The following is an 89,504-nucleotide window of genomic DNA, read 5'->3' on the forward strand; positions in this document are numbered from 1 at the left end:
GAGGGTCGTCGGTTATCAATGTGATGTTTTCCATCATCCGAAACAAAGCCATGGCGCTGCTTCTCGGGCCCGAGGGCATCGGCGTGATGGCTCTTTATAGTTCGATCGCGGACATTTCACAGACCGTGGCGGGGCTTGGCATCAATGCGAGCGGTGTTCGCCAAATTGCGGCTGTCAATTCAAAAGACACTGTGCAGATAGCCGAGGTCGTAGCGGTGCTGCGCCGCGTTTCCTTGCTTTTGGGCTTTGTCGGAACGGCCCTTTTGCTGCTCTTTTCGGCGCCTATTGCGAAATTTACCTTCGGTACCCCCCAGCATACAGTTGGAGTGATGCTCCTATCGCTAGCAGTATTCTTCCAGGTGGCAGCGGGAGGAAGAGCCGCGCTGATACAGGGCATGCGAGATATTTCCAGCCTTGCCTGGATGAGCGTTCTTGGGGGCCTTTTCAGCGTAGTGGTCGGGGTGCCGATCATTTACTTCTTCGGAGAGCCTGGAATTGCGATATCGCTGGTGGCTGCAGCCTTCGCAAGCTTTGTAGCCTCATGGTGGTTCAGCCGGAGGATTGATATACCTCGCGTCCCTCTTACGGCGCGACGGTTCTTGCAGGAAACCAGCGCGCTGTTCAAGCTCGGCATCGTGTTCATGGCGAGCGGTTTTTTAACCATGGGCAGTGCCTATGCCATCCGCCTTATCGTGTCATCAGAGAGCGGATTGCATGCGGCCGGCCTTTACCAGGCAGCCTGGTCACTGGGAGGGCTTTATGCGGGCTTCATCCTACAGGCCATGGGCACCGACTTCTATCCGCGCCTCACGGCCGTCTCCGAGAACAATACGGAATGCAACCGGCTGGTCAACGAACAGACTGAAGTCAGCATTCTGTTGGCCGGTCCTGGCCTGATCGCAACGCTAACACTTGCCCCGGCCGTCATGGCCCTGTTCTACTCCTCAGCATTTCAAGGAGCGGTCGAAATTCTGCGCTGGATTTGCCTTGGAATGATGCTGCGCATTGTGGCCTGGCCGATCGGATTCATTATTCTCGCCAAGGGTGCAAAAGCGATTTTCTTCTGGTCAGAAGTCGCTGCCGCCGTCGTTCACGTTGGACTCGCGTGGCTGTGTGTGCCGGCATTTGGCGCCGCAGGCGCTGGCCTTGCCTTCTTCGGCCTTTATGTTTGGCACAGCGTCCTGATGTATTGCGTGGCGCGACGCTTCACGAACTTCCGCTGGTCACCCGCCAATCGCAAATTAATTACGGCCTATCTCCCGATATCGGCACTTGTCTTCGGCGCATTCCAATGTTTGCCGCTCTGGCAAGCAACAAGCCTTGGGTTGTTTATCGCAATTCTGGTTGGTCTATTCTCGCTGAGGATGCTTGCTGGTCTGCTTCCACAACACATGTTCCCGAAAGCAATTCGGCCACTGCTGGAAAGTATGCGGGGTGCATAAATATCCACGGCTCCTCCATCTCGTCGGTTGGCGGATGCGGGCCAGTGAAATTGAGTCTTTGGGCAAGACAGAGCGTGAAAGATCAGCCCACCTGTTCGATTGCCAGTTCAGGCGCGCAAACGGACGCTTTCACTGCCTCGGCAACCGACGTCAATTCGCTCGCCGTCATCTGCACAAACAGCGGGAGAATGATCGAATGCTGCTGTGCCAGGACACTTTGTTGCAGGCTCGTTGCGACGCGATGCGAGCCAGGTTCGGCATAGGCGGCCTCAAGATGGATGTTCATGATCCCGCGTCTCGTCGAGACGCCCTGATCAAGCAACTCCTGCATGACGTCATGCTGGTCGAGATCTCGTGACAATCCCAAGCAGAAGCTCTGCCAATTGCTGCGCGCCCACGAGGGCTCGATGGGCGGCGCAACCCCCGCTGCTGCATAGAGCTGTTCGGCATACTGGCTCGCAAGTTCGCGCCGACGCACAATGATCGCCGGAAGGCGCTTGAGTTGCTCGCGGCCAACGGCTGCCTGCATGTCCGTCATCCGATAATTGTATCCAAGCTCGGGATAGGACTCGAAAATAACCTGCTTCGAACCGTGCCGCACAGCATCGGTGACGCTCATTCCATGTTGCCGCCACAGGCGGAAATTTCGATCATACTCGGGATTGGCCGTCGTCAGCATGCCGCCGTCGCCCGTTGTCACCACCTTGCGAGGATGAAACGAAAAACAGGCTATATCGCCGTGGGGCTTGCCGATCTTTTCCCAGCGGCCTTTCCAGAGAATTTCGCTGCCGGTGGCGCAAGCGGCATCCTCGATCACGGGGATGGAATGACGGGCCGCGATCGCAACGACGCGATGCAGATCGCAAGGCATGCCGAGCTGATGGACGCAAATGACGGCCTTGGTGCGGGGCGTGATGGCCGCCTCGATCAGGTCGGGATCGATGTTGTAGCCGTCTTTTTCGATATCGACGAAGACCGGCACGGCACCGCAATAGCGGATCGCATTTGCGGTTGCGATGAAGGTGTGGCTAACGGTGATGACTTCATCGCCAGCCTCGACGCCGACCGCCTTCAGGGCGAGGTGAAGCGCGGTCGTGCAATTGGAAACGGCACACGCATGTCGGGCACCGACAAAATCGGCGAACTCTTCTTCGAAGGCAGCGACCTCTGGCCCTTGTGTAACCCAACCGGACAGAATGACGCGGCGAACCGCCTCGACCTCCTGCTCATCGAGGACGGGCTTGGCAACCGGGATCTGGTTCATGCTGCCTCTCCTGCGTTCAAGCTCTTTTCCTGGCGCCACCACTCTACGAGATCGCGCAGGCCCTCTTCCATTGTCACCTTTGAGCTGAAGCCAAGAAGCTTCTCGGCCTTGGCGGTCGAGGCAAGGCGCCGGGGCACGGCGTTGACTTTGCGCGCCGGTCCGAATTGCGGCTCCAACGACGAGCCCATGACCTTGGTCAACAGGGCTGCAAGCTCACGCAGGCTCGTCTCGGTGCCGCTTGCGACATTGAAGACTTCGTCAGTCACATCGGATTTTGCTGCAAGCAGATTGGCCCGCGCGATGTCGTACACATGAACGAAATCCATCGTCTGCGTACCATCCCCGAGGATGATCGGCGGCAAGCCGCCGGCAATGCGTTCCATCCAGCGGATCAGAACTTCCGTGTAGGCGCCGTAGACATCCATGCGCGGACCGTAGACGTTGAAGTAGCGAAGCGCCACGTAGCGCAGGCCATACATCTCCGTGAAGCTGCGCAGCAAACCCTCGTTGAAGGCTTTGGCGGCGCCATAGATGGTACGATTGTTGTAGGGGTGATGTTTCTCGGTGGTCGGGAAGGTGTCGGCCAGTCCAAGGACCGACGCTGAGGACGCGGCCACAACTTTCGACACCCCGGCTTGAACGGCCGCTTCAAGCACGTCGAATGTCCCGCCTGCGAGAACGTCAAAAGCAAGCCGCGGTTCCTCGGCGCACTGCGTGATGCGAATAGCGGCCTGGTGGAAGACGACATCGATGCCTTGGCTGACTTCCTTGATAAGCGCGCGATCCCTGATGTCGCCCTCGACTATCGTCACGGGAGCCCGGTTGACGGCGTCGGCCAGGTTCTCACGCCTGCCGCGGACGAAATTGTCCAGGATCACAATTTCCTTGGGTTCCTCGCGGGCGACGAGATCCGCAATGTGCGAACCGATGAGGCCCGCACCGCCGGTGATCAAAATCCGCTTATCCTTCATACTCTAACACTCCGAATTTGGTCCGCTCGAATCCTGATCCGTTCGCCAGCGGAGGAATTTTGCAGGAACGCCGGCGACGACAGAGAAGGGGGCAACATCGTCAACAACAACGGCACCCGCGCCGACAATCGCGCCTTTACCGACGGTCACGCCGGGAAGGATCGTGGCATTGGTGCCGATGTCTGCCCATGCGCCAATGCGGACCGGTTTGATTTCGAGGTCGGTGCGGATAATCGGCATATCGACTGGCATTGCAGTATGGCTTGAGCCCAGGACCTTCGCGCCTGGCCCCCACCCAACATGATCCTCAAGCACCAGGTCACGCGCATCAAAATAGGCTTGGGGCCCGATCCAGACGTTGTTTCCGATGCGGCAGGTGCCGTCGAATCTGCCCTGAATGTAGGCTTGTGCGCCGATAAAAACCCCGTCGCCGATTTCGAAGGTTTCCGGATGCTTGAAACCAGCGCCGCTGCCGACCTGCAAACCATTGCCACAGGCGCGCGCCAGGCTTTTCCAGATCGCCTTGCGCATGAAACTGTCAACAAAACCGTCGCCAGTCGCGAAGCGTGCGTAGAGTTCTACGAGGCCCACGGTACCATAGGAGCGCGTCAACTCTTCGGCCAGATCAACGACATAGTCGGGATCCACGGAGGTTTGCTGGCGCCCATGGACAGCCAGGACAAGCCGCACGCCGGTGACGGGGTCAGCTGACATAGGCGTCCTGCTCCACAGCAGCTGCAATCTGATCGACTTGCTCTAATGTCAGCTCCGGATAGATCGGCAGCGAGAGCACCTCACGCGCTGCGGCCTCCGATACCGGGAGATCTCCGGCACGATACCCAAGATCAACATGCGCTTTCTGCAGGTGGATCGGGATCGGATAGTGGAGGCCGGCATGGATGCCCTCTGACCGCAACGAGTGCTGCAGATGCTCACGGTCGCGGCTGCGCACGGCGTAGACGTGGTAGACATGGCGGCGATCCATCATCGCAACGGGGACGCGCACGGAGCGCGAATCGGCCAAAAGCGTCGAGTAGCGATCGGCACGAACCCGTCGTGCTTCGGTCCAGGCTTCGAGATGTCTAAGCTTGATCCGCAGAATCGCGCCCTGGATCTCATCCATGCGGTAGTTGAAGCCCTTCAGCGTGTGGTGATAGCGCTGCTCCTGACCCCAGTCCCGCAACATTCTGATTTTCTTGGCGTGTTCGTCATCGTTGGTGACGACGATACCACCTTCGCCACAGGCGCCGAGGTTTTTGCCGGGGTAAAAGCTGAAGCAGCTCGACACACCGATGCTTCCCGCACGCCGTCCCTTATACTCGGCGCCATGGGCCTGGCAGGCGTCTTCGATCACCGCAATTCCATGCTTGTCAGCGATAGACTTGATTGCGTCCATGTCGGCCATCTGCCCATAAAGATGTACGGGCATGATGGCCTTGGTCCGCGGTGTTATCGCGGCTTCCAGCTTAGCCGGATCCATTGTCAGCGTCGCTGGCTCGACATCAACGAAGACCGGGCGAGCGCCCGTGTAGCAGACTGCGGATGCGGTCGCGACAAAGGTGAAGGAAACGGTTATAACCTCGTCACCTGGACCTACGCCGGCAGCAAGCAGGGCAAGATGCAATGCGCTTGTCCCGGTGTTGACCGCGATCGCATGCTTGGCATCGCAATAGACCGCAAATTCGTCCTCAAAGCGAGCGACTTCCTCGCCGAGGACATAATGGCCCGAGGCGAGCACGCGCATCACGGCGGGCTCAACCTCGCTCTTGATAGAGGCATACTGAGCCTTGAGGTCGAGAAGAGGGATCATGCGATCAGCCTCGCCGGCTCGAGTTCGATGACACGCCCGCGCTGTGCGAGCGACTGGGTGGCGGCTTCAAGAATGCGCACGACGCGCAGTCCCGCATGGCCATCGGCAATTGGCTGGCCATTTGTCATGACACAATCGACAAACTGCTTGAGCTCCCGGCCAAGTGCTTCCGTCATATCGAGTTGTGGGGCGTACATGTCGCCGGTGCGGTAGCCGACGCGCATGTCGTAGACCTTCTCGCCGTCCGACTGCGGATTGCCGTTGAGCGTGATACCCTTGTCGTAGACCTTGATCTTCTCACTTGGCTCCAGATCGTCATAGACGATCATCTTGCTGCTGCCGCCGATCAGCGTACGGCGCACCTTGACGGGTGCGAGCCAGTTGACGTGGATGTGGGCGATCAGCTTGCTCTCGAAGAAAAGTGTCAGATAGGCGATGTTCTCGGGCTCGCCGGCAACGTGACCCATGCCCGTCGCCGAGACCGCCACCGGCTTTTCCGGCAGGACGTAGTCCATGATCGACAGATCGTGGACGGCGAGATCCCAGATGACGCTGACATCATGCTGGAACAGGCCGAGATTGACGCGCACGGAATCGTAGTAATAGATCTCTCCGAGACCATTCTCGATGATTTCCCGCATCTTGCGGACGGCGCCGGTATGAATGAAGGTGTGGTCGACAGCGAGAACAAGGCGACGACGCGCCGCCTCCTCCACCATTCGGCGAGCCTCTTCGGACGTTGACGCCATCGGCTTTTCAACAAACACATGTTTTCCGGCCATCAGGGCTTTCATCGCCAGCATGTAGTGAGCCGATACCGGCGTCGCGATGGCGACTGCATCAACGCGGGGATCACGCAACACCTCGTCGAAATCGTCGGTGATCTGGACTGTCGGATAGCGCAGCTGGACGCCGGCAAGGCGGTCCTTCTTGAGATCGCATACCCAGACAAGTTTTGCGCCCGGCGTTTCTGCAAGATTCCGGACCAGGTTCGGCCCCCAATACCCGTAACCGACGACAGCAACCCCAATCATCTTGCTCTCCCGGATGAAATGACTTCGAGCGGCGCATCCTTTGCGCGGCCGATAACTCTTGCCGGTACGCCGGCAACAACTGCGTAGGCAGGCACGTCCTTGGTGACGACCGCACCTGCGCCAATCTGCGCGCCTTCGCCAATCGTTATGCCGGCGACGATGGTCGCGTTGCTGCCGATCGAGGCGTAACGCTTGACGAGCGTCGGCACGACCGACCAGTCGGCGTCGGATTGAAGGGTGCCATCGAGATTGACGGCACGTGGATGCAGGTCGTTGGTGAACATCACGCCGTGGCCCACGAAGACGCCATCTTCGATAGTCACGCCTTCGCAGATGAAAGAGTGGCTGGAGATCTTGCAGTTTTCTGCGATTGAGGCGTTCTTCTGGATCTCGACAAAGGTTCCGATGCGCGAGCCCCGGCCGATCGAGCAGCCGTAAAGATTTACGAGATCTGGATGATGGATCACGACGTCATCGCCCAGCCTTACGCTTTGTGCGATCATGGCATCCGCCTCGCGTAGCAACCGCTTGATCCCAGCGGATCGTCATTTACCTCGAGCATAAAACGCGCCCCCAGCTGAACAATGTACTGAAGACAAAGAAGTCTTTTTTTATCCTTCGAGTAAAGAAAACAAAAATCGGTATTCTATAGATCGAAAGGAGTACGCGTGAAATCAATTTGCCAGTTTTACATTGCGTAGCGAAAGTAATTTATAGAATAGGATAGAAATTTGTCATGCAGACGCAATTGACCAGGCGGAAAGACACCGTCGCGGCAGGCGAGCGTAAAAACCGCATTGGGCATGGAGACGGCACGATTGCCACTTAAATCAAAGAAGTTTTCGGGCGTCAGTCTCCTCACGTCGGCAATTGCGATCGTGACGACAGCACGCACGCAGCTGAACCGTCGTACGCGTCAGATCAAGCGCCTTGTGTCCGATGAGGGGCCGGGCGGGCTTACCGACAAAATCAGGACCAAGCTGTCGGACGCAATTCGACCCAAGACATTTATGTGGCACGTTTTTCCATCGGATGTCCTGCAGGCCGACCTGTCGAAGCCGCAACACCAAACCATCCCTGTCATAAACGACGGCCAGCCAATCGAGCTAAACTGGATCGTGGGCCCTGCTGGACCCGGATCGGGGGGCCACACGACGATATTTCGTACACTTAAATATCTTCAGGCAGCCGGCTACCGAAACCGCGTGTACTTTTATGACCCCTATGGCGGTGACGGCAAATACTATCAGGACCTGGCACGGTCTCACTATGGACTGACCTGCGAGATCCAGGACATTCGCCATGGCATGAAGGATGCCCACGGCGTCATAGCAACGTGCTGGCCCACTGCCTATGCCGCGTTCAACGCGTCGTGCTCCGGCAAAAGGTTCTATTTCATCCAGGATTATGAACCGTACTTCTACCCCGTGGGCACCAACAGCGCTCTGGCAGAGACCACCTACAGAATGGGATTCCACGGGATCACCGCGGGACGTTGGCTCTCGGAAAAGCTCACGCGCGAGTTCGGAATGGACGCGGACTGGTTTCCATTCGGGTGCGATACCGCACGCTATCGCTTTGATGCCAATTCGCAACGCTCCGGCATTGCCTTCTATGCGAGGGCAGGCACCCCGCGCCGTGCGGTCGAGATTGGGCTGCTTGCACTCGAGCTGTTTTCCAAGCGGCAGCCTGAAATCGAGTTGCACCTGTTTGGCCAGCCAATGGGAAGCCTTCCCTTCAAGTTCACCAACCACGGCCTGGTCTCTCCGGACAAGCTCAACCAGATCTACAATCGCAGTTTTGCAGGGTTAAGCCTCTCGTTGACGAACGTCTCACTCGTGCCTCATGAAATGCTTGCCTGCGGCTGCATACCAGTCGTCAACGAAGCGGATCACAATCGCATCGTGCTGGACAATGCTTATGTCCGATACGCCGCGCTGCTGCCGCATGCGCTTGCCGAAACACTGGAAGCTATCGTCACAATGCCAAACTTTGGTCACGCGGCGCAAAGAGCTGCCGACAGTGTCAAGTCGACGTCCTGGGATATCGCCGGGGCAGCTGTTGACACCGCAATTCGCAACGCGATCGCCGCGGATGCCGCCAGATCACGATCTCGACGGACCTTTCCGATCTCAATCTCGTTATAAAGAGGCGAACATGACCACTGTCGATGTTGTGATCCCCTGCTATCGCTACGGCAAATTTCTCAAACAATGCGTCGACAGCGTCACCACCCAACAAGATGTCGCGGTAAGGTTGCTCATCATCGATGACGCCTCGCCTGACGACTCACCTGAGATCGCAGAGGAACTCGCTCGTCAGGACAACCGGATTGAGTTTGTTCGTCACACAAGAAACAAAGGACACATAACGACCTACAACGAAGGGATCGAGTGGACCAAGGCCGACCTTTTCCTCCTTCTATCCGCGGACGACTATCTGCTTGCCGGTGCGCTCTCGCGTGCCGCCGAATTGCATAGAGCGCATCCAGACATGAGCTTTGCCTTTGGGGATGCGATTTTGGCCTACGACGATGGGACGCAGGTCGCGCGCAAACCGTTTGGAACCGCATTCAGCGACACCACGAAAGTGTTCGCCTGCGCGGACTTCATCAAGGCTATGGAAGGCAGGAACATTGTTCCAACGCCGACCGCGATCGTGAAAACCGCGGTACAGAAGAAGGTCGGCGGTTATTCTCATCATCTCCCACACGCCGGCGACATGGCAATGTGGCTCAATCTGTCGGCCGAAGGACCTGTGGGGTTCGTTGGCGCCCCTCAGGCTGCCTACCGCATGCACTCGCATAATATGTCACGTTCCTACTCATCGGCCCGCCTTCCGGATCTCCAACAAAGGCAGGCGGCGATTGAACACTTTCTAGAACGTGTCGGCTCGACGCGGTCAGACGTCGAGCAATTTCGAACGATATTGCTGCGAGATCTTGCCGTGAACGCATCGCTCCAGGCCGCAGCCGCCCTTGATGAGCGTGAATCCGATATCTCCCGCCAACTGGCCGAATTTGCACTTGCTCTATACCCGACCATTCGATTCAGCCTGCCGTGGCTGCGACTGCATCTGCATAAGGCTATCGGACGCCGGGGATGGCAGATCCTGCGTTCTTCACTTGGAGTGTCCGCCCGCGTTCCCGACTGATCGATATATCGCTTAGAAAAAATGGACTTATGGGCGCGTTGCAGGGCGCCTGACACGCATTGGTGCTCCCCCGGCAGCGCGGTCATTGACTGTGCGGCCTGACGGGTTTTCATGACCAGGCGAATCCAGGATCCAGGCGCCGGCTCCGCCCAGGAAGAAAAACCACGCATATGTTGCACTCCAGAAATGCACGGTGGAGCCGACGAAAACGAAGCTTGCCATGCAAATGAGGTAGGCGGTGCGATAGGAGGCGACGTCAGGCCCCAAATCCTTCTTGCGCGCAATCGCAAACCACAGGCCTAACCAGGACAACACCATAAGTGTAACGCCAGGGATGCCGTGCCGCATTGCCAAAATAAGCCAGAAATTGTCTATGCTATCGCTCACCATCCAGGCCGGACGCGCCCAGTCGCCAAGACCAATTCCGAAGATCGGGTGCTTTTCGACCGAGGCCGTGCCATACTCCCAGATCCACATCCGGTACCAGCCAGTCTGCTGCTCGAAGGTGAAATGTGAGACGTAAAACTGCGCCGGCGTTTGGTTGGAGCCAAACTCGATAGCAACGAAGCCAAGGATTGCGAGCGCCCACAGTAGCTTCCAACGTCCCGGGAAGCCACGTAGCAATCTGTCCCAGATTAAAAGGGCAATCTGCAAGGTAAGTCCGGCGATCGGGGCTGACGACATTGAAAGGACAGCGCTGCTGCCAACCACGGATGTCAGGAACACCGCAGTGAAACCTGATGAGCGGGATGATACGCGGCTTGTCAGAACAAACATGCTAGCGCAGAACACGCCGTACAGGATCGAATGGCTAAATGGGCCCTGCACGCGCCATAAGCCCATGCGTGGATACATCCTGGTGATCTCTACCGTGGGAAAAATGGTACCAAGGATCGTCAGGAGCGGCTTGTGCCCAGTCAACCACTCGTAGAGGCAGAACGGCAACAAGCAGACGAGCAGCTTCGCTGCGAACATCACCATACTACGAAAATCATCAGGCGTTCGAATGAAGCAGCGAGCCATCAAGTAGGAGCCCATGCCCTCGATGAACAGCATGCCACCCGGTTGAATTGCTGGACCTACGCCGTGGACGACGGCAAGTCCGACCGCGGCCCAAAGGCTGAACAGCATCAGCCCCAGATCGGGGAGACGAATGCGTCCGGCCCTGCCCTGCATCCAGAGCACAGAGCATGGCACGAATGCCACCAACAACACGATCCGATAGGCCGATAGATTGAGGGAACCAAGCGGAATGATCCATGGCAGGATCAAGCCCACCAGGAAGAGCTTCACCGGCAGGGCAAGCCCGTGGTTGGATTGCCCCACCCTCGCTGGCGCCACCTGCCTTGATATCTCGGGCCTTCGAAATGGTCGATCGACGGGTTTATAGCGGTGCACTATCGTCATGAATGCCCAACGGCCTGATATACGCCCAATCTGCAAGCACAACTGGCTTGTTTTACTTTAAGCAATACTAGTCTGAACCGTTAAATCTTTCGCTTATTCTTTCTGGTGCTCTCGCATCGCCCAAAAGAGGATACCGGTGGCGCTTACCGTCTTGCAGGCGATCGCTTATACTCTCCGAAGGCGGGTCTGCGTAAGCGCGCCCGATCGGGGGACAGAAGGGCGAGCCAGTGTTGCCGGCATCAGACCAATTCGACGGACAATTCATCATTTCGGCGCAAGCAAAACCGCCTTTCGCGGGTTGGCGGCAACTCCGTATTGGACCTCTATTCGTCAACCTGTCGCCGACCACGAAAAGCATTCAGGTCCAGGACGCGGCCGGCAAACAAATCGGGATCTTGATCGGCACGCCGATCGACCTGGAACAACGCCGTCTTGTCTTCCAGCGCCATGTGGTGGATACCGTCGTCGACGAGACCATGGATATTGATGCCTTCGTTGAAAGCACGATTTACCGGCTAACCGGCAGCTTCGTTTTTATTCTGTGTACCGAGAAATTTCACCGCATCTATCTCGACGCGAACGGCACGCTCTCGGTGGTATATGACGCCGAGGCACAGGTGGCTGGTGCTACGGCAGCCGTACTTCTTGACCCCGCTGAATACCGGCGTCGCTTTCGCACGCGGCTCTATAAGGCAGTCGATGTCCCGAACGCCGGCTGGTTTACAGGGGACCTCACCGCGCATGTCGGCATCCACCGCCTCATTTGCAATCACTATCTCGACCTCGATCGTTGGATCGCGAAGCGTCACTGGCCTGCAGCTGCGATCGAACCGGCGCTCGATCCGACGGCCACCTGCGCACGACTGTTTTCGCGCGTCACGGATACGATCGAAATCTTGAGCCGCACTGGACAGGTGAGTGTCGGATTGACAGCCGGCCATGACTCGCGCCTGTTGCTCGCGTGCTGCCGAAACCTGCTCGACAACGTGTCCTTCGTGACTGTCAATGCGCCAGGTGCCGACGTTGACGTCGGTTGCGCTACGCGGCTTGCGCGGCGTTTCGGGCTTGCTCACACTGTGCTGCCTTATCGTGAGGCGACGGCGGAGGAGGCCAACCTCTGGCAGGTCAGAACCGGACATTGTGTGGGAGGTAACAATGTCAAAATGCATCCAAGCGTCCGGCCTCTGGAAGGCAAATACTTCATCGGCGGCCTCGGCGGTGAGGTTGGGCGCGGTTTCCTATGGCTCAACGCGGAGGACGGCACTGGCCTTGACACGCGTGGTATCGTGAGCCGTCTAAAACTGCCGCCTGAGAGCGAGATTATCGAGGCCGTCGAAACCTGGCTCGGCGCGCTTCCACCGTTCGGTACACTGCTGAAGCTGGACCTTGCCTATCTGGAACTCAGGATGAGCTCCTGGGGGTTCTGCGATTCCTATGTGAAGCCGCGTCAGGCCGAGATCCACCCGATGATATCGCGGGCAAACTACACCGACATGCTGTCGCTGCCGCCGCAGATGCGACGCAACGGCGATGTCTATTTTGCGCGGATTGCCGAGACTTGGAGGGAGATCTCGCAGATACCGATAAACCGTTATGGCGATTTCCGGGATCTGCTGCGACCGGCAGTCACGGCCATCAAAAATCCTGCGCGCGCGTATCGAAAGGCCAAGCAACTGGCTGGTTATTGATTTTGAGCGCTTGTGGCCTTCATGGCGATGGCTGGGAATATACGATGTCCTACGACCAAGCGCTGATAGTCATACGCGCGGCTCTGCGGAGCCGCCTCATGGCGGGCAGGTGACCATCCAAGATTTGATCGATCATCGCATCTGTCATGCTGCTGCGTATCGAGGTGCGGGCCTGCAGGAATCGACCGGTCGTGGTGTCGCCGCCGTCGCTCGAATAGACGGTTTCGTAGCCACAAGCGCGCAGCTTCGCCAGTGTCGCGCGATTATAGCGACCGAATGGGGTAGAGGCCGAATGCAAGCGATGGCCGCAAATCTCCTCGAGCAGACGCTTCGACTGGCCCAGTTCCCATTCGAGTTCGCCATCCGACAGACCCGACCAATCGCGGTGGTCGATCCCATGACTGCCGACACGCATGCCCATCTTCAAAAGGCATCGAACGTCGTCTCGATCGAGCGAGCCTGTCTTGCCCAGTCTCCCGGTTAGCACGAAGAATTCCGCGTCCAGACCCCGCCGGCATAGTTCCGGCGCCGCAAGGCGAAGATCTGACAGGTTGCCATCATCAAAGGTGATCAGAAGCTTGTCTCGATCGACGTGGTGGCAGACGCGATCCAGAATATCGCAGAACCGGTCAAGGCCAATCCAGTAATCAGCTTCCCCCGGATCGAGAAGTCGCTCAGGCTCACCTACTCCGTGAAACGTCAAAATCCGGCGCTTCATGGCTTCTCCAACTCAGGCTCGGGCCGTCGCCCGGAATTGCGATAGCGCCCCGGAAGGCCGCAATGCGCCACCTAGTCCGGCGCGGTGTGTTGACCCGCGCCAGCATCGAAGCATCTGCCCGAAGGCGATTCCCGAAGCGAACAACGCCGCTTTAAGCCGTCCGTGATGTCGGCGATAGTAGCGAATTCGGTTCGCAGTCATCAGCGCGAACAACCGCGGACTGCTGCCGCTACCACCACCAGCATGCATGACCTTTGCCTGCGGTTCAAAGACAATCGAAAGGCCAGCCTCTCGCACCCGTCGCTGATAGTCGACTTCCTCGCTATAGAGGAAGAACGATTCGTCCCACTCACCGACGATCCTGCGTGCTTGCGCGGATATGAGAAGCGCCGACCCGGTTGCCCATTCGGCGGCACCGCAGCTGCCGTAGCGCGCGGACAAATCGACAATTTCTCCCCATCCTACCCTCGCTGCCAGGCTTCCGCCCAGAACCGCCTCTGCCCAGGCGCTCAGAACCGAGGGCTCGCGACGCAGCGTTGGGTCGACGCTGCCATCCTGCTTGTAATTGATAGGCACAACCACGCCGACACCCGGGCTTGCCAGATGCTCGACGAGCGGTTTTGCCGCGTCTGGATAAAGTCGCAGATCCGGATTGAGAACGAGCAGGCTGACGCCTTGGCGAACGGTTGCAGCAGCCGCGTTGATCGCCGCGGCATAGCCGGCATTCCACCCCATGCGGATCACCCGTGCTCCAATGGGATGGGCCGCGGCAAGATCCGAGGAGCCATCGTGCGAATTGTTGTCGGCGACGACTACCTCGAACTGCTCGATGCCGCGAAGTCCATCTGCAAGCGAGTCAAGCAAAGCCGGCAAAGCCTCGGCACTGTTATAGGTGACGATGATGACCGCAAGCCCACCTTTGTCGTCCGGCGATGTTTCGACAATATCCATGGTTGCCCCATGCTCCCTGCCCAAGTCCCTCAACCTCCGCACCTATGCAACAGCGCCCGGATGGCCAAGCGTCAATGCGTTCGATGCCGATCGACAAACGCCGCGAGTGAGCCGACTGTCTCGAAAATCTCGCCGGTGAAATCATCGTCGTCAATCTGGAATCCGAACCTGGACTCCAGCGCCGATGCCAGACTTAGCACCGCGAAGGAATCGAGTTCGGGGATGTTGCCGAACAACGGCGTGGAGGCTTCCGCGATGCGGGCGCGGTCGGCGATACCAAGCGTATCTGCGATCACGTCCTTGACCGATTCGAATGTTGTAGAATTCATGGTACCTCACCGTTTCTAATGAATAGCGTGGATCTGAAGCTTACTAGACAAGGATCTCCGGTGGCATCGGATGCCCGAGAAATGCGGTTGGGCTGGCCGTCAAGCCGTAGGCACCAGCCTGGAAAATGACCACCAGATCGCCGACCTGGGCCGGCGGCAGGCATACGTTCTCCCCGAGCAGGTCGAGCGGCGTGCAAAGGCAGCCGACCACCGACACCGTCTCGCGGTCCTCCACGCCCATCCTGTTGCCGATGATGAGCGGATAGTTGCGACGAATGACCTGACCAAAGTTACCGGAGGCGGCCAGTTGATGGTGAAGCCCGCCATCGACAACCAGATAGGTCCGGCCGCGCGACACCTTTCGGTCGACGACGCGCGTCACATAGACTCCAGATTCACCGACAAGGTAACGGCCGAGCTCTATCACCACGCGTGCGTCCGGCAGAGCCGGGCGAATTGCGCCGTCAACCAGGTCGCTCAGTCTCCGCCCAACCGGCACGAGGTCAAGTGGTTGATCCTTCTCGAAATAAGGAATTCCAAAGCCACCGCCAAGGTTGAGATAGCGAACAGGATATCCGCACGTTTCGGCAAGCTTGAGTAGCAGCTCGACATTGTGGGACAAGGCATCGCAAAGAATGTCGGCATGCAAGTTTTGAGAGCCGGCAAACACGTGGAAACCGACGAAGTCGAGGTCAGCGCTTGCGAGATGGCGAAGCAGCGTCGGCACCTCTTCGGCATCGATGCCGAACTGTTGCGAACCGCCGCCCATCTTCATTCCGGAACCCTTGACCTGATAGTCCGGGTTGACCCTCAGCGCGACGCGCGGCCGGATTCCAAGGCGGTTGCCGGCTTCAACGATGCGCATGGCTTCGCCCGCTGACTCCATCTCAATGGTCACGCCGGCGGCCACGGCTTGGGAAAGTTCCTGCGATGTTTTGCCGGGGCCAGCAAAACTGATGTTGGATGGCGGCACGACCGTGTCCAGCGCCGTCTTCATCTCATATGCCGAGGCAACGTCGAAGGAATCGACAAGTCCAGCCATATGCTGGACCAGTGCCGGCATCGGATTGGCTTTGACCGCGTAACTGAGCTTCACGTCCTTCGGCAGAACAGAGCGAAGATAGGAAATGCGCGAGTTGATCAGTCGACGGTCATACGCGAAAAACGGCGTTGTCCCGACGCGCTCGGTCAAACGGTCAAGGGGTATGCCGCCGACCGCCAGACAGTCTTCGGCAACATCGAACATGCCAATGGAAGGATGTACGCTCACGAACCCAGTTGCTCCCTCAACAGTACACGGTCGAACTTGCCGTTTGGATTTGTCGGAATAGACGTCATCTCTATGACCTTGGACGGCACCATGTATTGCGGCAGCTGGCGCCTGAACGCGGTCAGCAGGGCGGCAACGTCCAGCGTTTCGGATACCGGGCTGGCGACGAGGACAATGCGCTGCCCAAGCGCTTGGTCATCGACGCCCATGGCAACCGCGTCACGTGCAAGGCCTGTCGCGTAGGCAACCTCCTCGATTTCTGTCGGACTGACACGATAGCCAGACGTCTTGATCATCTCATCGCGCCGACCGACGAAGTAGAGAAAGCCTTCATCATCCCGCACGACCGTGTCGCCAGAAAAAACCGCCATTTCAGGCTGCTTCCAACTGGCGACAGTGCCCGGCCATGGCTTGAAGCGTTCGCCAGTGCGGACTGGATCGTTCCAGTATCCGAGGGCCACAAGCGGCCCCCTATGCACCAGCTCCCCTGGCTCTCCCGGGTCGCAAAGCGATCCGTCTGGCCGCACGACGAGGATCTCTGCGTTCGGAATCGCCTTGCCGATTGAATCCGGCCGGCGGTCTATTTCAGCCGGATCGAGATAGGTCGATCGGAATGCCTCTGTCAGTCCATACATCAGGTAGGGCAGTGCGTTCGGGAAGGCCGATCGCAGCCGTTCGAGCGTCGCCTTGGGCATGCGACCACCGGTATTGGCGAAGTAGCGCAGTCGAGCAGCCACCTCAGGCGGCCACGCCAGATCGCAGACTTGGATCCAAAACGGCGGAACACCAGTAATTCCCGTTATCCTATGCCTCTCGCACAGCCGCACCACATCGGAAGGGAGGAGATAGTTCATCAACACCAGGTGGGCACCGGAATGAAAGGCCGTCGTCAATTGGCTCAGGCCCGCGTCGAAACTCAACGGCAGAACTGACAAAATGGTATCGTGCTCTCCATTGCCGAGATAGTGACTGACGCTCTCGGCGCCCACGATCATGTTGCGGTGGCTGAGAACCACGCCCTTTGGCTTCCCGGTGCTCCCGGAAGTGTAAAGAATTGCGGCAACGTCGCTGTCGACGCCCGCAGGTCTTGATCCCTCGCCTTGCGAGGCCACGACCTGCTCTGTCCAGGAATGGAGGCGCCGTGGCGCACTCGGGGTGGTGCTCTCGTTGCCAGCTGGCGCATCGACAAGGATAACATGCTGAAGGGCGCTGTCGCTGTCGACGAACTCTCGCAGTTGCGCCAGCCGGTCTGGCGAGGTCACAAGTACCCGAACATCGCAATCGGCAAGGATATAGGCGACCTGCTGCGGTCGCAGTAGCGGATTGATTGGCACGGTAACGCAATTCGCGGCCGCCGTCCCAAATATCGTCACGACTGTTTCAACGCGCTTGTCGAGCAGCACCGCCACCCGATCGCCGCGAGCGACGCCGAGCCGATTGAGCGCGGATGTGAAGCCGAGGACATAGTGCCACATCTCTTCATAGCTGAGGGTGGTCGCCTTGAAGGTGACAGCCGGGGCGGATCCATGGCGGGCTGCTCCGTTGCGAAGGAGATCAGAAAGATTGATGTTGACCGGTGATCGCATCTTCGCCCCAACGTCTACCAAGGCACGCACGTGAGTTCGCTGTAAAGGTAATCGACCTGACTTGGCCTCACCCGGCTGCTCAAGATCATCTTCGGACGCGGCGATTTGAGCGGTAGTGACAAGAACAGCGGGGCGCTCGCGAACCGTTCCTCAATCAGCGTGGCCGGCAGACCGAAGCGCGTCAGCAAGTAGCTGCGCAAATGCCAGGCGGTCTCTGAAAACAGTGATCTATCCCCGACGTGCAGGATCGAAGCGAACAGGCGCAAGCCCTTGCGCGTATCCTTGCGGAAGATCACGTAGCAGCTTCGATGCCCTTTGACGATGACCAGATGATGCGCAGCCGGCGCACTGACATGGTCCTTGTAGATCTCGAGGTCCCGACCAGACAGGTAGGTCTGCATCAAGGCGGGATGATCGACGATGCGCACGCCGCTTCTCCATCTCGGCCACGGCAGATTGACCGCCAGCGCGGCAGCCGTGTTAAGTGCCTGGAACTTCAGGCGACGATTGAGCGGAACGACATTGCCGCTTGGTGACAGATCAGTGAAGCTGTAGCCAGGCTGATCGAGCAGCGCCTTTAACAGGCGCAGGCCGTGGGCACGATAAGTATCAAGCACGCACCACGCAGCAAGGTTGCAGAATTTCTCGTTCTGTCCGTCAACGATGCGCTGCGAGTAGAAGGCGACGTGCGCGCCAACGATGTGCCCCCCGGAGAGTAGCATGAAGCCGTGGTTTGGAGCCTCGCTTTGCCAGCCCGGACGAATGGCCTGCGCCCAAGAGGCCGGCGTTAGGCGGGCGTTTAGCTCCTCGTGAAGGAAAGATGCGACCCGATCCACGTCATCGACGGTGATGGGGCGCACCGTTGCTCTTTGATCGTCAGCTTGGAGAACGGATCGCGCCACTTTCTAAAAATTCCCCTAGTACTCGTTACAAACACCATCAAATCCGGACCATTGTTTTACAAGTATAACCGTCCAACTTGGTAGATACCCTTATGGCTGAAGCGGATATACACAAAAGATCCGCTCGACTATCCCGTTTGCTAACTGGAGAATTTCCTCTGAAGAGATTTGAATTGAGGCACAAACCCGCTCAATGAACACACGGGAGGCCGCCATTTCTAGGAAAAACCACATTCTAATCTTGGTCGAGAACTTACCGGTCCCCTTCGATCGCCGAGTCTGGCAGGAAGCACAGGCGCTCGTTGAAGCCGGGTTCGACGTTTCCGTCATCTGCCCGCAAGGGAAGGGACACGACAAGAGCTACGAGGTGCTGAACGGCGTGCACATCTACCGGCATCCACTTCGCGAGGCGAAGTCCGCCGCCGGCTATCTTCGGGAATATTGGATGGCTCTCTTCCATCAGATGCGTCTGTCGTTTCACGTCCGGCACCGACAGTCGATCGATGCCATTCAGGCCTGCAACCCTCCCGACCTGATGTTTCTCGTCGCGCTCGTACACAAACTTCTATTTGGCACGCGCTTTGTGTTCGACCACCACGATCTCAGCCCCGAACTCTACGTGACGAAGTTCGGGCGGAAGGACATCCTTTATCGCCTCCTCTGTTTCTTCGAGAAGCAAACCTTCAAAATGGCAGATGCCAGCATCGCCACGAACGAAACGTTCAGGGATATCGCAATCTCGCGTGGCGGCATGGCGCCTGATCGCGTGATTGTCGTCAAGAGCTATCCCGAAGCGTCGCGCTTCCGCCGCACCATTGCCGACCCGTCCCTGGTCATACCCGGCAAACATCTGATCGGCTATATTGGTATCATGGGCGAGCAGGACGGGGTGGAATCCCTCGTTCGCGCCCTGGCAGAGATCGTCCACGTCCGCAAGCGCAACGATGTTCACGGCCTGATCATCGGCGACGGCCCTGAACTGCCGCGCCTGCGGGCGATGGCCACCGAGTTGGGCCTCAATCACGTCCTACGCTTCAGCGGTTATCTGACCGGTCAACCTCTGATGGCGCACCTTTCGGCGCTGGATGTGGGCGTCATTCCCGACCCCCCGAATGACTTCAATGACAAGCTTTCGATGAACAAGGTCTTTGAATACATGATGCTCGGTTTGCCGATCGTTCAATTCGATCTCAGACAAGCCACACGCGACGCCGGAAACGCGGCTGTGGTGGTGCGCGAGCATACGCCGATGGCCTTGGCTGAGGGCATTCTCTCCCTCGTCGACGACCCGCGACGCTGCAGCGAGATGGCTTCAGTGGGCCGGGCCGTGGCCGAACGCGAGTTCAGATGGACGACGGAATCACGTCGCTACCTCGGGGCTTATCGAAGCCTGCTTCGTAGGAGCCTGGATATCAATGATCAGCGTCATTATCCCGCATCTTGACCAACCGGAACTGCTGAGCACCTGCCTGGCGTCTCTCGCAGCCCAGGCCGGCGTCCGACAACCCTACGAGATCATTGTCGTCGACAACGGCTCGAAGCAACTGCCCACCGGGGTTTGCGCAGCTCATCCCGGAACGGTTCTGCTGTCGGAGACGGTGCCGGGCCCGGGGCCGGCACGCAACCGTGGCGTATCGAAAGCGACAGGCGACATTCTCGCATTTATCGACGCGGACTGTCGAGCAAGCAGCGTTTGGCTCAGTGAAATCGAGCGCCAATTTGCTGACCCGAACGTGACCATTATCGGGGGCGATGTGCGCATCGGCTTTGAAGATCCCGTATGCCCGACGCTTCTGGAAGCTTATGAGAGTGTCTATGCCTATCGAATGAAGGAATACATCGCCAAACAGGGCTTCACCGGCACCGGAAACCTGGCGGTGCGAGCAAATGTTTTTGCCGCCGTGGGCAAATTTGGCGGCATCGACATTGCTGAAGACCGCGACTGGGGCCAGCGGGCCTTGGGTTGCGGATATCAGACGCGGTACTGCCCCGACATGATCGTCTTTCACCCCGCCCGCAAAACGTTTGCAGAGCTGGCACGCAAGTGGCAGCGACACACGGCTCACGATTTTGCGCGTGTTCGCGCGCGGCGCGCCTGGTGGCCGCGATGGATGCTTCGCACGGCAGCCGTCGCTCTGTCGCCGGCTGCCGAGTGGTTCCGCATCGGCCGCTCGGACCGCCTGGATGGAATAAGAGCGCGGCTCCTGGCCTTCACCGGTCTGACCCTCATTCGCTGCTACAGGGCATCGATCATGCTATCGCTTGCGTTTGGGGCCAGCGCGACACGCATGAGCGCTCAATGGAACCCGGCATCCATGCCGGCCCTGCCCCGCGATAGCTAGGCGACCAGAAGGCCTGCATGCCGCACGACGCCGATCTTTTGAAATAGGAGCTCCAATGCCTATCGACAACCGCAACACACATGCTGCGCTTTCACTCATTCTTGTTGTCGCAGTCGGTGGGTGGGGAACGCAGGCGGCAGGAGGGGTCGACCTGGCGGCATTTCCGGGCCCGCACAATACCGGAATACCATCCGGAATTACCTTGACGCCCTACGATGGCCCTTGCGAGATCACGCAACCCAACACCATCATCGATGCGAAGACGGTCAGCTGTCCGCTGGTGATCCGGACAACCGGCGTCGTCATCTCGCGAAGCAAGACCTCGCGCATCGATGTTGACGGACGAGGCGTATCATTGACGATCGAGGACAGTGAGGTCGACGGCGGGAAATGGCAGGGGCCGGCCATCGGATTCTCCAATGTCACGGTGCGGCGCTCGGAGGTCAGGGGCGGACAGACAAGCATTCAGTGCACGCCGGAGTGCCTTGTTGAGGATTCTTGGTTGCACGGCCAATATATGCAACCAGGGAAACCCCAACACCTCGGCGGTTTTCTCTCAAACGGCGGGCATGACGTAACGTTGCGGCACAACACGATCGTGTGCGACGTACCCGATAACGATGTGGGTGGCGGTTGCTCCGGAAGCGCACAAATTTACGCCGATTTCTCCGCACTGACCAGGTTCCGCTTCGAACGCAATTTCTTCCGCGCAACTCCAGGCGGCTTTTGCACGTCATTCGGGTTGAATCCTGGGAAATCGTTCGGGGACAACCCGACCTACGTTGTCGTTGCCGACAATGTTTGGGAACGGGGACCAAATGGCAACTGCGCCGTCTATGGACCAACCACGTCCTTTCATACGGGGGGCGAAGGCAATACGTGGCGCGGCAATGTCTGGGACGACGGAACCCCGCTGGAGGCGCGCTAGCCGCTCCCACGCGGGACTGGGGGTCAGCCTCCGAAGCCGCCGGGGGTCGGCGTTGTGACGATGATCGCCTCACCCGCTTCCAATACCGTCTGATCGCTTGCCTTCAGCGCCTCCACGCTACCATCCAGCCGTCGCACGCACGTTGCCCCCACACGGCCGTTGCCGCCCCCGTTTATTCCCCGAGGCGGGTGGCCGCGGTGGGAGGACAGAATTGCACTTTCCATCCGCTCCAAAAACCGAATGGTTCGCTCGGTGCCGTCGCCAGCGTTCCATTTGCCGCTTCCGCCCGAGCCCGATCTGATGTGGAAGTCCTCCAGCAGGACCGGGAATCGAAGTTCCAGCACCTCGGGGTCGGTGAGCCGCGAATTTGTCATGTGAGTATGAACGCCAGCCGTCCCGGCAAAGCCGCGCCCGTCGTTCATCTGTCCCGCAGGCGAGCCCGAGCAAATCGTTTCGTAGTACTGGTACTTGGCATTTCCGAAGGTCAGATTGTTCATCGTCCCCTGCGAATTGGCCATCGCTCCCATGGCCCCGAAGAGCGCGTTGGTTACATGCTGCGACGTCTCAACATTTCCGGCGACAACCGCGGCAGGATAGGCAGGCCTTAGCATGCAACCGTCCGGGATGATGATATTTATCGGCCTCAGGCAGCCAGCGTTCATCGGGATGTTTGCTTCAACCATCACACGGAATGCATAAAGAACCGCAGCGCGGGTGACCGGTTCCGGTGCATTGAAGTTATTCATCTGAATCTGGGACGTGCCAGTAAAATCGACGGTGGCCTCACGTTTCTCGCGATCAACTGTAATCTTGACCTTGATGACTTGCCCCGTGTCGGTCGGGTAGTGGTATTGGGCCGTGTCCGGCAAGCGATCGATGACACGACGCACACTTTCGGCCGCATTGTCCTGGACATGCCCCATATAGGCTTCGACCACCGATAGGCCAAAATGGGCAACCATTTTGCGCAACTCCGCCACGCCCTTTTCGTTCGAGGCAATCTGAGCCTTTAAGTCGGCGATGTTTTGGTGCGGATTGCGCGCCGGATAACGATGATTTGTGAGGAGCTCGAACAGTTCGGCTTCGCGAAAGCGACCGCCTTCGACCAGTTGGAAGTTATCGAAAAGGACACCTTCCTCTTCAACGGTCGTCGCAAGCGGTGTCATCGAGCCCGGTGCGGTTCCTCCTATGTCGGCGTGATGTCCGCGCGAGGCGACATAAAACAGGATCTCGGTTCCCGCGTCGTCAAAGACAGGCGTGACGACTGTTATATCGGGGAGATGTGTGCCGCCGTTGTAAGGGGCGTTAAGCGCGAACACATCACCCGGGTGGATATTGCCTGTGTTCAACTTGATGATCGTTTCGACTGACCGGTCCATGGAGCCGAGATGAACCGGCATATGCGGTGCATTGGCTACCAGCGCGCCGGTTCGATCGAAGACAGCGCAAGAAAAATCCAACCGTTCTTTGATATTGACGGAATAGGCGGTGTTTTGCAGCGTGACGCCCATCTGTTCGGCGATCGACATGAAGAGATTGTTGAATATCTCCAGCATAATCGGATCGGCCTCAGTCCCCAGCGCGGCTGCAGTCTTCTTCTTTTCAATACGGCGCAGCAACACGTGGTTTCTTGAGGTGATTTCTGCCTGCCACCCAGGCTCGACGACAATTGTTTGATTGGCTTCGATGACAAGTGCTGGGCCGAGCGCTTGGCAACCGGGGGAGAGATCCTTACGCTGAAAAACGCTGGCATCACACCAGGCGCCCTCGAAGAATACGCGACGGCTTTCAGAAGCATGAGCGACCCTTGCGGTCGCCTCGTGACTTGCCTCCTGATAGCGGTCCGCGGATTGATCGGTTCCCTCGACGCCCACGGATTCAACGACAATTGGTTTCCCGTCGTAGATGAAGCCAAACTGGGCCTTATGCGCCCGCTCGAAGTCGGCCCTGGCATCTGATATCGAGCCAAGGCTGAAGTCGACCGGCAGCGCGGTATCCGTACCCTCATAGCGCAAGTCCAGGACGGGCCTGAATTCCATTGAAGAGGGGGAAATGCCTTGTGCCTCCAATTCTTCGCGAACGTCCACGCTCAAGGCTTCGATCAAACGACCGAGCTCCGGGAGCACCTCTGCGGATAAGGGTTTGATGAATGCTTGCTGTCGCGATGCGAAGATCGATGACAAGCCCATGCCGTAAGCTGAGAGGAGGCCTGAGAACGGATGGATGAGCACTGTGGACATCCCGAGAGCATCGGCGACAAGGCATGCATGCTGGCCGCCGGCACCGCCGAAGCAGTTCAGCAGGTAGCCGGTCACGTCGTAACCACGCTGCACCGAAATCTTCTTGATGGCGTTGGCCATATTTTCAACTGCGATCTTGATGAAGCCTTCCGCAACGCTCGCCGCGCTATGCCCGGTGGCTGCTTGCACCGATAGGTCCTCGAATCTTTGGCGCACGGCCTCAATGTCCAGCGGCTCGTTCTGGCCGGGCCCGAAGATTGCGGGAAACAGGTCTGGCTGCAGCTTGCCAAGCATGACGTTGGCGTCGGTTACCGCCAGCCGACCGCCGCGACGATAGCAGGCTGGGCCCGGGTTGGCGCCGGCCGAATCGGGGCCAACGCGAAAACGACCAGCTTCAAAATGAAGGATGGAGCCGCCGCCGGCGGCGACCGTGTGAATGCGCATCATCGGCGCCCTTACGCGAACCCCTGCAACTTCGGTCTCGAAGGCACGTTCATACTCGCCGGCATAGTGGGCGACATCGGTTGAGGTTCCCCCCATGTCGAAACCGATGACCTTGTCGAAACCGGCAAGCTTTGCAGTCTCCACCATTCCGACCACGCCCCCGGCCGGTCCGGAGAGGAGTGCGTCCTTACCCCGGAACATATCTGCAGCAGTCAGGCCACCCGATGACATCATGAAACTGAGACGCGGCGACGCATTCCCGGCACGTGCCACGCCCAAATCGCCAGCCACCTCTTGGACGTAACGCGACAGGATCGGTGAAAGGTAAGCGTCCACGACAGTCGTATCGCCGCGGCCGACCAACTTGAGCAGCGGAGAGACTTCGTGGCTCACTGAAATCTGCTTGAAGCCCGCCGCCCGGCACAGCTGTGCGACCACTGTTTCATGCTGGGGAAACTTGTAGGCGTGCATGAACACGATGGCGACGGCATCGAAACCATCGGCCCTCGCTGTTGCGATCGCCGCCTCGACACTGGAGGTCTCAAGCGGCACCTCGATCGAACCATCCACGCGCACACGCTCGTCGACTTCGACGACACGCTCATAAAGTTGTTCTGGTAGAATGATTTCCTTGGCAAAAATATCGGGGCGCGCCTGGTAGGCGATGCGGAGCGCGTCACGGAATCCCTTCGTGATCAGCAATAGCACCCTGTCGCCCTTGCGTTCCAGAAGCGCATTTGTGGCAACCGTCGTTCCCATGCGAATGTCGCCAATGCGATCGGCCGGTATGGAATCTTCTTCCTTGAGGCCCAGGAGCCCTCGGATTCCGTGAACCGCTGCGTCCCGATAGGCTTCCGGGTTTTCGGAAAGAAGCTTTCGCGGATGCAAACTGCCATCGGGTGCGCGGCCCACAATGTCGGTGAACGTGCCTCCACGATCAATCCAGAAATCCCACACTCCGTTAGACATATCCTCACTCCGTACCGAAGACTGGCTATCGGTGTTAGTGCCGCGCCTGCGCGAGCAAAACAATCCATAAAATTGACCTGATCATTCAGCGTATCGAAGTCCCCATCATCCGGAGCGGTAACTGGATTTGATGGTGACGTTCGCTTTCTCGATAAGCCCCTGCAGCGAGCCTCTTTCAAATTGCTGCAATCGGACTTATTGGTGTCATCCGCACAGACAGTCCCGTCGTCGGGAGGCGGCAGTTGAAACCGAAGCAATCGACATTCATGCAGTGGATGGTGCGCATATCTTGCGCCATCGCATTTCTGTTTGTCGGATTCGCTCACCAGGCCCCGGCCTTCGTCAAAGACAGCTTTGTTCCCGCAGAGTTCGCCGAGTACGTTCTGCCGGACGGCACACTGCCTGTCATCTGCACTGGCGGCAGTAAGCATGTCGTCGATCAACATGGAAAAGCGCATAGCCATGGCTGTGAGGCATGCCGTATTGCTGCCTCGACTCTCCTGCCGTTGCCCAGTTCGGCTGACGTCGTAAGTCTTCGGATCAATACCGGCGTCACCCTACCGATGATGCCTGAAGCAAGGAACGAGGAACCGTTTCCGCCCAACAAAGGCCCGAGAGCGCCGCCCCAGATTCCGGTTTTTGGGTAGACCTGAGCCGCGGTCGAGACCGTGACATCAGTACATTGTCGGTCGTCATTCGCCGGTGCGCCGGTCGAGCACTCGTAGATCTCATCGTCTCATTTCACACACACAGGCACGTCAACGAGGCCGGCAGGATCCGCTGACCCACGTGACGGCAAAACGAGAATAGCCATCATGAAAAAGCTTGCAACCTTCATCGCCGGCCTCCTGTTTACCGGTCTAATTACTGCCGTTGCCGCGGCCAATGACATCAAGGTCGGCGACATCGACATCGCCCACCCGCATGCGCGGGCCATGGTGCCGGGCGCCAAGGTCGGTGGCGGCTACCTGAAGCTGACCAACACCGGTTCGACTGACGACAAGCTGGTCAGCATCACGTCTGATCGGGCCGCGACAACCGAAGTCCATCAGATGAGCGTCAACAACGGTGTAATGACCATGCGCTCCGTTGCCGGTGGGCTTGTCATTCCGGCCGGCCAGACTGTCGAGTTGAAGCCCGGCGGCTTCCACGTCATGTTCATGGATGTGGAAAAGCCCTTCAAAGAGGGCGAGATGATCAAGGCAACCTTAACATTTGAGAAGGCGGGCTCCGTCGACGTTGAATTTGATGTTGGAAGCGCTGGGGGAGCCGGTGGCAAAGACCACCACTCCGACATGGGCGGCATGGATATGTCCAAACCGCAATAGGCCTACTACCCCTAACGAAACCGTCGTCTGAATCTAGGAAGTAAGAACATGTCGACACTTTCCAGCCTTGTCGCATTGTCGGCCGTTGCAATCCTCGGCTTTGCCGGGCAGGCCCTCGCGCATGCACACCTGACGAAAACTGTGCCTGCCGACAAGGCAACGGTCGCTGCCTCCCCCGCCGAACTCGACCTCCACTTCTCAGAAGAGGTCAACATCAAGTTCTCCGGTGTGAAAATCACCGGCCCAGACACGCCTGTCGTGAAAATCGGCGACGCTATGTTGATGGATGAAGGCAAGACGCTGATGGTCCCTCTTGCGCAAACGCTGAGCCCGGGCGCTTACGCGGTGGAATGGCATGTCCTGTCAACGGACGGGCATAAGACCAACGGTACTTACGGCTTCACGGTCAAGCCGTGACGCCAGACGCTGCGCTCATCCTGTGCCGCTTCCTGTTTGATGGCGCCGCCGTATTTCTATGGGGCGCGTCAGCTTACATCTGCTGGAGCCTGCCTGCAGACTTGGCGGCACAGGTGGGCCGCCGGCTCCGGCATTGGTATGCGCTTGCAACCCTCTTGATCATCGGCACGACCGCGTCGCATCTCCCGCTGCGAGCGGCAACGATCGGAAACGGCTGGGCCGATGCGCTTGCGCCGCAGATGTTGAGCTCCATCCTTTCGGGAACCAATGTCGGGCAGGCCTGGATTGCCCAGGCTGGTGCCGCCATTCTGCTGGTCGCCTCTTGCCTAGCCCCTGTCCGGTTCAGATACCGCGTCCGCGCGCTCAGCGCCGGGTTGTTGCTCATCAGCCTCACGATCAGCGGTCATGCCGCGATGAATAGCGACTGGCTACGCACGATGCATCGCCTCAACGATGGCCTTCATCTCCTGTCAGGTGGCGCCTGGCTCGGGTCGCTAGTGCCGGTCGTCGTTATCTTGCCGATGCTCCACGACGCGCGATGGCAGCAGGATGCACGGACGGCGCTGATGCGGTTTTCGACCGCGGGCCATGTTGCGGTCGCCCTCGTCATCATGACCGGCATCATCAATACGATCCTGATCGTCGGATCTGCTCCGCTGGATTGGCAGCTCGACTATCAGTTCCTGCTCAGCATCAAGATCCTGATCGTGTTCGTCTTGGTCGCGCTTGCGGTAACCAATCGCTACCTTCTTGTCCCGAGACTCTCTCGCAACCCATCACTGCAGCCGCTCAAGTGGGCGACTGGCGCCGAAATAGCCTTGGGCTTCGCCGTGCTTGGCCTTGTCTCTGTGTTTGGCACATTGCAGCCAACTTGAGGGGTTCGACATTTTGGAAGCCGACCTACGTCAAATGACGGTGTCGCTCATTTTTTCGCTTTATCCCCCTGATCCCGCGTGCCATTTTCGGCGCAACATGCACAAAGTAGGGGCCACCTATGTTTTCAAAGATTTCCCGACTTAGCGCCGCGATCGCGGCTTGCGTCCTTGCTCCATCACTCGCCTTCGCCCACACCGGTATTGGACAAACGGTGGGGTTCGTTCACGGTTTCACCCACCCCGCCTTAGGGGTCGATCACGTCCTCGCGATGGTTCTTGTCGGCGTTCTCGCCTGGCAGCTCGGCGGCCGTGCGCTCTGGCTCGTTCCGACATCCTTCGTCTCGGTGATGGCCGTCGGCGGCGCACTCGGCATGATGGGGATTTCGGTCCCCTTTGTCGAAGCCGGAATCGCGTTCTCCGTCATCATCCTTGGAGCTGTCGTCGCGCTTGGTATCCGCGCTCCCGTCGCCATCGCCGCAGGGGTCGCCGGCCTCTTTGCGATCTTTCACGGATACGCACACGGCTCCGAAATGCCGGCGGCGGCCGGCGGCATCGTCTATGCGGCGGGCTTCATGCTGGCGACGGCAGCGCTGCACATTGCCGGCATTGCCCTCGGTTATCTGATCGGCAAGCAGGGCGCAATTGTCATGCGCTCGGCTGGCGGCATTGCTGCAGTGGCCGGCGTCGGCCTGCTCACGGGCCTGATTTAGCAGTTGACCGCCCGGCCGAAGGGCCGGGCACGACCCTCAGCGCACGCCGATACCAGCCGTCAAACCTCCATCGATGCGGTGATCCGATCCGGTAATGAACGCAGCCTTGTCCGACGCAAGGAAGGCCGCAAGTGTGGCCACCTCTTCGGGCTCACCAATGCGGCCAAGTGGGTGCGCTTCGCCGAAACGTCGAAACACGGCATCGATGTCAGCTTCCTCTCCTTCGAATGTGCGCGCAGCGAGTTCCAGGATCGGTGTGCGCACCGAACCGGGACTGATCGACACGACGCGAATATTGTCTGCCGCAAAGTCGATCGCCATCGCCCGCGTCAATGCGTGGATCGCCCCCTTCGACGCGACGTAGGCCGAGACGCCGGATTGGCACGCAAAGCCTTGTACGCTCGAGATATTGATGATCGCGCCGCCGCCGCGCTTGCGCATTTCCGGTATGCCATATTCCGCCGTTAGATGGATGGAGCCGACGTTCACCGCCATGCAGCGCATGAAAGTCTCAAAGGGCGTGTCCGTGGCATTGCCGTAAGGATGCACCGCCGCCGAATTGACGATGATATCGACGCCCCCAAACGCGGCGACGGCTTCGGCAACGGCGTCCGCCACGTTGGCGGGGATGGAAACATCCGTATGGATGACACGAAGGGCCAGACCCGCTGCGGCACCGATCTCCGCAAACTCGTTGTTCGCCTTTTCATCGATGCCAAGGGACGCGACGGCTGCGCCCTCGCGCGCCAGATGCAACGCGATCGCGCGTCCGATGCCAGTGGTCCCAGTGACGATTGCGATCTTGCCGGTGAATTCTCCCATCAGCTTCCCCCACTCTTCTCGGCAGAAATGAATTCAAGACCGGCGCTGAGATGTCGATCCATATGGTAGACAAAGGCAATCCGGTCGCGATCACGCAGGGCATGAAGAATGTCGCAGTGCTCGGCCACAACCGTCTGCAATGTCGGTCGTTGCGATTTGCCCGCAAGCATCAATCGCTGAATGACCGGCTTCAACATGCCATAGGTTTCCGACAATGTACGATTGCCGGCCGCGTCCACCAGCAGGCGGTGAAACTGGAAGTCAAGCTCGGAGGCACGCTCGGCGTTTTGCGCCGTCAGGATGGCTGTATTGACCGCTTCCATCTCGGCAAGAGCCTGGTCGGTCAGGCGTTCAGCAAGCAGATCGAACAGGTTCATTTCAGTGAGCCGCCGATATCCCTGTATGTCGCGGAAGGCGTCGACTGAAATCTCCATGGCGAAGGAGAAAAGATCGCGCATCGCGTTCTGATGCTGGTCTGTCAGGACGGCGCCGACCTTTTGCCTGGATTCGGCGACACCATAGGCCTTCAAGGTGCGGAAGGCTTCGCGCACCGTATTGCGACTGGAATCGAACATCGTGGCCAGCTCGACTTCGCTCGGCAAGACGTCGCCCACGCCGAGCCCCCGTTCGCGGATCAGAACACGGATTTGTCGGACGACATCATCCACAGCCGAAGCGCGATTGCTTGAGTCCACAGGCAGCACCTCCATTTTTATGAAGCCTAATATGTTGGCCTTATTTTGGCAACGCTCGCTTTCGGCTTGCGTCAATCCCGAAAAATGCGCTTAATTGTCCAACATTTTAGGGAGGTGTTGCAATGTTGGAGAGTTGGCGCTGGTTTGGACCGCAGGATCCGGTCACATTGTCCCATGCTCGTCAGGCCGGCGCGCGCGGCATTGTAACCGCCCTCCACCACATCTATGACGGCCGGGTCTGGAGCCCCGACGACGTCGCCGAGCGCATGGCGCTCGTGAAAAATGCCGGTATGGTCTGGTCGGTCTGCGAGTCCATCCCTGTCAATTCGGCTATCAAACTGCGAAACGAAAACTGGCGCCGCTATGTCGACGCGTGGAAGCAGAGCCTTGCCAATCTCGGCAAAGGCGGCGTGCCGGTGGTCTGCTACAATTTCATGCCCGTCGTGGACTGGACGCGCACAAACCTTCTCTACCCGACCCCCGTCGGCGGCTTGGCGCTTCGCTTCGACATGATCGACTTTATTGCTTACGACGTCTTTGTTTTGAAGCGTGCTGCAGCCGAGGAAAGCTACAAGACCACGCTTGTCGAGGCGGCGCGTGAGCGACTGGCAGGGATGAGCGACGAGGATGTGCAAACCCTTGAAAGAAATATTATCGCAGGTCTGCCCGGCGGCGAGGACAGCCACACGCGCGAAACCATTCGCACGCATATTGCAGCTTTCGACGATCTCTCGGACGACGATATGCGCAGCAATCTGGTCGAGTTTCTGAAAGAGGTCGTGCCGGTGGCGGCCGAAAACAACGTGCGCCTGGCAATTCACCCGGACGATCCGCCGTTCTCGCTGTTTGGGCTGCCGCGCGTCGTATCAAAGTCCGAGGACATCGAGACCATCCTTTCAGCAGTCAATCACACTGCCAACGGTATAACCCTTTGCGCCGGCTCCTACGGCTCACGCCACGGAAACGACGTCGTCGGTATGGCGAGCCGTTTTGCCGAGCGCATCCACTTCGCGCACCTGCGAAATGTTACGAAGGAACCGGATGGCTCCTTCATCGAATCCGAACACCTCGGTGGCGACGCCAACATGGTCTCGCTGATCTCGGTGCTGCGCCGGGAGGAGCGCCGCCGGGCCGCGGTCGGCAGAGCAGACAGCATCATTCCGATGCGTCCCGACCATGGCCACCTTTTGATCGATGACCAGGCCAAGAAGGTCAATCCAGGCTATTCCTGCATCGGCCGGCTCAAAGGATTGGCGGAGCTCAGGGGCGTAATTGCCGCTGTGGATCAGCTGGACGTTCAGGCTGCGTCAACACCACTACCGTTCTGCCGTGGCACGCGCCTCGAGCGCATGCCTTAGCGAGCGTTGCACGATCGCGGGCGTTGTCGGCTTGCTGACGACACCCAGCGCCCCCTGAAATCGTCCGGCGACCGCTTCCGGGTTGCCGGTCATGAAAACCACCGTCACACCGAATTCCTCGACGAGACGTCTGCCGATTTCGGGGCCCGTCGCCCCGTCAGCCAGATTGACATCGACAAACGCGATATCTGCCATCGGCGCCAGCCTCAGCGCTTGCTCCTTGTCGGTTGCAAGACCGATCACGTCGAGCCCCATGTCCTTGACAGTCGATTCAAGGTCGATGGCAATGAGGAACTCATCCTCAACGATCAAGACGCTTTGACTGGCAACCCGGTTTGTCCGTGGTTTGCTTTCGACATCGCTGTCCATGTATCGTCCCTTGTTCTACCCTTTTCACCGCACTGGTTATGCCCAACTGCAGGTTGGCGAAGAGGTAACGGCGCTTGGGCCGATATGTTCCGGGTTGGAGCGAAATAGTTCAGGGTCAAATCACTGTTAATATTGACAAATCGTTAACAGCAAGCCGCAGCGCACGTAAGATCCGATGGATTTTGCCGGGAAATCAACCGTTTGTCTCAAAAGTAAGAGCGGGTTCGCTGCGGAAATTGCGCGGAGAAGGCGTGTCTTGCGCTCTGGCGCCCCCCTGAATGTCGCGCTTGAGCTCCTTAATCTTCAGTCTCAGCTCACAATCAACCCCTCGCAATGCAAGTTCACCGTCCGAGAAGCAGCCACCGCTTTCGCTTTACGGCGTACGGCACGCTCAGCGGGGACCATCGTATGAAGGAATCGGTTCTTATCTCACGACGATCATTGATTTCGGAAGACCGAATAACTTCTCCCAATGCAGCTCGGCATCCGGAAAGTACCGGCGCATCTCCGTTGCTGTGAGCAGTTGTGTCGACAATACCTCGTCGAGGGTCTGGGGCTTTGGCCAGCCCCAAGTGTGCCCTAGAGGCCACCATATTGCAGCCTTGTAGCGCAACGGTAGGGGCAAGAACTGCATTCCCGGCAACAACCAGTGAGGCTCTACCGGGAAATATCGATAGGGGGTTTGGATAAGGTACCGCGGTGCCATCTTTCTGGCGACATGGGCAAGCTTTGACCATGCGTGATGACCACCCACATGTTCGATCAGGCTGTTTGAAAATACCAAGTCAAAAGTCTGATCGGTAAGCAGGCGATCAGCTTCGCAGGCATCGCCCCGAATCGTAGTAAGTCTTCCCGCCTGTTCGTCGATGTCCAGATTGACGATTGTAACCTGAGGCGGTTGGAATGGCGCTTTGAGCCACCAGTTTCTCGTCCCGCCGAGGTCGAGGATTTTCATCCGAGGGAGATCAGGCATGAGCTTGAGCATCATTTCCCAGCGCTTCAGCCTGATACGGGCTGACAGTGATCGATCGCCATTGACGAAAAGATTACGAGCTGCGGCAACGTCCATTTTCTAGCACTCCCATCAGAATGATGCCGCAGCTAGGGTAGCTCGCCGAAAACAGGACGTCGCCTTAGCTCATTGGATGAGTGGGGGGATAAAAACTAAGAAGGAAACACCTTCTGTGGTCTGACAGCGTAATTCTGGGCAACGAAAGGTCCCAGCAGTGGCGTGGGGCAGTGTCATCCAGCTCGAACTGAGCATTCCGTCGTCGCTGCTGACCCTTTCTGGCGCGCCTTCAACCATGCAAATCAAAGGCCGGCATCTCACGCCCATGTGAGCGCGCTACGGCATCGTGTGTCCCATTCCGAAACAACGTTTTGGCCGAGTTGACAACCGGTTGTGGAGTGCGGAGAGTGCACCCCGGACCAGCGCCAGCACCTTGGGGGGACCTATGTCTGTACGCGCGTTTTTCGCCATTGCCGCCGTTGCTCTCGCATCGATCATCGCAAGCCCTCCCGCGCTCGCGGCAGACACGAAACGCGAGATCCAGACGATCCAGGACGCCGACTACTTCGGCTTCGATCTGCGGACCGAACAGAACCTTACGCTCGATCAGTGCAAGGCATCCTGCATCGGCGATAAGTCCTGCAGAGCCTTCACCTACAATCCGAAGGTGAAGTGGTGCTTCCTGAAGTCCGATTTCAAGACGATGAACGCCTTCCCCGGCGCCATCGCCGGCAAGATCGTCGAGACCGCCGCAACGCAGGAGCCGGATATCGGCGCCGCCCCCCGCCTCAGCTTCCTGTCCGGCGATGTCATCCAACAGGCGCGCAACGACAGGGCCAACCTTGAAGTGGCCGACGATCAACAGGGCCAGAGCGCCGACAGCCTGATCGCCAACGGCCGCCTCGACCTGACGGCAGGCAATGTCATCGACGCTGTAAAGTCCTTCCGCAGTGCGCTCGCACTTGCCCCTGACAACGCCGATCTCTGGCTGGAAATGGCACGCGCCGCCGACAGCTTCGCCAAGACCGACGACAACAACGGCAGCGAAATCTACGGACAGGCCGTACTGGCCGCAGTGAACGGCTATGAGTTGACGCGGACAACCTCGGGCCGTGCCGAGGCGCTTTCGGTGCTCGCCGCCGCGCTCGACAAGAACACCGATTATCGCGCCGCCCTCAACGCCTACAAGGCGAGCCTGGCACTGGTGAACTCAAGAGAGATCCAGGCCGCGTTCCTGCAGTTGAAATCGACTGAAGGCTTCCGCATTACCGAACATACAGTCGATGCAGACAGTGCCAATCCACGCGCCTGCGCGACATTCTCCGAGTCGCTGGTCAAGACCCTGGACTACACGCCCTTCGTCACGTTAAACGGTGCTGCCCCCAAAGCGCTCGAAACCAAGGACAAGCAGGTTTGCGTCGAGGGGCTGACCCACGGCGAAAATTATAAGATCACCTTCCGCACCGGCCTGCCCTCTTCGGTCGACGAGGTCCTCGAGGCCCCGGTCAGCCTCGATGTCTACGTCAAGGATCGCACCGCCAGCGTGCGCTTCACTGGTGACAGCTTCGTCCTGCCGTCGACGGCACGTCGCGGGATCCCGATCGTTTCCGTTAACATGACGTCGGCCAATCTCAAGCTCTACCGCGTCGGTGATCGTGGCATCGCACCGCTGTTGACGAGTTCGCAGTTCCTGACCCAGCTCGACGGCTACAGCGCACAGCGGATCGAAGACGAGAGCGGCGAACTGGTCTGGCAAGGCTCGATCGATGTTGCCAACGATCTCAACAAGGACGTCGTCACAAGCTTCCCGGTGGATGAGGCACTGCCCGAACGCAAGCCCGGCGTCTATGCATTGACGGCAACGGCGCCGAACGCCCCGGACCAGGACTGGAATGCGCAGGCGACGCAATGGTTCGTCGTCTCCGATATCGGCATTACGACGTATGCGGGGACGGATGGCCTTAACGTGTTCACCCGCTCACTCGCCTCGGCAAAGCCGATCGCTGGCGTTGAGTTGCAGCTCCTTGCGAAAAACAATGAAGTGCTCGGAACCGCGACGACGGATGCGAATGGTCGGGCGACTTTCACCGCTGGTCTGATGCGTGCAACGGCCGCCCTGACGCCTGCTGTTATCACCGCCAGGAAAGGTGACGCCGACTACGTCTTCCTCGATATGACGCGCGCGGGCTTTGATCTCTCCGATCGCGGCGTCACTGGCCGTGCTTCGCCGGGCGCCATCGATGTCCTGGGCTGGACAGAGCGTGGCATCTATCGCGCCGGCGAGACGGTGCATGCTGCAGCCCTTGCCCGCGACACAGATGGGAATGCCATCGAGAACCTGCCGCTGACCTTCATCTTCCTGCGCCCCGATGGCGTCGAGGACCGCCGGATCGTCAGCCAGACCAGCAATGTCGGCGGCTACGCCATCGACGTGCCCGTTCAGGAAAACGCCATGCGTGGCACCTGGACGATGAACATTCACACCGACCCGAAGGGCTCGCCGATCGCGACGAAAACCTTCCTTGTCGATGACTTCGTGCCCGATCGCACGGACATGGAGATCAAGACCGAGGCGAAGGTCATCGGTCCGGAAACGCCCGCGACAATCACCATCAGCGGCAAGTATCTCTATGGAGCACCGGCTGCCGGGCTGTCGCTCGAAGGCGATGTCGTGATCAAGCCGACCCGCCAGGCAGACGCCTTCCCCCGCTACTTCTTCGGCCTCGCCGACGAAGAGGCCAGTGAAGACACACGCCAGACAATCGAAGGCCTCCCCGAACTTGACGAGAACGGCGAGGGTATTACCGAGCTGACTGTCGGCGACCTACCGGCAACGACGCAGCTTCTCAATGCCACCGTCTATATCCGGATGCAGGAAGCCGGCGGTCGCGCCATCGAGCGTTCGCTCGTTCTTCCCGTCAAGAACCAGGGCCCGATGATCGGCATCAAGCCGGAATTCTCAGGCGACCTCGGCGAAAATTCGATCGCCAACTTCACCGTCATCGGCGTTGGCGCCGACAGCGAGAAGCAGGCGATGAGCGGTTTGCGCTGGAAGCTTTACAAGCTGAACCGCGACTACCAATGGTATCGCGACGGAACGGCCTGGAAATATGAGCCGATCTACACCGCCGAGCAGGTTGCAAACGGCAATGTCGATGCGTCTCTCGACGGAGCAAAGATATCCTCTCCCGTTGCTTGGGGGCGCTACCGCCTAGAAGTCGAAAGCACTGAGACCGACGGCCCTGCTTCAAGTGTGGAATTCGATGCAGGATGGTTCGTCCAGGCAACATCGACGGAGACGCCTGACGGGCTCGAGATCGCGCTGGACAAGGACAGCTACAAGATCGGAGAGACGGCAAAGCTGAAGGTCTCGTCGCGCTATGCAGGCGAATTGATGATCGCAGCCGGCACGGAAAATCTCGTCGCCGTCCTGAACGCTTCAATTGGCGAGAATGGCGGCGAAGTCGATATTCCGGTCACCTCGAATTGGGGTGCCGGCGCTTACGTTACCGCCACATTGTTCCGCCCCGGCGACGCCCAGGACAGCCACATGCCGATGCGCGCCATTGGCGTGAAATGGCTGAAGGTCGACCCGGCAGAGCGTGCGTTGCGCGTCGCGATCGACGCACCGGAAAAGATGCTGCCGCGCGCACCGCTGCCGATCACCCTTGCCGTTGCCGGTGCGGGTGCCAACGAGGACGCCTATGTGACCGTTGCTGCCGTTGATGTCGGCATTCTCAATCTGACCCGCTACGAACCACCCAACCCCGAAGACTGGTATTTCGGCCAACGCCAGCTCGGTCTCGAGATCCGCGACCTCTACGGGCGGCTGATCGACGGCTCGCTCGGCGCCACCGGCAAGCTCAGGACGGGCGGTGACGGAGGTGCCGTAGCACTTCAGGCAAACCCGCCGACGCAAAAGCTCGTGGCCTTCTTCTCCGGCCCCGTGAAACTTGATGCCGAGGGCAAGGCGAATGTCAGCTTCGACATTCCGCAGTTTAACGGCACAGCTCGCGTGATGGCAGTTGCTTGGTCCAAGGTCGGCGTTGGCCATGCGACGAAGGATGTCATCATTCGCGATCCGGTCGTCGTGACGGCTAGCCTGCCGCGTTTCCTCGCACCCGGAGATAGGTCCGAGCTTCGCCTCGATATTGCCAATACCGACGCGCCAGCAGGCGACTTTAAACTGACCGTTGCCGGCAACGACGCGGTGGGCGTTGACCAGGCTTCGCAGACGATCCATCTCGAGGCCGGTGCCAAGTCAGCCCTGACACTCGCCGTCACCGGCAAGCAGCCGGGCAATGGCAGCGTTTCGATCAATCTCTCCGATGCAGCGGACCTGTCGCTGGATCAGACGGTTGACGTCACCGTGCGACCAGCTGTTCTGCCGATGACCGAACGCCGCGTGCTGGCGCTCAATCCATCCACCAAGCTGACAGTCGACAAGGCATTGCTGGCAGACAGCGTGCTGCCAGGCGCCTCCGTCAGCGTCAGCGTCACGCGTTCGGCCGCCTTCGACATTCCCGCTCTGCTGATGTCGCTCGACCGCTACCCATTCGGCTGCGCCGAGCAGACGACGAGCCGTGCCCTACCGCTGCTCTATCTGAGCGAACTTGCCAAGCAGACCGGCCTTGAAGATGACGCCGATGTCAAGAAACGCGTTCAGGACGCAATCTACCGGGTCCTTTCCTATCAAGCCTCGGCCGGAAGCTTCGGCCTCTGGGGCCCTGATAGCGGCGATCTCTGGCTCGATTCCTATGTCACCGATTTCCTGACGCGCGCGCGCGAACAGAAATATGACGTACCGGATCGCGCTTTTGTGCAGGCGCTGGAGAACCTTCAGAACGCGCTGAGCTATGACATCAATGTCAAGGATCAGGGCGACCAGATCGCCTACGCACTCTATGTTCTCGCCCGCAACAAGAAAGCCGCAATCAGCGATCTTCGCTACTATGCCGATACGATGATTAACGATTTCCCCACGCCACTTGCCAAGGCTCATATCGCGGCGGCGCTGGCGCTTTATGGCGATGCAACCCGCTCGAAGAACATCTTCGTCGACGCTTTGCAGATGTCGGAACAGTCGATGGTTACGCGCGTCAATCTTTCGAGAACGGACTATGGCTCGATCCTGCGGGACGGCGCCGCAATCCTTGCTCTCGCGGCCGAAAGCCGGCCCGTCCCGCCCGTGGTGCCGGAACTCGCGAAGGCTGTCGCCAAGGAATGGAACCGCAGCAAATATACGAGCACCCAGGAACAGGCCTGGATGCTGCTTGCCGCGCGTGCCATCCAGGGCGGCGACGATTCGATCAAGATCGACGTCAACGGCGCGCTGCACAACGGCGCCTATATGGCGAAGATAACCGGCGACGCCTTGATGGGCAACGCACTCACTCTCACCAACCAGACCGGCGAGCCCGTCTCGGCTGTCGTCACGACGGTGGCCGCTCCCGTCGCGCCGCCGCCCGCAGGCGGCGATGGCTTTGCCATCGAACGCACCTACTACACGATGGATGGCGAGCAGGCGAATGTCACCGAGGCGAAGCAGAACGAACGCTATGTTGTCGTCTTGCACATCACGGAAAGCAACAACTGGCCGTCACGCATCGTCGTCACGGATCTGCTGCCGGCCGGCTTCCAGGTCGACAATCCAAGCCTAGTTGACAGCGCCCAACTGACGAACTTCGACTGGATCGGCGAGATGACCGCCGCCCATACGGAATTCCGCAACGACCGTTTCGTGGCCGCGTTCAACCGCTCTGCGGATGACAATCGCGAAATCAACGTCGCCTATGTCGTACGCGCAGTCACGCCCGGCACCTATGATCATCCGGCAGCCGTCGTCGAGGACATGTATCGGCCGCAGCTTTCTGCGCGTACGGCGACCGGCAAGATGGAGGTCACCGCAGCGCCGAAATGAAAGCGAAGGAGAAGCTCGCGATCGGAAGCGTCGCCGGCATCCTCCTTGCCGGCGTCGGGCTGGTCTTGATCGACGCCGCCGACCGGGCCTATCCCCCGCCACTCGACAGGGCAGACACGGTCTCTGCGGAAGTGCTCGACGCGGATGGTCAATTGCTGCGCGCCTTCGCAACCCCCGAAGGTCTCTGGCGTCTGAAGACCACATCGGCCAATGTCGATCCGCAATTCCTCAAGATGCTTGTCGCCTACGAAGATCGGCGGTTCTACACCCATGCCGGTGTCGATCTGCAGGCAATCGGACGCGCCGCGGTACAACTCGTCACCAATGGCCGCATCGTCTCCGGCGCATCGACCCTATCGATGCAGGTCGCCCGGCTCATCGAGCCACGCCAGGGCCGCTCGCTGTCGGCGAAGCTTCTCCAGATGGCCCGTGCCATCCAGATTGAGAGACGCCTGTCCAAGGAGCAGATCCTCGATCTCTATCTGACGCATGCGCCCTATGGCGGCAATCTCGAGGGTGTGCGGGCGGCAAGCCTTGCCTATTTCGGGAAAGAACCACGACGGTTGACGGTCGCCGAAGCCGCCCTCCTTGTGGCGCTGCCGCAGTTGCCGGAAAAGCGACGCCCGGACCGTAACTTGGCGGCCGCCGAGGCAGCGCGCAAACGTGTCCTGGAACGTGTCGCCGTCGCCGAGGCTGTCGGTGAGGGCGAGGCGGCGCGCGCCGAAATCGTGCCGGTGCCGTCTCAACGCCTGCAGCTTCCGGCGCTCGCCGCGCATGTGGCCGAAGCAGCACGCCGCAGGGATCCGAAGACACTCCAATACCAGACCACCCTGAAGAAGCAGGTGCAGGCAGGATTGGAAGCCGTTGCCCGTGCCTCCGCGCTGAAACTCGGCACGAAGCTGTCGATCGCCATGGTTATGGCCGATGCACAGACAGGCGACATTCTCGGCGAGGTTGGCTCGGCCGACTATTTCGACGCCAGCCGTTCGGGCTGGATCGACATGACGCGCGCCAGCCGCTCACCGGGTTCCACGCTGAAACCGTTCATCTACGGCCTCGCATTCGAAGAGGGTCTCGTAAGCCAGGAAACGATCATCGAGGACCGACCGGCTGATTTTTTTGGCTACCGCCCGCGAAATTTCGACATGAGCTATCAGGGCGATGTCACGGTGCGCGAAGCGTTGCAATTGTCCCTCAATGTCCCGGCGGTCAAGCTGCTCGACGCCGTCAATCCGGCAAAGCTGCTCATCCGCTTTCGCCATGCCGAGGTGCGTCCGCTATTGCCCCCAAACGAAACACCCGGCCTGGCAATCGGCCTCGGTGGCCTCGGCGTCACGCTGAAGGATTTGGTCCAGCTCTACACTGCGCTCGCCAATCGCGGCCAGCCTGTGCGCATCGGCGACGGCGTCAACGACCGGCCTGGCAAGATAGATGGCGAGGGCATGCTTGATCCGGTGGCCGTCTGGAATGTCGCCGATATCCTCTCGGGCGTCCTTCCGCCGGCCGGCGCGCCAAAACGGGGGATCGCCTACAAGACGGGGACCAGCTACGGCTATCGCGACGCCTGGTCCGTCGGCTATGATGGACGCTACGTGCTCGGGGTCTGGGTGGGCCGGCCCGACAATGGCGCCGTGCCGGGATTAACGGGCTACGGCACTGCGGCCCCCATCCTCTTTGAAGGCTTTGAAAAATCAGGGATCGCGACGACGCCCCTCCCCCGTCCACCATTGGGAGCAATGCGGATCGCCCAGGCCGAGCTGCCGATCAGCCAACGTCGCTTCGCCATCAATCCAAGTGGCTTGTTGGCAACCTCCGGCCGCGAACCGGCGCCGCAAATCGTCTATCCGCCCGAGGGTGCGCATGTCGATCTAGGGGCGAAGAGCGGCGATCCCTCGCCCCTGACGCTGAAACTGCAGGGCGGGCGAGCCCCCTTCCGCTGGCTCGCCAACGGCAAGCCTTTGCCCGATATCTCCCGCCGTCGCACCAATCAGTGGATGCCAGATGGCGGCGGCTATTCAAAGCTCACCGTGATTGACGCAATGGGCCGGGCAGCAAGCGTCGGCGTCTTTGTCGATTGACCGACAAACTCGACCGTCGGGGTTAGGCGACTACATCCAAGGGTGTACGTGCCTTCAAAGATAAGTTTCGTCTATATTAGCCGAGCCTAAATCGGATGATCGCATTTTGTTTGGTCACCGATCGTAGTCGGTTTTTCCTTGTTTGCGTTGTCTTCGTCCAACACTGCATCGTCTTGGTGCGGCTAAAAAGAGGTGAGCATGAACAACAGCGAGGAGCCGCGGTGGGAGCTCGACGATGAGCTCAAGACCTTGTCGATCACGTTTCCGACCGATCCACCGGTCGCGTTCGTACTTGACGCGGATTCGCTATCAAAGCTCATCGACAGCGCCGGTCAAATCAGGGCAGAGATGCCCCCGCCACACCAGGAGACTTGGAAAGGCGGCCAGATGGTCAACGCCGTGCTCGATCCTCGTTGGTATTCGGAACCCGACGCGTTGCTTGGAGAATCGCTTCTCCACATTCGTGACCCGCGCTTTGGGTGGCTGCACTATGCCCTGCCCCGAGAATCCGCCAGGGCTCTGGGAATCCTCTTGGTGCACCAAGCTGATGACGTGCCGGATGACGAGCACGAGCAGCCTCGCAAGAACTGATCTCTTCACCGAATGGTAGGCCCACTTACCGCTTTTGTCTGAAGTGCAATCAACGCCCGGTCGTGCTCTTATGATATGGCAAGATGCGGAATTTGTTTCGAGTAGTATTTCAGTATCTGCCATTATCCTTGCGGTTGACTATGGCCTGCCCTCCGGCAGGCCATTTGTCTCTGTGCAGGCTTCTTCCGCCGAATTTGCCGAACGTTCCGCTTGACCTTCCAGTTGCTGGAAGGTTCATAAGGTTATCCACTGCCTTGTCCGGCAAAGGAGAACCGAATGGATAGCAACCGCGGCCATCACCACCACGATCATCATGGCCATGATCATGGCGCTACAAATACGGACGGCATCGTGCGCGATCCTGTCTGCGGCATGACGGTCGATCCCGAGGCCGGCAAGCCTTCGCTTCTATATGAAGGGCACACCTATCATTTCTGCTCGGACGGCTGCCGGCGAAAGTTCGAGGCTGCACCGCAAGACTACTTGACGGCAACAGATCCGGTTTGCGGGATGACTGTGAAGCGCGCCACTGCAAAGCATATGCTGAAGCATGAGGGCGAAAGGTTCTACTTCTGCTCGGCTGGCTGCAAGGCGAAATTCGAAGCAGACCCCAGCGCCTATCGAGACGGCAAGAAACCCGCCGAGAGGCCGATGCCGAAAGGCACACTCTATACCTGCCCGATGCATCCCTAAGTCGTCAGCGATCATCCGGGCGACTGCCCGAAATGCGGCATGGCGCTGGAACCGATGGGTGTTCCACCAGCTGACAAAGGCCCGAATCCGGAACTGGTGGATTTCACCCGCCGCCTCTGGGTGAGCGGCGCGCTCTCCATCCGCTGCTTGCAATCAGCATGGGTCCGATGATCGGTCTGCCGCTACGCGACTGGATCGGCGAACCAGAGGCGACGTGGATCGAACTTCTTCTTGCCACGCCGGTCGTTCTTTGGGCCGCGCTGCCGTTCTTCCGGCGGGCACGGGCTTCGCTCGTCAATCGCAGCCCCAATATGTGGACGCTGATCGGGCTCGGCGTTGGAACGGCCTACGTCCCTGGCGAACCGATCCCGGTCGAAAAACAGAAGGGTGACGCGGTCACCGGCGGCACGATCAACAAGAACGGAACGCTCGTGATGATCGCCGAGAAGGTTGGTGCCGACACAACGTTGTCGCGCATCGTCGACCTGGTCGCAAAAGCCCAGCGTTCGCGTGCGCCCATCCAGGGAGCGGTCGACCGCGTTTCCGCCATCTTCCTTCCCGCTGTTGTCGCCGCAGCTATCATCGCTTTCATCGTCTGGAGCCTTGTCGGCCCCGAGCCACGCATGGCACATGCGTTGCTCGCCGCCGTTGCTGTTCTGATCATCGCTTGCCCCTGCGCACTCGGCCTGGCGACACCCATGTCGATCATGATCGCGACGGGCCGCGGCGCTCAGGAAGGCGTTCTGATCAAGGACGCGGAAGCGCTTGAACGCTTCGCACGCGTCGACACCCTGATCGTCGACAAGACAGGTACCCTGACGGAAGGAAAGCCGAGACTTACGGATGTCGTTTCCCTTGGCGGCGTCGCAAAAACTCGCCTCCTGAAGCTCGCTGCCAGCCTTGAGCGTGGATCCGAGCACCCGCTGGCCGAGGCCATTGTATCCGGCGCCCAGGAGCGCGGGATCGATCTGAGCGACGTCACCGGCTTTGAAGCAAGAACCGGCAAGGGTGTGGTGGGCAAAGCCGACCGGACCATTGTCGCGCTTGGCAACGCCGCAATGATGGAGGATCTCGGTGTCGACGTTACACCTCTTGCCGAACAGGTTCGGTCGTTCCGGGATGAGGGCAAAACCGTGATGTTCGTGGTGGTCGGTGAAAGGCTCGCCGGCTTCGTGGCGGTTGCCGACCGGATTAAGCCGACCACGGCAGCTGCGATCAGGGCGCTGCACGAGAACGGCCTGACCATCATCATGGCCACAGGCGACAATGAACGCACCGCGCGCGCCGTGGCAAAAAGCCTTGGCATCGACGAGGTACGCGCCGACATCCTGCCCGAAGGCAAGAAGGCTTTAGTCGACGAACTGCAAGCTAAGGGTGCGGTCGTCGCCATGGCAGGCGATGGCGTCAACGATGCGCCTGCGCTCGCCGCGGCCGACGTAGGTATCGCGATGGGCACCGGTGCTGATGTTGCAATGGAAAGCGCCGGCCTGACACTCGTCAAGGGCGATCTGAATGGGATCGTCCGTGCAAGGCGGCTCGCGATGGCCACCATGCGCAACATCCGCCAGAACCTCGGCTTTGCTTTCGGCTACAACGCACTTGGCGTACCGCTGGCAGCGGGTGCGCTCTACCCTGTGTTCGGATTGCTGCTGTCGCCGATGATCGCTGCCGCCGCCATGAGCCTGTCGTCTGTGTCGGTCATCGGCAATGCGCTACGACTGCGGCTCGCCAAGCTATAGGAGATCGCCGTGAATATAGGGCAAGCATCGGAACGCTCCGGATTGGCGTCGAAAACGATCCGCTACTATGAGGATATCGGCTTGATCCGCCCCGACCGGGGCGGAAACGGCTATCGCGACTATGCCGAGAGTGACGTCCACAAGCTGCACTTCTTGCAGAGATCGCGCGGCCTCGGCTTTTCCGTGGAAGAATGTCGTCAGCTGCTGGCACTCTACGAAGACAAGAGCCGGGCGAGTGCGGATGTAAAGGAACTGACGCAGGCGAAGTTGACGGAAATCGATCGAAAGATCCGGGAACTCACGGGGCTGCGCCGGACATTGGAACATCTGGTCCACACATGCCATGGCAACGACAGACCGGATTGCCCGATCCTTGAGGAACTGTCGGACGGTCGCCCCGGGTAGGCTCCGGTTAATTCGACACGGTTTTGCACGAGCGTTGTCCCGACGCAACCTTGTCGGCTTCCGCGAGCCGTCTATCACTGATTCTCGTTCGAAATTTTTCTCGATGGCTGGAATAATTCGTCGCTCGAATCCGTATACTCAATCATGGAACGGAAAGAACGCCCATTCGATGTCATCGGCCAGCTTGCAGCACTTCGGCGCTATGCACGCTCGCTCGTGCGCAATTCGGATGATGCGGAAGATCTCGTTCACGACGCGCTGCTGCGGGCCTACGAAAAGAAGCAGAGTTTCCGCCGTGGTGGTAACCTGCGGACCTGGCTGCTCTCGATCCTGCACAATGCTCACATCGATCGCATCCGCCAAGATCGCTCTTTGGCACGTCGGCACGAGGAAGCCGCCGTCGAGACAGAACAGTCGCAGCAAGCCGGCCAGGAACACGCCGTCCGTCTCCAGCAGGTGCGAGACGCATTCTTCCATCTGCCGGAGGAACAGCGAGAGGCGCTACATCTGGTCGCGATCGAGGACCTTTCCTACCAAGAAGCAGCGGCAGCACTCGGGATACCGATTGGCACCTTGATGTCACGCATTTCGCGCGCCCGCGCGCAGCTTCGTGAGTTCGAGGAGAAGACGCCACGCGCTGCGCACCTGAGACTGATCGGAGGGAACGGCAATGAAGGTAATTGATCCTGTCATCGACGCTGATCTCGATGCTTATGTCGACGGAGAACTCGACGTGGCGCGCCGCATTCAGGTCGAATCCTTCCTTTCAGAAAACCCCGCGATTGCCGCGAAGGTCATGGCTGACCTGAGCATGAGGGGTGAATTGCGCCTCGCGCTCGCCAACGAAAGTGCCTTCGGTCGCCCGGAAACGCGCGACGCAGCTCGACGCCTGGAGCGCGGCCTCACCTATGGTCGCATCTTCCATTCGATGCAGCGGATTGCTGCTGTCGGCATTCTGGTCGCCGCAGGCTGGGTCGCGCACACCTCCTTCGGCGCATTTACCGCGACCGAAGTTGCCGCCTCTGTGCCTGCCCCGGCCTATGTTGAGGATGCGGTACGCGCCTATCATACGGCAATGCTGCGCCAGTCCGTGCCGTCTCAGTCTGTGGCGAGCTACAAGCCAGAGGATATTCGTTCGGCAACTGCGATCGTCATGCCGCAACTGCCGGAAGACTGGACGATTTTAGACGTGCAGATCTTCCCGTCCGAGTTCGGCCCGAGCGTCGAGATGGCTATCAAGGCGGCGGACAGCAAGCAGCTTTCGCTGTTTGCCGTGAGACCCGGCGCATTCGCAGTGCAGTCCATAAGCCACGTCGCGCTCGACAAGGCAGAAGCAGCCTACTGGCAGATCGGCGATGTGGCCTATGCGCTCGTAGCCGGCGATCGCGACATAAATCTGGATGCGGAGGCCGATCGGCTCGCCCGCACCCTCTACTAGTTAGTTCAACCGAGGAGATCAGTATGAACCCGACCAATCCGCGTTTTGGCTACGGCTCAGCCGCCGGCTCGCAGGCGCTCTTCGACGAGGGCCTGCGCCAGCATATGCTGCGCGTCTACAACTACATGGGCCTCGGCCTCGTTATCACGGGCATCGTCGCCGTTATCGTCGGCAGCACTCCGGCGCTCTATGTGCCGATCTTCCAGTCCCCGCTCAAGTGGGTCGTGATGCTTGCGCCGCTCGCCTTCGTCTTCTTCTTCTCATTCAAGATCCAGACGATGTCGGCCAGCGCTGCACAGATGACGTTCTGGGCCTTCTGCGCAGTCATGGGCCTTTCGCTCGCATCCGTCTTTCTCGTATTCACGGGCACGAGCATCGCACGCACCTTCTTCATTGCCGCGACCATGTTCGGCGCTACCAGCCTTTACGGCTATGTGACCAAGCAGGATCTCTCGCGTTTCGGCTCGTTCCTGATGATGGGCCTGATCGGCGTCATCATCGCGAGTATCGTCAATATCTTCCTGGGCTCGAGCGCCCTGCAGTTCGCGATCTCGGTGATCGGTATACTCGTCTTCGTCGGTCTGACGGCCTACGACACGCAGAATATCAAGGCGCAGTATTCCGAGAATTACGATCAGGAATCGAACCAGAAGCTTGCCGTCTTCGGCGCGCTGTCGCTCTACCTGAACTTCGTCAACATCTTCCAGCTGCTGCTCAATTTCACGGGCGAGCGGGAGTAAGGATAAGCGCTTCTGGGGGCAAAGGAAGCGCTAGGGCGCCCGGTCCGCACTCTGTGACAGGATGCGCGGATCGGGTGCTCACTCAACGAAAGCGGCCGGGTCTCCACACCCGGTGTGGCTTTTACTTTGCGGTTTCAAACCGGCAAATGTCATACGCAAGTTAGGTTGTCTTCTCTATTCGGCGTGGTGAGGTCAAGCACCTTCTGACTGTCCGTAGCTATGACGATTGATGTCTTGCCGACGACGCACAGCCGTACTTTCGGCGGCGATGGCGGCCGGCGACCCGGGTCACATGTCCGATCCATGGCTGCAGACTTCGTGATCGATGCCCTTCCTGCAACAACCGCATCGTGGTCTTCGATCAGGCCGAACTCGTTCCGCAGCACCGCTGCGTCCACTGCGGCTTCGATCTGCGCCAGGCGCCAAACGTTGTCAGTGCGGGGGCAAGGCGGCTGGACCGGTCCATCGGCGATATCTGCAGACTGGAAGCAATGACGGGATCGCTGTCCCATCGTTCCCTTGTCCAGCGTCTGCTGAGCATGCCAAACATTGCCAACATCTATCCTGCGAAATCCCTGACAAGCCTGTCGACTGCGGCGCGTAATCGATGCTTCGAGAGGCTCTCGAAGCGACCGAGTGAGTGGCTCATCGTCGGCGACGACGTTGACGCCGCACGTTGGCGACGTTTGATCCTGTCGGCTGGAGGGCACGGTGCTTTGATCGGTCTACTTGCGAACGCCCTCGAGCGACGAAGGCACCAGCAGCTTTTGACGAACCGACCCCCGCCGACTGGGGAGTTGTCCTCCTTACTGAGCGCCTATGCACGGGTCATGGAAGTGCCTCGCCGTCAGCCCTCGAAACCGCCATCAGACCAGCGACATACGAGATAAAGATGGTGGTGAAATCAGAGCCGACGTTCTCGATTCCAATCTTAGCGAAAGTTGCGATTAGAGGCCACTTTTTGCGCTATCGGGTGCGCTGCAGTTCGCAGCGTCGGATCGAGGGTCAACGCCCTGGCGGCTTGAACTTTTCGCGTGCGCGCTCGACCTCGGCCCGGATCACGCAGCCCTCGACATGATCGTTGATCAGCCCGATCGCCTGCATGAAGGCGTAAACGGTGGTTGGCCCGACGAATTTCCAGCCCTGCTTTTTGAGGTCCTTCGACAGGGCGACCGATACGGCTGAGGTCGAAGCAGTCTGCGGTTTCGCAAGCTGTTCCGTGTCCGGCTCGTAGCTCCAGATGAAGGCCGCCAGCGAACCTTCCCGTTTGACGAGTTCCTGCGCCCGTCGCGCATTGTTGACAACGGCCTCGATCTTGCCGCGATGGCGGACAATGCCCTCGTCCTTGAGCAGGCGATCGAAGTCGCGCTCTGTGAAGCGTGCTATCCTGTCGAAATCGAAACCGTGGAAGGCTGTGCGGAAGTTCTCGCGCTTGGCGAGGATAGTGCGCCAGCTCAGTCCGGACTGAAACCCCTCGAGGCTCAGCTTCTCGAACAAGCGACGGTCATCGCTGACCGGGAAGCCCCATTCTGTATCATGATAGCCAAGAAACTCCGGTGCGGCGGCGCACCACCGGCAGCGCGACTTGCCGTCCGGACCCAATATCGTTGCGCTCATAAATCTGCCGTTGGATTGAAAAGATGGGAGATGTTCGCTCAGCCGAGCAGAAATTCCAGCCGTGCATCGGCCTTCGTCGGTGTGATCTCGAGAATTTCCGCCGTGACGACCTTCTCTGCTACGAAGGGATCATCATTCACCCGGCTTTCCAGGTCCGACAGTGTCGTATTGTGCGCCAGGATCCCGCCGCCCCTGTTTGGCTGAAGACTGCCGACCAGCAAAAAGATGCCGTCTTGCAAGCCGCGTTGGATCCAAGCTTTGTGGCCCTCCATGAACTGGCCGGCCTGGGCTTTGTTGTCGGAAAATTTGAGCAGCACGACGAACATATTCACTCCTTCTGTATTCTAGATGCACATGCCAAGCCCGCGCTTGGGTGCGCAGTTGCCGAGTCCTTATGTCTTTGCCGCATTCCGGCTGCACACCGATCGGCTTCCGTTGATTTTCTTGGGCAAGCGCCCCATGGGCCAGCCCGTTTTTGGCTATTCAGGCGCGGCACCCGCTGCACACGATCTCAGCCAGCCATACATCTGCTCGACTTCCTGCCTTACGAACTCCTCGTCCTGAAAGGCATTCGACAGCGTCGCGACGCCTTGACTGCGGGCGAGAAGGTGCATCGCAAGCAGGTCGGCGTCGGCCTTGCGGCCGAGCGCGACGAACTGCCTGCGAAGCCAGGTCCTGAACAGCGTGAACAACTGGTTGGCGTCGCCCCGTGCTGTATGGTTCAGCTTCGCAAGCTCACTGGTCAGCGTGCCGATCGGGCAGCCGTAACGCTTAATCTTTTCTCCGTTGACGATCAGGATGTCGATGAAACTGCGGATGCGATCCTCCGGCGTTTCCCCGTCGATCTCCCATCGCTCCAGCATCGCCTTCCTGTCCGCCAGCCGCCTGCTGATCACCGCATCCAGGATTTCATCCTTGGATTTGAAGTGATGATAGAAATTGCCGCGCGAGATCTTCACGATATCGGCAATGTCGGCAAATGACGTATGCTCGTAGCCTTGTCGATAGAACAGATCATCGGCCGCCTCGATGATCTCGTCGCGGGTTGTTTTGTTGCTCATCATTCCATCCTCGGCGCGATGACAAGTCGGTTGGCGAAGGCCAATTCGCCCAACTGGAACGGCTCGAACAAATCGACAGGCATAGTTTCCACCCCGAGATACACACGATAAATAGGACGACTGTCCTAGATGCGTTTTTAGGGCGACTGTCCTAGATTGTCAACCGTCAGATCATCATTACTGTTGTTGGCATGCCCCACTTTGTGTTGGACAAGACGCGATCGCTCCAAGGCCGTCGCCGCCTCTCGAACGGGCGTAGTCAAGGTGTGGCGCCGCAGCCATCATCTGCCGGCGTCGGCGACCAGCTTGATGAGCCCACGGATGTCTCGGGGCGACTGTGCGCGGCACCAGGTTGAGACCAATCGTCGAGACGCGGATCACATTGTACGGCGGTGCGCGCCGCGGCCTCGGTCAGTCCGACGCTCGCCATCTGCGGATCAGTTATAGGACATTCACTGCCAGAATCTGCCGTGGTGTAATATAATGGTCTGCGGCGCCTCGGTCTCCTGACCGGCACCCAAGACTTCTACAGAGGAAGTAGGACATGACGGCCGTCAGCCCCAGACTTCCGTTCGAATACTACCTGCTGGATCGCGTCGCGTTCGACGGAGGCCTTGCCTGTAGGCTTGGAGGCAAGCTCGTGCCAAGCGGGTCAGGGATAGCGACGGGCGTTGCTATCGATTCGTGGGATTGGCGCTCCGCGACCGCACTGGCCGTCTCGATGTGAGAGTGCTCGCGCCCGGCGAGTGGCTCGTTGCGCCTGATCTTGTCTATGCGTGCGAGACACCCGGCGGCGCGGCGGATGCCTCCCGCCCACAATCGTCGGGCTGATCAAAAGCGGAACGACTCGCCGACGGTCCCGAGTGGCAGTTGAAATCCGAGCAACCGGTCGCCGCGAACTGAGCTTCCGCAATCATCTGAAACCAGCAGTCCGTTCGATATCCGCGCCAGGATCGGATGAGCGCGGCGACGTCTACCAGCGGGCAACGCGGCGGCCGCAGATCGCGCCGAGCGCCACCAGTCCGGCAATCGCGATCGAATACCAGGTTGCGACGAACAGCGGTGAATCGTCGGTGCAGTGGGCCGCGTAGAAGGTTGCGGCGATGCCGCCGGCAAGCAGGCCTGCGACGGCGCCGGCAAGGCGGGGACGCGTCGATGCGCCGTAACGGAGTGCCCCCAGAAAAACGGCCAGCGGGCCGAGACCGATCAGCGGAATGAAGATCAGGCAGACATAGACGTTGCTGCCCCACCAGACCGTAACCAGTTGATCAGAAGGCACGGCGAACAATTCGGCCACCACCGCAATGCCGAGAAGGGTCGGCATCAGAAAGAGCCAATGAGCGGCGCCTCTGACATCGGAACCGGGACGCGACAACACCCGCAGGAGCGCAAATGCGACGGCTGTGAGCGCGACTGTGACGATGAATTTGAACAGGAACCGGAGCGTGTGGGCGGCCACGGCGAAGTCGGGACGCGGACCGATCAGGACGAAGAAGACGCCCGCAGCGATGATCGTCGCAGCGGCGATCGCCACCCACCATGCATAGCCAAGCGGCATCGCCTGCTTTGCTGCATCTGCCTTCAGGGCATTGATGAGGTCGTTGGTCTGCATTTCAGCTCCGTCCAAACTTTTTTGCAATCGATCGCAAACCCCGGTGCAGGGCAACCCGCACCGCCGTCTCCGTCATGCTGAACTTCTCGGCCGTCTCGCCGATCGAGCGACCCTCGATCGAAATCGCGGCAACCACAGAACGCTGACCCGGCGCGAGCCCATCCAACACCCGACCAATCTCGCGGTCGCTCACCGTTTCGGCCTCCGGCTGGGCGACCGTTTCCTCGATGTCGCCGATCTCGATCTCGACGTGGCGGCCGCGCTTGCGAAAAGCGTCGATCAGCTTGAAGCGCGCAATCGCATAAACCCAAGGCAAGACAGGCGCGTCGCTGATCCATGTATGACGCTTCATATGAATTGCGAGAAGCGTTTCCTGCACGACGTCCTCGGGATCGACGCCGCCCTGGACAATCTTCCGGCGCGCGAAGCCGCGCACGATGGCGGCAGTGCGACCCAGAAACGCGGCATAGGCCCTTTCGTCCCCTGCGATCGCAGCGCGCAGCAGCGTGGCAAGTTCTTTTTCGGCGTCGCCGTTCAACCCTTGTCTCTCCAATACGTGCGTTGAGGCCGCTTTGTTACGCGCCGCCCGAAATAATGTCCAACGATGCGACACTGTCGATCACGAATTCGTGTTTGTTGCCATGCGTAACAGAAGGCCCTGCCGGACCGAAGGGAGGATTACGCGGCCGATGACCGGCACGCGGAACTTCCAAGAGGAGATCATCCATGAACCGTTCGACGCTCACCCTTACCCTCGCCGGCTCGCTCGCCACCGCCTTTGCATCGGTTGCCTTCGCCGCACCGTTGCCGGCTGAGAAAATGGTCGGCAACGAGAAATGCTATGGCATCGCACTCAAGGGTCAGAACGACTGCGCGGCCGGCGCCGGCACGACCTGCGCCGGTACCTCAACGATGGACTACCAGGGCAATTCGTGGAAGGCCGTGCCGGCCGGCACCTGCACCAGCATGAATGTCGACGGTCACATGGGCAAGCTGGAGCCGATCAAGGGCTGATCGCCAAGCGGGGGCCCGGCCGCCCGGGCCTCCGCCGCTGTCTGACAAATCGGGAGAACCGCGATGACCGCCTCAAAAAACCAAGATTACTCCTTGCCCGCGCGTGCTGGCCTCGGCCTCAAGCCCGAGCACTACGAGACCATTCTGGCCAATCGGCCGGATATCGGCTTCTTTGAGGTGCATGCCGAGAACTACATGGGCGCCGGTGGGCCACCGCATCGCTACCTGGAAGCCATCACGGACCTCTATCCGCTTTCGCTGCACGGCGTCGGCCTGTCGATCGGTGCGGCACACGAGCTCGACAAGGCGCATCTGAAGCGGCTGCGTGACCTGATCGATCGTTACCGGCCGCAGAGTTTCTCCGAACATCTGGCCTGGTCGACCCACGACACGGGCTTTCTCAACGACCTATTGCCGCTTCCCTATACACCGGAAACCCTGGCGCGTGTCATCGACCATGTCGACGAAACGCAGCAGGCGCTCGGGCGACCGCTGCTGCTCGAAAACCCCTCGACCTACGTGCTGTTTGCCGACAGCACGATCGATGAGGTGGATTTTCTGGCGACGATTGCGGAGCGGACTGCCTGCGGTCTGCTGCTCGACGTCAACAATGTGATGGTCTCGGCGGTGAACCACCGGCTCGATGCCGCCACGTATATCGACCGCTTCCCGGTCGAGTTGGTCGGCGAGATCCACCTTGCCGGCTACGACGAGACCGTCGACGCCGCCGGCGACCGGTTGCTGATCGACGCCCATGGTACGGCGGTGAAGAGTGATGTGGTGGCGCTCTACGAACACACACTTGCGCGCAGCGGACCGTTGCCAACGTTAATTGAATGGGACAACGACGTCCCGGATTTCGCGACGTTGCAGGCGGAGGCAGCACGCGCGGATCAGATGCTCGCCACCGAGGCGCTCCGCCACAACGGACGTCGGATCCGAGCGGCATGACGATGGACTTCGCCGCCAGCCAGACCGCCTTTGCCGACGCCTTGCTGCACGCCGACCGGCCGGTACCGGACGGTATCACCACCGCACGCGGCGAGGCCGATGCAGCGCGGTTCGCCGTCTACAGCAACAATGTCTTCGTCGGGCTGTCAAAGGCGCTGGCGCAGCACTTTCCGGTGACGGAGCGGCTCGTTGGTTCCGAATTCTTCGTGGCCATGGCGCGGGCCTATGCCCAGGATCACAAACCCGCCTCACCGCTGATTATCGAATATGGCGGCGACTTCCCAGATTTCATTGCGAGCTTCCAGCCGGCGAGCAAGCTTGCCTATCTGCCGGATGTCGCCCGGATCGAGGCGGCCTGGATGCGAGCCTATCACGCAGTGGATGCCGCGCCGCTCGACCTTGCGGTCCTCGCAGCCGTGGCGCCCGAGAGGCTTGCTGACTTGCGGCTTGTCCCGCACCCGTCAGCGGGCTTGATCCGTTCGGACTGTCCTGTGGGCTCGATCTGGAGCGCACATCAGCAGGAAACCGTTACACCGGTCGCCGACTGGCGGCCGCAGGATGTCCTGGTCGTGCGGCCGGAGATGACCGTCAATGTCCATATCCTGCCGCCACAGGACGCCGTCTTCGCGACCTGCTTGTTCAACGCCGCCACTCTTGGCGCGGCAGCAGAGGCGGCATTTGCCGCTGGCCCCGCATTCGATTTCGGAACGGCGCTGATTGGTCTTGCCAGTCTCGGTGCATTCCGCGCCCTGCAACCGGATGAAGGAACCGTCCCATGAAAACCGAAGCTACCTCCTCACACGGCTCTGGCGCTGCCCTTGCCGCCCTCATCACCCGTGCCGAAGGCCTGCTCGCCTCCGTTCCCCCATCGCTGCCGCTACTGGCACTGCGCTTCGCGCTCGCAATTCCCTTTTTTAAGTCGGGACTGACAAAATGGGACGGATTCCTGACGCTTTCGCAGGGGGCACGATATCTCTTCGAACAGGAGTTCAAACTCCATATCTTCGGTAGCGAGATTCCCTACCCGTTTCCCCTGGCGATGGCGACGGCCGCGGGGATCGGCGAACTGACCCTGCCGATTTTGTTGATCCTTGGCCTGGCGACACGCTTCGCCGCCCTCGGCTTGCTGCTGATGACGGCGATCATCCAGCTCACCGTTCCCGATGGCTGGGCGAATTTCCATCTGCCCTGGGCGGCGATGGCGCTGGCATTGGTCGTGTTTGGCGGGGGCAGGATCGCAATTGATCCGCTTATCATGCCAGGCCACAAATGACCTGAGGTTGCAACCTGTTCGCGCTGCCGTGCCGACTCTATAGGGATGGCCATAAGCCTAAGTTCACAGCACACTCATCATTTCCCCGCGGCACGTTTAATGGCTCGACTCAGTGTCTTTCTCGATTGAGCCTCATCTTGCCGTCTGTTTGCAAACAGGGCAACCCCGTCACCGCAACAGTGGCCACGGGGAGCCAGTCAACTATCGGAAATCATTCGCACCAAATGATGTAATCACCATAATGATCAGCAGCAATCCTGAATAGGTAAGATGATGAAGCATCTGATCAGCGCCATGGAGCGCCCAAAACGCGCGAGTACGTGGTGCATATGGATGATTATGCGAATACACAGCTTTCACATGATCTATCAGATAGTGAACCATAAACTCGAAAGCGGCCAACACCACCAACCTCGTGCCATCAAGACCTACAAGGTAGAAAGCCGGAAATGAACCGCAGGCATGTAAACCTGCGTGCGCGTAGCCGCCAGCTTTACGAAAATCACCCTTCCCTTCCAGGATCCAGGCAGGCTGAAGCAGGTAGTCGGCGACGAAATGCTTGAACTGCAACCAGACAAGCACGCTCACGAAAATGGTCGCCATATTCATCGCCTTCCTCCTTGCTCAAGGCGTTGGCTGGTCAATCGTGTAAACAGGAACCGGCAACGCCTTTCCGCGGATCGTTGCCGAGCCCAGGGATCGCGTCGTCAACTCTCCATTCGTCTTCTTCAGGGTCATGTCGCTGAGCACGATCTCCACGCCATTCTCCTTTGCAACGCCGACAAGCCTGCTCGCCAGATTGACCACATCCCCGATAGCGGTATAGCTCAGCCTCTCTGACGAGCCGATATTCCCAACGAGGGCCACTCCGCTGTTGACGCCAATGCGCACGCGAACGGCATCATGCCTTGGCGCAATCGGAGGTAAGGCATGCATCGCATTCCGGATCGCGGTGGCGGCACGGCAGGCCCGCAGGGCGTGGTTCGGCTCGGCATTTGGCGCGTTCCAGTAGGCCATCACGGCATCACCGATAAACTTGTCGACTGTACCACCCTCAGCGTGGATTGCGGCAATCGACAAGGTCAAGAACCGGGTCAGACTCGGCTCAACACCTGGCCCAAGCTGTTCGGTGAGCTCTGTAAATCCGGGTAGGTCGGCGAAAAGCACCGTAATCTCGACAAGTTTGCCGCCGGGCTTTGGCTCAATGTTGCCTTCGACAAGCGGGCGGACGACGTCGAGCGGCATAAACCGTGCAAATGCCGAAAGTCCTCTCGCCATCCGCTTTAAGGCAAGGGAGAAATCGTTGAGTTCCGCCAACAAAGTCGGGGTATGACGGACATTATCAAGTTCAAACCGCTCTATGAGGCTCAGCTGCTCGGCAAGCCGCGACAAGGGTCGCGCAAACAGGACCCTCGCGAACAGGATGGCTGCAATTGCGGCAAGCATCACGATTGCAGTGACAATGAACAGAACCCGCCGGGTATTGCTGTCGATATCGCCCGCAAATGTCGACCGCGGAATAGCAGTAACCAACCTCCAGTCCTCGAACGGAAGCCTGGTCGAGGATACGAACACCGGGCCGAGCGTCTCATTATCCAAAAGCGCACGAAATACACCACTGTCATTCTGCCTGCCTGCTGCGGCAACCGTTGTGGCCAGCGCGTCCGAAGCCGGAAAATCTGCCAGATGCGCGGCCATAATCTCGTCCGACGGCTCCGAGGTCGCCAAAACCATGTCGTTCTTTGCCAGAAGGAAAACCTTACTGCCCTTGGCAACGTTAAGCGCCTGAAGCGTCTTGGACAATCGCTGCAGACTGACCGCCACCATGACGACGCCTTCGAGCCGACCGAATACCTCGACCCGTTTCGACACGACAATTGCAGGTTCAAATCCGTTTGGCAGGATGTTGACCACGCTCCAGGCAGATTCGGCGCTATCCTTGCCGAGCCGATACCATGGCGACCCCTCGGCGACGTAGGCGCTCTTTGCGGTCAGCCGGTTTTCAAAGAAAATGTCGCCGGGAATAGGCCTGTACAGGTCACGCCGAAGGGGGCGAGGATCTCCTGGACGTGCTTTTCCAATCTCGACCATCTCGATACGGCTATCAGGCGTCGCGTGGGAGCCGAAAAATCGGCCATCGGGGAAGCCGAAGCCGATCCAGGCGATCGCAGGCTGTTCGCGCAGGAGCGACAAGAAGAGAAACTCACGTTTTACCTCATCGTCGGCCTTGATCGCGCCCTGAAATAGGACGGACCTGACGATTTCGGCGGTGCTCGAAACCAGCGCTAAGTTTGAGGAGAGTTCGTTGCGGACTGCACCCGCGCTCTGTGCTTCGAGGCTGGCGACCACGGTGTCGATGTTTGCCGTTGCGGTTCGGTACCAGATGAGATGGATCAGCGTGGCCGTCGATAACACAGCCAGCAAGAGCAGGCCCGTTACGGCGCGCCCCATCTTCACGCGTGGCAGGATGTCAGCGTTCATGGCGGTCAGTGATGAGGCGTGCACTGCGGTCGTAACGGATGTAGGCGAAGGCCCAATCCATGAAGACCACCGCACGGTTACGAAAGCCGACCAGGAACCAGAGATGCGCGAGATTCCACACGAGCCATGCTGAAAAGCCTGAAAGCCTGAGGCGGCCGAAATCGGCAACAGCCGCCTTACGGCCAATGGTCGCAAGATTGCCGAGGTTGCGATAACGGAAGGGGCCGGAATGCCGGTCAGCCATGCAGTTCAGGATTGCCCGCGCTGCGTATTGGCCCATCTGCTTTGCCGCCGGTGCGACGCCAGGCACCAACTTCCCGTCGGACGTTGAGACTGCTGCCGTGTCCCCGATCACAAAGATGTTGCGATGACCGGGCGGGTTGAGATTTTCGTCGACCCTCACGCGGCCGGCGTGATCCGCCGGCACGGCCAGCCACTTGGCGGCCTTCGATGCCATCACGCCGGCCGCCCAGAGAACGCAATCGGCGTCCACCTGGCGTCCATCCGCCAGACCAACACCCATCGCATCGCATCGGCTCACCGGCGTTTTCAGCAGAACCTCGACACCAAGTTTTTCAAGCTGATGCTTGGCCGTTTCAGAGAGCAGCGGCGGCATCGAAGGCAGGACCCGATCGCCCGCCTCTATCAGCACGACGCGCGCAGAGGATGGATCGATCCTTCGAAAATCCCTGGCAATTGCCTTGCGGGCGAGTTCGGCTATGGCACCGGCGAGCTCGACACCGGTCGGGCCACCACCAATGACGACAAAGGTCAGTAGTCTCTTTTGCATCATTGCATCATCGGATACTTCCGCTCTCTCGAATGCCGACAGGATACGGGCGCGCATCTCGGTCGCATCGGCAATCGTCTTGAGGCCAGGCGCTGTTTCAGCCCAATCGTCACGGCCGAAATAAGCGTGACGGGCGCCAGTGGCGATGATCAGATAATCGTAGGAAACGTCGCGGCTCAGGATCTGAACGGTCCGGGCGGCGGTGTCTATTCCTTCAACCCGTGCCATGAGGACTGTGACATTTGCCTGCTTGGACAGAATGCGACGGATCGGCATGGCGACCTGGGCTGGAGAAAGCCCTGCGGTGGCCACTTGATAGAGCAGCGGCTGAAACAGGTGGTAGTTGCGCCGGTCGATTATGGTGACCTCCACATCGGCGCGGCGGAGCGCCATTGCCGCTGCGAGGCCACCGAACCCTGCCCCGAGAATAACGACGCGCCGTCGCGTCTCACCTGCGGTGTTCGGCGCGGTCAGCGCCGCTATTTTACAGCCCAGATCCTCGCGCGTCAGGATAGCCATAGCTCAGCGCTCCCTGAGAAACCGGCGTGCGGCGAGATGGTCTATCGACACGGCGCCGGCGCCCCGCACCAGTATCAGCAGGAGCGGAGCCGCCCATGTCAGATGCTCGCTCCAATTGCCGGGGTACACGAAGATCTGGATGGTCGCGGTCACACAGAGAAGCATTAGGGAGGCGAGCCGGGAGAACAGGCCGCACGCCAGCAGGATCGAGCCGCTAACCTCCGCGGTAGTTGCAAGCACGGCAGCGACGCCAGGATCGATGACCGGCAGCCTGTACTCGAAGGTAAAGAGCTGAACCGTCACCGGCCAGGAAGCGAGCTTGGCCTGCGACGAATGCCAAAAAACCTGGGCGACCGCCAGACGTGACACGAGTTGGACGAGCGACAATGGCACGCGATCGGCCAGCCCCAGGAGGCGCCGATACACTCCGGCGCCATCAGTTCGAGATAGTGAGTGGTGTGTCATCATGGTCATGGCATCCTCCTGTTCAATCGGTTTCAGGTCTTGTGTGTCGAATGCGAATGACGAGGCCGTCAACAAACAGCGCGCCAAGGGCGCTGCCGACGTTTAATTGTGGATCGGCCACGAGAGCACGCATGACGGCGGCCTCGAGATCGCCACGCTTATTCAACGTGTAGAGGAACGCGAAGCGGGCGGCGTCGAGCAGCAGGAAGCGGGCAGCCTCCTTGTCGCGCCAGAGGACGATCCGTTCTGGCTCGCGCCCGATTGTTGCAAGGGTCGCGATATCCCCGTCGGGTTGATGGGCCGCCCAGATCCTCAGCGCCGGCCATCGGCTCAGCAGCAGACGAAGTGAGGGCTGAAGATGGAGTATCGGCAACCTGTCGTTCTCTTGAGATTGAAGCTGGGCCGGGCTGCAAGCCGGCAGCACCGGCGCGTCGAGCGCCTGGGCGATCTTCCATTCGAGGCGTGCAGTATCGGCGATGAAAGGCATCGCCCGGATATCCTCGAAGCGGGCGAGGAAATCGGCGAAGGTACTGCCATAGCGGGCAAGCCGTGCCTCCGTCGGCGGATCGGTCCTCACGAAAATACTGGCGACGTAACGGAAGTAGCTCTCCCCAAGCAGTTGAAGTGTCACCGGAAAGACAGCGACAAGAGTTGCCGTCAGCGATGCGAGCGTGTTGTTTCGATAGACATTGAAGCGCCGAAGCGGGTCATATGCCCCCTTGCGCAGGATTGGTTCGAGATCGCAGTCGTCGGGGTGAAGAACAGATTGCGCGACGATGCTCTGCAGGGCCTGGTTAGACAACACGTTTTGCCCTCCCCGTAGCTGAATTGGTGGCAAACACGGAGGGCGTGATCGTCGCCAGGGCGGCGAGCGCCGGTATTGGAATCTGCCCTTTTGCGCGAGTGCCCGTCATGGGAAGAACCATGCCCTCGAACCGGCTCTCCGGCGCTGCAGGACTGTGCGAGATCGGCCGGGATTCAAAGGTGATGGATTGGGCCATCATATCGGCCCACATCGCCTCGCCCAGCAGCGCGTTCAGGGACGGCAGATCGGCATCCCATTCGATCAGGGTCGGTCGCGGACCGATCTTGCGAAGAGCATAGGCATAGAGCGACCAGACCGCCGGAGGCACGCGTGAACCGTGATCATCGATCAGAACGGTGTCGCCATCCACCTCGTGGATGGCATGACCTGCCAGGTGGATCTCACCGATTGCCTGCGCCGGCAATTGGTCGATAAACGCCTTGGAGTCGAACCCGAGATTCGAGGCCGAAACATAGACATTGTTGACGTCGAGAAGCAGACCGCAATCGGTCAACCGAACGAGCTCAACGAGAAATTCCGCCTCGCTCATCGTCGAATTTTCAAAGGCGATGTAGGCCGACAGGTTTTCGATGAACACCCGGCGTTGCAGGGTATCCTGCAGGCGGCGAACATTTCCGGCGACAATCGTCAGCGCCTCTTCGTCGTAGCGCAGGGGCAGAAGATCGTTGAGATAGGCACCATCCGCCGCACTCCAAGCGAGATGTTCGGAAACCAGGCTCGGCTGAAAGCGCAGGCAAACCTTACGCAGGCGTTCCAAGTGATCCCTGTCGAGACCGGAAGCACTGCCGAGGGAAAGACCAACCCCATGAACGGACAAAGGATAGCTTTCCCGCAGCCTCTCAAGTGCGTCAGCTGCAACGGAATGGCCCATGTAGTTTTCCGCGTGGACTTCGAGCCATCCGGCGGACGGGCGGCGCGTCAGCATTTCAGGGATGTGTTGAGAGCGAAGACCAATGCCCGCGGCGTCAGGCACCGGATTGCTCGGAAATATCTTGGACATTGGTCGTCCTTTCAGATTGTATGAGGGGTTTGCGGCGTCATGCCTTGGGTGCGGTGCTGCTGCCTGCGATCTTGCCGCAGGTGCCGGCGGGGACGTAAATCCAGGAATCGCCCTGGTTGTCGGCCGTGGACGTGCCGGCGCAGGAATGGGTCGCAGTCTGGCAGTCGTTCAGGCCGGCCTTGACGACTCCGAAGCACTTCTCAAACGAGAAATCCGGCTTCGCAGCCGGGCCGGCAAAGGCGCCAGAGGTGGACATCGCCGCAACGGCGGCAACAGCTGAGCCAATCAGAAGGCGTGTGGCATTCATGAGAAATCTCCTGGGTTCGTTGGTCATCAAGCCGCCTATCGACTTGACTGAGCTCAGTGTCCCAGAAGCGTGTCGCTGTTTGAAATGCTGTGTGGGCATGGTTTCGATAGGCAAGCTGTATGCGTCGCGAACAAAAAAGCCCCCGTTCGATGATGAACGGGGGCTTAAGATGCGGAACGCCAAAACTAGCGAGGTGACGCATTGAGCGAAGCTTTGCGCCAGCTCAGAGGTAACGCTCCCGGATATCGACGGTGGAGCGCTTGCCAATGGCATCAAAATTGGTCCGTAACCAGTCATCGGCACATTCGCGACCACGATCCCGCAAATCGACGAGCGCGCCCCAGTCGGCGTTGAGCTTGCTCGATACGCTGAGATTCTTCATCGTGTCGTCGTCGGAAATCCCATGTACATAGATCCGCTTCAAATTCCTCGAGAGCGCCATCTCGGAGTCGATCAGTTGCGTTACGAAGGCGACGGCGCGCATTTCACGAAGCAGCGAGGAATTGAAGCTTATCTCATTGATGCGGTTGAGTATCTCGCCCGCTGTGCGCGGCAGCTCCGTGCGTTCGATCGGATTGATGTGAACGACCAGTATATCAGGCGTGTCACATCCGTAGATAAGGGGAAAGAGAGCTGGATTGCCCATGTAGCCTCCATCCCAATAAGCCTCCCCGTCGATCTCCACCGCCTGGAACAGAAATGGCAGACAGGCTGATGCCATTACCGCATCGATGGAAAGTTCATCATTTCCGAATACCTTGACCTTGCCTGTGCGCACATTGGTTGCGCAGATGCTCAGCTTGACCGGACAACGGGCCATTCGCACTGCACCCAGATCGATCGAATGTTCGAGAACCTGCCGCAAGGGATTTACGTTGAACGGATTGAACTGATAGGGCGACATCAGCCGGGTGATCATGTCGAACATGACGAAGGCTGGGGAGAACTCCAATGATTTTGAGCCTGTGAGCCTATCGAGCATGGTCGGCTGCAACGGTCCGGATGCGGCCGCATGGCTGACGCGCCGCCAGAAATTGGCTAGCGCTGCCTGAGCGCCACTTCGACCACCCTCCGCGAGCCCGTAGGCCATGACGGCCGCATTCATGGCTCCCGCACTGGTCGCGACGATGCCCTCGAATGAAAGTTTCGGCTCGTCGAGCAGGCGGTCAAGAACACCCCAGGTAAAGGCGCCGTGGGCGCCGCCTCCCTGAAGCGCCAGATTGATCATCCGCGTCACGCGCCCGGAGATCGACGACGCGCGCTGATTGCCGCTATCGGTTTTCACGTGCTTGTTCATGCTTGCCTCCAGGAGATCGTTCGGAAATTCGACAGGATCAATGCGCGGTCCAGCCGCCGTCGACCGGAATCGCTGCCCCTGTCATCGATGCGGCGAGGTCGCCACAGAGAAACACGCTGAGCGCACCCATTTCCTCGACCGTCGCAAAGCGCTTCGTAGGTTGGTTCTTTAGAAAGACATCGCGGATGACCGCGTCGCGCGCGATATTATTCGATGTCGCCTGATCATCGATCTGGTGCTCGACGAGCGGGGTCCAGACGTAACCCGGGCAGATGGCATTGGACGTCACGCCGAATTCCGCCCCCTCAAGGGCGATCGCCTTCGTGAAGCCCACCAATCCGTGCTTGGCGGCGACATAGGCCGACTTGAATGGCGATGCGATCAGGCCATGGGCAGAGGCGACATTGATGATGCGACCGTATCCCCTCGTGCACATCGCATCAAAGGTGGCCTGAACTAGGTGGAAAGCGGCGCTCAGATTGATCGCCATGATCGCATCCCATTTCTCAGCTGGGAACTTGCCAATCGGAGCAACATGCTGGATGCCGGCATTGTTGATGACGATATCCACCTGTCCGAAACGGGCTGCCGCTCGCTCAACCATCATCAGGATGGCATCGCGGCTCGACATATCGGCACTGTCATAGGCGACGTCAATGTCATTGTCATCTGCGAGACTTGAACGCAGCGTTTCAATGTCGGCCGGGTTGCCAAAGCCGTTCAACATGACTGCGGCTCCGGCTCTGGCGAGCGCCTGCGCAATACCCAGGCCGATCCCGCTGGTGGAGCCGGTGACAATCGCGCTACGCCCCTCCAGGGGCTTGCGGCCGTTCATAGGGCCTGTTTCTGAAACAAGAGCGTTCAACATTTCCATCTCCATTGCAATCGGCAACGCCCCACGGCGTTTCGAAGTCACAATGGATCGCCGTGCTTCACATTAGAAATGCCAGTGTGGTATGGAATTGATAAACCGATTGCATTGGATGGAGACGCGGGGGCCGGCGACAATTGGCGCTTTAGGACCGATCAATCCTGGGGGCAGAGATGGATATTCATCATATCCGGTACTTTCTCGCCGTATGCGAGACGCGCAATTTCACCCGCGCGGCACAAAAGTGCAATGTAACGCAGCCGGCATTGAGCCGCGCCATCCAGCAGCTCGAAGACGAGGTTGGCGGCCTTCTCTTACGACGCGAACGAAACCTCACGCACATCACTGACCTCGGCAATCTGCTCAGGCCACGATTCCAGCAGGTTCAAGACGAGTTGATGGGTGTTCGCGCCGAAGCCTCGCGGTTCTTGTGCCTGAGCGATGCGCATTTGAAGGTTGGCATCATGTGCACGATTGGACCGCGCCGCTTCACAGGCCTGCTCACCGACTTCAATATGCGCCACAAAGGCATCCAGTTGCAGCTGATCGAGGGCATTCCCTCCAGGCTTTCCGACCTGCTCGAAAACGGCGAAATCGACGTCGCGCTGATGTCGACGGCGGAATGTTTCCCAGAGCGCTTTGACGTGACCTCGCTTTTTCGAGAACGTTTCATGCTGGCCTTTCCCGCCGGTCATCGCCTGAGCAAATACGATGCCGTGCCGATCGCAGCAATCGACGGCGAGGTTTACCTTCGAAGGGTCAATTGCGAATACTGGGACTATTTGTCGGATCTCTGCGATGCGCAGGGCGTCAAGACACTCGTTTCCTATTCGAGCGAGCGCGAAGACTGGATCCAGAATATGGTGGCTGGCGGACTGGGTATCTGTTTCATCCCTGAATATAGCGCGGTCATTCCCGGCCTCCAAATTCGCCCGGTGGCCGAGCCGGAAGTCACGCGCGAAGTGTGTCTGGTTACCGTTGCCGGCCGGCGGTTTTCGCCGGCCGTTTCTACGTTTGTCGGCGCAGTGAAGTCCTATGGATGGGCCGCTTCCGCAAACCGCCTGCATTGATACAAACAGATTGTCGATACCCTCCAGACTAGCGCCCGCGCGCGCATGTCCCCGCGTCATGCCTTCCACGATAGCTTGAGGGTATGGAATTCAAAAACAGGCGGCATTTCCCTCCAATGCCCCCATCCACCATTCTCCCTGTATGCCCGGCACGAATTCTCCTGCCGGGCTCCAACAAGGAGACCCTGCAATGAACCTCAATCGGAAAACCAACAGCCTCGCGCTCACGGCCACTCTTACACTCGCTGCTACGGCCTTCGGAGCTGCCTTGTCGGGCGGCTCGGCCTTTGCCGGAAACTGCCCTGCCAATCAGGTCGCCGAGGATGCGATGACGCCCGGCCCGATGATGCCCAAGGCGGTCACGGATGAGGTCATTTCGGCCATCGATCTCTCGCCAAAGGGCGAGGCCTGGAAGACCAGCACGCTTCGTATGCGCAAGCTCGTTGTCCAGCCGGGCGGCATCGTTCCGTGGCACTCGCACGAGACGCGGCCGGCTAATATCCTCGTCGCTTCTGGCTCGATCACAGAATACCGCAGTACGTGCAAGGTTCCGATCCTCCACAAGAAGGGTGACGTTACCGCCGAATTCGGCCATCTCGCTCACTGGTGGAAGAACAACGGCAAGGTCCCGGCGATCCTCTACTCCGCCGACATCCTGACATCCGAGACGCAAAAGGACGAGTCGATGTGATCATTTGCCCGATAGTCGGAGCAAACGATCGAGCTACCCGTGGCGTTTCCGGCATAACGGCTGGAAACGCCGACTTCCCGAAGGCGATGACGATGACAGATATCGAACATTCACTGCGCGCACATGAACCGTCCCTCCCCGCGGCCAGGACAGATAGCTGGCGCTTCGGTCTGGTCGCGCTGATCGCATTCCTGACGCTCGTCGACCTGTTTGCCGCCCAGGCCGTACTGCCGTCGTTGGTCGACAGGTTCCGGGTCAGTCGCGCCACGATGGGATTTGCGGTCAACGCCAGCACATTCGGCATGGCAATTGCTGGCCTCGCCGTGGCGCTATTTGGAAGAAACATCGATCGCCGCAAAGGCATTTGGATCAGCCTTGCGGTGCTTTCCGTACCCACCGCAATGCTTGCCTTCACGGACAATATCATCGTCTTTGCTTTGTTGCGCGTCCTGCAGGGACTTTGCATGTCAACCGCATTCACGCTGACCATCGCCTACCTTTCGGAGCATTTCTCCACCAGCAAGACAGCGGGTGCGCTCGCTGCCTATGTCACGGGCAATGTCGCAAGCAATCTCTTTGGCCGGATTCTTTCCGCGGCAGTTGCAGGCGTTGGCGGGTTATCGGTGAATTTCATGATGTTTGCGGCGCTCAATCTGATCGGTGCCGTCCTGGTCTGGTTCACGCTCACGAGCGCCGCACGAACGATGCGGACAAACAACGAGGCAACGCCGGTCGGGCAAGCGTGGATAAGGCACATTGCGGACGGCGACTTGAGGCGCGTCTTTGCAATCGGTTTCCTGATCCTGTTCGTCTTCATCGGCACCTACACCTACATCAATTTCCAGCTCATCGAGCTTGGCGTCGCGCCCATGGCACTGGGGCTCGTGTACCTGGTATTCGTCCCTTCGATCCTGACGACACCTTTTGCAGGCAGGATGTCGCGCCGTCTCGGGTCGACGCACGGGATCGTGCTGACGCTCGGGCTGGCGATCGTGGGTCTTGTTGCCCTATTCAGTACCAGCCTTCCGATCATCCTGACCGGATTGGCGCTGGTCGCGATCGGAACCTTTTTGGCGCAGGCAATGGCGACAGGCGTTGTGGGACAAAGGGCGATCATCGATAAGGCCGGCGCAAGCGGAATTTATCTTGCGTCGTACTACACCGGCGGCCTGACAGGCAGTGTCGTGCTCGGCCAGATCTATGACAACCTCGGTTGGGACGGATGTGTTGTGGCGCTCGCTGCGGCCTTGCTCCTCGCGACACTGTTTGCACGCTCGCTAACGGCGCCCGCTTGACCCGCCGGGGTCATAATTCCTGCTCATCAAAACCGTCACTCAACGGCATTACCAATCGCGTTCGATTGCCGTCATTGTCTCGGATGCACAGTCACCAACATGGAAAAGAGGAGACTTTCCAATGTTAAGATCAAGCAGCATGATTTTCATCGCCATGGCAATGACCCTGGTCGCCATCGGTGTACTACCGGACAACATGGCGCTGGCTGGAACGCGCGATGGCATCACTTCGCTCACGAGCCGATATTCGGTCGATGAGACCGTCGCCAAGATCAAGACAAGTGTTGCCCAAAAGGGAATTACGCTTTTCGATGACATCGATCAGGCAGGGCTCGGCAATGCCGCAGGAAATACCGTCAGGCCGTCCCGCCTGATCGTGTTCGGAAATCCTGCTCTCGGGACGACATTCATAACCGCCAATCCGCTTTCGGGTCTCGACTGGCCGGTCCGTGTTTTGGTCTATCAGGCGAAAGACGGTTCCGTTCATGTCGCTTATACGAATTTTGACTGGATCGCTGAGCGCCATGGCATCCACAACCGCAAGAAGGAATTCAATATGGCGACGGAAGTCATCAAATCCGTCACAGCATCGGTTCAAAAATAACAGTTAGGCCTGGATCAGATAGCGCTTGTCCAGGCCGATCCCAGAGCAGAAATAGCCGAGGATGGCGGTGAACCGCCGGCTCGATGCCACCACACGTATATCGACCGTTTCCCGGTTGAGTTGGTCGGCAAGATCCACCTTGCCGGCTGCGACGAGACCGTCGACGCCGCCGGCGATCGGTTGCTGATCGACGCCCAGATGGCTGGGCGAATTTCCATCTGCCCTGGGCGGCGATGGTGCTGGCATTGGTCGTGTTCGGCGGGGGCAGGATCGCAATTGATCCGCTGGTCATGCGCCGCCTCAGATGACCTGAGGTTGCAACCTGTTCGCGCTGTTTGGAGATGACGATCGATGCGAATGAGGTGTTGCTGACGACGGACCGCTTGCCGAACATCGAAGGTCTCGATCTCTCCGAATACCGCCTATTCGGTCACGCCTTCCTTTTCTATCGCCCTTCGAGCGCGGATGGTCGCGGCGATGAACACGCGCGAAAGGCCATGATAAAGGGGCTCGCGTGACAGAAGGCGCGACGTCACATAGCCGATCATCGAGACGGCCATGATCGGAATGGCGGCCTCATGGTCTCCTGTCATCTCGAGAATGATGACGAAGGCTGTCATCGGCGCCTGTACGACGCCGGCGAAGTAACCGGCCATCCCGAGGATCGCCGCGAGTGCTACGCTGCTGCCAAGCAGCGATCCTATCGTGCTGCCGAAGCCGGCGCCGACGGCGAGCGATGGCGCAAATATGCCACCGGGAATGCCGGAAATCATTGACAGGAAACTGGCGAGCAGCTTTTCAGCGAAAAACAGCAGTGGAAGCGCCCGCCCCTCGACGGCGCCCCTTGCCTGATCGTAACCGGTCCCGAAGGTCGTGCCACCCGAAACGATGCCGACGACCGCGACCGCGACGCCACAGGCGCCCGCCAGCAATAGCATGCGCTTCAAAGGCTGCGGTTGCGCCCAGCGCCGAACGCGCTGGCCGAAATGCAGGGCACAACCGCTGAAGGCTGCGCCAAGCGCGCCGCCCCCAACGCCGCATACGAGGACAAGACCCCAATCGGCAAGCTGCACCGGCGCTGCCGAGGCCGAACCGAAGTAATTGTAGCTGCCGGACAGGCCCAGGGCAGCGAGACCCGATAGGATGACCGCCGTCAGCACCAACCCGTTCGCCCGCGACTCGTAGGTCCGGCTCATCTCCTCGATTGCAAAGACGATACCGGCAAGCGGCGTGTTGAACGCGGCGGCGATCCCGGCAGCGGAACCCGCCAGGATCAGCCCGCGTGCTTGCGCCATACCGCCGAAACGTGCGACGGCGAGCATGATCGACGCGCCGACCTGAACCGTCGGCCCCTCGCGTCCGATCGAAGCCCCGGAAAAAAGTCCGAGCGCCGTCAGCACGATTTTGCCGAACGCGATCCGCAGCGACAGCAGCCGCGAACGGTCCGGCTCGTCATGGAGGTGCCGCGCGGCAATGGCCTGCGGAATGCCGCTTCCTTGCGAGTTGGGGAATAGCGTCGCCGCGAGATAGGTAGAAAGAACAAAGCCGATCGGTGTGATAAGGAGTGGTAGAAAAAACGCCCATTCACCGGAGCTCGTGACCGTCATCAACGCTTTCTGCGCCAGATCCGCCAGCTCTGCAAATCCCACGCTGATAACGCCGATCGCCAAGGCCCCACACCAGAATACCAGCCGCGGCCGCCAGAGCGCAAACGACCCCCAGAAAACGCGGGAACGGCGGAGCAGTTTGGATTTCCGATAACTGGGAGGCATGGATAATTCCGGCAGTCGATGACACCAACCCAATTTGATTGGCAGGCGCAAGGTGAAGTCCGAGATGGATTTAGCGGTCAGCCTCGCTGAAAGGAGCAACGAGGGCTAGTGCTTTCCTATCGGCTGGAAAGAATAGTTTCAATGCGAACCGATGCACTCAGCCCCCCGTAGAGGAACAACCCGCATTGGATGCGCGACCATCAATGGGACATGATCAGAACCAGCCGAGCCAGCCGGCCAAGCCAACCCCAAACCGAGTGGCAGCCACCAATACCAGAAATGCAATTGCCAATCGGTCGAGGGTGGATCTGACGCGGCTTTTCAAGTCTACGCATGCCCGGCGCAAAGGCGTTTGACAAAGTCTGTAAATGGGCATGAAGTCATTGTCCGAGACGGGGCGAAATAGGCAGCTTTGTCTATCGCCCCCTACCGGACGATGAGACGATGGACGCCGTGTGGCACAGCGAGCCCGACGAGTCACACTCCGCCCCCAATATTGGAGGGCGCCGGTGGCCGCAGTTCGCCATTCACCGTCCACTTTTGCATGCACCGGACAAAGACTTCCCGTTCGGCCGCCTCGCCGATTGCTCGCCCGCAAGTGGCGGCCTCGATTGCAGCACTGTGCTCTCCGACGCTCCCGCTCCACGAGCCAATGGCGGCAATCCAGACTTGAGCGTCGTGCGCGAGCGGCTTTGGCCGGACGATGGCCGAATGCCGCGGGAGATCGGATCGGGAGGCAACAGCGATGGCCAATGATAGCAAGCATGAAGGCGGAGTGATCTACCACATACCCGGTCAGGAGTATTTCGACGCCCGCGGATTGAGGCGTCACGCTGGTGTCTTCTCGCTTTGGGCTTTGGGCGTCGGCGCCGTTATCTCCGGTGACTTTTCCGGCTGGAATCTCGGCTTTGCCGTCGGCGGTTGGGGTGGCATGTTCATCGGCACGGTTCTGATCACCATCATGTATCTTGGCCTCACCTACTCGATCGCCGAAATGAGCCCGGCACTGCCGCACACCGGTGGCGCCTATTCCTTCGCGCGGACGGCCTTCGGGCCGTGGGGGGCTTCATCACCGGTGTTGCGGAAAACATTGAATATGTGCTGACGCCTGCGGTTGTGGTGTTCTTCATCGGTTCCTATTTGACTGGAATTTTCGAAACCCCTCAAAGCTTCCAACCTATCTGGTGGCTTATCGGCTACATCGTTTTCGTGGGCCTGAACGTACGCGGGGTGGAGCTCTCATTTAACGTGACGGTGATCGTCACGCTGATCGCCCTTGCCATCCTCGCCTTCTTCTTCGTAAGTGCTATTCCGTTCATCGACTTCGGCAGATATGCAATGAACATCGGCGCCGATCCGGCGACCGATACAGCCGTCGAGCTTCCGGACGGAGGCGGACCGTTCCTGCCATTTGGCGTCTATGGCGTTCTGGCCTCGATGCCCTTCGCCGTCTGGCTGTTCCTGGCCATCGAGCAACTGCCGCTCGCGGCCGAAGAATCGGTGGACCCGAGGCGCGACATGCCTCGGGGCATCATGCTCGGCATGTTCACGCTGATTGCAACCGGATTCCTGGTGCTAATCATCAATCCGGCCATTCCGAACGGCGCGTTCAAGCTCGGTTCTTCGGGCGAACCAATCCTCGACGGCTTCCGTGCCATCTATGGAACGGGTTGGGCAAAGATTCTCGCGCTGTTTGCCGTCGCCGGACTGGTCGCCAGCCTCCATGCCATCATCTTCGCCTTCGGCCGGCAGATCTATTCGCTGTCGCGCGCCGGCTACTTCCCGCATTTCCTGTCAGTGACCCATGGCGAGTACAAGACTCCGAACACGGCATTGATTGCCGGTTCACTCGTCGGCTTCCTCGTGATGCTGGCTGTGTGGTTCACTCAGGGCGGCGAGCAGGCGGGCTCCTTCATCGGCGGTGTACTCTTGAACATGGCCGTGTTCGGGGCGATGTTCTCCTACCTGTTGCAGGGGCTGACGTTCATCCAGCTCCGACGTGCCTTTCCGAACATTGATCGGCCGTACCGAAGCCCGTTCGGCGTGCCAGGTGCGGTGCTCACTGTCGTGATTGCTTTGGTGACGATTTTCTTCCAGCTCACCGATCCGCTCTATCAGCGAGGCATCATCGGTGTGGCAATCTGGTATGCGCTCGCGATCCTGTACTTCGCCGCTTATGGCCGCAAGACGCTGGTCTATTCGCCGGAGGAGGAGTTTGCGGTCAAGCAGCGTGAAGGTGCGGCATCGATGGATCGCAACCGCTAACCCTGTGGCCGCGACCAGCGCTTCGAAAGCATCGCGGCGGCTATGAAGCGCTGCGACTTCCCGGTCAGATCGGCGGGTGCACCACAGTATGCCCGATCACGACAACGCCTGCCAACATCAGGCATATGGCGGCGATCGCGCAGATCGCGAGAACAGTTGGGAGATACCGGTTCATGCCGTCGAAACTCCAAGGTCGAGTTCGTCCCTTCTCATATGGGTATGCCTGTTCGGCGCGACGAGAACCGAAGCATAAGATAACCTGCAACGCCGGAAACGGACGAGCCGATCAGGATGCCAAGCTTGGCCCGATCCTGTATCGCCGGGTCTTCGAAGGCGAGTTGCCCGACGAAAAGGCTCATGGTGAAACCGATGCCGCACAAAAGCGCGATGCCCAGCATTTGCGGCCAGCTCGCGGCGCCGGGCAACTTTGCGTATCCGGCACGTACCATCAACACGACAGCGCCGAGGACACCGATAAGCTTCCCGGCTGCCAATCCGAATCCGACACCGAGCGTGACGGGCTCTGACAGCGAGGCGAGCGTGACCTCGGCCAAGGAAACCCCGGCGTTGGCAAAGCCAAACAGAGGCACGATCAGGAAGGCAACCGGAACCTGAAGGCTATGTTCCAGCCGATGTAGGGGTGACTCTGCGTGTGGCGCCTCGGGCGTTCCGCGCGTCAGTTTCAGGGGGATGGTCAGCGCCAGAAGAACGCCTGCGATCGTCGCATGGATGCCCGACAGGAAAACCAGGTTCCAAAGGGCAGCACCCAGGACCAGATAGGGAGCGAGGCGACTGACCCCGGCTCGATTCATTGCAATTAAGGTAAAGAATACGGCCGCCGCGCCACCAAGTGCCCAATAGTTCATGTCGCTGGCGTAAAACAGCGCAATGATCACGACCGCCCCGAGGTCGTCGATGATGGCAAGGGCTGCGAGAAAAACCTTGAGGGTCACCGGAACACGCGGTCCAGCCAAAGAAAGGACGCCAAGCGCAAAGGCGATGTCGGTCGCTGTCGGGATCGCCCAACCATGGGCTGCGGTGAAATCGCCCTGATTGAAAGCGCCGTAGATCAAGGCGGGAACGACCATGCCGCCGACGGCCGCGGCACCCGGCAGGATGCGGCGCGACCAGCTTGAAAGCTGGCCATCCAACACCTCACGCTTGATTTCCAGACCAACGAGCAGGAAGAAAAGCGCCATTAGCGCATCGTTGATCCAGTGCTGCAGGCTCATTGGTCCAATGGAAAGGTGCAGCGTCGCGAAATATACGGATGCCAGCGGCGAATTGGCGGTCACGATGGCCAGCAAAGCGACGATCATGAGCAGCATGCCTGCAGACGTCTCGCTGTCGAGAAACCGTCGGAAGGTGGAATGAATGAGGCCCTGGCCGATCGGGCGGTGCGACAAAGACATAGGGTCACGCTCCTTGTGAGAGTTGATCGAAGTCTCCGTCAATTTCGGGAATCCCGCGGCGCACGCAGCACACGCCATCCCGCGCAAGGTAGTTCATCGACCGCAAGCGTGCCACTGAAATCGACGTGATCAGGCCAAGTTGCAGCCGATCGCCAATGGGGTTTCTCCTATTGCGGGGCGGCGATTTCTCCAAGCTGCGGTTGATTGTGACAATTCGATTTAGGAAGGTCGCCCGATCAAAATGGAGAGAGATTGGCACGGTGAGAAACGCGAGCACGTCTATCGCAGCCTCGTTGACGGTGCAAACGGCAGCGTGGCTGACAAAAAGCTCTACGAATACGTCCTCAAGACGTGCTCAAAGACCTCGGGCACGCGCTTCTCTCTCAGCGCCCGGCGCTTCCGGCCTTCACGATGGACATAGTCTTGATGGCATCCACAGCATGACCATCAAACGCCTCCTCGACGACGGCGTCATCGCGGACGATCACGTCGAAGGCGACGACATGGCAAAACCAGAGCACTTAATCGGGCCAGTTGCACCGCCCGCGACAAGCGTCCTCGCCGCGGCCCAGCAAGCGCACGGCGGCCGCGGCGCATGTCAGCGCCTGACGCGCGCGCCAGCAGCCGGCCCAGACGGGGTCGCTGCCCACCAGATCGTCGAGTGATTTCAAGGCAATGCCGGCAGCAAAAGCAGCGTCCGCCTCACTGGGGCTCCTGCCGCGCGGCAGTGCCCAGCCGGGCAGATGCGCCGGCGCACTTGCCAAGCCACTATCGTTTTCCATAAAATTTCGAGGAGGTTAGCTTAACTTCTTTGATGAAGTCTAAATCCTCGCGGCGCATAGGACTGCGCCAACTTGTCCTTCTCCGGCCCCGCCGACGAACCCTCAAACTCGAGGGGACATCGAGATCCGGCGGCAGCGCGAACCCGCAGGCGAGTCGTCGGCACGACGCTTTCGCGTCTATCTCCCCAAAGCATCCCGACATTGGAGACGCCCCTCCTGCCCGGCGTGAAACCGTTAGATCAAAACCCGACGCTGAAATTTCAGCTTATGGCTCAATTGAAATTGGGAACTAAAAGCCACACCCGGCCGCTTTCGTTTTGACCTCCTATCAGATGATACCCCAGGCGCGGTAACGCCCTCGCCCGGTGATTTCGCGGATGCCAATGTCATTCAGCAGATTGAGCGCGCCGCGGCTCGTCACCCGCAGCTCGCGGGCCACCATTGCCGAGGAGACCATCGGCCGCGACAGAACGAAGTCCGCAAGCTGCGGCAGGCTGCTGTTCGAGCGACGATCCCTGAAGCGGATTTCCATCTGCGTGCGCGCCAGCGAAAGACGGTCCATTTCCTTCAGGCCCGCGGCAGCGCTCTCTACCATTGCCTCGAGAAACGCCTGCAGCCGCGTCAGCCGGTCACGCGCACGCCGTCGCTCGTGGCGTATTGTCTTGAGGCCGGCATAGAAGGCAAAAAGGTGGGACGTGACCTTGCCGCGTGCGCGCAGATAGCCGGCAACGAGGAGACCTCCGAGCCAATGCTGCCGGCGCAGAGGTTCGATCCTCTCCCAGGCATCAAATATCAGAGCTGCGCCAAGCGTCGCGGGTAAGCCATCGGCGATGACGACAGTTTTACGCCATGCGCGAAGACGCGCCGGCTCGTCCCATTCCTCATCATCGAACAAGCCGAGGGGATCGTCGTTCCGCTTTTCACGAGTGCGGTCGGACGTGTCACTCAGTTCGGAAGCGCCGAAACGGCTATGACTATCCAATAGTCGCTGCGATCTCTCCAGGATCGCATCGATCTCGGCCAGTTCAGCGGAGAGAAGGCTATCCGTCGCACTGTCCACATCCTCCTCGGCCAGGAACCTTGCGCTCTTGATCTCGAGGGCTGCCCCCTCCCCTTCTATGCCGCCGGCCAGGGCCGACAGTCCCGAGGGACCGAGCGCCCAGTCCGGCGCTGCCGTCCAGATGCGACGTCGCACGCGCAGGATCGAATGGGCAATCGTCAGTTCGTGGCTTGGCGTGCGCGTATCCATATGGGCGTCATGCAGGACGAGGTCCTCGACGTGGATCAACTCACCAGCGACCCAGAGGGCACCGACGGCATCGAAAAAATGCCTGCGCTCGGCAAAGCCTTCTGCGACCGCTGCACGTGCCGCCCGCTCATCCAGCCTCGCCAAGCCATCTTCGGCCTCGACAATCGTCGGCAACAAGCTGACCAGCAACGGACTGTCGATTTCATAGCGCATTGTTAGTTATTTTGATTTCCCTGCAACGGAACCCAAACCACGCTTAACTTCCGTCATGTATGGCATGATTGATCTGCGCATTCAAACCGCCGGACAGCAAAAATTCCCTCTAAATGCTGGAGATGCGGCGTTGATTGGCAGGGTCAGTATCCGTGCCGACTTCGGAGGCTATTTTCCACTCTTGAACGCATCGTAGAGTTCGTCGAGGCGGCGCGAGATGTAGTCGCCAAAGTCCGCCGCATCCCCCGTCTTCAGCGCGAGGGTGAAAGAATCGCCGGCGCTTCGGATGCGGCCTTTGATCTTACCCGATTGCTTCGGGGACCATTCGTACTCGGTCACCGCCTGCCGGTCCGGCTTCCTTGCCAGTTCGGTGACGACGAGCTCAAAGCGCCGATCGCTGTCTTGAGCAGCGAACTGTGCCGAGCCAAGCAGGCCCCGCAGGCGGGACGCCGTCGCATTGGTCCAGCCTTGCGCGAGCGCAAGCCATTTGCGCCGTCCAGCGGCCGGCGCGGCACCTATCGCCATGATCACATCCATCGGTATGCTCTTGGCAACCGAGATCAGTTTCGACAATTCCGTCTTGTCGGTCGAAAGCGCCTTCATGATGACGGGTCGCTCGAAGCCTTTGCACTCGAGATTGAAGGCAAAGACAGCACGTTCAATATAGGACAGGTTGCGCCTTGCGGAATTCTCGATGCCTTGCGCGATGACGACGTCGACATCGTCAAGTGTCCGGATGATCGCTTGCACCTTACGCCCAAGCAGCCGCAACGCCTGAAGCCGCCGGTGCCCATAGACGACTTGATAGCGCGTAGCGTTCTCGGGATGCTGCCGAACGAGAATAGGGACCTCCTGTCCATTCTCCTCGATCGACCTCACCAGTTCGTCCGCAAGATCCTGCGGCAACTCGGCTAGTCGATCCCTGACAAAGGACATGTCGACAAGGTCCGGATCGAGCTCAACGACGCGCTCGCCGGAGAGCAGCGCCTCCTGCATCGCCCTACTCTCTTCTTCCATGCGCCCGAGCGTCAGCGCCATCGAACGAACCGGACCCGCGGGGCCGCGCAGCGGCGTTTCATCGTCCGGGTTGGCCGCGGCCAACTCCTGCGCAGTATCGTCGAAAAGCCCCTTCAGTCGATCGCGTCTGCTCATGTCCGGCCCCATGCTTTGTGAATTCCCGCCAGCACTTCACCGTTCGCCGCGTTCACCGACTCCAATGCTCGGTCATAGGTCGAACGCCGGACCTGCCCTCTCTCGATCTCGTAGAGCGACTGCTTCGTCAGCCCGGCATCGGCGATCGCCGTGGACTTTAGGATGGTCGCCGTCAGCACATCGTCGCTGAAAAGGTTGCGCAGCAATGCCACGATCTGCGACTGCGGGGCATCGAACGGTTCGTGGCGCGTGACCACGTATTTGATGAAGTCATGTTGCAGGTCGCCCCCGGCCTTGCGCACGACGGACAGCAGATCCGATGTCATCAACAAAAACTGCGACATCGACGCAACGTCGACCATCTGCGGGTGGATGGTGATCAGAAGCGACGTTGCCGCACAGACGGCGCCGAGCGTCAGATAACCAAGTTGCGGCGGGCAATCGATGACAACGACATCGTAGTTGGCCTCGACCTCTGAAATGGCAACGCCGACACGCCGGAAGAACACCTCCCCGGTCCGCTGGCGATCACCGAGCGCGCGCGGCGTCTCGTGCTCGAACTCCATCAATTCGAGATTTCCTGGCACGAGGTCGAGCCCGTCGAAGTAGGTCTTGCGCACCACGTCCTTCAGCGAGCGGCGGCTCGAGTCATAGCGGATCGCGCCGTAGAGCGTATCACCGTCAGCCAAATCGAACTCCGGCTGGACTCCAAGCATGGACGACAGAGATGCCTGAGGATCGAGATCGATTGCCAGCACACGGTAGCCGTTCAGCGCCAGATATTGAGCGAGATAAAGGGTGGTCGTGGTCTTTGCCGAACCGCCCTTGAAATTCGTCACCGCAACCGTCTGCAGCTTTTCGCCTGGCCGCCGCCAAGGAAGATAAGACAGCGCATCCTTCGGCTTGATCCGCGCCATATGGTGCCGCAACTCGTTGATCTGACCGAGCGTATAGGAACGCCGGCCATTGAGGGAAACCTCCGGCTGCGGCCCCTTGCCGTCGAGCGAGAGCTGGCGCAGATATCCGTCGGATACGCCGATCATCTGCGCGGCCTCCCCGGATGTGAAAGTCCGCAATGTCTTCTGTGACAGTGGCGGAAAGAGCTTCTCTCGAAGAAGCTTCAGCTGACGTGAAAGTTGGTTGGCGTGCCGCTCGATGCGCACGTCCGTCGTCGATACGCTAATGTTGTCCAAAACACCCGATCCCTATCAATGCGCTTTTCTATCAACATCGCGCTAAAAAGCGTATCGAAGATGCCATGATTCGCGAATCGCGACAACAACAGCCATGGCTGGCAGACATTCGCGAAGTTGGCCGCGGCCAACTTCGCTCTGGGCACTTGCGGAGACGGGTTGACTGCGCCAGAAGCGACCAGAACTGAAGAGGAAAAGGCGTGCGACACATTCACATCATCGGCATCGGGACGGGAAATCCCGAACATTTGACCGTCCAGGCGATCAACGCGATGAATGCCGTGGATGCGATCTTCATTCCGACTAAAGGTGCTGAAAAGGACGGACTTGCAGCTGTCCGACGAGAAATCTGCAACCGCTACGTCACGAACAACAAGACTGAGATCATCGAATTTGCGGTGCCCAAGCGCACCACAGCCGACCGGACCTATGTCGAAAGCGTGGATGCCTGGCATGCCGCCATTGCCGAGACCTATGTCAGGCTCATCGAGGGCCTGCCAGAAGCCGGTACGGGTGCCTTCCTGATCTGGGGCGACCCCAGCCTCTATGACAGCACCATTCGCGTTCTCGAGCGTGCCCGGCAAGCCAGTCCTATCGTCTTCGAATTCAGTGTCATTCCCGGCATTACAAGTGTCCAGGCGCTTGCCGCAAGCCACCGTATTGCGATCAACCTTGTTGGAAAACCGCTTGAAATCACCACGGGTCGGCGTCTTGTCGAGCAAGGCAATCGGGCCGAGAGCACGGTCGTCATGCTCGATGGCGAACTCGCCTTTTCAAAGATCGATGACCCCGACGCGGAGATCTTCTGGGGCGCCTACCTCGGAACCCCGGACGAGATCACACGCGCCGGCCGATTGGCGGACGTTGCTGACGAGATCGTCGCACTGCGGGCTGAAGCGCGGGCGCGTCACGGCTGGATCATGGACATCTATCTGCTGCGCAAGGGGCATGATTTCGACGATCTTTGACATGGATCATGGTTTTGCGATGATCGCGCCGATCATGTAAGGACGTGATCGAAGGAACTGGCGACGATGGCATTTGGCGAACAGACGGCGCGCAACAGTCGGGAAGAGGCCCCCTCGGCCTGGATGCGCCGTGGCGCCTGCCCAACGCTCGCTGAGCCGATGCAAACCGGTGACGGTCTCCTGGCACGGCTGCGGCCCACCGGCGGCATTCTTTCCATCCAGCAATTCATCCAGTTGGCCGAGGCCGCGCAACGACACGGAAACGGGATCCTCGAGATCACGGCGCGCGGCAGCCTTCAAATCCGCGGCCTCCGACCGGAGTCCGTCCAACCGCTCGCCGCAGATCTCGACACCGCCGGTATCTCGGTTCCCGCCGGCCCCGTGATCGAGCTCTCGCCGCTGCATGGCATCGCGCCTGACGAGATCGGGAAGCCAGCCGAGATCGAAGCGCTGCTGCGCGAAGAACTCGCTGCGGAGCTTCTTTCGCCCTTGCTTGCGCCGAAGCTGTCAATCCTGATCGACGGCGGCGGCACGTGCGGCCTGGCTGCGGTCACCGGTGACATTCGTATGACCGCGGTTTCCGCTGGCGTCTGGCGGGTTGCTATCGACGGCAACGAGCGAACGGCCCTGCCATTGCTGACGGGAAACGCCGATGCGGCAGTTCGGGCGGTGGGAGACCTGCTTCATCTGCTTGCTTCGCTTGGTCGTCACAAGCGGTGCCGTGATATCGAGCGTGAGCGCCTGCTGTCGGTCTTCCCTTCCATGGCGGCGATGACGCTCGCAAGCACACCGGAGTTCGAAGGTCCTCGAGTAGGCAGCCTCACCCTGTCCGACGGTTCCGCGGTTCTCGGCCTGAGGCCTCGCTTCGGCCAAATGCACGCTAGCGAGCTTGTCGCATTCCTTGGCGCCGCCGAAGCGCTCGGCGCAACGCAAGTCAGGCCAAGCCCTAAGCGCGTCTTTTTTTTGGCTGGGCTTTCTTCTCCGTCAGCCGCAACCATTGCGCAAATGGCATCCCGGTACGCTCTGTCTGCCGACATCGATGATCCGGCGATGCATATCGCTGCGTGTGCCGGCGCCGGTGCCTGCGCTTCAGGCCGTTTTCAGACCAAGGTTCGCGCCGAGAGGTTGGTCACGATCGCTCCCGAATTACTGGACGGCTCGATGGTTGTTCACCTCTCCGGCTGCACCAAGGGTTGTGCCCATCCGCGACCCGCTCTTTGCGTTGTCGGTGCCGAAGATGGTTACCATCTCATACTGGACGGCGTAGCGTCGGATATTCCCGGTGCACAGATTGCTAGCGGCGACATCGATTCCGCTATAGAGAAACTCGCTCGCCTCATCAATGACGAGAGACAAGCTGGCGAATCGGCTGCCGCATGCCTTAGACGGGTCGGCAAACAGGACGCCATAAGGGCGCTGCGACAGGGATAGGAATGCCTGACTACGACTACATTCACAGCGGGGACGCGATCTACGAGCGATCCTTTGCGATCATTCGCAGCGAAGCTGACCTTTCACGGTTTTCTGTTGAGGAAGCCGATATTGCCGTGCGTATGATCCACGCATGCGGGCTCGTTGAAGCGGCCGAGCATTTCGTGTTCTCGCCCGGCTTCGTCAGCGCCGCGCGTGCTGCCCTGCACGACGGAGCACCGATCTTTTGTGACGCGGAAATGGTGGCACACGGTGTCACCCGTGCGCGCTTGCCGGCCCGCAACGACGTGCTCTGCACCTTGCACGATCCGCGCACGGCGGAGCTGGCAAAGCAGACCGGCAACACGCGCTCGGCAGCAGCGCTCCACCTTTGGCTGGAGCGGATCGCAGGCAGCGTCGTCGCCATCGGCAATGCCCCGACAGCCCTGTTCCATCTGCTTGAACTGCTTCGAGACGGCGCCCCGAAACCGGCAGCGATCATCGGCATGCCGGTCGGTTTCGTCGGCGCAGCGGAATCAAAGGATGCCTTGGCGGAAAACTCCTACGGCGTACCGTTTTCGATTGTGCGTGGCCGCCTCGGTGGCAGCGCGATGACGGCAGCCGCCCTAAACGCTTTGGCGAGAGCTGGACTATGAAGAATTCTGGCCGTCTTATCGGCGTCGGCACTGGCCCCGGCGACCCGGAGCTCCTGACCGTCAAGGCTGTCAAGGCGATCGAGGCAGCACATGTTGTTGCGTATTTTGCCAAGCAGGGCAGGGGCGGTAACGGCAAGGCGATCGTCGAACATCTGTTGAACGCAGAAAAAACGCTCCTACCGCTCTACTATCCGGTGACGACCGAGATCGAAAAAGGGGACGAGGCCTACCAGCGTCAGATTACTGCCTTTTACGATCAATCAGCGGCCGCAGTGGCCAGGTACTTGGAAAACGGTCGCATCGTCGCCGTGCTGAGCGAGGGCGACCCCCTGTTTTACGGCTCCTACATGCATCTGCATGTACGCCTGGCAAACCGCTATCCGACCGAAGTCATTCCCGGGATCACCGCGATGTCAGGATGCTGGTCGCTCGCCGGCCTTCCAATCGTCCAGGGAGATGACGTCCTCTCCGTACTGCCGGGAACGATGGCCGAGGCCGAGCTGCAGCGCAGACTATCGGATACGCAGGCCGCTGTGATCATGAAGGTGGGACGCAACCTTCCGAAGATCCGCCGCGCGCTCGAGGCATCCGGCCGGCTCGCCGATGCCGTCTATGTGGAGCGGGGCACAATGGTTAATGCGGCGATGACGAAACTTGCCGACAGGCCGGATGGTGATGCGCCGTACTTTTCGCTGGTGCTCGTGCCCGGTTGGGAGGCCGCCCGATGACCGGGAAGCTCTTCGTGATCGGGACGGGCCCGGGCAATCCGGATCAGATGACACCGGAAGCTGCCGACGCCGTTTCCCAGGCAACGGAGTTCTATGGATACGGACCCTATCTCGACCGGCTGAACCTCAGATCCGATCAGCGGCGGCAGGCATCCGACAACCGGGAGGAGTTGGATCGAGCAGCGGCCGCTCTGCACGCCGCAGCAACCGGCGCGACCGTCTGCGTCGTTTCCGGCGGCGACCCGGGTGTCTTTGCCATGGCAGCGGCCGTTTGCGAAGCCATCGATAGCGGTCCGGAAGAATGGCGCGCGGTTGATCTGGTCGTGCTCCCGGGGATTACCGCCATGCTTGCGGTCGCCGCCCGCATCGGGGCGCCTCTCGGCCACGATTTCTGCGCAATATCACTCTCTGATAACCTAAAGCCTTGGAATATAATAGAGAATAGACTTTCAATGGCCGCGCAGGCGGGCTTCGTCATCGCGCTCTACAACCCGATCAGCAAGGCACGGCCCTGGCAATTGGGCAAGGCGTTCGAACTGCTGCGCTTAGCGTTGCCCGCAACAACGCCAGTGATTTTCGGCAGGGCTGCGGGACGTCCCGACGAACGCATCACGATCCAGCCACTTGCTGAAGCCGACGCTGCGACCGCGGATATGGCAACCTGCGTCATCATTGGCTCGCCTGAGACGAAGGTGATCGCCCGAGACGGCAAGCCGGACCTTGTCTACACGCCGCGGTTCATCGCAGGGGAAAACAGGTGATCGATCGCCGCCAGCATCGCTTCGATCGTGGTGACCGTCTGCATGGCAGCGGCTGGCACGCGCACGACCATGATCACCTCGATACCGAGCCGGCGCGCCGCCTCGATCTTGGCATAAGTCGCCGAGCCACCGCTGTTCTTGGTCACCAAGGCGTCGATGCGATGACTGCGAAGCAGCGAAATTTCGCTTTCGACATCGTAAGGGCCGCGATCGAGGACAAGCTGAACGTCGGGAAGGACAAGCGGCGGCTCGACAGGATCGACGCTTCGCACGAGGTAAAAATGCTGAGGCGCGACTTCGGCGCGATGCGCTTCCTGGCGACCGATCGCCAGGAAGACCCGGCGAGGGGAGGGGCCAAGCCTCTCAATGGCTTCTGTGATGGTCGCAACATGCGTCCACCGATCACCCGGTTCAGCCACCCATTCTGGCCGGCGCAGCGCGAATGCGGGAATGCCAATCGCCGCCGAGGCCTCGCTTGCGTTTCTGGAGATGCGAGCTGCAAAGGGATGCGTTGCATCGATCAGGAGGTCGAAGCTACCATTGCGCAGAAAAGCAGCCAGTCCGTCGACGCCACCAAAACCGCCGATGCGAACAGGAACCGGTTGATCGCACGGTTTTTCCGTTCTGCCAGCGAGCGAGAGCAAGACATCGTACCGGCCGGTGTTCGTGAGCGATTGGGCGAGGGAGCGCGCTTCACCGGTGCCTCCCAGCATCAGGATCCGGATTTTGCCCATGTCTGATATGCCTTCCGCTCCCAGCCAACGCTGGCTGACTATTATCGGCATCGGCGAAGATGGTCCAGCCGGGCTAGGTGACGAGGCAAAGCGATTGATCGCTGCCGCGTCCGTCGTCTTTGGCGGAAGACGGCATCATGAGCTGGCGGCAGCGATCATCACCGGCAAGAGGCTGACCTGGGAAAGCCCCTTCGAGAAGTCCGTTGAGGCGGTCGTTGCACACCGTGGCTTGCCGGTCGTCGTCCTCGGCTCGGGCGATCCGTTTCTTTATGGCGTTGGCGCGACGCTATCGCGACGCATCGGCGCCGAGGAAATGCATGTCATCCCGGCGCCATCCTCTTTCAGCCTGGCTGCCTCGCGGCTCGGCTGGCCACTGCAAGAGGTGGCCAGTGTTTCGCTACACGGCCGCCCGTTGGATATGATCCGACCGCACCTGCATCACGGCAGGCGGATCATCGCATTGACGTCGGACGGCGAGACGCCAGGCCAGCTCGCGGAGCTTCTCCGCGTCTGCGGCTTCGGCCAATCCGAATTGCACGTTCTTGAGGCGCTTGGTGGGGAGCGCGAGCGGCAGCGTCACGCGCGCGCCGATCGCTTTGACCTTGCGGAGATTGACCCGCTGAACGTCTGTGCGATCGAGGTCGTGGCAGGGCAGGGGGCGCGGACGATTGTCTTCACACCGGGGCTCGATGACGCCCTTTTCGAACACGATGGCCAGATCACCAAGCAGGACGTCCGTGCAATCACGCTTGCCGCGTTGGCACCGCGCCATGGCGAACTGCTCTGGGACATCGGTGCCGGCTCCGGGTCGATCGGCATCGAATGGATGCTGGCCGACCCATCGCTGCGGGCGATCGCCATCGAGCAATCGAGCGAGCGGGCCGCGCGCATCGCAAGAAATGCGCTTGCCTTCGGCGTCCCCGGCCTTGCGATCGTGGAGGGAACCGCCCCCGAGGCGCTTGCGAACCTGCCGGAACCCGACGCGATCTTCGTCGGCGGTGGCGGCAGCGAGGCAGGCGTGCTCGAGACAGCGCTGGAAGCCCTGAAGAGGGGAGGGCGTCTGGTTGCCAACGCCGTGACGCTTGAGATGGAGGCAATGCTGCTTTCGCTGCATCGGCAGTACGGCGGCACGCTGACACGTATTGAGATCGCACGCGCAGCACCCCTCGGCAGCATGAACGGTTGGCGTCAAGCCATGCCAGTCACGCAGTGGCGCTATGGAAAGAAGTGAGACAAAGCAGATGACGACAGTGCATTTCATCGGCGCGGGGCCGGGTGCGGCGGACCTGATTACGGTGCGCGGGCGTAACCTCATCGCCAACTGCCCAGTCTGTCTCTATGCGGGCTCGATCGTGTCCCCTGAACTACTGCAATACTGCCCGCCCGACGCGCGCATCATCGATACGGCACCGATGTCGCTGGACGAGATCGAGGCTGAGTACTTGCGGGCCGCCGCAGCCGGCGATGACGTTGCGCGATTGCATTCGGGCGATCTTTCCGTTTGGAGCGCCGTTGCCGAGCAAATCCGCCGGCTCGAAAAGCACAACATCGACTATACGATGACGCCCGGCGTGCCCGCCTTTGCTGCGGCAGCCGCCGCCCTTGGCCGGGAACTGACGATTCCAGCCGTCGCGCAAAGCCTGGTGCTGACACGCGTTTCGGGTCGTGCGTCGCCGATGCCGAACGACGAAACATTGGCGCGATTTGGCGCGACCGGCTCAACATTGGCCATCCACCTTGCGATACATGCGCTCGAGCAGGTTGTCGCGGAACTGACGCCGCTCTACGGCGCCGACTGCCCCGTCGCGATCGTCGCCAAGGCGTCCTGCCCGGATGAACGGATCATCCGGGGGACGCTTGGCGACATCGAGGCAAAGCTGAGCGCTGAGCCGATAGAGCGAACGGCGATCATCTTCGTCGGCCCGTCACTTTCGGCCAGCGATTTTCGTGAGAGTTCGCTCTACGACGCCGCATACCAGCGACGCTTTCGTGGCAAAGCGTAGGGGGAGGGGCTGCGCGGCTCAGACCTGCGCCGAAAGGTAGTCCATGCTCGCCCGCAACGCCTTTGCCGGATCCTTGAGATGGTGCACCTCGGCAGCGAACGGCTCGAAGGAGAACGGTCCGGCATAACCCGCCTCTATGAGTGCACGCATCTGCCCGGCATTGTCCAGACGATCATCTGCCGCCACCAGCACGCGGTGGGGATCGCGCATATCTGCGATCGAAACCGCAGGGTCGCTGACACCAGAGATATGAACCAGCCCGGTCAGGTCGGAAAAGAGCTGTCCTTCGCCGGCAAGATGATGATGGAACGTGTCATGGACCAGCTTGAACGTCGATCGGGCCGACAGGGCATCGATCGCCGCCGCGGCCTCCGCCTTTGACCGTAGGGAACAGATCTCGAAACCCAGCGGCTCCACAAGCCCTATGATCCCGGCGGCCTCGAGCATCGGCTTCAGTGCCGCCAGCGACTGGCGCAGATTCTCCTGACGCTCGCCATCGGCACGGCCGGTGCCGTCGTTCTTGGGAACAAGAACGAGCGCCTTGGCGCCGCACGCCTTCGCAAAGCTGATCAACGCCTGCGCTTCCTCGGCGCGCGCAGCGTTCCATTCATTGAAGCGCTGCAGCGCATTGATCGAGATAATGGTCAACTCGTGTTGTCGTGCCGCCTGCGCGATCACCTCCGGCGTGGTTCCATCGAGGATCGCATTGCCCGTGAGATCATTGCGTATCTCGACTGCATCGATGCCAAGCGACGTGGTCAACGCAAAGAAATCTTCAATCGGCAGCGACGGCGCCGCCATGTGGTTGAGGGCAAAACGAAGCGATGACATTTCCGGGCTCCTCCTTAAGCCTTGAACATCCCGGGAGGGTGCTCTTGCCTCGGTTTCTCTACCCGACTTCCCGATGCGATCCACGTTTTTGCATAAATCCCCACTTTCATCCTTGAGAGAAAATCACCCCCGATGATGTAATGACCTCACACGATGAGACTGAACGCACTCCACAGGCAGCACAGTGAACACTTGACGGGAACGTCTATAGCGGGACTGCCACGACAGTAACTGCAGCCCAAATATCAGCGGCTGAAACCGGCACAACTCACAGCTACAACTAAAATTAAATGCGCCCGACAAGGGTATCTTAATCGAAGGAACTTTATTTCAATAACATCTGTAAGGAATTTTATTCCTTCCAAGATCAATACCACCCGCTGCATGCCGATGTACTTTCGATGCTGAGAAAATACATTCCGAGTTTTACGAAAAGAAAGCATATTTTTATATACTCTAACCCTCAGCATTAACCGTCTGAAATATTTTTGTATTGCTTATTAGCATCCATGTATGTAGCTTCTTAATAAAGTAGAAACCATCCGATCAGCAGACTTGTGATTGGACATACGCAGTACTTCTACTTTGGAGGCATACTAAAGGGGATCATCAAATCGTTCCGGGGTCGTCGCAAAGTATTGCATTCATTACGCACGACTATTCTCCGGAACTCTAGGGGTATGAGGCTAGTATGAATTACGTACCTTCGGAATTTGAAAGCGGACGGATACCACTGAATAGGCTTCGGCATGAGGCGGTGACATCGAGGGCGAAAGCGGACTTCGAGCATATTGACGGGGTGCAAGACGATGATCGCTGTGTGCTGATCATCGACGCCAGAACACTTGAACGTCAATGCCTTGCAACAACGCTGCAGGCGAATGGTCTGCGCATGGACGCCCTGACCGTTGGCTCAATCAGAGAGTGGCGCGAAGAAAAAGACAAGGACCAGCCTGTTGGTGCGGTCCTGCTCAACATCGCCGGTCGCAGGATGGATGACGCCACTCTGTGCGATGAGATTACGCACATAACGTCGGAAGTCGCGCCAGCGCCGGTTATCATTTTGGCGGATGGTGACGACCTGAACCAGACGTTGAAGGTCCTTCAATGCGGCGCTCGCGGTTTCATTCCAACCTCTGTAGGGATCGAGGTCTGCGTCGAGGCAATTTCCCTGGCGATCGCAGGCGGGACCTTCATTCTCGCAAGTGGTGCCTTCTGCCCTGGTGCAGCGGCCACAGTCGACCGGAACCAGCAGCGGCCGAATGAACTATCGCGCCTGTTTACGATGCGGCAAGCCGAGGTCGTGCAAGCGCTTCGCAAAGGCAAGGCCAACAAGATCATCGCCTATGAACTCAACCTGCGCGAAAGCACGGTCAAAGTTCATATCCGAAATATCATGAAAAAGCTGAAGGCGACCAACCGCACGGAAGTTGCCTACAAGCTCAACGACATGTTCCAGTAAATATGGAAGATTAAGGCAGGAGGCGCGCGACGGTTGTCTGCGCGCTTCTTCGGTTGCGCGGCTGTATCTGTCGTAAAGAGAGTCGCAAAACGGTGCCAGGTCTTACTCATACGCCGTGTGTTCCTTGTGGGGCGTGACGGTCAGCTGCGGCTTGTGGCGACGTCCTAGTATCTGTCTGAACCCTCTTGCCGAAAACGGTTGAACGAGCTGGGCAACGAAGCCCTCGGCAATCCGTCCACTGATCCCGATCTCAGCCGGCGGTCTTCGAGGCGGATTGAAATACGTCCCGAATATCTGATCCCACAAAACGAGATTCTCGCCGTAGTTGGTGTTTCCCTCGGCAAGCACCTTCGAATGATGCCAGCGGTGCAAGCGCGGGGTGCTGAAAATCCGGTCGAGCGGACCTGTCCTGACATCCATGTTGCAGTGGGTGAGAAGGCCGATGAAAGCTGTCACCGCGCTGATCCAAAGGAAGACGGGGAGGGGCGCCCCCAAGATGTAGAGCGGAATTTGGCTGAGCGCGATCTTGAAGAGCGAATCGACGACGTGAAAGCGGCCGGTATTGACAACCCACAGGCGCTCGACGCTGTGATGCAGGGCATGAAACCGCCACAACGAAAGGATCTCGTGCGCAGCGCGGTGCGCGACATAGAGACCGAATTCGGCGATGACCAAACCCAGCGCGACCTGGAAGGCAAGCGGCCAGTGGTCCGGCCATATCGCCGTCGGCGACCTGACCGCTGGCTGCACGACTGTGGCAATCGCCATTGGGGCGGACGCTCCAATGGCCGCGGCAAGTTGTACGCCACCCTTGTTCAGGAGCGTATGTGCGATGTCGTTGAAAGTTTCGCCATCATGCTTCAGCCATTCCTGCTCATAGGGCATCAGCCGCTCGAAGCCTGCGATCGCCGCGACGATCGACAGATAGACGACGTTGAACCACAACAGCGGCGCGCCTGTATGAAAAGCCCAGCCGGCCCCGCTCAATCCCGCCGCGAAGAGCGCTGGCCACAATGCCCACGACGTCGCCATGTAAAGTGCCGACTTGCCCTCATTCATCACGCGCACCCTCTACCTTGCCTCAGTCGTCTCATGATACACCGGACTTGTGACCGTCAGGCAAGGCCCGAAGCGACGATCTGTCATAAGGCCACACCCTTGAAGCAACGCACAGGCGCGGACCAGCCGGATACGTCGAAAACGCCTGCTGGCCGCCCGACGGCAACTTTGCCGTGTTGATTTCTTGCGATTGTCACGCGGCCGGCTTCTTGATAGGCATCATCCATAAGATGTAACCCGCCACAGGCCAATGCTCCAACGATCCCATGACCACACCGCGAGCCCCCTCGTCGGAATTGCGCTTGCTTGCGCCGGCTATTCGCTATTTGCTATCCAGGACGCCGTGGTGAAGTGGCTGGTGGCCGATTACGCGGTTCCGCAAATCCTCTTCATGCGCAGCATCATGATTGTGGTTATCGCCGGCATCATGGTTCAGCGGCTGCGGCATCCTTCAATATTCAAAAGCCCGCACCGGAGGTCCCTGCTGTTGCGCGCAGGGCTCATGCTTGCGGCATGGATGGCCTACTATTCTGCTGCACGCCACCTCGGCCTCGCCGAGATCACCACGATGTATTTCTCAGCGCCTATCATGGTGGTCCTGCTATCGATCCTCGTCCTCAAGGAGAACGTCGGGCCGATGCGATGGTTCGCATGCATAGGCGGCTTCGTCGGCGTGCTGCTCGCCGCCAATCCTGCCGAAGCACCAAGCCTTGTGCCCGCTGGGATGGTCATCTTCGCCGGTTTCTGCTGGGCGTGGAGCACCGTGCTTGTTCGCCTCGTCAGCCGCACCGAAAGCACCCCGAACCAGATGATGGCAACAAGCTTTCTCTTCGTTGTCGCCAGCGGCGCCACGCTGCCGTGGTTGTGGAAAACGCCGGATCTTTTCGGCTGGATGCTTATGATCGGTCTCGGCTTCGTGGCTGCAGCCGGCCAGTATCTGCTCTACGAGGGTTTCCGCCATGCACCTGCCTCGACGCTTGCGCCGATGGAATATAGCGGCCTCGTCTGGGCGTTTCTTTACGGCTATCTCATCTGGTCGGAAGTCCCGACGGTCAATGTCGTGGCAGGTGCCGGGCTGATCGTAGCCTCCAGCCTCACGCTTATATGGTGGGAGCGTCGGCAGATGCTCTGCGCCACCCGGCTGTCTACGTAGGCGCCGGCCACGCCGTCAATTGTAAGCCTTCTGCATACCGACCTCGTGCGCCACGCTCAGCTTCTGAGCGGCCAGCACGACTTCGAGCCGGTTTCGAGCGTCGAGCTTCTGCATCAGGACGGTCATGTAGTGCTTCACCGTCTTTTCGCTGATGTCGAGACAGCTCGCAATCTCCCGGTTCGTGCTGCCGCGCATCAAGTAGCCGACGATCTGCTCTTCGCGGGCGCTCAACCGGAGATGTACCTGTGTCTTTCGACGTAGCGCCTCGGTCTTCATCGACATGATTACCTTGGTGGCGAAGCCGGGTGTGATGAAGGTATTGCCGGCATAGACCGTGCGGATAGCCTCATGCAAATCAGAGGCGGTGCTACCCTTCAACACGTAACCGGAAACACCCAGACCCAAGACCTGGATCGCCGACTCGATACTGGAGCTGGCAGTAAACACGATGATGCGGGTACGCTGATAGCGCTGCAGTATGATCTCGATCGCGGAAAGCGCGTCGCCAGGCATGCTCAGGTCGACCACGATCACATCAGGGTCGAGTTCCTCGACAAGCTTCAATGCGTCAACCGCATTTTCCCCTTTGCCGACAATCGCCAGATCTTCCTTGTTTGAGTAGAGACTGACCAACCCTTCGAGTAGTATTGGATGATCATCGACGAACGCTACTGAAATCGCCATGCCGCTCCCCTCTCATTTTAAGTACTACCCTAGCGCACAATCACTTGTTTTTGAAGATAATACTTAAGTGATAGTTAAAGCAGTCTACGATAGGATAATGTCTCTTTCACTACAATTTTCGTATCAGTAGTAAAATCGCGCCACCCCTCCCTCCAATACTTTCGTCGTCCGGTCAGGAATAGCTGAATCGGCATGAGAAGGCCGAAAGTGTGGGCGCGAGCTAGCGGAGACAACCGGCAAGGCGCTCATTTTGAGCAAGGGTCAAACGGCACTGTCTCGAGAATAAACCAGCACTCCTTAATATCTTGGAGACCTCCAATAATAGCACCCGCCGCCGTGTTAAAAAATGGTTAACATCCATCCCAATCCTACAACGATAGAGGTATATATGATTGCAATACGTGGCGCGGCAGACAACAGCCTGCAATTGAACTTGAAATACTCTGTCATCCAGCGCGGTTGCTGTGTCGGCAGTCGTTGCCGACCTGATGTCAATGCCGCTCCAGTCCCCTTGCTACTCCTCCCTGAATGCCTTCATCATCTGGTCTGAGAATGGTTTGAGGAGGTATGAGAGTGCGGTTCGTTCTGCGGTTTGGACGAAGACTTCGACGGGCATTCCGGGGATGAGTTTGTTGTCC

83 protein-coding genes and 3 pseudogenes (1 of these 86 only partly in view) are annotated in these 89,504 nt (G+C 59.5%); 41 read left to right on the top strand and 45 right to left on the bottom strand.

From position 1 onward, the window contains the following. Positions 1-1,442, top strand: the 3' portion of a protein-coding gene (locus tag K9B32_RS08680; protein ID WP_224561624.1) for an O-antigen translocase. Its footprint begins 67 nt before the window's first position; 1,442 of the gene's 1,509 nt are visible here — the last part of the coding sequence; the start codon falls outside the window, past its left edge; its stop codon occupies positions 1,440-1,442. Positions 1,443-1,524: 82 nt separating this feature from the next. On the opposite strand, the gene K9B32_RS08685 is transcribed toward K9B32_RS08680, so the two are convergent. From K9B32_RS08685 to K9B32_RS08710, 6 genes are read right to left on the bottom strand one after another with little or no spacing between them, the layout of a single operon-like run. After that, on the bottom strand, positions 1,525-2,706 hold the full coding sequence (locus tag K9B32_RS08685; protein WP_224561536.1) for a DegT/DnrJ/EryC1/StrS family aminotransferase: 1,182 nt from the start codon (positions 2,704-2,706) through the stop codon (positions 1,525-1,527). Beyond that, the gene (locus K9B32_RS08690) at positions 2,703-3,677 is read right to left on the bottom strand and encodes an NAD-dependent epimerase/dehydratase family protein (RefSeq protein ID WP_224561537.1); all 975 of its coding nucleotides are present in this window, start codon (positions 3,675-3,677) and stop codon (positions 2,703-2,705) included. Before K9B32_RS08690 ends, K9B32_RS08685 begins: the two co-directional genes overlap by 4 nt. A gap of 3 nt (positions 3,678-3,680) precedes the next feature. Then, positions 3,681-4,391, bottom strand: coding sequence for an acyltransferase (locus K9B32_RS08695; protein WP_224561538.1), 711 nt, complete (start codon positions 4,389-4,391; stop codon positions 3,681-3,683). Next, positions 4,381-5,487 carry a DegT/DnrJ/EryC1/StrS family aminotransferase gene (locus tag K9B32_RS08700; protein WP_224561539.1) on the bottom strand — a complete coding sequence of 369 codons (1,107 nt, stop codon included), beginning with the start codon at positions 5,485-5,487 and terminating at the stop codon, positions 4,381-4,383. The genes K9B32_RS08695 and K9B32_RS08700 overlap by 11 nt, the downstream gene beginning before the upstream one ends. After that, entirely contained in the window at positions 5,484-6,521 is a 1,038-nt protein-coding gene (locus tag K9B32_RS08705; protein ID WP_224561540.1) for a Gfo/Idh/MocA family protein, read from the bottom strand. Before K9B32_RS08705 ends, K9B32_RS08700 begins: the two co-directional genes overlap by 4 nt. After that, positions 6,518-7,024 carry an acyltransferase gene (locus tag K9B32_RS08710; protein WP_183720635.1) on the bottom strand — a complete coding sequence of 169 codons (507 nt, stop codon included), beginning with the start codon at positions 7,022-7,024 and terminating at the stop codon, positions 6,518-6,520. The genes K9B32_RS08705 and K9B32_RS08710 overlap by 4 nt, the downstream gene beginning before the upstream one ends. A gap of 315 nt (positions 7,025-7,339) precedes the next feature. Between K9B32_RS08710 and K9B32_RS08715 the strand changes: the two genes are divergently transcribed. Continuing rightward, positions 7,340-8,668 (top strand): glycosyltransferase family 1 protein, encoded by a 1,329-nt coding sequence (locus tag K9B32_RS08715; protein ID WP_224561541.1) that lies wholly within the window; start codon positions 7,340-7,342, stop codon positions 8,666-8,668. Between the two features lie 10 nt (positions 8,669-8,678). Next, positions 8,679-9,674 (top strand): glycosyltransferase family 2 protein, encoded by a 996-nt coding sequence (locus tag K9B32_RS08720; RefSeq protein WP_224561542.1) that lies wholly within the window; start codon positions 8,679-8,681, stop codon positions 9,672-9,674. 27 nt (positions 9,675-9,701) lie between these two features. On the opposite strand, the gene K9B32_RS08725 is transcribed toward K9B32_RS08720, so the two are convergent. Further along, on the bottom strand, positions 9,702-10,967 hold the full coding sequence (locus K9B32_RS08725; protein WP_224561543.1) for an O-antigen ligase family protein: 1,266 nt from the start codon (positions 10,965-10,967) through the stop codon (positions 9,702-9,704). Positions 10,968-11,308: 341 nt separating this feature from the next. Here K9B32_RS08725 and K9B32_RS08730 point away from each other — a divergent pair, with 341 nt between their 5' ends. After that, complete coding sequence (locus tag K9B32_RS08730) at positions 11,309-12,769, top strand: hypothetical protein (RefSeq protein WP_224561544.1); 1,461 nt, start codon at positions 11,309-11,311, stop codon at positions 12,767-12,769. Positions 12,770-12,818: 49 nt separating this feature from the next. On the opposite strand, the gene K9B32_RS08735 is transcribed toward K9B32_RS08730, so the two are convergent. From K9B32_RS08735 to K9B32_RS08760, 6 genes are all read right to left on the bottom strand, one after another. After that, positions 12,819-13,487, bottom strand: coding sequence for a polysaccharide deacetylase family protein (locus K9B32_RS08735; protein WP_224561545.1), 669 nt, complete (start codon positions 13,485-13,487; stop codon positions 12,819-12,821). Positions 13,488-13,499: 12 nt separating this feature from the next. Beyond that, positions 13,500-14,438: a glycosyltransferase family 2 protein gene (locus K9B32_RS08740; RefSeq protein ID WP_224561546.1), complete on the bottom strand. Its 939-nt coding sequence runs from the start codon at positions 14,436-14,438 to the stop codon at positions 13,500-13,502. A 71-nt stretch (positions 14,439-14,509) separates the two neighbouring features. Further along, complete coding sequence (locus K9B32_RS08745) at positions 14,510-14,767, bottom strand: acyl carrier protein (protein WP_224561547.1); 258 nt, start codon at positions 14,765-14,767, stop codon at positions 14,510-14,512. A gap of 43 nt (positions 14,768-14,810) precedes the next feature. After that, a complete protein-coding gene (locus K9B32_RS08750; protein WP_224561548.1) occupies positions 14,811-16,037 on the bottom strand; it encodes a pyridoxal-dependent decarboxylase, exosortase A system-associated in 1,227 nt (408 codons plus the stop codon). Beyond that, positions 16,034-17,623, bottom strand: coding sequence for an acyl-CoA ligase (AMP-forming), exosortase A system-associated (locus K9B32_RS08755; protein WP_224561549.1), 1,590 nt, complete (start codon positions 17,621-17,623; stop codon positions 16,034-16,036). The genes K9B32_RS08750 and K9B32_RS08755 overlap by 4 nt, the downstream gene beginning before the upstream one ends. A 14-nt stretch (positions 17,624-17,637) precedes the next feature. Then, complete coding sequence (locus K9B32_RS08760; protein WP_224561550.1) at positions 17,638-18,483, bottom strand: hypothetical protein; 846 nt, start codon at positions 18,481-18,483, stop codon at positions 17,638-17,640. Positions 18,484-18,766: 283 nt separating this feature from the next. Here K9B32_RS08760 and K9B32_RS08765 point away from each other — a divergent pair, with 283 nt between their 5' ends. The 3 genes from K9B32_RS08765 (at position 18,767) to K9B32_RS08775 (ending at position 21,795) form a co-directional block, all read left to right on the top strand. After that, positions 18,767-19,969, top strand: a complete 1,203-nt coding sequence (locus K9B32_RS08765; protein ID WP_263490580.1) for a glycosyltransferase family 4 protein — start codon at positions 18,767-18,769, stop codon at positions 19,967-19,969. After that, positions 19,941-20,867 (top strand): glycosyltransferase, encoded by a 927-nt coding sequence (locus K9B32_RS08770; protein WP_224561552.1) that lies wholly within the window; start codon positions 19,941-19,943, stop codon positions 20,865-20,867. Before K9B32_RS08765 ends, K9B32_RS08770 begins: the two co-directional genes overlap by 29 nt. Before the next feature lie 202 nt (positions 20,868-21,069). Next, on the top strand, positions 21,070-21,795 hold the full coding sequence (locus K9B32_RS08775; protein WP_224561553.1) for a hypothetical protein: 726 nt from the start codon (positions 21,070-21,072) through the stop codon (positions 21,793-21,795). A gap of 23 nt (positions 21,796-21,818) precedes the next feature. On the opposite strand, the gene K9B32_RS08780 is transcribed toward K9B32_RS08775, so the two are convergent. Beyond that, positions 21,819-25,448, bottom strand: coding sequence for a hydantoinase B/oxoprolinase family protein (locus K9B32_RS08780; protein ID WP_224561554.1), 3,630 nt, complete (start codon positions 25,446-25,448; stop codon positions 21,819-21,821). 242 nt (positions 25,449-25,690) lie between these two features. Here K9B32_RS08780 and K9B32_RS08785 point away from each other — a divergent pair, with 242 nt between their 5' ends. The 5 genes from K9B32_RS08785 to K9B32_RS08805 all read left to right on the top strand — a co-directional run bounded on the left by K9B32_RS08785 (position 25,691) and on the right by K9B32_RS08805 (position 28,778). Then, positions 25,691-26,095, top strand: coding sequence for a hypothetical protein (locus tag K9B32_RS08785; protein WP_224561555.1), 405 nt, complete (start codon positions 25,691-25,693; stop codon positions 26,093-26,095). A gap of 168 nt (positions 26,096-26,263) precedes the next feature. Then, positions 26,264-26,776 (top strand): copper chaperone PCu(A)C, encoded by a 513-nt coding sequence (locus K9B32_RS08790; protein WP_224561556.1) that lies wholly within the window; start codon positions 26,264-26,266, stop codon positions 26,774-26,776. Positions 26,777-26,824: 48 nt separating this feature from the next. Further along, the gene (gene copC / locus K9B32_RS08795; RefSeq protein WP_224561557.1) at positions 26,825-27,193 is read left to right on the top strand and encodes a copper homeostasis periplasmic binding protein CopC; all 369 of its coding nucleotides are present in this window, start codon (positions 26,825-26,827) and stop codon (positions 27,191-27,193) included. Next, positions 27,190-28,068 (top strand): copper homeostasis membrane protein CopD, encoded by an 879-nt coding sequence (copD, locus tag K9B32_RS08800; RefSeq protein WP_224561558.1) that lies wholly within the window; start codon positions 27,190-27,192, stop codon positions 28,066-28,068. Before copC ends, copD begins: the two co-directional genes overlap by 4 nt. 119 nt (positions 28,069-28,187) lie before the next feature. Further along, positions 28,188-28,778 (top strand): HupE/UreJ family protein, encoded by a 591-nt coding sequence (locus K9B32_RS08805; protein ID WP_224561559.1) that lies wholly within the window; start codon positions 28,188-28,190, stop codon positions 28,776-28,778. Between the two features lie 36 nt (positions 28,779-28,814). Here K9B32_RS08805 and K9B32_RS08810 read toward each other — a convergent pair whose 3' ends face one another. Together K9B32_RS08810 and K9B32_RS08815 are read right to left on the bottom strand one after the other, a co-directional pair. Beyond that, positions 28,815-29,600 carry an SDR family NAD(P)-dependent oxidoreductase gene (locus K9B32_RS08810; RefSeq protein ID WP_224561560.1) on the bottom strand — a complete coding sequence of 262 codons (786 nt, stop codon included), beginning with the start codon at positions 29,598-29,600 and terminating at the stop codon, positions 28,815-28,817. Continuing rightward, positions 29,600-30,295, bottom strand: a complete 696-nt coding sequence (locus K9B32_RS08815; protein WP_224561561.1) for a FadR/GntR family transcriptional regulator — start codon at positions 30,293-30,295, stop codon at positions 29,600-29,602. The genes K9B32_RS08810 and K9B32_RS08815 overlap by 1 nt, the downstream gene beginning before the upstream one ends. Before the next feature lie 122 nt (positions 30,296-30,417). Between K9B32_RS08815 and uxuA the strand changes: the two genes are divergently transcribed. Next, the gene (gene uxuA / locus K9B32_RS08820) at positions 30,418-31,653 is read left to right on the top strand and encodes a mannonate dehydratase (RefSeq protein ID WP_224561562.1); all 1,236 of its coding nucleotides are present in this window, start codon (positions 30,418-30,420) and stop codon (positions 31,651-31,653) included. On the opposite strand, the gene K9B32_RS08825 is transcribed toward uxuA, so the two are convergent. Beyond that, positions 31,612-32,022 (bottom strand): response regulator, encoded by a 411-nt coding sequence (locus tag K9B32_RS08825; protein ID WP_224561563.1) that lies wholly within the window; start codon positions 32,020-32,022, stop codon positions 31,612-31,614. The genes uxuA and K9B32_RS08825 overlap by 42 nt on opposite strands. 424 nt (positions 32,023-32,446) lie before the next feature. Further along, positions 32,447-33,091, bottom strand: coding sequence for an SAM-dependent methyltransferase (locus tag K9B32_RS08830; protein WP_224561564.1), 645 nt, complete (start codon positions 33,089-33,091; stop codon positions 32,447-32,449). A gap of 385 nt (positions 33,092-33,476) precedes the next feature. Here K9B32_RS08830 and K9B32_RS08835 point away from each other — a divergent pair, with 385 nt between their 5' ends. The 8 genes and pseudogenes from K9B32_RS08835 to K9B32_RS08870 all read left to right on the top strand — a co-directional run bounded on the left by K9B32_RS08835 (position 33,477) and on the right by K9B32_RS08870 (position 46,635). Next, the gene (locus K9B32_RS08835) at positions 33,477-38,951 is read left to right on the top strand and encodes an alpha-2-macroglobulin family protein (protein ID WP_224561565.1); all 5,475 of its coding nucleotides are present in this window, start codon (positions 33,477-33,479) and stop codon (positions 38,949-38,951) included. After that, on the top strand, positions 38,948-41,029 hold the full coding sequence (gene pbpC, locus K9B32_RS08840) for a penicillin-binding protein 1C (RefSeq protein WP_224561566.1): 2,082 nt from the start codon (positions 38,948-38,950) through the stop codon (positions 41,027-41,029). Before K9B32_RS08835 ends, pbpC begins: the two co-directional genes overlap by 4 nt. 198 nt (positions 41,030-41,227) lie before the next feature. Beyond that, positions 41,228-41,620: a hypothetical protein gene (locus K9B32_RS08845; protein ID WP_224561567.1), complete on the top strand. Its 393-nt coding sequence runs from the start codon at positions 41,228-41,230 to the stop codon at positions 41,618-41,620. 276 nt (positions 41,621-41,896) lie between these two features. Beyond that, positions 41,897-44,052: pseudogene (locus tag K9B32_RS08850) on the top strand (heavy metal translocating P-type ATPase). Between the two features lie 9 nt (positions 44,053-44,061). Continuing rightward, positions 44,062-44,457 carry a Cu(I)-responsive transcriptional regulator gene (gene cueR / locus K9B32_RS08855; RefSeq protein WP_224561568.1) on the top strand — a complete coding sequence of 132 codons (396 nt, stop codon included), beginning with the start codon at positions 44,062-44,064 and terminating at the stop codon, positions 44,455-44,457. Positions 44,458-44,601: 144 nt separating this feature from the next. Then, positions 44,602-45,141, top strand: coding sequence for a sigma-70 family RNA polymerase sigma factor (locus K9B32_RS08860; RefSeq protein WP_224561569.1), 540 nt, complete (start codon positions 44,602-44,604; stop codon positions 45,139-45,141). Next, positions 45,128-45,895, top strand: a complete 768-nt coding sequence (locus K9B32_RS08865; RefSeq protein WP_224561570.1) for an anti-sigma factor family protein — start codon at positions 45,128-45,130, stop codon at positions 45,893-45,895. Before K9B32_RS08860 ends, K9B32_RS08865 begins: the two co-directional genes overlap by 14 nt. A gap of 23 nt (positions 45,896-45,918) precedes the next feature. Further along, positions 45,919-46,635 carry a Bax inhibitor-1/YccA family protein gene (locus K9B32_RS08870; protein WP_224561571.1) on the top strand — a complete coding sequence of 239 codons (717 nt, stop codon included), beginning with the start codon at positions 45,919-45,921 and terminating at the stop codon, positions 46,633-46,635. A 149-nt stretch (positions 46,636-46,784) separates the two neighbouring features. On the opposite strand, the gene K9B32_RS08875 is transcribed toward K9B32_RS08870, so the two are convergent. The 4 genes from K9B32_RS08875 to K9B32_RS08890 form a co-directional block, all read right to left on the bottom strand. After that, positions 46,785-47,147 (bottom strand): hypothetical protein, encoded by a 363-nt coding sequence (locus tag K9B32_RS08875; RefSeq protein ID WP_224561572.1) that lies wholly within the window; start codon positions 47,145-47,147, stop codon positions 46,785-46,787. A 493-nt stretch (positions 47,148-47,640) separates the two neighbouring features. Beyond that, positions 47,641-48,252, bottom strand: a complete 612-nt coding sequence (locus K9B32_RS08880) for a DNA-3-methyladenine glycosylase I (RefSeq protein ID WP_224561573.1) — start codon at positions 48,250-48,252, stop codon at positions 47,641-47,643. Positions 48,253-48,290: 38 nt separating this feature from the next. Next, positions 48,291-48,578, bottom strand: a complete 288-nt coding sequence (locus tag K9B32_RS08885; RefSeq protein ID WP_224561574.1) for a YciI family protein — start codon at positions 48,576-48,578, stop codon at positions 48,291-48,293. A 153-nt stretch (positions 48,579-48,731) separates the two neighbouring features. Next, positions 48,732-49,313, bottom strand: coding sequence for a TetR/AcrR family transcriptional regulator (locus K9B32_RS08890; RefSeq protein WP_224561575.1), 582 nt, complete (start codon positions 49,311-49,313; stop codon positions 48,732-48,734). 544 nt (positions 49,314-49,857) lie between these two features. Between K9B32_RS08890 and K9B32_RS08895 the strand changes: the two genes are divergently transcribed. Beyond that, positions 49,858-50,040 carry a hypothetical protein gene (locus K9B32_RS08895; RefSeq protein WP_224561576.1) on the top strand — a complete coding sequence of 61 codons (183 nt, stop codon included), beginning with the start codon at positions 49,858-49,860 and terminating at the stop codon, positions 50,038-50,040. Between the two features lie 246 nt (positions 50,041-50,286). On the opposite strand, the gene K9B32_RS08900 is transcribed toward K9B32_RS08895, so the two are convergent. After that, a complete protein-coding gene (locus tag K9B32_RS08900) occupies positions 50,287-50,925 on the bottom strand; it encodes an NrsF family protein (RefSeq protein WP_224561577.1) in 639 nt (212 codons plus the stop codon). A gap of 1 nt (position 50,926) precedes the next feature. Beyond that, positions 50,927-51,463, bottom strand: coding sequence for a sigma-70 family RNA polymerase sigma factor (locus K9B32_RS08905; protein WP_224561578.1), 537 nt, complete (start codon positions 51,461-51,463; stop codon positions 50,927-50,929). A 188-nt stretch (positions 51,464-51,651) separates the two neighbouring features. Here K9B32_RS08905 and K9B32_RS08910 point away from each other — a divergent pair, with 188 nt between their 5' ends. From K9B32_RS08910 to K9B32_RS08925, 4 genes are all read left to right on the top strand, one after another. Beyond that, positions 51,652-51,939: a DUF2282 domain-containing protein gene (locus tag K9B32_RS08910; protein WP_224561579.1), complete on the top strand. Its 288-nt coding sequence runs from the start codon at positions 51,652-51,654 to the stop codon at positions 51,937-51,939. Positions 51,940-52,002: 63 nt separating this feature from the next. Beyond that, positions 52,003-52,890, top strand: coding sequence for a DUF692 domain-containing protein (locus tag K9B32_RS08915; RefSeq protein ID WP_224561580.1), 888 nt, complete (start codon positions 52,003-52,005; stop codon positions 52,888-52,890). Beyond that, complete coding sequence (locus K9B32_RS08920; protein ID WP_224561581.1) at positions 52,887-53,669, top strand: DUF2063 domain-containing protein; 783 nt, start codon at positions 52,887-52,889, stop codon at positions 53,667-53,669. Before K9B32_RS08915 ends, K9B32_RS08920 begins: the two co-directional genes overlap by 4 nt. Further along, the gene (locus K9B32_RS08925; RefSeq protein WP_224561582.1) at positions 53,666-54,163 is read left to right on the top strand and encodes a DoxX family protein; all 498 of its coding nucleotides are present in this window, start codon (positions 53,666-53,668) and stop codon (positions 54,161-54,163) included. Before K9B32_RS08920 ends, K9B32_RS08925 begins: the two co-directional genes overlap by 4 nt. Positions 54,164-54,364: 201 nt before the next feature. Here the strand turns inward: K9B32_RS08925 and K9B32_RS08930 are convergent, their stop codons facing one another. From K9B32_RS08930 to K9B32_RS08970, 9 genes are all read right to left on the bottom strand, one after another. Then, a complete protein-coding gene (locus K9B32_RS08930) occupies positions 54,365-54,772 on the bottom strand; it encodes a DUF3307 domain-containing protein (protein ID WP_224561583.1) in 408 nt (135 codons plus the stop codon). Positions 54,773-54,787: 15 nt separating this feature from the next. Continuing rightward, positions 54,788-56,644, bottom strand: coding sequence for an adenylate/guanylate cyclase domain-containing protein (locus K9B32_RS08935; RefSeq protein ID WP_224561584.1), 1,857 nt, complete (start codon positions 56,642-56,644; stop codon positions 54,788-54,790). Continuing rightward, positions 56,634-57,944: an NAD(P)/FAD-dependent oxidoreductase gene (locus K9B32_RS08940; protein WP_411969695.1), complete on the bottom strand. Its 1,311-nt coding sequence runs from the start codon at positions 57,942-57,944 to the stop codon at positions 56,634-56,636. The genes K9B32_RS08935 and K9B32_RS08940 overlap by 11 nt, the downstream gene beginning before the upstream one ends. A 12-nt stretch (positions 57,945-57,956) precedes the next feature. Further along, a complete protein-coding gene (locus K9B32_RS08945; protein ID WP_224561586.1) occupies positions 57,957-58,427 on the bottom strand; it encodes a DoxX family protein in 471 nt (156 codons plus the stop codon). Between the two features lie 13 nt (positions 58,428-58,440). Next, a complete protein-coding gene (locus K9B32_RS08950) occupies positions 58,441-59,223 on the bottom strand; it encodes a putative DNA-binding domain-containing protein (protein ID WP_224561587.1) in 783 nt (260 codons plus the stop codon). After that, positions 59,213-60,244, bottom strand: a complete 1,032-nt coding sequence (locus K9B32_RS08955) for a DUF692 domain-containing protein (protein WP_224561588.1) — start codon at positions 60,242-60,244, stop codon at positions 59,213-59,215. Before K9B32_RS08955 ends, K9B32_RS08950 begins: the two co-directional genes overlap by 11 nt. 37 nt (positions 60,245-60,281) lie before the next feature. Continuing rightward, a complete protein-coding gene (locus tag K9B32_RS08960) occupies positions 60,282-60,551 on the bottom strand; it encodes a DUF2282 domain-containing protein (protein ID WP_224561589.1) in 270 nt (89 codons plus the stop codon). A gap of 223 nt (positions 60,552-60,774) precedes the next feature. Continuing rightward, positions 60,775-61,848 (bottom strand): patatin-like phospholipase family protein, encoded by a 1,074-nt coding sequence (locus tag K9B32_RS08965; protein WP_411969688.1) that lies wholly within the window; start codon positions 61,846-61,848, stop codon positions 60,775-60,777. 37 nt (positions 61,849-61,885) lie between these two features. Then, complete coding sequence (locus tag K9B32_RS08970; RefSeq protein ID WP_224561590.1) at positions 61,886-62,716, bottom strand: 3-hydroxybutyrate dehydrogenase; 831 nt, start codon at positions 62,714-62,716, stop codon at positions 61,886-61,888. Between the two features lie 176 nt (positions 62,717-62,892). Between K9B32_RS08970 and K9B32_RS08975 the strand changes: the two genes are divergently transcribed. From K9B32_RS08975 to K9B32_RS08990, 4 genes are all read left to right on the top strand, one after another. Next, entirely contained in the window at positions 62,893-63,789 is an 897-nt protein-coding gene (locus tag K9B32_RS08975) for a LysR family transcriptional regulator (protein WP_224561591.1), read from the top strand. Positions 63,790-63,979: 190 nt separating this feature from the next. Further along, positions 63,980-64,480, top strand: coding sequence for a cupin domain-containing protein (locus tag K9B32_RS08980; RefSeq protein ID WP_224561592.1), 501 nt, complete (start codon positions 63,980-63,982; stop codon positions 64,478-64,480). Between the two features lie 92 nt (positions 64,481-64,572). Beyond that, positions 64,573-65,775: an MFS transporter gene (locus K9B32_RS08985; RefSeq protein WP_224561593.1), complete on the top strand. Its 1,203-nt coding sequence runs from the start codon at positions 64,573-64,575 to the stop codon at positions 65,773-65,775. Between the two features lie 121 nt (positions 65,776-65,896). Beyond that, entirely contained in the window at positions 65,897-66,379 is a 483-nt protein-coding gene (locus tag K9B32_RS08990) for a DUF302 domain-containing protein (RefSeq protein ID WP_224561594.1), read from the top strand. Positions 66,380-66,382: 3 nt separating this feature from the next. On the opposite strand, the gene K9B32_RS08995 is transcribed toward K9B32_RS08990, so the two are convergent. Further along, complete coding sequence (locus K9B32_RS08995) at positions 66,383-66,625, bottom strand: hypothetical protein (RefSeq protein WP_224561595.1); 243 nt, start codon at positions 66,623-66,625, stop codon at positions 66,383-66,385. Between K9B32_RS08995 and K9B32_RS09000 the strand changes: the two are divergent. Further along, positions 66,574-66,687, top strand: a pseudogene (locus K9B32_RS09000) (DoxX family protein); the annotation flags it as partial. The gene K9B32_RS08995 and the pseudogene K9B32_RS09000 overlap by 52 nt on opposite strands. A gap of 114 nt (positions 66,688-66,801) precedes the next feature. Here K9B32_RS09000 and K9B32_RS09005 read toward each other — a convergent pair. Beyond that, the gene (locus K9B32_RS09005; protein WP_224561596.1) at positions 66,802-68,151 is read right to left on the bottom strand and encodes a chloride channel protein; all 1,350 of its coding nucleotides are present in this window, start codon (positions 68,149-68,151) and stop codon (positions 66,802-66,804) included. Positions 68,152-68,896: 745 nt separating this feature from the next. Between K9B32_RS09005 and K9B32_RS09010 the strand changes: the two are divergent. Beyond that, a pseudogene (locus tag K9B32_RS09010) lies at positions 68,897-70,416 on the top strand (amino acid permease). A 209-nt stretch (positions 70,417-70,625) separates the two neighbouring features. On the opposite strand, the gene nhaA reads toward K9B32_RS09010, so the two are convergent. The 6 genes from nhaA to repA form a co-directional block, all read right to left on the bottom strand. After that, positions 70,626-71,828, bottom strand: coding sequence for a Na+/H+ antiporter NhaA (nhaA, locus tag K9B32_RS09015; RefSeq protein ID WP_224561597.1), 1,203 nt, complete (start codon positions 71,826-71,828; stop codon positions 70,626-70,628). A gap of 383 nt (positions 71,829-72,211) precedes the next feature. Then, positions 72,212-72,349 (bottom strand): hypothetical protein, encoded by a 138-nt coding sequence (locus K9B32_RS29090; RefSeq protein WP_411969689.1) that lies wholly within the window; start codon positions 72,347-72,349, stop codon positions 72,212-72,214. Next, a complete protein-coding gene (locus tag K9B32_RS09025; RefSeq protein WP_411969690.1) occupies positions 72,350-72,610 on the bottom strand; it encodes a DUF1403 family protein in 261 nt (86 codons plus the stop codon). A 328-nt stretch (positions 72,611-72,938) separates the two neighbouring features. Next, positions 72,939-74,072, bottom strand: coding sequence for an RHE_PE00001 family protein (locus K9B32_RS09030; RefSeq protein ID WP_224561598.1), 1,134 nt, complete (start codon positions 74,070-74,072; stop codon positions 72,939-72,941). 168 nt (positions 74,073-74,240) lie between these two features. Continuing rightward, a complete protein-coding gene (gene repB / locus K9B32_RS09035) occupies positions 74,241-75,224 on the bottom strand; it encodes a plasmid partitioning protein RepB (RefSeq protein WP_224561599.1) in 984 nt (327 codons plus the stop codon). Next, on the bottom strand, positions 75,221-76,417 hold the full coding sequence (gene repA / locus K9B32_RS09040) for a plasmid partitioning protein RepA (protein ID WP_224561600.1): 1,197 nt from the start codon (positions 76,415-76,417) through the stop codon (positions 75,221-75,223). Before repA ends, repB begins: the two co-directional genes overlap by 4 nt. Positions 76,418-76,617: 200 nt before the next feature. Between repA and cobF the strand changes: the two genes are divergently transcribed. From cobF to K9B32_RS09065, 5 genes are all read left to right on the top strand, one after another. Next, the gene (cobF, locus tag K9B32_RS09045; RefSeq protein WP_224561601.1) at positions 76,618-77,385 is read left to right on the top strand and encodes a precorrin-6A synthase (deacetylating); all 768 of its coding nucleotides are present in this window, start codon (positions 76,618-76,620) and stop codon (positions 77,383-77,385) included. A gap of 66 nt (positions 77,386-77,451) precedes the next feature. Next, the gene (gene cobG, locus K9B32_RS09050) at positions 77,452-78,816 is read left to right on the top strand and encodes a precorrin-3B synthase (protein WP_224561602.1); all 1,365 of its coding nucleotides are present in this window, start codon (positions 77,452-77,454) and stop codon (positions 78,814-78,816) included. 2 nt (positions 78,817-78,818) lie between these two features. Beyond that, entirely contained in the window at positions 78,819-79,451 is a 633-nt protein-coding gene (locus tag K9B32_RS09055) for a precorrin-8X methylmutase (protein WP_224561603.1), read from the top strand. Continuing rightward, positions 79,448-80,179: a precorrin-2 C(20)-methyltransferase gene (locus K9B32_RS09060; protein ID WP_224561604.1), complete on the top strand. Its 732-nt coding sequence runs from the start codon at positions 79,448-79,450 to the stop codon at positions 80,177-80,179. The genes K9B32_RS09055 and K9B32_RS09060 overlap by 4 nt, the downstream gene beginning before the upstream one ends. Further along, positions 80,176-80,940: a precorrin-3B C(17)-methyltransferase gene (locus tag K9B32_RS09065; RefSeq protein WP_224561605.1), complete on the top strand. Its 765-nt coding sequence runs from the start codon at positions 80,176-80,178 to the stop codon at positions 80,938-80,940. Before K9B32_RS09060 ends, K9B32_RS09065 begins: the two co-directional genes overlap by 4 nt. Here the strand turns inward: K9B32_RS09065 and K9B32_RS09070 are convergent. Next, positions 80,904-81,674, bottom strand: a complete 771-nt coding sequence (locus K9B32_RS09070; RefSeq protein ID WP_224561606.1) for a cobalt-precorrin-6A reductase — start codon at positions 81,672-81,674, stop codon at positions 80,904-80,906. The genes K9B32_RS09065 and K9B32_RS09070 overlap by 37 nt on opposite strands. Here K9B32_RS09070 and cbiE point away from each other — a divergent pair. After that, the gene (cbiE, locus tag K9B32_RS09075; protein WP_224561607.1) at positions 81,673-82,905 is read left to right on the top strand and encodes a precorrin-6y C5,15-methyltransferase (decarboxylating) subunit CbiE; all 1,233 of its coding nucleotides are present in this window, start codon (positions 81,673-81,675) and stop codon (positions 82,903-82,905) included. The genes K9B32_RS09070 and cbiE overlap by 2 nt on opposite strands. A gap of 10 nt (positions 82,906-82,915) precedes the next feature. Continuing rightward, positions 82,916-83,677 carry a precorrin-4 C(11)-methyltransferase gene (gene cobM, locus K9B32_RS09080; RefSeq protein ID WP_224561608.1) on the top strand — a complete coding sequence of 254 codons (762 nt, stop codon included), beginning with the start codon at positions 82,916-82,918 and terminating at the stop codon, positions 83,675-83,677. Positions 83,678-83,695: 18 nt separating this feature from the next. On the opposite strand, the gene K9B32_RS09085 is transcribed toward cobM, so the two are convergent. Then, positions 83,696-84,508 (bottom strand): TIM barrel protein, encoded by an 813-nt coding sequence (locus tag K9B32_RS09085; RefSeq protein WP_224561609.1) that lies wholly within the window; start codon positions 84,506-84,508, stop codon positions 83,696-83,698. Positions 84,509-85,199: 691 nt separating this feature from the next. On the opposite strand from K9B32_RS09085, the gene K9B32_RS09090 reads away from it, so the two are divergent. Further along, entirely contained in the window at positions 85,200-85,970 is a 771-nt protein-coding gene (locus K9B32_RS09090) for a response regulator transcription factor (protein ID WP_224561610.1), read from the top strand. Positions 85,971-86,072: 102 nt separating this feature from the next. Here the strand turns inward: K9B32_RS09090 and K9B32_RS09095 are convergent, their stop codons facing one another. Then, positions 86,073-87,029 carry a sterol desaturase family protein gene (locus tag K9B32_RS09095; protein ID WP_224561611.1) on the bottom strand — a complete coding sequence of 319 codons (957 nt, stop codon included), beginning with the start codon at positions 87,027-87,029 and terminating at the stop codon, positions 86,073-86,075. 250 nt (positions 87,030-87,279) lie between these two features. On the opposite strand from K9B32_RS09095, the gene K9B32_RS09100 reads away from it, so the two are divergent. Then, the gene (locus K9B32_RS09100; RefSeq protein ID WP_224561612.1) at positions 87,280-88,182 is read left to right on the top strand and encodes a DMT family transporter; all 903 of its coding nucleotides are present in this window, start codon (positions 87,280-87,282) and stop codon (positions 88,180-88,182) included. 15 nt (positions 88,183-88,197) lie between these two features. Here K9B32_RS09100 and K9B32_RS09105 read toward each other — a convergent pair whose 3' ends face one another. Continuing rightward, positions 88,198-88,866 (bottom strand): response regulator, encoded by a 669-nt coding sequence (locus K9B32_RS09105; protein ID WP_224561613.1) that lies wholly within the window; start codon positions 88,864-88,866, stop codon positions 88,198-88,200. Positions 88,867-89,504 lie beyond the last annotated feature (638 nt).

The organism is Rhizobium sp. 3T7, from assembly GCF_020166565.1.
Classification (GTDB): Bacteria; Pseudomonadota; Alphaproteobacteria; order Rhizobiales; family Rhizobiaceae; genus Rhizobium.

Bases quoted from the DNA above. Each gene is read 5' to 3' on its own strand.
- uxuA (WP_224561562.1), top strand. From the start codon at position 30,418: ATGTTGGAGAGTTGGCGCTGGTTTGGACCGCAGGATCCGGTCACATTG.
- K9B32_RS08890 (WP_224561575.1), bottom strand. From the start codon at position 49,313: ATGAGCAACAAAACAACCCGCGACGAGATCATCGAGGCGGCCGATGAT.
- K9B32_RS09055 (WP_224561603.1), top strand. From the start codon at position 78,819: ATGCCTGACTACGACTACATTCACAGCGGGGACGCGATCTACGAGCGA.
- K9B32_RS08900 (WP_224561577.1), bottom strand. From the start codon at position 50,925: ATGCAGACCAACGACCTCATCAATGCCCTGAAGGCAGATGCAGCAAAG.
- K9B32_RS08830 (WP_224561564.1), bottom strand. From the start codon at position 33,091: ATGGACGTTGCCGCAGCTCGTAATCTTTTCGTCAATGGCGATCGATCA.
- K9B32_RS08710 (WP_183720635.1), bottom strand. From the start codon at position 7,024: ATGATCGCACAAAGCGTAAGGCTGGGCGATGACGTCGTGATCCATCAT.
- K9B32_RS08980 (WP_224561592.1), top strand. From the start codon at position 63,980: ATGAACCTCAATCGGAAAACCAACAGCCTCGCGCTCACGGCCACTCTT.
- K9B32_RS08805 (WP_224561559.1), top strand. From the start codon at position 28,188: ATGTTTTCAAAGATTTCCCGACTTAGCGCCGCGATCGCGGCTTGCGTC.
- K9B32_RS08780 (WP_224561554.1), bottom strand. From the start codon at position 25,448: ATGTCTAACGGAGTGTGGGATTTCTGGATTGATCGTGGAGGCACGTTC.
- K9B32_RS08825 (WP_224561563.1), bottom strand. From the start codon at position 32,022: ATGGACAGCGATGTCGAAAGCAAACCACGGACAAACCGGGTTGCCAGT.
- K9B32_RS08810 (WP_224561560.1), bottom strand. From the start codon at position 29,600: ATGGGAGAATTCACCGGCAAGATCGCAATCGTCACTGGGACCACTGGC.
- K9B32_RS08945 (WP_224561586.1), bottom strand. From the start codon at position 58,427: ATGACCATGATGACACACCACTCACTATCTCGAACTGATGGCGCCGGA.
- K9B32_RS08865 (WP_224561570.1), top strand. From the start codon at position 45,128: ATGAAGGTAATTGATCCTGTCATCGACGCTGATCTCGATGCTTATGTC.
- K9B32_RS08935 (WP_224561584.1), bottom strand. From the start codon at position 56,644: ATGAACGCTGACATCCTGCCACGCGTGAAGATGGGGCGCGCCGTAACG.
- K9B32_RS08835 (WP_224561565.1), top strand. From the start codon at position 33,477: ATGTCTGTACGCGCGTTTTTCGCCATTGCCGCCGTTGCTCTCGCATCG.
- K9B32_RS08705 (WP_224561540.1), bottom strand. From the start codon at position 6,521: ATGATTGGGGTTGCTGTCGTCGGTTACGGGTATTGGGGGCCGAACCTG.
- repB (WP_224561599.1), bottom strand. From the start codon at position 75,224: ATGAGCAGACGCGATCGACTGAAGGGGCTTTTCGACGATACTGCGCAG.
- K9B32_RS09030 (WP_224561598.1), bottom strand. From the start codon at position 74,072: ATGCGCTATGAAATCGACAGTCCGTTGCTGGTCAGCTTGTTGCCGACG.
- K9B32_RS09060 (WP_224561604.1), top strand. From the start codon at position 79,448: ATGAAGAATTCTGGCCGTCTTATCGGCGTCGGCACTGGCCCCGGCGAC.
- K9B32_RS08720 (WP_224561542.1), top strand. From the start codon at position 8,679: ATGACCACTGTCGATGTTGTGATCCCCTGCTATCGCTACGGCAAATTT.
- K9B32_RS08880 (WP_224561573.1), bottom strand. From the start codon at position 48,252: ATGAGCGCAACGATATTGGGTCCGGACGGCAAGTCGCGCTGCCGGTGG.
- K9B32_RS09085 (WP_224561609.1), bottom strand. From the start codon at position 84,508: ATGTCATCGCTTCGTTTTGCCCTCAACCACATGGCGGCGCCGTCGCTG.
- K9B32_RS08920 (WP_224561581.1), top strand. From the start codon at position 52,887: ATGACGATGGACTTCGCCGCCAGCCAGACCGCCTTTGCCGACGCCTTG.
- K9B32_RS08970 (WP_224561590.1), bottom strand. From the start codon at position 62,716: ATGTTGAACGCTCTTGTTTCAGAAACAGGCCCTATGAACGGCCGCAAG.
- K9B32_RS08685 (WP_224561536.1), bottom strand. From the start codon at position 2,706: ATGAACCAGATCCCGGTTGCCAAGCCCGTCCTCGATGAGCAGGAGGTC.
- copC (WP_224561557.1), top strand. From the start codon at position 26,825: ATGTCGACACTTTCCAGCCTTGTCGCATTGTCGGCCGTTGCAATCCTC.
- K9B32_RS08910 (WP_224561579.1), top strand. From the start codon at position 51,652: ATGAACCGTTCGACGCTCACCCTTACCCTCGCCGGCTCGCTCGCCACC.
- pbpC (WP_224561566.1), top strand. From the start codon at position 38,948: ATGAAAGCGAAGGAGAAGCTCGCGATCGGAAGCGTCGCCGGCATCCTC.
- K9B32_RS08965 (WP_411969688.1), bottom strand. From the start codon at position 61,848: ATGAACAAGCACGTGAAAACCGATAGCGGCAATCAGCGCGCGTCGTCG.
- K9B32_RS09005 (WP_224561596.1), bottom strand. From the start codon at position 68,151: ATGCCTCCCAGTTATCGGAAATCCAAACTGCTCCGCCGTTCCCGCGTT.
- K9B32_RS08690 (WP_224561537.1), bottom strand. From the start codon at position 3,677: ATGAAGGATAAGCGGATTTTGATCACCGGCGGTGCGGGCCTCATCGGT.
- K9B32_RS08790 (WP_224561556.1), top strand. From the start codon at position 26,264: ATGAAAAAGCTTGCAACCTTCATCGCCGGCCTCCTGTTTACCGGTCTA.
- K9B32_RS08895 (WP_224561576.1), top strand. From the start codon at position 49,858: ATGACGGCCGTCAGCCCCAGACTTCCGTTCGAATACTACCTGCTGGAT.
- cobG (WP_224561602.1), top strand. From the start codon at position 77,452: ATGGCATTTGGCGAACAGACGGCGCGCAACAGTCGGGAAGAGGCCCCC.
- K9B32_RS08845 (WP_224561567.1), top strand. From the start codon at position 41,228: ATGAACAACAGCGAGGAGCCGCGGTGGGAGCTCGACGATGAGCTCAAG.
- K9B32_RS08770 (WP_224561552.1), top strand. From the start codon at position 19,941: ATGATCAGCGTCATTATCCCGCATCTTGACCAACCGGAACTGCTGAGC.
- K9B32_RS09065 (WP_224561605.1), top strand. From the start codon at position 80,176: ATGACCGGGAAGCTCTTCGTGATCGGGACGGGCCCGGGCAATCCGGAT.
- K9B32_RS09095 (WP_224561611.1), bottom strand. From the start codon at position 87,029: ATGAATGAGGGCAAGTCGGCACTTTACATGGCGACGTCGTGGGCATTG.
- nhaA (WP_224561597.1), bottom strand. From the start codon at position 71,828: ATGTCTTTGTCGCACCGCCCGATCGGCCAGGGCCTCATTCATTCCACC.
- K9B32_RS08870 (WP_224561571.1), top strand. From the start codon at position 45,919: ATGAACCCGACCAATCCGCGTTTTGGCTACGGCTCAGCCGCCGGCTCG.
- K9B32_RS08885 (WP_224561574.1), bottom strand. From the start codon at position 48,578: ATGTTCGTCGTGCTGCTCAAATTTTCCGACAACAAAGCCCAGGCCGGC.
- K9B32_RS08915 (WP_224561580.1), top strand. From the start codon at position 52,003: ATGACCGCCTCAAAAAACCAAGATTACTCCTTGCCCGCGCGTGCTGGC.
- K9B32_RS08985 (WP_224561593.1), top strand. From the start codon at position 64,573: ATGACAGATATCGAACATTCACTGCGCGCACATGAACCGTCCCTCCCC.
- K9B32_RS08745 (WP_224561547.1), bottom strand. From the start codon at position 14,767: ATGAATTCTACAACATTCGAATCGGTCAAGGACGTGATCGCAGATACG.
- K9B32_RS08975 (WP_224561591.1), top strand. From the start codon at position 62,893: ATGGATATTCATCATATCCGGTACTTTCTCGCCGTATGCGAGACGCGC.
- K9B32_RS08925 (WP_224561582.1), top strand. From the start codon at position 53,666: ATGAAAACCGAAGCTACCTCCTCACACGGCTCTGGCGCTGCCCTTGCC.
- K9B32_RS08990 (WP_224561594.1), top strand. From the start codon at position 65,897: ATGTTAAGATCAAGCAGCATGATTTTCATCGCCATGGCAATGACCCTG.
- K9B32_RS08860 (WP_224561569.1), top strand. From the start codon at position 44,602: ATGGAACGGAAAGAACGCCCATTCGATGTCATCGGCCAGCTTGCAGCA.
- K9B32_RS08955 (WP_224561588.1), bottom strand. From the start codon at position 60,244: ATGTCCAAGATATTTCCGAGCAATCCGGTGCCTGACGCCGCGGGCATT.
- K9B32_RS08740 (WP_224561546.1), bottom strand. From the start codon at position 14,438: ATGGATATTGTCGAAACATCGCCGGACGACAAAGGTGGGCTTGCGGTC.
- K9B32_RS08695 (WP_224561538.1), bottom strand. From the start codon at position 4,391: ATGTCAGCTGACCCCGTCACCGGCGTGCGGCTTGTCCTGGCTGTCCAT.
- K9B32_RS08995 (WP_224561595.1), bottom strand. From the start codon at position 66,625: ATGCCAGCACCATCGCCGCCCAGGGCAGATGGAAATTCGCCCAGCCAT.
- K9B32_RS08755 (WP_224561549.1), bottom strand. From the start codon at position 17,623: ATGCGATCACCGGTCAACATCAATCTTTCTGATCTCCTTCGCAACGGA.
- K9B32_RS09100 (WP_224561612.1), top strand. From the start codon at position 87,280: ATGCTCCAACGATCCCATGACCACACCGCGAGCCCCCTCGTCGGAATT.
- cobM (WP_224561608.1), top strand. From the start codon at position 82,916: ATGACGACAGTGCATTTCATCGGCGCGGGGCCGGGTGCGGCGGACCTG.
- K9B32_RS09025 (WP_411969690.1), bottom strand. From the start codon at position 72,610: ATGGAAAACGATAGTGGCTTGGCAAGTGCGCCGGCGCATCTGCCCGGC.
- K9B32_RS08875 (WP_224561572.1), bottom strand. From the start codon at position 47,147: ATGGGACAGCGATCCCGTCATTGCTTCCAGTCTGCAGATATCGCCGAT.
- K9B32_RS09090 (WP_224561610.1), top strand. From the start codon at position 85,200: ATGAATTACGTACCTTCGGAATTTGAAAGCGGACGGATACCACTGAAT.
- K9B32_RS08930 (WP_224561583.1), bottom strand. From the start codon at position 54,772: ATGAATATGGCGACCATTTTCGTGAGCGTGCTTGTCTGGTTGCAGTTC.
- K9B32_RS08960 (WP_224561589.1), bottom strand. From the start codon at position 60,551: ATGAATGCCACACGCCTTCTGATTGGCTCAGCTGTTGCCGCCGTTGCG.
- cbiE (WP_224561607.1), top strand. From the start codon at position 81,673: ATGTCTGATATGCCTTCCGCTCCCAGCCAACGCTGGCTGACTATTATC.
- K9B32_RS08700 (WP_224561539.1), bottom strand. From the start codon at position 5,487: ATGATCCCTCTTCTCGACCTCAAGGCTCAGTATGCCTCTATCAAGAGC.
- K9B32_RS08735 (WP_224561545.1), bottom strand. From the start codon at position 13,487: ATGAAGCGCCGGATTTTGACGTTTCACGGAGTAGGTGAGCCTGAGCGA.
- K9B32_RS09105 (WP_224561613.1), bottom strand. From the start codon at position 88,866: ATGGCGATTTCAGTAGCGTTCGTCGATGATCATCCAATACTACTCGAA.
- K9B32_RS09070 (WP_224561606.1), bottom strand. From the start codon at position 81,674: ATGGGCAAAATCCGGATCCTGATGCTGGGAGGCACCGGTGAAGCGCGC.